General features: G+C 70.6%; 110 protein-coding genes (2 of these 110 running past the window's edge). 73 read left to right on the top strand and 37 right to left on the bottom strand.

The features are described 5' to 3' along the window. The 4 genes from ACYVC6_RS20355 to ACYVC6_RS20340 all read left to right on the top strand — a co-directional run. Positions 1-461 carry the 3' portion of a homocysteine S-methyltransferase family protein gene (locus ACYVC6_RS20355; protein WP_460716304.1) on the top strand. 448 nt of this gene lie to the left of the window's left edge, so the window shows 461 of its 909 coding nt (coding positions 449-909); its start codon lies off the left edge, out of view; its stop codon occupies positions 459-461. Positions 462-494: 33 nt separating this feature from the next. Next, complete coding sequence (locus ACYVC6_RS20350; protein ID WP_460716303.1) at positions 495-1,442, top strand: PAC2 family protein; 948 nt, start codon at positions 495-497, stop codon at positions 1,440-1,442. Next, positions 1,439-2,344 carry an acyl-CoA thioesterase gene (locus ACYVC6_RS20345; protein WP_460716302.1) on the top strand — a complete coding sequence of 302 codons (906 nt, stop codon included), beginning with the start codon at positions 1,439-1,441 and terminating at the stop codon, positions 2,342-2,344. Before ACYVC6_RS20350 ends, ACYVC6_RS20345 begins: the two co-directional genes overlap by 4 nt. A 173-nt stretch (positions 2,345-2,517) precedes the next feature. Continuing rightward, positions 2,518-3,990, top strand: a complete 1,473-nt coding sequence (locus ACYVC6_RS20340) for a M23 family metallopeptidase (RefSeq protein ID WP_460716301.1) — start codon at positions 2,518-2,520, stop codon at positions 3,988-3,990. A 3-nt stretch (positions 3,991-3,993) separates the two neighbouring features. Here the strand turns inward: ACYVC6_RS20340 and ACYVC6_RS20335 are convergent, their stop codons facing one another. Beyond that, positions 3,994-4,839 carry a MaoC/PaaZ C-terminal domain-containing protein gene (locus tag ACYVC6_RS20335; protein WP_460716300.1) on the bottom strand — a complete coding sequence of 282 codons (846 nt, stop codon included), beginning with the start codon at positions 4,837-4,839 and terminating at the stop codon, positions 3,994-3,996. 2 nt (positions 4,840-4,841) lie between these two features. Continuing rightward, a complete protein-coding gene (locus tag ACYVC6_RS20330) occupies positions 4,842-6,200 on the bottom strand; it encodes a 3-oxoacyl-ACP reductase (RefSeq protein WP_460716299.1) in 1,359 nt (452 codons plus the stop codon). A 98-nt stretch (positions 6,201-6,298) separates the two neighbouring features. Here ACYVC6_RS20330 and ACYVC6_RS20325 point away from each other — a divergent pair, with 98 nt between their 5' ends. Further along, complete coding sequence (locus ACYVC6_RS20325) at positions 6,299-7,597, top strand: acetyl-CoA C-acetyltransferase (RefSeq protein ID WP_460716298.1); 1,299 nt, start codon at positions 6,299-6,301, stop codon at positions 7,595-7,597. 33 nt (positions 7,598-7,630) lie between these two features. Here the strand turns inward: ACYVC6_RS20325 and ACYVC6_RS20320 are convergent, their stop codons facing one another. Continuing rightward, positions 7,631-8,311, bottom strand: coding sequence for a TetR/AcrR family transcriptional regulator (locus tag ACYVC6_RS20320; protein ID WP_460716297.1), 681 nt, complete (start codon positions 8,309-8,311; stop codon positions 7,631-7,633). A gap of 51 nt (positions 8,312-8,362) precedes the next feature. After that, on the bottom strand, positions 8,363-9,889 hold the full coding sequence (locus ACYVC6_RS20315; protein ID WP_460716296.1) for an ATP-dependent DNA ligase: 1,527 nt from the start codon (positions 9,887-9,889) through the stop codon (positions 8,363-8,365). A 29-nt stretch (positions 9,890-9,918) separates the two neighbouring features. Between ACYVC6_RS20315 and ACYVC6_RS20310 the strand changes: the two genes are divergently transcribed. From ACYVC6_RS20310 to ACYVC6_RS20245, 14 genes are read left to right on the top strand one after another with little or no spacing between them, the layout of a single operon-like run. Further along, positions 9,919-10,779: an EamA family transporter gene (locus tag ACYVC6_RS20310; RefSeq protein ID WP_460716295.1), complete on the top strand. Its 861-nt coding sequence runs from the start codon at positions 9,919-9,921 to the stop codon at positions 10,777-10,779. Positions 10,780-10,794: 15 nt separating this feature from the next. After that, positions 10,795-11,646, top strand: coding sequence for an alpha/beta fold hydrolase (locus ACYVC6_RS20305; RefSeq protein ID WP_460716294.1), 852 nt, complete (start codon positions 10,795-10,797; stop codon positions 11,644-11,646). Between the two features lie 32 nt (positions 11,647-11,678). Then, the gene (locus ACYVC6_RS20300; RefSeq protein ID WP_460716293.1) at positions 11,679-12,260 is read left to right on the top strand and encodes a TetR/AcrR family transcriptional regulator; all 582 of its coding nucleotides are present in this window, start codon (positions 11,679-11,681) and stop codon (positions 12,258-12,260) included. Continuing rightward, positions 12,257-13,480, top strand: a complete 1,224-nt coding sequence (locus ACYVC6_RS20295) for a cytochrome P450 (RefSeq protein ID WP_460716292.1) — start codon at positions 12,257-12,259, stop codon at positions 13,478-13,480. The genes ACYVC6_RS20300 and ACYVC6_RS20295 overlap by 4 nt, the downstream gene beginning before the upstream one ends. Then, positions 13,477-14,256 carry an SDR family oxidoreductase gene (locus ACYVC6_RS20290; RefSeq protein WP_460716290.1) on the top strand — a complete coding sequence of 260 codons (780 nt, stop codon included), beginning with the start codon at positions 13,477-13,479 and terminating at the stop codon, positions 14,254-14,256. Before ACYVC6_RS20295 ends, ACYVC6_RS20290 begins: the two co-directional genes overlap by 4 nt. Before the next feature lie 2 nt (positions 14,257-14,258). Next, on the top strand, positions 14,259-15,638 hold the full coding sequence (locus ACYVC6_RS20285) for a cytochrome P450 (RefSeq protein ID WP_460716289.1): 1,380 nt from the start codon (positions 14,259-14,261) through the stop codon (positions 15,636-15,638). Beyond that, positions 15,638-15,850, top strand: coding sequence for a ferredoxin (locus tag ACYVC6_RS20280; protein WP_460716288.1), 213 nt, complete (start codon positions 15,638-15,640; stop codon positions 15,848-15,850). Before ACYVC6_RS20285 ends, ACYVC6_RS20280 begins: the two co-directional genes overlap by 1 nt. Then, complete coding sequence (locus ACYVC6_RS20275; RefSeq protein ID WP_460716287.1) at positions 15,847-16,464, top strand: hypothetical protein; 618 nt, start codon at positions 15,847-15,849, stop codon at positions 16,462-16,464. The genes ACYVC6_RS20280 and ACYVC6_RS20275 overlap by 4 nt, the downstream gene beginning before the upstream one ends. Then, positions 16,461-17,912 carry an aldehyde dehydrogenase gene (locus ACYVC6_RS20270; RefSeq protein ID WP_460716285.1) on the top strand — a complete coding sequence of 484 codons (1,452 nt, stop codon included), beginning with the start codon at positions 16,461-16,463 and terminating at the stop codon, positions 17,910-17,912. Before ACYVC6_RS20275 ends, ACYVC6_RS20270 begins: the two co-directional genes overlap by 4 nt. Further along, positions 17,909-18,661, top strand: coding sequence for an SDR family oxidoreductase (locus ACYVC6_RS20265; RefSeq protein WP_460716284.1), 753 nt, complete (start codon positions 17,909-17,911; stop codon positions 18,659-18,661). Before ACYVC6_RS20270 ends, ACYVC6_RS20265 begins: the two co-directional genes overlap by 4 nt. Continuing rightward, complete coding sequence (locus tag ACYVC6_RS20260; protein ID WP_460716283.1) at positions 18,658-19,509, top strand: NAD(P)-dependent oxidoreductase; 852 nt, start codon at positions 18,658-18,660, stop codon at positions 19,507-19,509. Before ACYVC6_RS20265 ends, ACYVC6_RS20260 begins: the two co-directional genes overlap by 4 nt. Next, entirely contained in the window at positions 19,506-19,898 is a 393-nt protein-coding gene (locus ACYVC6_RS20255; protein ID WP_460716282.1) for a carboxymuconolactone decarboxylase family protein, read from the top strand. Before ACYVC6_RS20260 ends, ACYVC6_RS20255 begins: the two co-directional genes overlap by 4 nt. After that, positions 19,811-21,241, top strand: a complete 1,431-nt coding sequence (locus ACYVC6_RS20250; protein WP_460716281.1) for an alpha/beta hydrolase domain-containing protein — start codon at positions 19,811-19,813, stop codon at positions 21,239-21,241. The genes ACYVC6_RS20255 and ACYVC6_RS20250 overlap by 88 nt, the downstream gene beginning before the upstream one ends. 21 nt (positions 21,242-21,262) lie before the next feature. Beyond that, positions 21,263-22,405, top strand: a complete 1,143-nt coding sequence (locus tag ACYVC6_RS20245; protein ID WP_460716280.1) for a potassium channel family protein — start codon at positions 21,263-21,265, stop codon at positions 22,403-22,405. A gap of 178 nt (positions 22,406-22,583) precedes the next feature. On the opposite strand, the gene ACYVC6_RS20240 is transcribed toward ACYVC6_RS20245, so the two are convergent. Both ACYVC6_RS20240 and ACYVC6_RS20235 read right to left on the bottom strand, forming a co-directional pair. Further along, positions 22,584-23,135 (bottom strand): maltokinase N-terminal cap-like domain-containing protein, encoded by a 552-nt coding sequence (locus tag ACYVC6_RS20240; RefSeq protein ID WP_460716279.1) that lies wholly within the window; start codon positions 23,133-23,135, stop codon positions 22,584-22,586. A 9-nt stretch (positions 23,136-23,144) separates the two neighbouring features. Next, positions 23,145-23,918, bottom strand: a complete 774-nt coding sequence (locus ACYVC6_RS20235; RefSeq protein WP_460716278.1) for an enoyl-CoA hydratase/isomerase family protein — start codon at positions 23,916-23,918, stop codon at positions 23,145-23,147. Positions 23,919-23,950: 32 nt separating this feature from the next. Here ACYVC6_RS20235 and ACYVC6_RS20230 point away from each other — a divergent pair, with 32 nt between their 5' ends. Further along, positions 23,951-24,865, top strand: a complete 915-nt coding sequence (locus ACYVC6_RS20230) for a DNA-3-methyladenine glycosylase family protein (protein ID WP_460716525.1) — start codon at positions 23,951-23,953, stop codon at positions 24,863-24,865. Between the two features lie 5 nt (positions 24,866-24,870). On the opposite strand, the gene ACYVC6_RS20225 is transcribed toward ACYVC6_RS20230, so the two are convergent. Beyond that, positions 24,871-26,124, bottom strand: coding sequence for a phospholipase D-like domain-containing protein (locus tag ACYVC6_RS20225; protein WP_460716277.1), 1,254 nt, complete (start codon positions 26,122-26,124; stop codon positions 24,871-24,873). A 50-nt stretch (positions 26,125-26,174) separates the two neighbouring features. Here ACYVC6_RS20225 and uvrB point away from each other — a divergent pair, with 50 nt between their 5' ends. Together uvrB and ACYVC6_RS20215 are read left to right on the top strand one after the other, a co-directional pair. After that, the gene (uvrB, locus tag ACYVC6_RS20220; protein WP_460716276.1) at positions 26,175-28,301 is read left to right on the top strand and encodes an excinuclease ABC subunit UvrB; all 2,127 of its coding nucleotides are present in this window, start codon (positions 26,175-26,177) and stop codon (positions 28,299-28,301) included. Positions 28,302-28,419: 118 nt separating this feature from the next. Further along, on the top strand, positions 28,420-29,691 hold the full coding sequence (locus tag ACYVC6_RS20215; protein ID WP_460716275.1) for an MFS transporter: 1,272 nt from the start codon (positions 28,420-28,422) through the stop codon (positions 29,689-29,691). Positions 29,692-29,697: 6 nt separating this feature from the next. Here ACYVC6_RS20215 and ACYVC6_RS20210 read toward each other — a convergent pair whose 3' ends face one another. Further along, a complete protein-coding gene (locus ACYVC6_RS20210) occupies positions 29,698-32,112 on the bottom strand; it encodes a hybrid sensor histidine kinase/response regulator (protein WP_460716274.1) in 2,415 nt (804 codons plus the stop codon). 130 nt (positions 32,113-32,242) lie between these two features. Here ACYVC6_RS20210 and ACYVC6_RS20205 point away from each other — a divergent pair, with 130 nt between their 5' ends. After that, positions 32,243-32,899, top strand: a complete 657-nt coding sequence (locus ACYVC6_RS20205; protein WP_460716273.1) for a DUF305 domain-containing protein — start codon at positions 32,243-32,245, stop codon at positions 32,897-32,899. 4 nt (positions 32,900-32,903) lie between these two features. Here the strand turns inward: ACYVC6_RS20205 and ACYVC6_RS20200 are convergent, their stop codons facing one another. Further along, complete coding sequence (locus tag ACYVC6_RS20200; protein ID WP_460716272.1) at positions 32,904-33,575, bottom strand: ion channel; 672 nt, start codon at positions 33,573-33,575, stop codon at positions 32,904-32,906. Beyond that, the gene (locus ACYVC6_RS20195) at positions 33,572-34,129 is read right to left on the bottom strand and encodes a DUF1707 SHOCT-like domain-containing protein (protein WP_460716271.1); all 558 of its coding nucleotides are present in this window, start codon (positions 34,127-34,129) and stop codon (positions 33,572-33,574) included. Before ACYVC6_RS20195 ends, ACYVC6_RS20200 begins: the two co-directional genes overlap by 4 nt. Before the next feature lie 150 nt (positions 34,130-34,279). Here ACYVC6_RS20195 and ACYVC6_RS20190 point away from each other — a divergent pair, with 150 nt between their 5' ends. The 15 genes from ACYVC6_RS20190 to ACYVC6_RS20120 all read left to right on the top strand — a co-directional run bounded on the left by ACYVC6_RS20190 (position 34,280) and on the right by ACYVC6_RS20120 (position 48,033). Then, positions 34,280-35,053, top strand: coding sequence for an MlaE family ABC transporter permease (locus ACYVC6_RS20190; RefSeq protein ID WP_460716270.1), 774 nt, complete (start codon positions 34,280-34,282; stop codon positions 35,051-35,053). Then, complete coding sequence (locus ACYVC6_RS20185; RefSeq protein WP_460716269.1) at positions 35,053-35,916, top strand: MlaE family ABC transporter permease; 864 nt, start codon at positions 35,053-35,055, stop codon at positions 35,914-35,916. Before ACYVC6_RS20190 ends, ACYVC6_RS20185 begins: the two co-directional genes overlap by 1 nt. A gap of 14 nt (positions 35,917-35,930) precedes the next feature. Beyond that, a complete protein-coding gene (locus ACYVC6_RS20180; RefSeq protein WP_460716268.1) occupies positions 35,931-37,241 on the top strand; it encodes an MCE family protein in 1,311 nt (436 codons plus the stop codon). Continuing rightward, the gene (locus ACYVC6_RS20175) at positions 37,238-38,398 is read left to right on the top strand and encodes an MCE family protein (RefSeq protein WP_460716267.1); all 1,161 of its coding nucleotides are present in this window, start codon (positions 37,238-37,240) and stop codon (positions 38,396-38,398) included. Before ACYVC6_RS20180 ends, ACYVC6_RS20175 begins: the two co-directional genes overlap by 4 nt. Beyond that, the gene (locus ACYVC6_RS20170; protein ID WP_460716266.1) at positions 38,395-39,381 is read left to right on the top strand and encodes an MCE family protein; all 987 of its coding nucleotides are present in this window, start codon (positions 38,395-38,397) and stop codon (positions 39,379-39,381) included. The genes ACYVC6_RS20175 and ACYVC6_RS20170 overlap by 4 nt, the downstream gene beginning before the upstream one ends. After that, positions 39,378-40,607, top strand: a complete 1,230-nt coding sequence (locus ACYVC6_RS20165) for an MCE family protein (protein WP_460716265.1) — start codon at positions 39,378-39,380, stop codon at positions 40,605-40,607. The genes ACYVC6_RS20170 and ACYVC6_RS20165 overlap by 4 nt, the downstream gene beginning before the upstream one ends. Beyond that, positions 40,604-41,977 carry an MCE family protein gene (locus ACYVC6_RS20160; protein WP_460716264.1) on the top strand — a complete coding sequence of 458 codons (1,374 nt, stop codon included), beginning with the start codon at positions 40,604-40,606 and terminating at the stop codon, positions 41,975-41,977. The genes ACYVC6_RS20165 and ACYVC6_RS20160 overlap by 4 nt, the downstream gene beginning before the upstream one ends. After that, the gene (locus ACYVC6_RS20155) at positions 41,974-43,233 is read left to right on the top strand and encodes an MlaD family protein (RefSeq protein ID WP_460716263.1); all 1,260 of its coding nucleotides are present in this window, start codon (positions 41,974-41,976) and stop codon (positions 43,231-43,233) included. The genes ACYVC6_RS20160 and ACYVC6_RS20155 overlap by 4 nt, the downstream gene beginning before the upstream one ends. A gap of 18 nt (positions 43,234-43,251) precedes the next feature. Then, positions 43,252-43,749 (top strand): hypothetical protein, encoded by a 498-nt coding sequence (locus ACYVC6_RS20150; protein ID WP_460716262.1) that lies wholly within the window; start codon positions 43,252-43,254, stop codon positions 43,747-43,749. 311 nt (positions 43,750-44,060) lie between these two features. Then, complete coding sequence (locus ACYVC6_RS20145; protein WP_460716261.1) at positions 44,061-44,531, top strand: hypothetical protein; 471 nt, start codon at positions 44,061-44,063, stop codon at positions 44,529-44,531. A gap of 36 nt (positions 44,532-44,567) precedes the next feature. Beyond that, positions 44,568-45,554, top strand: a complete 987-nt coding sequence (locus tag ACYVC6_RS20140) for an NAD(P)/FAD-dependent oxidoreductase (RefSeq protein WP_460716260.1) — start codon at positions 44,568-44,570, stop codon at positions 45,552-45,554. A 20-nt stretch (positions 45,555-45,574) separates the two neighbouring features. Continuing rightward, positions 45,575-45,769 (top strand): ferredoxin, encoded by a 195-nt coding sequence (locus tag ACYVC6_RS20135; protein WP_460716259.1) that lies wholly within the window; start codon positions 45,575-45,577, stop codon positions 45,767-45,769. A gap of 90 nt (positions 45,770-45,859) precedes the next feature. After that, entirely contained in the window at positions 45,860-46,765 is a 906-nt protein-coding gene (locus ACYVC6_RS20130) for a 3-oxoacyl-ACP reductase (protein ID WP_460716258.1), read from the top strand. Continuing rightward, a complete protein-coding gene (locus ACYVC6_RS20125) occupies positions 46,765-47,520 on the top strand; it encodes a glucose 1-dehydrogenase (protein ID WP_460716257.1) in 756 nt (251 codons plus the stop codon). Before ACYVC6_RS20130 ends, ACYVC6_RS20125 begins: the two co-directional genes overlap by 1 nt. A gap of 12 nt (positions 47,521-47,532) precedes the next feature. Then, complete coding sequence (locus ACYVC6_RS20120; protein WP_460716255.1) at positions 47,533-48,033, top strand: pyridoxamine 5'-phosphate oxidase family protein; 501 nt, start codon at positions 47,533-47,535, stop codon at positions 48,031-48,033. A gap of 206 nt (positions 48,034-48,239) precedes the next feature. Here the strand turns inward: ACYVC6_RS20120 and ACYVC6_RS20115 are convergent, their stop codons facing one another. Next, a complete protein-coding gene (locus ACYVC6_RS20115) occupies positions 48,240-48,848 on the bottom strand; it encodes a TetR family transcriptional regulator (protein ID WP_460716254.1) in 609 nt (202 codons plus the stop codon). Positions 48,849-48,992: 144 nt separating this feature from the next. On the opposite strand from ACYVC6_RS20115, the gene ACYVC6_RS20110 reads away from it, so the two are divergent. The 3 genes from ACYVC6_RS20110 to ACYVC6_RS20100 are packed head-to-tail and all read left to right on the top strand — an operon-like array spanning position 48,993 to position 52,129. Next, entirely contained in the window at positions 48,993-50,246 is a 1,254-nt protein-coding gene (locus tag ACYVC6_RS20110; RefSeq protein ID WP_460716253.1) for a glycosyltransferase family 4 protein, read from the top strand. Beyond that, complete coding sequence (locus tag ACYVC6_RS20105; protein WP_460716252.1) at positions 50,247-51,011, top strand: class I SAM-dependent methyltransferase; 765 nt, start codon at positions 50,247-50,249, stop codon at positions 51,009-51,011. Next, the gene (locus ACYVC6_RS20100) at positions 51,008-52,129 is read left to right on the top strand and encodes a prenyltransferase/squalene oxidase repeat-containing protein (protein WP_460716251.1); all 1,122 of its coding nucleotides are present in this window, start codon (positions 51,008-51,010) and stop codon (positions 52,127-52,129) included. Before ACYVC6_RS20105 ends, ACYVC6_RS20100 begins: the two co-directional genes overlap by 4 nt. Here ACYVC6_RS20100 and ACYVC6_RS20095 read toward each other — a convergent pair. Continuing rightward, entirely contained in the window at positions 52,088-52,753 is a 666-nt protein-coding gene (locus ACYVC6_RS20095) for a class I SAM-dependent methyltransferase (protein ID WP_460716250.1), read from the bottom strand. The two genes, ACYVC6_RS20100 and ACYVC6_RS20095, sit on opposite strands and share 42 nt — an antisense overlap. 100 nt (positions 52,754-52,853) lie before the next feature. Then, complete coding sequence (locus ACYVC6_RS20090; RefSeq protein ID WP_460716249.1) at positions 52,854-53,210, bottom strand: hypothetical protein; 357 nt, start codon at positions 53,208-53,210, stop codon at positions 52,854-52,856. A gap of 232 nt (positions 53,211-53,442) precedes the next feature. Here ACYVC6_RS20090 and ACYVC6_RS20085 point away from each other — a divergent pair, with 232 nt between their 5' ends. Beyond that, positions 53,443-54,051 carry an RNA polymerase sigma factor gene (locus tag ACYVC6_RS20085; protein ID WP_460716248.1) on the top strand — a complete coding sequence of 203 codons (609 nt, stop codon included), beginning with the start codon at positions 53,443-53,445 and terminating at the stop codon, positions 54,049-54,051. Next, positions 54,035-54,511, top strand: a complete 477-nt coding sequence (locus tag ACYVC6_RS20080; RefSeq protein WP_460716247.1) for a hypothetical protein — start codon at positions 54,035-54,037, stop codon at positions 54,509-54,511. The genes ACYVC6_RS20085 and ACYVC6_RS20080 overlap by 17 nt, the downstream gene beginning before the upstream one ends. On the opposite strand, the gene ACYVC6_RS20075 is transcribed toward ACYVC6_RS20080, so the two are convergent. After that, on the bottom strand, positions 54,499-55,887 hold the full coding sequence (locus ACYVC6_RS20075) for a S8 family peptidase (RefSeq protein ID WP_460716246.1): 1,389 nt from the start codon (positions 55,885-55,887) through the stop codon (positions 54,499-54,501). The two genes, ACYVC6_RS20080 and ACYVC6_RS20075, sit on opposite strands and share 13 nt — an antisense overlap. A 79-nt stretch (positions 55,888-55,966) precedes the next feature. Here ACYVC6_RS20075 and ACYVC6_RS20070 point away from each other — a divergent pair, with 79 nt between their 5' ends. Continuing rightward, the gene (locus ACYVC6_RS20070; RefSeq protein WP_460716245.1) at positions 55,967-58,552 is read left to right on the top strand and encodes a CHAT domain-containing protein; all 2,586 of its coding nucleotides are present in this window, start codon (positions 55,967-55,969) and stop codon (positions 58,550-58,552) included. Between the two features lie 74 nt (positions 58,553-58,626). After that, positions 58,627-60,723 (top strand): acyl-CoA dehydrogenase family protein, encoded by a 2,097-nt coding sequence (locus ACYVC6_RS20065; RefSeq protein ID WP_460716244.1) that lies wholly within the window; start codon positions 58,627-58,629, stop codon positions 60,721-60,723. Between the two features lie 205 nt (positions 60,724-60,928). Here ACYVC6_RS20065 and ACYVC6_RS20060 read toward each other — a convergent pair whose 3' ends face one another. After that, on the bottom strand, positions 60,929-62,170 hold the full coding sequence (locus ACYVC6_RS20060; protein ID WP_460716243.1) for an alpha/beta hydrolase fold domain-containing protein: 1,242 nt from the start codon (positions 62,168-62,170) through the stop codon (positions 60,929-60,931). A gap of 138 nt (positions 62,171-62,308) precedes the next feature. Between ACYVC6_RS20060 and ACYVC6_RS20055 the strand changes: the two genes are divergently transcribed. Further along, positions 62,309-63,757, top strand: a complete 1,449-nt coding sequence (locus ACYVC6_RS20055; protein ID WP_460716242.1) for a WS/DGAT/MGAT family O-acyltransferase — start codon at positions 62,309-62,311, stop codon at positions 63,755-63,757. Here ACYVC6_RS20055 and ACYVC6_RS20050 read toward each other — a convergent pair whose 3' ends face one another. Beyond that, entirely contained in the window at positions 63,758-64,663 is a 906-nt protein-coding gene (locus ACYVC6_RS20050; RefSeq protein WP_460716241.1) for an alpha/beta fold hydrolase, read from the bottom strand. Positions 64,664-64,745: 82 nt separating this feature from the next. Between ACYVC6_RS20050 and ACYVC6_RS20045 the strand changes: the two genes are divergently transcribed. From ACYVC6_RS20045 to ACYVC6_RS20020, 6 genes are read left to right on the top strand one after another with little or no spacing between them, the layout of a single operon-like run. Continuing rightward, the gene (locus ACYVC6_RS20045; RefSeq protein ID WP_460716240.1) at positions 64,746-66,974 is read left to right on the top strand and encodes an acyl-CoA dehydrogenase; all 2,229 of its coding nucleotides are present in this window, start codon (positions 64,746-64,748) and stop codon (positions 66,972-66,974) included. Beyond that, on the top strand, positions 66,971-67,489 hold the full coding sequence (locus tag ACYVC6_RS20040; protein ID WP_460716239.1) for a hotdog family protein: 519 nt from the start codon (positions 66,971-66,973) through the stop codon (positions 67,487-67,489). Before ACYVC6_RS20045 ends, ACYVC6_RS20040 begins: the two co-directional genes overlap by 4 nt. Further along, a complete protein-coding gene (locus tag ACYVC6_RS20035; protein WP_460716238.1) occupies positions 67,486-67,890 on the top strand; it encodes a Zn-ribbon domain-containing OB-fold protein in 405 nt (134 codons plus the stop codon). The genes ACYVC6_RS20040 and ACYVC6_RS20035 overlap by 4 nt, the downstream gene beginning before the upstream one ends. Next, the gene (locus ACYVC6_RS20030; RefSeq protein WP_460716237.1) at positions 67,887-68,276 is read left to right on the top strand and encodes a MaoC family dehydratase; all 390 of its coding nucleotides are present in this window, start codon (positions 67,887-67,889) and stop codon (positions 68,274-68,276) included. The genes ACYVC6_RS20035 and ACYVC6_RS20030 overlap by 4 nt, the downstream gene beginning before the upstream one ends. Then, positions 68,273-69,445, top strand: coding sequence for a lipid-transfer protein (locus tag ACYVC6_RS20025; protein WP_460716236.1), 1,173 nt, complete (start codon positions 68,273-68,275; stop codon positions 69,443-69,445). Before ACYVC6_RS20030 ends, ACYVC6_RS20025 begins: the two co-directional genes overlap by 4 nt. Positions 69,446-69,477: 32 nt before the next feature. Then, complete coding sequence (locus tag ACYVC6_RS20020; RefSeq protein ID WP_460716235.1) at positions 69,478-69,963, top strand: DUF6924 domain-containing protein; 486 nt, start codon at positions 69,478-69,480, stop codon at positions 69,961-69,963. Positions 69,964-70,222: 259 nt separating this feature from the next. Here ACYVC6_RS20020 and ACYVC6_RS20015 read toward each other — a convergent pair whose 3' ends face one another. Together ACYVC6_RS20015 and ACYVC6_RS20010 are read right to left on the bottom strand one after the other, a co-directional pair. Further along, positions 70,223-70,816, bottom strand: coding sequence for a GNAT family N-acetyltransferase (locus tag ACYVC6_RS20015; protein ID WP_460716234.1), 594 nt, complete (start codon positions 70,814-70,816; stop codon positions 70,223-70,225). Between the two features lie 10 nt (positions 70,817-70,826). After that, a complete protein-coding gene (locus tag ACYVC6_RS20010) occupies positions 70,827-71,558 on the bottom strand; it encodes a dienelactone hydrolase family protein (RefSeq protein ID WP_460716233.1) in 732 nt (243 codons plus the stop codon). 338 nt (positions 71,559-71,896) lie between these two features. On the opposite strand from ACYVC6_RS20010, the gene ACYVC6_RS20005 reads away from it, so the two are divergent. Both ACYVC6_RS20005 and ACYVC6_RS20000 read left to right on the top strand, forming a co-directional pair. Then, the gene (locus ACYVC6_RS20005) at positions 71,897-72,802 is read left to right on the top strand and encodes a glycosyltransferase family 2 protein (RefSeq protein WP_460716232.1); all 906 of its coding nucleotides are present in this window, start codon (positions 71,897-71,899) and stop codon (positions 72,800-72,802) included. Positions 72,803-72,973: 171 nt separating this feature from the next. Continuing rightward, entirely contained in the window at positions 72,974-74,116 is a 1,143-nt protein-coding gene (locus tag ACYVC6_RS20000; RefSeq protein ID WP_460716231.1) for a glycosyltransferase, read from the top strand. Here ACYVC6_RS20000 and ACYVC6_RS19995 read toward each other — a convergent pair. Together ACYVC6_RS19995 and kstD are read right to left on the bottom strand one after the other, a co-directional pair. Continuing rightward, positions 74,113-75,003: a MaoC/PaaZ C-terminal domain-containing protein gene (locus ACYVC6_RS19995; protein WP_460716230.1), complete on the bottom strand. Its 891-nt coding sequence runs from the start codon at positions 75,001-75,003 to the stop codon at positions 74,113-74,115. The two genes, ACYVC6_RS20000 and ACYVC6_RS19995, sit on opposite strands and share 4 nt — an antisense overlap. Continuing rightward, positions 75,003-76,754 (bottom strand): 3-oxosteroid 1-dehydrogenase, encoded by a 1,752-nt coding sequence (gene kstD, locus ACYVC6_RS19990; RefSeq protein ID WP_460716229.1) that lies wholly within the window; start codon positions 76,752-76,754, stop codon positions 75,003-75,005. Before kstD ends, ACYVC6_RS19995 begins: the two co-directional genes overlap by 1 nt. 34 nt (positions 76,755-76,788) lie before the next feature. On the opposite strand from kstD, the gene ACYVC6_RS19985 reads away from it, so the two are divergent. Genes ACYVC6_RS19985 through merB form a run of 4 tightly spaced genes read left to right on the top strand, consistent with a single transcriptional unit; the run spans position 76,789 to position 80,271 of the window. Beyond that, complete coding sequence (locus ACYVC6_RS19985; RefSeq protein WP_460716227.1) at positions 76,789-77,595, top strand: 2-keto-4-pentenoate hydratase; 807 nt, start codon at positions 76,789-76,791, stop codon at positions 77,593-77,595. Between the two features lie 3 nt (positions 77,596-77,598). Then, a complete protein-coding gene (locus ACYVC6_RS19980) occupies positions 77,599-78,495 on the top strand; it encodes an acetaldehyde dehydrogenase (acetylating) (protein ID WP_460716226.1) in 897 nt (298 codons plus the stop codon). After that, complete coding sequence (dmpG, locus tag ACYVC6_RS19975) at positions 78,492-79,592, top strand: 4-hydroxy-2-oxovalerate aldolase (protein ID WP_460716225.1); 1,101 nt, start codon at positions 78,492-78,494, stop codon at positions 79,590-79,592. Before ACYVC6_RS19980 ends, dmpG begins: the two co-directional genes overlap by 4 nt. Before the next feature lie 10 nt (positions 79,593-79,602). Further along, on the top strand, positions 79,603-80,271 hold the full coding sequence (merB, locus tag ACYVC6_RS19970; protein WP_460716224.1) for an organomercurial lyase: 669 nt from the start codon (positions 79,603-79,605) through the stop codon (positions 80,269-80,271). Between the two features lie 31 nt (positions 80,272-80,302). On the opposite strand, the gene ACYVC6_RS19965 is transcribed toward merB, so the two are convergent. Continuing rightward, positions 80,303-80,722, bottom strand: coding sequence for a GNAT family N-acetyltransferase (locus tag ACYVC6_RS19965; protein WP_460716223.1), 420 nt, complete (start codon positions 80,720-80,722; stop codon positions 80,303-80,305). 60 nt (positions 80,723-80,782) lie between these two features. Beyond that, positions 80,783-82,384 carry a hypothetical protein gene (locus ACYVC6_RS19960; RefSeq protein ID WP_460716222.1) on the bottom strand — a complete coding sequence of 534 codons (1,602 nt, stop codon included), beginning with the start codon at positions 82,382-82,384 and terminating at the stop codon, positions 80,783-80,785. 115 nt (positions 82,385-82,499) lie between these two features. Between ACYVC6_RS19960 and ACYVC6_RS19955 the strand changes: the two genes are divergently transcribed. Then, the gene (locus ACYVC6_RS19955) at positions 82,500-83,384 is read left to right on the top strand and encodes a LysR family transcriptional regulator (protein ID WP_460716221.1); all 885 of its coding nucleotides are present in this window, start codon (positions 82,500-82,502) and stop codon (positions 83,382-83,384) included. A gap of 34 nt (positions 83,385-83,418) precedes the next feature. On the opposite strand, the gene ACYVC6_RS19950 is transcribed toward ACYVC6_RS19955, so the two are convergent. Genes ACYVC6_RS19950 through ACYVC6_RS19940 form a run of 3 tightly spaced genes read right to left on the bottom strand, consistent with a single transcriptional unit; the run spans position 83,419 to position 85,462 of the window. Beyond that, entirely contained in the window at positions 83,419-84,207 is a 789-nt protein-coding gene (locus tag ACYVC6_RS19950; RefSeq protein WP_460716220.1) for an SDR family NAD(P)-dependent oxidoreductase, read from the bottom strand. Further along, complete coding sequence (locus ACYVC6_RS19945; protein ID WP_460716219.1) at positions 84,204-84,695, bottom strand: nuclear transport factor 2 family protein; 492 nt, start codon at positions 84,693-84,695, stop codon at positions 84,204-84,206. The genes ACYVC6_RS19950 and ACYVC6_RS19945 overlap by 4 nt, the downstream gene beginning before the upstream one ends. Then, the gene (locus ACYVC6_RS19940) at positions 84,692-85,462 is read right to left on the bottom strand and encodes an SDR family NAD(P)-dependent oxidoreductase (RefSeq protein WP_460716218.1); all 771 of its coding nucleotides are present in this window, start codon (positions 85,460-85,462) and stop codon (positions 84,692-84,694) included. Before ACYVC6_RS19940 ends, ACYVC6_RS19945 begins: the two co-directional genes overlap by 4 nt. A 102-nt stretch (positions 85,463-85,564) precedes the next feature. On the opposite strand from ACYVC6_RS19940, the gene hsaA reads away from it, so the two are divergent. Genes hsaA through ACYVC6_RS19915 form a run of 5 tightly spaced genes read left to right on the top strand, consistent with a single transcriptional unit; the run spans position 85,565 to position 89,887 of the window. Further along, complete coding sequence (gene hsaA / locus ACYVC6_RS19935) at positions 85,565-86,731, top strand: 3-hydroxy-9,10-secoandrosta-1,3,5(10)-triene-9,17-dione monooxygenase oxygenase subunit (RefSeq protein WP_460716217.1); 1,167 nt, start codon at positions 85,565-85,567, stop codon at positions 86,729-86,731. Between the two features lie 4 nt (positions 86,732-86,735). Further along, complete coding sequence (gene hsaD / locus ACYVC6_RS19930) at positions 86,736-87,683, top strand: 4,5:9,10-diseco-3-hydroxy-5,9,17-trioxoandrosta-1(10),2-diene-4-oate hydrolase (RefSeq protein WP_460716216.1); 948 nt, start codon at positions 86,736-86,738, stop codon at positions 87,681-87,683. A gap of 21 nt (positions 87,684-87,704) precedes the next feature. Beyond that, positions 87,705-88,604, top strand: a complete 900-nt coding sequence (hsaC, locus tag ACYVC6_RS19925; protein WP_460716215.1) for an iron-dependent extradiol dioxygenase HsaC — start codon at positions 87,705-87,707, stop codon at positions 88,602-88,604. Positions 88,605-88,621: 17 nt separating this feature from the next. Continuing rightward, complete coding sequence (locus tag ACYVC6_RS19920) at positions 88,622-89,260, top strand: flavin reductase family protein (protein WP_460716214.1); 639 nt, start codon at positions 88,622-88,624, stop codon at positions 89,258-89,260. 9 nt (positions 89,261-89,269) lie between these two features. Further along, complete coding sequence (locus tag ACYVC6_RS19915) at positions 89,270-89,887, top strand: GrpB family protein (RefSeq protein ID WP_460716212.1); 618 nt, start codon at positions 89,270-89,272, stop codon at positions 89,885-89,887. Positions 89,888-89,896: 9 nt separating this feature from the next. Here ACYVC6_RS19915 and ACYVC6_RS19910 read toward each other — a convergent pair whose 3' ends face one another. The 5 genes from ACYVC6_RS19910 to ACYVC6_RS19890 are packed head-to-tail and all read right to left on the bottom strand — an operon-like array spanning position 89,897 to position 95,556. Next, positions 89,897-91,045: an NAD(P)/FAD-dependent oxidoreductase gene (locus ACYVC6_RS19910; RefSeq protein WP_460716210.1), complete on the bottom strand. Its 1,149-nt coding sequence runs from the start codon at positions 91,043-91,045 to the stop codon at positions 89,897-89,899. A gap of 18 nt (positions 91,046-91,063) precedes the next feature. Continuing rightward, positions 91,064-92,047: an acyl-CoA dehydrogenase family protein gene (locus tag ACYVC6_RS19905; RefSeq protein ID WP_460716209.1), complete on the bottom strand. Its 984-nt coding sequence runs from the start codon at positions 92,045-92,047 to the stop codon at positions 91,064-91,066. Continuing rightward, positions 92,047-92,919 (bottom strand): acyl-CoA dehydrogenase family protein, encoded by an 873-nt coding sequence (locus ACYVC6_RS19900; protein WP_460716208.1) that lies wholly within the window; start codon positions 92,917-92,919, stop codon positions 92,047-92,049. Before ACYVC6_RS19900 ends, ACYVC6_RS19905 begins: the two co-directional genes overlap by 1 nt. Then, positions 92,916-94,094: an acyl-CoA dehydrogenase family protein gene (locus ACYVC6_RS19895; RefSeq protein WP_460716206.1), complete on the bottom strand. Its 1,179-nt coding sequence runs from the start codon at positions 94,092-94,094 to the stop codon at positions 92,916-92,918. Before ACYVC6_RS19895 ends, ACYVC6_RS19900 begins: the two co-directional genes overlap by 4 nt. Beyond that, the gene (locus tag ACYVC6_RS19890; RefSeq protein ID WP_460716205.1) at positions 94,084-95,556 is read right to left on the bottom strand and encodes a FadD3 family acyl-CoA ligase; all 1,473 of its coding nucleotides are present in this window, start codon (positions 95,554-95,556) and stop codon (positions 94,084-94,086) included. Before ACYVC6_RS19890 ends, ACYVC6_RS19895 begins: the two co-directional genes overlap by 11 nt. A gap of 21 nt (positions 95,557-95,577) precedes the next feature. On the opposite strand from ACYVC6_RS19890, the gene ACYVC6_RS19885 reads away from it, so the two are divergent. The 4 genes from ACYVC6_RS19885 to ACYVC6_RS19870 are packed head-to-tail and all read left to right on the top strand — an operon-like array spanning position 95,578 to position 99,332. Next, entirely contained in the window at positions 95,578-96,777 is a 1,200-nt protein-coding gene (locus ACYVC6_RS19885) for an acyl-CoA dehydrogenase family protein (protein ID WP_460716204.1), read from the top strand. Further along, complete coding sequence (locus ACYVC6_RS19880) at positions 96,774-97,577, top strand: SDR family oxidoreductase (protein WP_460716203.1); 804 nt, start codon at positions 96,774-96,776, stop codon at positions 97,575-97,577. Before ACYVC6_RS19885 ends, ACYVC6_RS19880 begins: the two co-directional genes overlap by 4 nt. Positions 97,578-97,579: 2 nt before the next feature. Continuing rightward, positions 97,580-98,179, top strand: a complete 600-nt coding sequence (locus ACYVC6_RS19875) for a TetR/AcrR family transcriptional regulator (protein WP_460716202.1) — start codon at positions 97,580-97,582, stop codon at positions 98,177-98,179. Further along, complete coding sequence (locus ACYVC6_RS19870) at positions 98,172-99,332, top strand: acetyl-CoA C-acetyltransferase (RefSeq protein WP_460716201.1); 1,161 nt, start codon at positions 98,172-98,174, stop codon at positions 99,330-99,332. The genes ACYVC6_RS19875 and ACYVC6_RS19870 overlap by 8 nt, the downstream gene beginning before the upstream one ends. Positions 99,333-99,406: 74 nt before the next feature. Here ACYVC6_RS19870 and ACYVC6_RS19865 read toward each other — a convergent pair whose 3' ends face one another. Further along, positions 99,407-100,138 (bottom strand): hypothetical protein, encoded by a 732-nt coding sequence (locus ACYVC6_RS19865; RefSeq protein WP_460716200.1) that lies wholly within the window; start codon positions 100,136-100,138, stop codon positions 99,407-99,409. Positions 100,139-100,428: 290 nt separating this feature from the next. Here ACYVC6_RS19865 and ACYVC6_RS19860 point away from each other — a divergent pair, with 290 nt between their 5' ends. Then, positions 100,429-102,741 carry a M4 family metallopeptidase gene (locus ACYVC6_RS19860; RefSeq protein WP_460716199.1) on the top strand — a complete coding sequence of 771 codons (2,313 nt, stop codon included), beginning with the start codon at positions 100,429-100,431 and terminating at the stop codon, positions 102,739-102,741. 96 nt (positions 102,742-102,837) lie between these two features. Beyond that, positions 102,838-103,833 (top strand): GNAT family N-acetyltransferase, encoded by a 996-nt coding sequence (locus tag ACYVC6_RS19855; RefSeq protein WP_460716198.1) that lies wholly within the window; start codon positions 102,838-102,840, stop codon positions 103,831-103,833. 4 nt (positions 103,834-103,837) lie between these two features. On the opposite strand, the gene ACYVC6_RS19850 is transcribed toward ACYVC6_RS19855, so the two are convergent. After that, a complete protein-coding gene (locus tag ACYVC6_RS19850) occupies positions 103,838-104,815 on the bottom strand; it encodes a helix-turn-helix transcriptional regulator (protein WP_460716197.1) in 978 nt (325 codons plus the stop codon). An 80-nt stretch (positions 104,816-104,895) separates the two neighbouring features. On the opposite strand from ACYVC6_RS19850, the gene ACYVC6_RS19845 reads away from it, so the two are divergent. Further along, positions 104,896-105,999 (top strand): epoxide hydrolase family protein, encoded by a 1,104-nt coding sequence (locus tag ACYVC6_RS19845; RefSeq protein WP_460716196.1) that lies wholly within the window; start codon positions 104,896-104,898, stop codon positions 105,997-105,999. A gap of 90 nt (positions 106,000-106,089) precedes the next feature. Here the strand turns inward: ACYVC6_RS19845 and ACYVC6_RS19840 are convergent, their stop codons facing one another. The 5 genes from ACYVC6_RS19840 to ACYVC6_RS19820 all read right to left on the bottom strand — a co-directional run bounded on the left by ACYVC6_RS19840 (position 106,090) and on the right by ACYVC6_RS19820 (position 110,458). Next, positions 106,090-106,833 (bottom strand): hypothetical protein, encoded by a 744-nt coding sequence (locus tag ACYVC6_RS19840; RefSeq protein WP_460716195.1) that lies wholly within the window; start codon positions 106,831-106,833, stop codon positions 106,090-106,092. Positions 106,834-106,957: 124 nt separating this feature from the next. After that, the gene (locus tag ACYVC6_RS19835; protein ID WP_460716194.1) at positions 106,958-108,040 is read right to left on the bottom strand and encodes an NAD(P)H-dependent flavin oxidoreductase; all 1,083 of its coding nucleotides are present in this window, start codon (positions 108,038-108,040) and stop codon (positions 106,958-106,960) included. Beyond that, positions 108,037-108,804, bottom strand: coding sequence for a CoA-transferase subunit beta (locus ACYVC6_RS19830; protein ID WP_460716193.1), 768 nt, complete (start codon positions 108,802-108,804; stop codon positions 108,037-108,039). Before ACYVC6_RS19830 ends, ACYVC6_RS19835 begins: the two co-directional genes overlap by 4 nt. Beyond that, complete coding sequence (locus ACYVC6_RS19825) at positions 108,801-109,685, bottom strand: CoA transferase subunit A (RefSeq protein WP_460716192.1); 885 nt, start codon at positions 109,683-109,685, stop codon at positions 108,801-108,803. Before ACYVC6_RS19825 ends, ACYVC6_RS19830 begins: the two co-directional genes overlap by 4 nt. After that, entirely contained in the window at positions 109,682-110,458 is a 777-nt protein-coding gene (locus tag ACYVC6_RS19820; protein ID WP_460716191.1) for an enoyl-CoA hydratase family protein, read from the bottom strand. The genes ACYVC6_RS19825 and ACYVC6_RS19820 overlap by 4 nt, the downstream gene beginning before the upstream one ends. Before the next feature lie 49 nt (positions 110,459-110,507). Between ACYVC6_RS19820 and ACYVC6_RS19815 the strand changes: the two genes are divergently transcribed. Then, on the top strand, positions 110,508-111,257 hold the full coding sequence (locus ACYVC6_RS19815) for an SDR family oxidoreductase (RefSeq protein ID WP_460716190.1): 750 nt from the start codon (positions 110,508-110,510) through the stop codon (positions 111,255-111,257). 9 nt (positions 111,258-111,266) lie between these two features. Next, positions 111,267-111,936, top strand: partial view of an SDR family oxidoreductase gene (locus ACYVC6_RS19810; RefSeq protein ID WP_460716189.1) — the 5' portion only. It continues 212 nt past the right edge of the window; the window shows 670 of its 882 coding nt (coding positions 1-670); it begins with the start codon at positions 111,267-111,269; the stop codon falls past the right edge of the window.

Here is a 111,936-nt window from a genome sequence, read left to right as displayed (position 1 = left end):
AGGCCGGAGGTGCTGACGTGGCGACTGCGATGACCATGACCTCCGTCGCCGAGGCGTTGGGCGTCGCGACCGCGGCCCGCGCGGTCGGGCTGCCTGCCGTGATCATGTTCACCGTCGAGACCGACGGGCGGCTGCCCGACGGCACACCGCTCGACGTGGCCGTGTCCACCGTCGACGAAGCCGGGGCGCCCGACTGGTTCGGGGTCAACTGTGCGCATCCCGAGCACGTCGAGCCCGGGCTCACCGACGGCCCGTGGCGTGAGCGACTGGTCGTCGTCCGGCCCAACGCCTCCCGGCTCTCGCACGCCGAGCTCGACGAGGCCGAGGAGCTCGACGAGGGCGACCCCGTCGAGCTGCGCGGTGACGTCGAGTCGCTGCGCGACCGGCTGCCGTCCCTGCGGATCCTCGGCGGCTGCTGCGGGACCGACGTGAGACACGTCGCCTCGCTCTGGGGCGTCTGAGCGGGTTCTGAGACCGGCCCCTATCGTGGGCGGGTGTCCAAACCACGCCTCGTGCACATCGTCGACGACGTGCCCGAGCTGGGCGACGCCTGGGGGTCCGGCGAGCTGACCATGGTGCTGGTGCTCGACGGGTTCCTCGACGCCGGCAACGCAGCGGCGCACGCGGCCACCCACCTGGTCGAGCAGAGCGGTGACGGGCCCGTCGTGGCGACGTTCGACGTCGACCAGCTCCACGACTACCGGGCCCGCCGCCCGGCGATGTCCTTCGTCCAGGACCACTACGAGGGCTACGACGCCCCGCGGCTGCTGGTACGCCTGCTGCGCGACAGCGGCGGGACGCCGTTCCTCCTGCTCCACGGACCTGAGCCCGACAACCGCTGGGAGGCGTTCGCCCGTGCGGTGCGCGAGGTGGTCGAGCGACTGCGCGTGACCCGGGTGGTCTCCATGGGCTCGGTGCCGATGGCGGTGCCGCACACGAGGCCGATCGCGATCACCCCCCACGCCAACCGCAAGGAGCTGGTGCCGGGCTTGAGCCCGTGGCGCGGCGAGCTGCGCATCCCGAGCAGTGCCCAGTCGCTGCTCGAGATCAGGCTGGGGGAGTGGGGCCACGCCATGATGGGCTTCGTCGCACACATCCCGCACTACCTGGCCCAGCTCGACTACCCACAGGCCTCGGCGGTGCTGCTCGAGCGCGTCGAGCTGGCCGGCCGGCTCACCATCGACCTCACCGACCTGCGCGCGCTGGCCGAGGAGCGGGAGGAGGAGATCGCCCGCTACCTGTCCGCCAACGAGGAGGTGGGCGAGGTCGTCGAGGCGCTCGAGCGGCAGTACGACGCCTTCGAGCAGGCCGAGGAGGCCGGGTCCAACCTCCTGGCCGACGACCAGCCGCTCCCGACCGGGGAGGAGATCGGCCGCCAGTTCGAGCAGTTCCTGGCCGGGCTCGACGGCACCGAGGGTGATCCTGGAAGGCCTGACCTGTGAGCTCCGTGCCTGACGTCGCCGAGGCGGACCCCTACGTCCGCGACCTGGTCGCGCTGCTCGACCTCGAGGACCTGGACGTCGACCTCTACCGGGGCAGCCAGCCGGACTCGCCGCGACCGCGCGTCTACGGCGGTCAGGTGGCGGCGCAGGCGCTGGTGGCGGCGGTCCGGAGCGTGGACCCGGAGTTCCAGGTCCACTCGTTCCACTCCTACTTCCTCCTGCCGGGCGACTACTCCGTGCCGATCCTCTACGAGGTCGAGCGGATCCGGGACGGTCGTTCGTTCCTCACGCGGCGGGTGATGGCGCGCCAGCACGGCCGGCCGATCTACTACCAGACGGTCAACTTCCAGCGCGTCGAGGACGGCTACGACCACCAGGACGCGATGCCGGAGGTCGGCGGCACCGACGAGGGCTTCGACCTGGTGGACCTGATGCGCGACCGCGGCAACGACGAGGCGGACGCGCTCGGCAAGGAGTGGGGTGCGATCCAGGTCCGGTTCCTGGGCAACTCCCGGCACGGGCTGCCGCCCGACCCGCAGCACCCCGCCCAGGCCCGGATGTGGATCCGGATCAAGCCCGGTCTCTCCGACGACCCGGTGGAGCACCTCGCGGCGTTCACCTACGCCAGCGACATCAGCCTGCTGGGCGCCTCACTCGCCGCGCACGACGCCAACCCGGCCGCCACCCAGATGGCGTCGCTGGACCACACGATCTGGTTCCACCAGCCGTTCCGTGCCGACGAGTGGTGGCTCTACGACCAGTGGTCGCCGCGCGCGTTCGGTGGTCGCGGGCTCTCGCTGGGCCGGGTCTTCACCGAGGACGGGGTGCTCGTCTCCACGGTGGCGCAGGAGGGTCTGATCCGCCGGCGGCGGGACCGCAGCACCGGCCCCGGCCTCAGCTGACCCGTCTAGACAGAGCCGCGCGGATCCGTGGAAATCCACAGGGGATACACGCGATGTCAACATGACACGCGTCTCCTTTCGGGGGATTTCTCACCATTCCCCGGACGTGAGGGGGCTGGTGAGGCTTCACTTGAGGTCCCCCCGACCCCACCCAGGCCCCAGGGAGACCATCGATGCCCCGCCGCCCGCTGCCGCCCGCGATCGTCGCCTCGACGGTCGCGCTGGTCGTCGCAGCCGGACCGCTGGCCGCCTCGGCGTACGGCGACGACAACGGCGGCAACAACGGTGGCGGCAACGGCAACGGCAGCTTCACCTGGGGGACCGGCCTGCCGCCCAAGTCACCCACCCAGAACGACCCCAAGGACCCCAAGGACCCCAAGGGCCCCAAGGGCCAGAACGACCCCAAGGGCCCGCAGCAGGGTCCCGGCGACGAGCTGGACGGTTCCTACGACGGCGAGGTCATCACCACCGACCTCGACACCTCCAAGAAGCCGACCGCCCAGCCGGTGACGGCCTACGAGATGCCGTTCCCCTGCGGCGAGGCGTGGACCGGCACCACCCGCTCCAGCCACAGCCCCAGCACGCGCGCCGTCGACTTCAACCGCGCCGACGACTTCGGTGACCCGGTCGTCGCATCCGCGGCGGGGGTGGTCACCACTGCGGTGACCGGCAGGAAGCGGCCGTCGTACGGCCAGTTCGTCGTCATCGACCACGGCAACGACGAGAACACCCTCTACGCGCACCTGGACTCGGTGACCGTGACCGTGGGGCAGGCCGTCTCGGCCGGCACGCAGGTCGGCACCCTCGGCAACACCGGCAACTCCTACGGCGCGCACCTGCACTACGAGCAGCGCAAGGGCAGCTCGGTCGTCGACTCGTGGTTCCACGGCGCCCGCTACGTCTACGGCACCGCGCAGGCCTCGGAGAACTGCGGCGACATCTCGATCCCGGACGTCCCGCTGGCCGGCAACGTGGTCGGCAACAAGCGCGCCGACCTGGTCGTCTTCCGCCGCACCAACACGCCGGCGTTCTACGTCCGTCGCGAACCCAAGGCGGAGAAGGTCATCCCGATGGGGACGTCGTCGGACCAGCCGGTGCTCGGTGACTGGGACGGCAACGGCAAGGCCAACCCGGGAATCCGCAACCCCGACTCGAAGACGTTCAAGCTCAAGGCGGGGCGCAACGTCACCGAGATCAAGTTCGGCGGCCGTGCGGACCTGGCCATCGTGGGTGACTGGGACGGCGACGGGATCTGGGACGTCGGCACCCGGCGGGCCACCTCGAACCTGTTCCGCCTGCGGGCCGCCGACGGGACCGTGACCAAGGTCCGGCTCGGCGACAGCGACGACCTGCCGGTGACCGGTGACTGGGACGGTGACGGGGACACCGACCTCGGCGTCTACGACTCCGCCACCGCCACCTTCACCCTGCGCCAGGTCGACGACACCGGCATGGAGTGGCTCTCCCAGATCGGACTCGGCGAGCCCGGCGACGTGCCCGTGTGCGGCGACTGGGACGCGAACGGGACCACCGACCTGGGCATCTGGGACCCTGACACCGGGTCCTTCGCCATGCGGAAGGCCACGACGCCGACCAAGAAGGGCAAGGCCAAGGTCGTCCGAGTGCGGTTCGGCAACGGCCGGTAGCGGCTACCTGTTGGTGGTCCGCCCCACCAGGTGCGGGGAACCGTCCTTCGGGCTGGTCAGGTTGAACGCGAAACCGTCGGCCAGCGTTGTCGACCCGAACTGGACCGTGCCCGGCAGCAGCACCGGTCGCTTGAACGCGACCTCGACCGTGGCCGCGTCGGGGATGCGGTTCTCCAGCGCGGCGACGCAGCGGGCCATCGTCCACATCCCGTGCGCGATCTGGCGCGGGAAGCCCAGGGCCTTCGCGGTGATCGCGTAGAGGTGGATCGGGTTGCGGTCGCCCGAGACCGCGGCGTACGTGCGGCCGAGATTGGCCGGCAGCTTCCACACGATGCCGTGCGGCTCGGCGTCCGGGAAGACCGTGCCGGACGGTGCGGCGTCGTCGCCCTTGCCCCGCCGGAGGTAGGACGACGTCTCCTCCCAGACCGTCTCGTCACCGGCGGTCACGACGGTGACGAAGTCGTAGACCGTCCCCTTGGGGTGCGGGCGGGCCGGGCCGACGCTCGCGGCCACGTCGACGGTCTCGCCGATCCCCACCGGGCGGTGCTGGGTGATCGAGTTCTCGAGGTGCACGGTGCCGATGGCCGGCGCCGGGAAGCCGGGGTCGGTCATGATCCCCATCTGCAGCTCGAAGGCGAGCAGGTGCGGGTAGGGCAGCGGGACGGTGTCCTTGGCCGGGAACCCGCAGACCGCGGCGTAGCGGTCGACGTGCTCGCGCTCGGCCGTCACTCCTGCGCGGCTGCGCTCGAGTCCCGTGAGGTCGCCCTTGGTCTTGCGGATCCCGGGCAGCTGGTTGACGCCGGGGACCGACGGCAGTGCGGCCTTGAGTAGTAGTGGCAGCTCCGGCACGGCTACGCCCCCAGCATCATCTGGCCGCAGACGCGGACCACGTTGCCGTTGACGGCCGACGACGCCGGGTTGGCGTACCAGGCGATCGTCTCGGCGACGTCGACCGGCAGCCCGCCCTGGGCCATCGCGTTGAGGCGCTGGCCGACCTCGCGGGTGGCGAACGGCACCGCGTCGGTCATCTGGGTGATGATGAAGCCGGGCGCGACCGCGTTGATCGTGATGCCGTCGGGCAGGTCGTCGGCGAGGGAGTCGACCAGGCCGATCACGCCGGCCTTGGAGGCGGCGTAGTTGGTCTGACCGACGTTGCCGGCGATGCCCGCGATCGAGGCCACCCCGATCACCGAGCCGTGCTCGTGGATGACCTTCTGGTCGAGCAGCTCACGGGTGATCCTCTCGGGGGCGGTGAGGTTGACCGCGATGACCGAGTCCCAGCGGTCCTCGGCCATGTTGGCGAGCTTCTTGTCGCGGGTGATGCCGGCGTTGTGCACGACCACGTCGACCCCGCCGTGCTTCTCCTGGAGGTGGTGGGCGATCCGCTGCGGCGCGTCCTTGGCGGTGATGTCGAGGGCGATCCAGTCGCCGTCGAGCTCCTTCATCAGCGCCTGCAGGTCACTGGCGAGCTGCGGGACGTCGACACCCACCACGGTGGCGCCGTCGCGGTGCAGCACCCGGGCGATCTGCTCACCGATGCCGCGGCTCGCGCCGGTGACCAGCGCGACCTTGCCGGCCAGGGGCGCCTGCCAGTCGTCGACCGGGCCGGCGTCCTTGCCGCCGTGGGCACCGATCCGGATCACCTGGCCCGAGACGTAGGCCGACTTGGGGGAGAGGAGGAAGCCGAGCGTGCTCGTGACCGCGCCCTCGGCGCCCTCGGCGACGTAGACGAGCTGCGAGGTGCCACCGCGGCCGATCTCCTTGCCCAGGCTGCGGGTGAAGCCCTCGAGCGCGCGCTGCGCGACCCGGGCCTCACCCTCGAGCAGCTCGGGCGGGGTGCCGATGACGACCGCGCGCGGGCAGGTCGCGAGGCTGCGCATCAGTGGGGTGAAGAAGTCGCGCAGGCCGCTGAGCTCGGCCGAGGTCGTGATGCCGGTGGCGTCGAAGACCAGGCCCTTGAACCTCGCACTCTCGGTCGCGGTGGCGTTGACGTGGTCGGTGCTCTCGATGCCCAGCACCTCGAGGATTCCGGGGAGCGACTCGGCCAGGCGACCCCGGCCGCCGACCACGACCTTGCCGTCGACGAGCGGTGCACCGGGTGTGTATCGCTCCAGCTTCGTCGGCTGGGGGAGGCCCAGGTTGGAGGCGAGGAACCTCCCGACCGCAGAGGAGGTGAAGGCCTGGTAGAAGTCGCTGGGCTTGTCACTCATGGCCCTATTGCAACTGGTTGTGTAACTCCGAGTCCACTTTTCGTGACGTCGCCCTCATCACCTTTGTGTCATCAGGGTTACCGGTCAGTATTGCTCGCATGTCCCTTTCCTCCGGCAAGACCCGACGCGTGGCCGTCCTCGGCGGCAACCGCATCCCGTTCGCCCGCTCCAACTCGGTCTACGCGACCGCGTCCAACCAGGACATGCTCACCGCCGCCATCGACGGCGCCGTCACTCGCTTCGGCCTCGAGGGCGAGCGGCTCGGCGAGGTCGTCGCCGGAGCGGTGCTCAAGCACTCGCGCGACTTCAACCTCGCCCGCGAGTCGGTCCTGGGCTCCAAGCTCTCGCCCGAGACACCCGCGACCGACATCCAGCAGGCGTGCGGCACCGGCCTCCAGGCGGCGATCCAGGTCGCCAACAAGATCGCCCTCGGCCAGATCGAGGTCGGCCTCGCCGGCGGCACGGACACCACCTCCGACGCGCCGGTCGCCATCTCCGAGAAGCTCCGCAAGAAGCTGCTCAAGGTCAACTCCGCCCGCGACACGGCCGGGCGGCTCAAGGCGCTGGCCGCCATCCGGCCCGGCGACATCGGCCTGGCCATCCCCCAGAACGGCGAGCCGCGCACCGGCCTGTCGATGGGCGACCACGCGGCGCTGACGGCGCTGGAGTGGCAGGTCGGCCGCGAGGAGCAGGACGAGCTCGCCGCGCTGTCCCACCAGCACCTCGCCGCGGCGTACGACGCCGGCTTCAACGACGACCTGATCACGCCGTTCCGCGGTGTCGACCGCGACAACAACCTGCGCCCGGACTCCTCGGTCGAGAAGCTCGCCAAGCTCAAGCCGGTCTTCGGCAAGGGCGAGGCGGCCACGATGACCGCCGGCAACTCCACGCCGCTGACCGACGGTGCCTCGGTGGTGCTGCTCGCCTCGGAGGAGTGGGCCGCTGCTCACGATCTTCCGGCGCTGGCCTACCTGACCGCGTACGAGACGGCGGCCGTCGACTACGTGCACGGCGGCGAGGGCCTGCTGATGGCCCCGGCGTACGCCATGGCGAGGATGCTGGAGCGCGAGGGCCTGTCGCTGCAGGACTTCGACTACTACGAGATCCACGAGGCGTTCGCTTCACAGGTGCTGGCCACCCTCAAGGCCTGGGACGACCCGGTGTTCTGCAAGGAGCGCCTCGGCCTCGACGCCCCGCTCGGCGCCATCGACCGGTCGAAGCTCAACGTCAACGGATCGTCACTGGCTGCCGGCCACCCGTTCGCCGCCACCGGCGGCCGGATCGTCCCGGTCCTGGCCAAGCTGCTGGCGAGCTCCGAGGGCGGCACGGGTCGTGGCCTCATCTCGATCTGCGCCGCCGGCGGCCAGGGCGTGACCGCCATCCTCGAGCGGGCCTGAGCGCGCTCCCGCGGCGGGAGGGGAATCCGCCGCCTACCGCGTGACGAGCGCCAACGCCGAGTCGACCAGGTAGGCGCGGACCTGCTCGGGAGAGACCTCGCCGACCGTCGGGATGCCGGGCGATGACTCGGTGACCAGGATGCCCACCCGGGCCAGCTGGAGGGCGCCGAGGCCGCTGGCGTAGAGGGTGTTGGCGAGGAGCGTGGGGTTCTCGACCCGGAAGGCGCCGGCGTCCACGCCGGCCTGCAGCGCGGCTTGGAGGACAGCGAGGCAGCCGGAGATGCCGCGGCCGAGACGGAAGAGGGCCGTCTCGGAGATCTCCTCGAGCAGTTCGTCCCCGCGACGGCGCATCAGGGCCTGTGCGCAGTCGATGAACGCGGGGTGCGCCACGCCATAGTCGACGAACGCGCCGACCAGGCGCTCGAGCCGGGCGGTGGGGTCCGGGTCGCCCTCGTCGGCGGTGACCATCGCGGCGCGCAACTCGTCGAGGTAGTCCGCCAGCACGAGGGCGAACAGCTCCTCCTTGCCGGAGAAGTGCCGGTAGACGATCGCCCGGTTGATCCCGACGGCGTCAGCGATCTGGTCGATCTGCGCCTCCCGGACGCCGTTGGCGTCGAAGAGCGACCGCGTCGCGGCGATGATCTCCTTCTCGCGCTCGCGGCGCCGGGCCGCGGCGGCCGTGCGGCGCCGTTCCTCGGGAGCGCGGATGGTCACCTGACCAGGGTAAACGCTGTGCAACTCCGAGTTATACAAGTGTGACGGGTGTCAAGGAGCGGCGATCGCCCGCACCGTCTCGATCGTGTCCGCCTCGGCGGCGTTCTTGTCGTCTCGGTAGCGGACGACCCGGGCGAACCGCAGCGCCAGGCCGCCGGGGTAGCGGGTGGAGCGCTGGAGGCCGTCGAAGGCGATCTCGACGACCTGCTCGGGGCGCACCGGCACGACGTACGTCGAGCCGTCGGCCGGGCCGATCGCCAGCTCGGTGAAGCGCTCGGTCTGCCAGGCCAGCATCTCGTCGGTCATGCCCTTGAACGTCTTGCCGAGCATGACGAACCCGGTCTCGGAGGAGTCGTCTCGGGCACCGAGGTGGATGTTGGACAACCAGCCCCTGCGGCGGCCCGAGCCCCACTCGACAGCGAGCACCACGAGGTCGAGGGTGTGCACCGGCTTGACCTTGACCCATGATGAGCCGCGCCGCCCGGCGTCGTAGGTGGCGCCGAGGTCCTTGACCACGACACCCTCGTGGCCGCGCGCGAGGACGTCGGCCACGAAGCTCTCGGCGGCGGCCGCGTCGTCGGTCACCAGCCGCGCGATCCGGTGCTCCTCGGGCACGAGGGCGTCGAGGGCCGCCAGCCGCTCGTGACCGGGGGAGTCGACGTAGTCGGCGCCCTCGAGGTGAAGCAGATCGAAGAAGTAGGGCGTCAGGTGGACGCCGCCGGGCAGCGATGCCATCGCGGTGCGCGATGCGGTCTCCTGGAACGGCCGGGGGCGGCCGGCGTCGTCGAGGGCGAGCACCTCGCCGTCGAGGACGAACCGCTCGGCGGGCAGGGACAGCGCCACCGCGACGACCTCCGGGAGCCGGTCGGTGATCACGTCCAAGGACCGCGTGGCCACGATGACCTCCGAGCCCCGCCGGTGCACCTGGATGCGGATCCCGTCGAGCTTGGTGTCGACCGCGACCGCACCTCCGCCGGCCTTGGCCATCGCGGCCTCGACCGACGTGGCGCTGGAGGCGAGCATCGGCAGCACGGGCCGGCCGACCTCGAGCACGTACGCCGCCAGGGCCTCCTCGCCGCCGTTCAGCGCGGCGGAGGCGACGGCGACCGTCGAGCCGGCCATCATCGCGGCCCGGCGTACGGCAGCCAGTGGTACGTCGCCCGCGGCGGCCAGCCCCTCCTGGACCAGGGCGTCGGAGGCGCCCTGCAGCACGGCGCCGCTGACCGCCTGCCGCAGCCACTGCTGCTCGTCGGCGGTCGCCCGGCCGAACAGCTCGGCCAGCGCCGCGGCGCGCGCCGCCTGCGAGCCTGGGCCGGCCAGCCCGGCGATGTGCTCGAACGCGTCGTGGACCTCACTGACGGTCAGGGTGGCCGACGACGCAGCGGCGGGCAGCGAGCCGACCGAGCGCCACCCCACACCCGTGCGGCGCTGGCGCAGGACGCCGGCCAGGTAGGACGTGACGGTCTCGACCTCGGCGCCCGCCCGTGCCAGGGTCTCCGCGAGCGCGGCCACCTTGGCCTTGCGCGAGCGTGTCGCGGCCACCGCCTGCGAGGTGGCCACCACGTCGGCGAGCAACATAGGGGCCAGTCAACCCGACAGGACCGACAGTGCATCTCGACCCCGGACCGCTCGTCGTCCTGCTCGTGCTCGCGGCCGCGGTCCTGCACGCGGGGTGGAACGCGATCGCGCACGCGGCCGAGGACCGGCTGGTCGGGTTCGCGCTGATCTGCACGTCGACGCTGGTCCTCGGCGCCGCCCTCATCGTCGTGGGCGAACCTGTGGGCTGGCACTACTTCTGGTTCGCGGCGCTCTCCGCGGCGCTGCACACGGCCTACGTCCTGCTCCTGATGGCGAGCTACCAGGTCGCCGACCTCAGCCGGGCCTACCCGCTGTCCCGCGGCACCGGGGTCGCCCTGGTCGCAGTCGCCTCGGTGGTGCTGCCCCGTTCACCTCTGGGCCCCGGCGTGGTCGTCGGCACGGCGCTGGTGGTCGCCGGCCTGCTCGGCGTCACGTTCGTGGGGCCCGCCCTGACGAGTGTCGACCGGCGGGGCATCGCCACCGCGCTCGCCACCGGCGTGGCGATCGCCGGCTACACGGTGGTCGACGGACTGGCAGTGTCCGGCGGCGCGCCGGTCGTGTCGTACGCCGGCTGGCTGATCGTCCTGCACTCCTGGGTCGTGCCGGTCTACGCCGTCGCCAAGCGCGGCCGCGGCGTCTGGGCGATCGCCAGGAGGCAGGCCGCGTGGGGCCTGACCGGGGGAGCGGTCTCGCTGGCGGCGTACGGGCTGGTGCTGCTCGCCCAGACCAGTGGCGCCCTCGCCGCGGTCGCCGCCCTGCGCGAGCTCAGCATCGCGATCGGCGTGCTGCTCGGCGCGACCGTGCTGCACGAGGCGCTGGCGCGCCGACGGGTGCTGCCGGCGCTGGTCCTCACCGCCGGTGCGGTCGTCCTCGCGCTCGGCATCGCCTGATGCCACAGTTGCGGCGTGCGCAGCCGCTCCCTGGACGTCGGTCACCGGGTCATGCTCCGCGAGTGGGGCGAGGGGAGGGGCCTGGTCTTCGCCGTGCATGCGCTCGGGCCCGTCTCCAGCGGTGCGCTGTTCGGCTGCGCCGTGGGTCCGCTGGTCGAGGCGGGGTGGCGGATCGCTGCTCCTGACCTTCCCGGCTTCGGTGAGAGCCCGGCCGTGGCGCCCGAGGACTACGACCTCACGCGGCTCGCCGACCTGATGTGGCAGGTCGTCGACGAGGCGGGCCCGGCCCCGGTGGCGCTCGTCGGCCACAGTGTCGGCGGCGCGGTGGCGCTCCGGATGCACGGCCTGCGGCCCGACGACGTGTCGGCGCTCGTGCTGATCGACAGCGGCCACCTCGACTACGGGGAGGTCCATGCCGACCGGCTCGAGCGGACTCTCGAGGACTGGCTGGCCGAGGCTCCTGAGGCCCTGTCGGTCGCCGACCGCGGTGCGCTGGCCAAGGTCCTCGAGATCGCCGACTCGGACCCGCTGATGGACGACCTGATGGTGGCCATGGTCGAGGACGGCGACCGCCTGGTGAGCCGGACCGACCCGATGGCGGGAGCCGCGGCCCGCTTCGCGCTCGTGCAGAGTCGTTGCAGCGACGACTGGCCCAGCGTGGCCGCGTCGGGGACGCCGACGCTCCTCCTGCTCGCGACCGAGCCGGGGGAGACGCGCCGCCAGAACGAGGCATGGGGCGCCCGTTTCGCCGCCGCGGTACCCCAGGCCGACGTACGGCTCGTCGAGGGTGCGACGCACAGCCTGGTCACCGACCTGCGCGCCGAGCTGGGCCGGATCCTGGCCGGCTGGCTGCCAGGCGACTCTTGACCTGACGTCGGACTCTCGGTCAAACTGGACACGTGTCCAGTCAAGTGTCCACCCTGCCGCGGCAGGAGCTGAACGCCCGGCAGGCCGAGACCGTGGAGAAGCTGCTGACCGCCGCCGCCGACGAGCTGCGCACCGTGGGGCCGGAGTCGGTCACGGTGCGCACGGTCGCCGGACGCGCGGGTGTCTCACCGGCCACGGCCTACACCTACTTCGCCTCGCGCAACCACCTGTTCGCCGAGCTGTTCTGGCGCAAGGTGCTGCTCGAGCACCCGGTCGAGATCGTCGGCACCACGCCGCTGGAGCGGGTGCAGTCGGTGACCCGCCAGCTCTCCGCCGTCCTCGCCGAGTCCCCGCACCTCGCGGCGGCGGCCAACCACGCGCTGCTCGGCACCGACCCGGACGTCGAGCGGATCCGCACGGTGATCGGTCTCGACATGTTCGCCAGGTTCCGCGCCGCGCTGGGCGACTCCAGCGGGCACGAGGACCTGGTCGACGCCCTGGTCATGGTTCAGATCGGCACCCTCCTCCAGACCGGCATGGGGCTGATCTCCTACGACGACCTCGCGGCCCGCTTCGACGCGCTGGTCGCGACGGTGATGAAGGGCCACGGATGACGACGACCCTGGGCACCCACGAACGGGTCGTGCTCGACCCCTACGACTACACGTTCCAGGAGGATCCCTACCCGACGTACGCCTGGCTGCGCGAGCACGAGCCGCTGCACCACAACCCGGAGCTCGACCTCTGGGCGCTCACCCGGCACGCCGACATCGCGACGGCGGTCAAGAGCGACGCGACCTACTCCAACTCGTGGGGCGTGGCCATCGAGAGGTCGGCCTGGGGTCCCGACGCCCACAAGGTGATGTCGATCCTCGGCATGGACCCGCCCCGGCAGAACCGGCTCCGCGCCCTGGTGTCGCGCGGCTTCACCCCCCGCCGGGTCCACGACCTGCTGCCGCGGATCCAGGAGCTCACCGACCGCTACCTCGCCGAGTGCCTCGAGATGGGCAGCTTCGACTGGATCACCGACTTCGCCGGCAAGCTCCCCATGGACGTGATCTCGGAGATGATGGGCGTCCCCGAGGAGGACCGCGCGGAGGTGCGCCGCCAGGCCGACATCGTGGTCCACCGGGAGGACGGGGTCTACGATGTGCCACCGGCCGGCGCCGAGGCGTCCCTGTGGCTGGTCGGCTACTACCAGGACATGGTCGACCAGCGGCGCCGGCAGCCGACCGACGACCTGACCAGCGCGCTGATCCAAGCCGAGGTGGACGGCGAGCGGCTCAGCGACGAGGACGTCATCGCGTTCCTGTTCCTGATGGTCGTGGCCGGCAACGAGACCACCACCAAGCTCCTCGGCCACGCGCTGTTCCACCTCACCCGCCATCCCGAGCAGCTGGCAACCGTGTTCGACGGTCCGGACCCGGAGCTGGTCGCGCCGTGGATCGAGGAGACGCTGCGCTTCGACACCTCCAGCCAGCTGCTGGCCCGCTACCTGCTGCGCGACGTCGAGCTCCACGGCGTCGTCGCCCCGCAGGGCTCCAAGCTGCTGCTGTGCCTGGGCTCGGCCAACCGCGACGAGCGGGTCTTCAGCCGGCCGGACGACTACGACATCGCCAGGGACCAGGACGAGCTCGGCCAGATCCTGTCCTTCGGTGGCGGCCGGCACTTCTGCCTCGGCGCCAACCTGGCCCGGCTCGAGGCCCGCGTGGCCCTGACCGCATTGGTCGAGCGGGTCCGCGGCGTCGAGGTCGACCACGCGGCGTGCGTCCGCGTCCACTCGGTCAACGTCCGCGGCTTCGCGTCGGTCCCGACCCGGGTCGAGCTGCGATGAGCCAGAAGTACTTCCAGCCCGAACGCCGCCCCGCTGTCGTCACCGGGGCCTCGTCCGGCATCGGCGCCGCGACCGCGCTGAGCCTGGCGGCGGCCGGCTTCCCGGTCGCCCTGGGGGCACGGCGCACCGACAGGCTCGAGGACGTCGCCGGCCGGATCCGCGCAGACGGCGGCGAGGCGGTCGCCCACCCGCTCGACCTCACCGACGCCGACTCGGTCGAGGCGTTCGCCAAGGCGGTCAACGCCGAGCTCGGCGACATCGAGGTCGTCGTGAGCAACGCCGGGGTCGTCGCTCCCGGCACGATCGTCGAGGTCGGCTCCGAGCGGTTCACCGACGAGCTCGACCTGACCGTGGTGGGGGCACACCGGCTGGTGAGGGCGTTCGTCCCGGCGATGATCGAACGCCGCCGCGGCGACGTCGTCTTCGTCTCCTCCGACACCGCGGTCCGGCCCCGGCCCTTCATGGCGGCGTACTCGACGGGCAAGTGGGGCCTCGAGGGTCTGGCCCAGTCGCTCCAGCTGGAGCTCGAGGGCACCGGCGTCCGCGCCAGCATCGTCCGCCCGGGGCCGACGTGGAGCGAGATGGGCTCGGACTGGGACGCCGACGAGGCCGGCTTCGTGCTCACCCAGTGGGTGCGGTTCGGGATGGCCCGGCACCCCCACTTCATGAAGCCCGCCGCGGTCGCCGACGCCATCACCACGGTCGTCAGCGCGCCGCGAGGCGTCCACCTGAGCCTCGTCGAGGTCAACCCCGAAGCACCGCTGGAGGATCGATGAGCGTGAACGGTGACGGTGGTTTCGAGGCTCGCTTCGCTCGCACCTCAACCACCGTGCGCGAGATCCCGGAAGTCTCGTACGCCGTCCCCGACGACGGGCACGGGCACCTCGCCGAGATGAGGGTCGACCCGATCGGCTTGTTCCACCGGGTCCGCGAGGAGTGCGGTGACATCGGCCGGTTCCGGCTGGCCGACCGCGACGTCGTCCTGGTCAGCGGCGCGGAGGCCAACGAGCAGTTCTTCCGGGCGCCCGACTCGACGCTCGACCAGGCGGCGGCCTACCCGTTCATGACCCCGATCTTCGGCAAGGGCGTCGTCTTCGACGCCTCGCCCGAGGAGCGTCAGCAGATGCTGAAGAACCAGGCGCTGCGCGGCGACATGATGCGGGGCCACGCCCAGACGATCGAGGCCGAGATCCGCCGGATGGTCGACCAGTGGGGCGACGAGGGGGAGATCGACCTCCTGGACTGGTTCGCCGAGCTGACGATCTACACCACGAGCAGCTGCCTGATCGGCAAGCCGTTCCGCGAGGAGCTCGACGCGTCCTTCGCCCTGCACTACCACGAGCTCGAGCGGGGCACCGACGCCATCGCCTACGTCGACCCCTACGCCGACATCGAGTCGTTCCACCGGCGCGACGCGGCCCGGGAGCGGCTGGTCGAGCTCGTCCAGGCCATCATCGACAAGCGCAAGGAGCGCGGCACGGTCGCCCGGGACGACCGCGACCTGCTCGACGTCCTCATCTCCATCGACATGAGCGCGGACTACATCACCGGGATCTTCATCTCGATGATGTTCGCCGGCCACCACACCTCCTCAGGAACCGCCGCCTGGGCACTGATCGAGCTGATGCGCCACCCCGAGGTCATGAAGGACGTCGTCGCCGAGCTCGACGACCTCTACGCCGATGGGTCAGAGATATCCTTCCAGGCGCTCAGGTCCATTCCGCGGCTGGAGTCGGCCCTGAAGGAGACCCTGCGGCTGCACCCGCCGCTGATCATCCTGCTGCGGGTGGTGCAGGAGGAGATCGAGCTCGCCGGTCACCGGATCCCCCCGGGCACGATGGTCGCCGCCAGCCCGCGGGTCTCCAACCGGATCGCCGCGGACTTCCCGCAGCCGGACCTGTTCGACCCGGGCCGCTACGTCGACCCGCGCCAGGAGGACCTCCAGAACCGCTGGACCTGGATCCCGTTCGGTGCCGGCAAGCACCGCTGCGTGGGCAACGCCTTCGCGATGATGCAGCTCAAGGCGATCTTCTCGGTCATCCTGCGCGACTACGAGTTCGAGATGGCTCAGCCGTCGCAGGACTACCGCGACGACACCTCCAAGATGGTCATCCAGCTCGCGCAGCCGTGCCGGGTCCGCTACCGCAGGCGCCGCTGATGCGCGTGGTCGCGGACCTCGACCTCTGCCAGGGCCACCAGATGTGCCAGGGCGAGGCCCCCGACGTCTTCGGCTTCGACGACGTCGCCGACCGGGTGACCCTGCTCCAGGAACACCCCGACGAGTCGCTGCGGCCCCAGGTCGAGGCCGCTGTCCGCTACTGCCCCGCCATGGCCCTGTCGATCGACGAAGCAACCGAGGAGAGTGCATGAGTCTCACCAGGGACGAGATCGAGGAGTTCTGGGCCACCTGGCTCGAGGTCAACCGGCGGGCCGAGAAGTCGGGCGACTGGCGGGTGATGGCGGAGTGGTACGCCGAGGACGCGACGTACGGCTGGATGTACAGCGTCGACGAGCACTTCATGGCCGTGGGTCGTGACCAGATCCGCGACTACGCCATCGGCATCGAGATGGACGGTCTCGACGGCTGGCACTACGACTACCAGGCGACCGTCATCGACGAGAAGAACGCCATGATCGTGGGCTTCTGGAAGCAGCGGTCCGGGATCATCGACGACACCACCGGCACGGAGTTCGAGATCCTCGGGATCGGCGGCTCGTGGTTCGGCGTCGAGCGCCAGACCTCCGGCGCGGACGAGGGTCAGCTCAAGTTCGCGTGGCAGCGCGACTGGTTCGACATGCCGTCGACCGCGCACACGTTCGTGAAGATCATCGAGGCGGGCAAGGCCCCCGACACGCTGCTCAAGCGGATGTCGGTCACCGGGCTCGACGTCCCCGGGCACTACCGGCACGCCGACCTCCCCTCGCCGGTCTGGCCGCCACCGGTCGAGGCGGGCGACTACGTCACCCAGGAGAAGCCGTCGTGACCGCCGCGCCCCTGCTCCTGATCGACGGCAAGCTCACACCGGCCGGGAACGGCGCGACCTACCCCATCCTGAATCCGGCCACCGGCGCCGAGATCGGCCAAGCGCCTGACGCCACCGTCGAGGACGTCGACGCGGCGATCGCCGCCGCCCGTCGCGCCTTCGACGAGACCGTCTGGTCCACCGACGTCGGGCTCCGGGTGCGCTGCCTGCGCCAGCTGCACGCCGCACTGGTGGCCAACGCCGACGCGATCAAGGCGCTGACCACGGCCGAGGTCGGGATGCCGGCCTTCATGATCACCGCGGCCGGCTTCGACTCGCCCGTCGAGGGACTGGCCTGGGTCGCCGACCTGGCGGAGTCCTACGAGTGGGAGACCGACCTGGGGGTCGCCGCTCCGATGGGCATCCCCAGCCGGCGCACTCTCCTACGTGAGCCGGTCGGCGTGGTCGCCGCGATCACGCCGTGGAACGTGCCGACCCAGATCAACCTCGCGAAGGTCGGACCCGCGCTGGCCGCAGGGTGCACGGTCGTCCTCAAGCCGGCGCCCGACACCCCGTGGCTGGCGTGCGAGCTCGGCCGGCTGGTGGCCGAGGAGACCGACATCCCGCCCGGCGTCCTCAACGTCGTCACGCCTCGGTCCAACGAGGTCGCCTCGGTCCTGGCCACCGACCCGCGGATCGACATGGTGTCGTTCACCGGCTCCACCGCGACCGGCCGGGCGATCATGGCCGCGGCCGCGCCGACGCTGAAGAAGGTGTTCCTCGAGCTCGGCGGCAAGTCCGCGGCGATCGCCCTCGACGACGCCGACGTCGCCTCGGTCGCCGGCGCCACGGCGTTCGCGGCCTGTATCCACGCCGGCCAGGGGTGCGCGATCACGACGCGGCTCGTCGTGCCCCGGGACAGGTACGACGAGGCGGTCCAGGTCGCCGCGGCGACGATGGAGTCGATCGGCGCGAAGGACCCGGCCGACCCGGGCGCGATCTGCGGCCCGGTGATCTCGCAGGCCCAGCGCGACCGCGTCGAGTCCTATCTCCGGCTCGCCGAGGAGGAGGGCGGCACGTTCGCGACCGGCGGCAAGGTCATCGACCAGGACGGCTACTGGGTCGAGCCCACGGTGGTGGCGGGGCTCGACAACTCCTCGCGCCTGGCCCAGGAGGAGATCTTCGGGCCGGTGCTGGTCGTCATCCCGCACGACGGCGACGACGACGCCGTGCGGATCGCCAACGAGTCCGACTACGGGCTGTCCGGGTCGGTCGACTCGGGCGACCTGGAGCGGGCCAAGGCCGTGGCGCGGCGGATCCGCACCGGCACCCTCGCCGTCAACGGCGGCGTCTGGTTCAGCCCGGACGCGCCGTTCGGCGGCTACAAGCAGTCGGGGATCGGTCGCGAGATGGGCGTGGCCGGCTTCGAGGAGTACCTGGAGACGAAGACGGTGGCTGAGCCCGCATGAGCAGTCGATTCGAGAACAAGGTCGCGGTCGTCACCGGTGCCGCGCAGGGCATCGGCGAAGCCTACGCGCGGGCGCTGGCCGCCGAAGGCGCGTCGGTCGTGGTGGCCGACCTCAACGAGGAAGCCGGACGTCAAGTCGTGAAGCAAGTTGAGGCGGACGGCGGCCAGGGGATCTTTGTACGCACCGACGTCTCCTCGGCGGCGTCGGCCGCCGCGATGGTCGAGGCCACCGTGGCGGCGTACGGCGGGATCGACCTGCTGGTCAACAACGCCGCGATCTACGGCGACATGCAGTTCGACCTGCTGATCAGCGTCGACTGGGACTACTACCGCAAGTTCATGTCGGTCAACATGGACGGCGCGCTGGTGATGACCCGGGCCTGCTACCCCGAGATGCGCAAGCGCGGCGGCGGGGCGATCGTCAACCAGAGCTCGACGGCGGCCTACCTCTACTCCGGCTTCTACGGCCTGGCCAAGGTGGGCGTCAACGGCCTCACCCACCAGCTGGCCCACGAGCTCGGCGGGATGAACATCCGGGTCAACGCGATCGCTCCGGGGCCGACCGACACCCAGGCGACCCGCACCCAGGCCGGCGACGCTGCCCAGGACCTGGTGAAGGGCCTGGCGCTGAAGCGGATGGGCCAGCCCGAGGACATGGTCGGTGCCTGCCTGTTCCTGCTGTCCGACGAGGCGGCGTGGGTGACCGGGCAGATCCTCGCGGTCGACGGCGGACAGACGTTCCGCGCATGACTGCTGCCACACAAGTCGGGTTCGTCGGGCTGGGCAACATCGGCAAGCCGATGGCCCAGCGACTGGCGCCCAGGGGCGACCTGGTCGTCTACGACGTGGCGTCGGAGCCGGTCGCCGCGCTGGTGGCCGCCGGGGCTCGCGCGGCCGACAGTGTCGCCGAGCTGGCCGGCCAGGTCGACGTCCTCTGCGTGATGGTGCGCGACGACGACCAGGTGCGTGAGGTGCTCGGCGAGGCCCTCGGCGCGGCGAGCCCGGGGTTGGTCGTGGTCGTCCACTCCACCGTCGCACCGCAGACACCGAGGCAGCTCGAGGTCACCGCGTCCCGCCACGACGTGCTCGTGGTCGACGCCCCGGTCAGCGGCGGCGCGATGGGCGCGGCGGACGGGACGCTGGCGATCATGGTGGGCGGCTCCGAGGCGGCGTACGCCGCGGCGCGGCCGGTCCTGGAGCGGATGGGCTCCCGGGTCGTGCACGCCGGGCCCATCGGTGCGGGGACCCAGATGAAGCTGGCCCGCAACATGATGCACTTCGTCGCCTTCACCGCGGCCACCGAGGCGCAGCGCCTCGCCGAGGCCGCCGGGCTCGACCTCGTCGAGCTCGGCCACGTCGTCCGGCACACCGACGCCATCACCGGCGGGCCGGGCGCGATCATGCACCGGGACACGACCGCGCCGCTGGCCGAGGACGACTTCTGGTTCGGGGTGTTCGACCACGTGCGGGCGCTGGGGGAGAAGGACCTCTCCTTCGCGATCGAGCTGGCCGACACACTGGGCGTCGACGTACCGCTCGCGCGCGAGGCGCGGGCCCGGCTGGCGAAGGGACTGGGACTACCCGTGGACGAGGCATGAGCAAGTTCGACGACCTGCCCGACAGGCGCCGCAGCGGCCTGGAGCGGATGGAGCAGGTCTACGGCTTCGACATGAGCGGCGCCGTGAACGGGGGGAGTGGCGACTTCTTCGGCTACACCGCCGACCACCTCTTCGCCGACATCTGGAACCGGCCAGGGCTGACCGACCGGGACCGCCGGCTGCTGCTCATCGGGCTGCTGTCGGGCACCGGGGGAGCTGACGTGCTCGGCATCCAGGTGCCCGCCGCCCACGCCAACGGCGAGCTGTCGGACGAGGAGCTGCGGGAGATCGTGATCTTCCTGTGCCACTATGCCGGCTGGCCCAACGGCGCCCGGCTCAACTCGATCGTCGAGGACACCATCGCCAAGGCCGGGAAGTCGCAGCCCTGACGACTTTCGAGCCGCTGGCCGGACCGTCCAGCCTGGTCGCCGCCCGCCCCGGCCCCGACCTCGCCGCGCACGGCTGGACCGAGACCGAGTACGTCGTCCGCGGCCGGGCCGTCTCCTACCGAGGCGACCTCCCGAGCGACGGGCGCTGGCTGCTGGAGGTCGACGGGGAGACGTCGTTCGCCACTCGGTGCGTGGTCCGCCGCCCGGCGTCAGCGGACTCGTTCAGCGGAACGTTGGTCGTGGAGTGGCTCAACGTCAGCAGCGGAACCGATGCCGCCCCCGACTGGACCTACCTGTCTGACGAGATCGTGCGGCGCGGCCACGTGTGGGCGGGGGTCTCGGCGCAGTACGTCGGCGTCGAGGGCGGCTCCGCGGCGGTGGGCGACCTCGGGCTGGAACCGCTCAAGACGGACCCGCGCTATGCCGGGCTCGTCCATCCGGGCGACGCCTTCTGCTACGGCATCTTCACAACGGTGGCCGGCGCGCTCAAGGGCTCGGGACCACTGGGGGACCTGGATGTGGAGACGGTCCTGGCGGTGGGGGAGTCGCAGTCGGCGTACGCCCTGACGACCTACGCCAACGGCGTGCAGCCGCTCACCGGGCTCTTCGACGGGTTCCTCATCCACTCGCGCGGGGGCGCGACCATGCCACTGGGCGAGCCCGGGTGTGCCGTCGACATCGCGCAGTTCCGCACCGACCCGCCGATGACGATCCGCGACGACCTGGACGTTCCCGTGATCATGGTGCAGACCGAGACCGACCTGACCGGCCGGCTGCAGTACCTGCCGGCCCGCCAGCCCGACTCGGAGCGGGTCCGGCTGTGGGAGGTCGCCGGGACGGCCCATGCTGACAAGTTCCAGATCGGCGACTTCGAGGACTTCCTCGGCTGCCCCCGCCCGGTCAACACCGGACAGCAGGCCTACGTCGTCCGCGCGGCGCTTCGGCACCTCGACAGGTGGGCACGGGGCGGCCTCCCCGCACCGAGAGCGGCCCGGCTGACGGTCCAGGACGGCGCCTTCGCCGTGGACGACGTCGGCAACGCGCGGGGCGGCGTACGCACGCCGGCGGTGGATGCCCCGACGGGGGTCCTGCGCGGCGACACCGAGCCGGACGCGCCCGTGATCTGCCAGCTCTTCGGCAGCACCGTGCCGCTCGGCGGCGACGTACTCCGCTGGCTCTACGCGAGCGCCGAGGACTACCTCGGAGCCTACGAGCAGGCCGTCGACGAGGCGATCGCGGCAGGCTTCGTGCTGTCCGAGGACCGGGACGCCGTCCTGGCCGAGGCCCGCCCCGACCTGGTCGACACGGCACATGGTCCTTCCGGGTCATACGCAAACAGCTGACTCGATGGGATGATCCCCCGCGTGACCCTGGTCCCCAAGCGCTTCCGGGTGTTCTTCGCGCTACCGGTCCTGCGTCGCGCGGCGTTCCACCTCCGGCGGATGACGTCGGGCATGGACAGCGCGTTCTTCGGCCGGGTCGGCATCGCGCTGTTCGGGTTCCTGCTGCTGACCTCGCTGATCGTCACCTTCAGCGAGCGCGGCCAGACGGCCGACAACGAGGCGGCGGACAAGGCGTGGGAGACGCCCGGCGAGTTCTTCGCCGAGCTGGCGGGATGGTTCTACTGGTCGGTCACGACCTCGATGAGCGCCGGCGACTCGTCGCAGGTCAGCTCCCCGGCCGGCTACATCGTCAGCTGGCTGCTGGTCCTGTTCGGCGTCGCGATCGTCGCGGCCCTCACCGGTGCGCTGGTGGGGTTCCTGATCGAATACCTGCTCAAGGAGGGCATGGGCATGGGTGCAGCGGGATTCCGCGACCACATCGTCGTCTGCGGGTGGAACTCCACCGCACGGGAGCTCGTCACCGAGCTCGAGGGGGACGAGTTCACCACCAAGGTGGTGGTCATCCACGACTCGGACAAGAACCCGGCCGGCGACGGTGTCTACTTCGTCAGCGGCGACATCACCCGGGCCGACGACCTCCGGCGGGCCGGCATCGAGGAGGCGATGGCGGCCGTGGTCTGCCCGGCCGACGGCTCCAACGAGGCCGACATGCGCTCCATCCTGTGCGTGATGGCCATCGAGTCGATCGCCCCCGACGTGCGCACCGTCGTCGAGGCCAACAACCCCGCCCACCTCGAGCACTTCCAGCGCGCCGAGGCCGACGAGATCGTGGTCAGCTCGCAGCTGGTCTCCCGGCTGATGGCCCGCTCTTCGCTCTACCCCGGGCTGGCCGAGCTGGTGACAGACATCGTCTCCGGCGGCGAGGGCTCGGAGCTCTACCGAGTCTCGCTGCCCGACAACTACGTCGGGCTGAGCGTGGACGAGCTCTCCGCGAAGCTCCGCGCCGAGCACCGGGCCACCCTGCTGTCGATCAGCCGGGGCGGCCACGCCAACCTCAACCCGCCCCAGGACTTCCGGCTGCAGGTCGGCGACGACCTGGTCGTGGTCGCGGAGTCGCTGGGCGAGCTGGCGCCGCTCGAGATGGACCACTCGGACACGGATTGATACCCCGCGAGCTTCGGCCCCGGACCGCGACGGACGCTCGCTCCGCTCGCCGGCTTCGCCGTCGGTCGCAGTCGCGGGGCCGATCGCGGGCGCGCTCGCTGCGCTCGCCATCGCTCGCCTCGGTCGCTTCGCTCCCTGGCTCGCAGCGGCGGACGTGCTTGCTGCGCTGCGGGGTTTGTCAGAGAAGTCCCGCGACGACCGCCGTCCCGCCCGCCCAGGTGGCGGTCAGCGTCAGTGGCGCGTCGAGCGGCTCGCCCAGCACGCGCGTGAACACCAGCTCGTCGGCCAGAACGCCGTCCGCGGCCGGGCCACTGCCCCGGACCGTTGCCGACGGCTCCCGCAGCACGATGCGGCCGTCCTCCTGCTCGTTCTCCTCGACCGCCTGGGTCCCGCCCGAGCGGATCGTCTCCGCCACAGCCGCACGCCACACCGGGTCACCCCACGCGTCGTAGACCCAGCGCGTGCCGAGCGCGGAGTGCTCGGTCGTGCCCACCAGGTGCTCCTCGGCGCCTTCGAGCGGGGCGCCGCGGTAGGTCACCGGCACGAACAGGCCGCCATCCGCACGGCCGAGGAGGAAGCCCTCCATCCCGACCTCACCGTCCGGGTCGTCGAGCCGGAAGCTGCCGACCGGGTCCCACTCGACCGAGGTGAACCAGGGCTGGTCGGGGAGCCACGCCGTGAGCAGCTGCTTCTTGGTCGGGACCAGGGTCGCGTTGTGCAGGAAGGCCATGCTTCAACCCTAGAGACCGGAGAAGTCCGGCTCGCGCCCCTCGGCGAACGCGGCCAGCGCCTCGAGGTTGGCCGGACCGCCCATCAGCTCGGCGAACGCCGCGTTCTCGCGCTCGCGGGCCGCCTCGATCTCGGCGCGCAGCGGCGCGGTCATGGTCCGCTTCACCGCGACCAGGCTGGAGATCGGCTTGGCGGCCAGAACTTCGGCGTGCCGCCGTGCCTCCTGCAGCAGGTCGTCGGGCTCGCAGACGCGCCAGACCAGGCCCATCTCGAGTGCTTCGGAGGCGGAGACCCACTCCGAGGACTGCAGCAGCCACGCGGCGTTCTGCCGGCCGACGAGGAGGGGCATGAGATAGGACGACGCCGCCTCGGGTGCGACGCCGAGCGAGGTGAACGGGCACTTGAGCCGAGCCGTGGTCGACATGAAGGCCAGGTCGGCGAAGCCGAGGATCGTGCAGCCGATGCCGAGGCCCACACCGTTGACGGCCACGACCAGCGGCTTGGGGAACGCGACGAGGGCGTCGAGGAGACCGGGGAAGCCGTGCCGGCCCCGCTCGAACGCCGGGTCGGTGGCGATCCGGTGCATCTCCAGCAGATCGGTCCCGGCGCTGAACCCGCGGCCGCTGCCGGTGATGAGCACCACGGCGACGTCCGGGTCGTCGGCCGCCGCCAGCAGGGCGTCGGCAGTGGCGTCGTACAGCGCCTCGTTGAACGCATTGAGCGCGTCGGGCCGGTCGAGGGTCAGCGTGCGGACGCGGTTCTCGTCGTGCACCAGAAGTGTCATGGGGCGAGGCTATTGTCCCCGGCGTGGAGGCGATGCAGGAGCGGGTGTGGCGGCCGCACTGGCCGTGCTCGGTCCTGGGCGCGCTCCGCCAGCACCGCCGCGGGGGCGGTGACCCGACGTTCCGGGTCGACGACGACGGGACCGTGTGGCGCGGCGTCCGGACGCCGGAGGGCCCGACGACGCTCGCCGTCCGGGCGCGGCCGCGCGAGGGGGACGTGCTCGCCCAGGCCTGGGGTCCGGGCGCGACCTGGGTGCTCGACTCGGTGCCGGCGCTGCTCGGTGCGGACGACGACTGGACCGGGTTCGAGCCGCGCCACCCGGTCCTCGAGGAGGTGTGGCGCCGGCACCCGCACGCTCGGCTCGGCCGCACCGGCCTGGTCATGGAGGCGCTGGTGCCGGCCATCATCGAGCAGAAGGTCACCGGCAAGGAGGCCTTCGGCGGGTTCCGGGCGCTGGTGCACCGGTTCGGTGAGCGGGCTCCCGGACCGGGCCGGGAGCGGAAGGTGTGGCTCCAACCGGCCCCGGAGCGACTGCGGACGATCCCGTCGTGGGAGTGGCTGCGGCTGCACATCGACCCGGCACGCTCCCGGACGGTGGTCACCGTCGCCAAGGTCGCCGACTCCCTGGAGCGGACCGCGACCCTGTCCCACGACGAGGCCGATCGGCGGCTCCGGTCGTTGCCCGGCGTGGGGGTGTGGACGAGCGCCGAGGTCCGGCAGCGGGCCTTCGGCGATCCCGATGCCGTCTCGTTCGGCGACTATCACGTGGCCAAGGACGTCGGCTGGGCCTTGACCGGCACCCCGTTCGACGACGCCGAGCTCGAGGCCTACCTGGAGCCATGGAGGCCCCAGCGCGGCCGGGTCCCCGCGCTGGTCGCGATGAGCGGGCTGCGCCGTCCGCGGCGCGGTCCGCGGATGTCCCTGCCGACCCACCTACCCTCGGGCTAGCGGGGTCAGAGCAGCGGCCGCAGCGGCCGCAGGACGAGCTCGGTGAAGCGCCGGTGCAGGTCCCGGGCCTCCCACTCGCCGTGAGTGAGCTCGATGCAGTTCGACTCGTCAACGGCCCAGATCTCCTCGAGCACCTGGGCGAGGTCCCGGTCGATGACCTCGACGTTGATCTCGTAGTTGCCCTGGAGGCTGAGCCGGTCGACGTTGGCGGTGCCGACCGTCGACCACAGTCCGTCGACGGTGGCGGTCTTGGCGTGCACCATCGCGTCCTTGTAGCGGAAGATGCGCACCCCCGCGTCGAGCATCTGGCTGTAGTAGCCCCTCGAGATCCAGTCGGCGACCACGTGGTTGGACTTCAGCGGGACCAGGAGGCGGACGTCGACACCACGCCGGGCGGCGTTCTGGAGCGCCTCGGCGACGTCCCAGTCGGGGAGGAAGTAGGCCTGGGTGATCCAGACGTTCTTGCTGGCCCGGTTGACCGCCTCGAGGTACATCCCGCGGATGGGGAACATCCACAGCCGCGGGATGTTGCGCTGGAACCTGATCTTCGGCTCCCAGGTCTGCGGCGCCTCGAGCAGCAGCGGCCGCTCGCTCGGCATCAGCTTCCGGCGCCGGTGCAGGTTCCACATGTCGGCGAAGGCCCGGACCAGGTCGAGGACGGCGGGACCGGTGACCCGCACGTGGGTGTCGCGCCACTCCGTCTCGTACGCCGAACCGACGTTGTAGCCGCCGACGAACCCGACCTCGTCGTCGACCACCAGGATCTTGCGGTGGTCGCGGCCGTAGCGGCGCAGGTCGAAGAAGCGCCAGCCGGCGCCGTAGATCGGGTAGCGCAGCACCTTCATCGACGGCGGGAACCGCTTGAACGCCGGGCTCACCACCAGGTTGGCGAAGCCGTCGTAGATGCAGTAGACCTCCACGCCGCGGTCCGCCGCTGCCGCGAGGGCGGTCTTGAACCGCTCACCGACCGCGTCGCCCTTCCAGATGTAGGTCTCGAACAGGATCCGCTTCCGGGCGCCGTCGATCGCGCTGAGCATGTCGGTGAACAGGTCGGACCCGAAGGTGTAGGTCGTGATCTCGCCGTCACCGACCTGGACCGTCACCGGCGCGCTGACCGGGAACGGCTTCGGCTTCTTGCCGCGGCGGCGGTAGGAGTCGACCAGGCTCATCGCGATCCCGATCGCCATCGGGACGCCGAACACCACTAGCAGAGCGCGACGCAGCCACCGGAGCACCTGCTCGACGGTGTGGGCGCTCACGCGGTCAATCTAGACGGGGGCTGTCGGCGGTGCCTCGTACGCTGGCTGTCATGCGTCCCGTCACCGATCTCAAGCGGCGCGTGGCCCCGTTCCACGTCCAGGCCGAGTACGAGCCGTCGGGCGACCAGCCGGCGGCGATCAAGGAGATCACCAGGCGCATCCAGGCGGGCGAGCAGGACGTCGTGCTGCTCGGCGCGACCGGCACCGGCAAGACCGCGACGGTGGCCTGGGTGGCCGAGCAGATCCAGCGCCCGATGCTGGTCATGCAGCCCAACAAGACCCTGGCTGCCCAGTTCGCCAACGAGCTGCGCCAGCTCTTCCCGGACAACGCGGTCGAATACTTCGTCTCCTACTACGACTACTACCAGCCCGAGGCCTACATCCCGCAGACCGACACCTACATCGAGAAGGACTCCTCGGTCAACGACGAGGTCGAGCGGCTGCGGCACTCGGCGACCAACTCGCTGCTGACCCGGCGCGACACCATCGTGGTGGCCTCGGTGTCGTGCATCTACGGCCTCGGCACCCCGCAGGAATACGTCGACCGCATGCTCCGGCTCAAGGTCGGCCAGGAGCACGACCGCGACGGCATCCTCCGTCAGCTCGTGCAGATGCAATACACGCGCAACGACATGAGCTTCACCCGCGGCACCTTCCGGGTTCGCGGCGACACCCTCGAGGTGTTCCCGGTCTACGAGGAGCACCAGGTCCGCATCGAGTTCTTCGGTGACGAGATCGAGCGGCTGATGTCTCTGCACGCGGTGACCGGCGAGATCATCACCGAGGACGACGAGCTCTACATCTTCCCGGCCACCCACTACGTGGCCGGGCCGGAGCGGATGGAGCGGGCGATCCGGGGCATCGAGCTCGAGCTCGAGGACCAGCTCGCCACCTTCGAGCGCCAGGGCAAGATGCTCGAGGCCCAGCGGCTGCGGATGCGCACGACCTACGACATCGAGATGATGCGCCAGGTCGGCTCGTGCGCCGGGATCGAGAACTACTCGATGCACATCGACGGCCGGACCCGCGGCTCGGCGCCCAACTGCCTTCTCGACTACTTCCCCGAGGACTTCGTGCTCGTCATCGACGAGTCCCACGTGACGGTGCCCCAGATCGGCGGGATGTACGAAGGCGACATGTCCCGCAAGCGCAACCTGGTCGAGCACGGCTTCCGGCTGCCGAGCGCGATGGACAACCGGCCGTTGCGCTGGGAGGAGTTCGTCGACCGGATCGGGCAGACCATCTACCTGTCCGCGACCCCCGGCCCCTACGAGCTCGACCGGGTCCAGGGCGACACCGTCGAGCAGATCATCCGGCCCACCGGGCTCATCGACCCCGAGGTCGTGGTCAAGCCCACCAAGGGCCAGATCGACGACCTGATCCACGAGATCCGCACGCGAGCGGAGAAGAGCGAGCGGGTCCTGGTCACCACGCTCACCAAGAAGATGTCCGAGGACCTCACCGACTACCTCCTCGACGCTGGTATCCGCACCCGCTACCTGCACTCCGAGGTCGACACCCTCAAGCGGATCGAGCTGCTCCGCGACCTGCGGCTGGGGGAGTACGACGTCCTGGTGGGCATCAACCTGCTCCGCGAGGGTCTCGACCTGCCCGAGGTGTCGCTGGTGTCGATCCTGGACGCCGACAAGGAGGGCTTCCTGCGCTCGGACAAGTCGCTGATCCAGACGATCGGCCGCGCGGCCCGCAACGTCTCGGGCCAGGTGCACATGTATGCCGACAAGATCACGCCGTCGATGGCCTCGGCCATCGACGAGACCAACCGGCGCCGCGCCAAGCAGGTCGCCTACAACACCGAGCGCGGCATCGACCCGACCCCGCTGCGCAAGAAGATCGCCGACATCACCGAGATGCTGGCCCGCGAGGACGAGACGACCCAGGAGCTGCTCCAGACCTGGGCGGGCACCGCGGCCAAGGGCCGCGCGGGCGGGGTCAAGGCCCGCCAGCCCACTCCGGCGCTGCGCAGGGCCGACATCGGCGGTCATGCCGCCGAGCTCGCCGGGATGCCGAGCTCCGACCTGGCCAACCTCATCCAGGACCTCACCGAGCAGATGAAGGGCGCGGCCGCCGAGCTGCAGTTCGAGCTCGCCGCCCGGCTGCGCGACGAGATCTCCGAGCTCAAGAAGGAGCTCCGCCAGATGATCGAAGCGACGAAGTGAGGAGCAACGCCGAGCGAGGAACGAGTTCGAGCGATTGCGACGAGCGAGGAGTTCCCCGAGCGGAGCGAGGGGTGGCGACGAAGTGAGGAGCGCGGTCCGCCGCGCCTAGCCTGTCCCGGTGAGGCGGGCATGGCTGGTCTGGGGTGTCGCCCTCGCGGCCTACCTGCTCGCCATCTTCCATCGGTCCTCCCTCGCCGTGGCCGGCCTGGCCGCGACGGAGCGGTTCGACATCTCCGCTGCCCAGCTGGCCACGTTCACGATGCTCCAGCTCCTGGTCTATGCCGGGATGCAGATCCCGGTGGGGCTCCTGGTCGATCGATTCGGGCCGCGCAGCGTGATGCTGACCGGCGCAGTCCTGCTCACCCTGGCCCAGGCCGGCTTCGCCGTGGCGGACTCCTACGGCGCGGCGTTGACGGCCCGGCTCTTCGTCGGGATGGGCGACGCGATGACCTGGATCTGCCTGCTCCGGCTGGTCGCCAGCTGGTTCCCCGGCCGCCGGGTCCCGCTGCTCACAGCGCTGTCGGGGACCCTGGGGCAGCTGGGCGCGATCGGTGCGGCGGCGCCGATGACCTGGGCGCTGGGTCACCTCGGCTGGACCCGCGCCTACTTGGTGGCCGCTGGGGTCAGCGTGGTCGTGGCCGCCGCGGTCGCCGTAGTCGTCCACGACTCCCCGGACAGCCGGACCCGACGCGGCCCCCGGCTCACTTTCGCCGCAGTGCGCGCCAGCCTGGCGGCGTCGTGGTCCCAGCCCGGCACCCGGCTGGGCTTCTGGATGCACTTCGTCACCCAGTTCAGCGCCACCGCCATGACGCTGCTGTGGGGCTTCCCCTTCCTGGTCCGCGGTGAGGGGCTGTCCGAGACGCAGGCGGCGCTGCTGCTCAGCCTGGTGGTGGTCGCCATCGTCTACAGCGGCCCCACGATCGGCTGGATCATCGGCCGGCACCCGTGGCACCGGTCGACCACGGTGCTGCTCATCGTGTGGGCCATCGTCGCGGTGTGGACCGCGGTGCTCGTGTGGCCGGGTCCGGCGCCGTTGTGGCTGCTGGTCCTGCTGACCCAGGTCATCGGCATCGGCGGGCCGGCCTCGATGGTCGGCTTCGACCTGGCCCGCACGTCCAACCCGGCCGAGAGACTCGCCAGCGCCAACGGCATCATCAACCAGGCGGGCTTCTCGGCCAGCTTGGTCGTCGTCGTCGCGATCGGGCTGGTCCTCGACTGGCAGACCCCGGGCGCCGGCACCGCCTACTCGCCGAGTGCCTTCACCTGGGCGATGGCCACGCAGTATCCCCTCTGGGCCTTGGGCCTGCTACAGGTCTGGCGCTACCGGCGCCGCACCAGGGCCGTGGTCGACCGGGCTGCCCTCACGGCCAGCGCCCGGGCCGAGGGGTGAGCGGGGTCAGGACGACGTCCCGACCAGCCGGTCCCGGAGGATCGCCAGCGCGCGGAGGTCCTCGGCGAGCGCCTCGCGGACCTGGGCCAGCAGGGTCGGCAGATCCGCGCTCGGGTCACCGTTGCGCACGACCTCCTCCAGGTGCCGGGCCGCCTCGCCGCCCAGGCTCGCCCCGAGGTTGAGTGCCGCCCCGGCAAGCCGGTGGGCCAGTGCACCAAGGCGATCGGAGTCGCCTGCCCCAGCGGCCTCGTCCATGGCGTCCAGGTCGCGCGGAGCGCTCCCTAGGAGGTTGCCGATCGCGCGCGCGACGTACGACGTCTCGCCGGTCCCGCCGTCGAGCTCGCGCAGCTCGTCGAGACGCTTGAGGTCGAGGCGCTCAAGCGAGGGAGTGGCGTCGTTCGCTCGCACGACCCAACGATCCAGGGTGTCGGCCAGCCTGTCGACATCCACCGGTTTGGTGAGGAAGTCGTCCATACCGGCCTCGAGACAGCGCTCCTGCACGCCCTCCACGGCGGCGGCCGTCATCGCGATGATCGGGACCCGCGAGCCGGACTCAGCCGCCCGGATGGCCCGGCTGGCGGCGTAGCCGTCGAGGACGGGCATCTGCACGTCCATCAGGATCGCGGCGAACTCGGTCCGGGCGGCGGCCTCGATGCCGGACTGACCGTCGTCTGCGGTGACGACGCCATAGCCCAGCGCGGCCAGCAGCCCTGCCGCGACCAGCTGGTTGACCGGGTTGTCCTCGACAACGAGCACGAGGCCTCGGTTCGGCGGCTTGGCCCGGTCGGGAAGGTGCTCGTGCGCGCTCACGACGGCGACGACGTCCTCTCGCGAGGCGGCGCCGAGGACGGCGGTGAAGGTGAAGATGCTCCCACCCTCGGGGTTGGGCTCATAGATGATGTCGCCGTCCATCGCCGAGGCCAGCTCGCGCGAGATCGCCAGGCCCAGCCCGGTGCCGCCGTAGAGCCGGGTGGTCGAAGAGTCCGCCTGTGTGAACGGCTCGAAGAGCCGCGACACGCTGGCCGGGCTCACACCCACCCCCGTGTCCCGGACGGCGACCCGGAGGAGGAACGCGCCGTCGGGTGCGGGCTCACCCCCGACGTCCACCGAGATGGAGCCCTTCGAGGTGAACTTCACCGCGTTGGAGACGAGGTTGGTCACGACCTGCGCGACCTTGGTGGGGTCGCCGGTGAGCGCCTCGGGCAGGGCGTCGTCGCAGGCGGCGGTGATGGTGATGCCCTTCTCCCTGGCCGCCTCGGCCTGCACGGCCAGGACCTCGTCGATCAGCGGCGCCACCTCGAAGGCGATCGCCTCGAGCTCGAGACGACCGGCCTCGATCTTGGAGAAGTCGAGGATGTCGTTGATGAGGCCGAGCAAGGCCCGTCCGGAGACCTGGAGCCCGGTCACCAGCCGGGTCTGCTCCGCGTCGAGGGGGGTGCGGAGCAGCAGGTTGTTGAGCCCGACGAGGCCGTTGAGCGGCGTCCGGATCTCGTGGCTCATCGTCGCCAGGAACTCCGACTTGAGCCGCGAGGTCTCCATCGCCTCGTCGCGCGCCTGGGCCAGCTGCGTCTGCGTCCGTTCGCGCTCGGCGACCTGGGCAAGCTGCTGGGCGACCTGGGCGGCCATCGACTCGATCAGCTCGAACCGGAAGAGGGGCGGGGCCGAAGTGATCACGATGACCGCCTGGACCTCGGTGTCGAGGAGGACGGGGATCGCCAGAGTGAGCCGACGGTCGTCCCAGACGAGGTGCCGCTCGTCGGCACAGCGCTGGGCCAGGGCGAGCTCGATCGCCGCGAACGGGTCGGCCTCGTCGGTCTCGCGATCTGACTCGACGGTGTAGAACGGCACCATGGTCGTGCTGCCCGGCGACTCGGGGACGAACCCTCGGGCCCGCTCCCAGTCGTCGTGCAACAGGATGAGGCTGCGCGCGTGACGTAACACGTCGGCCATGGACGTCGCCCCGTTGGCCGTACTGGCCACCGCCTGCAGGAGCTGCTTCTGGCTGATCTCGTCAGCGAGCGCGACCTCGTGCGCGCGCAACGACTCGATCAGCGAGCGGCGCTCCTCATAGCTCGAGTGCCGGTGCAGAAGCGCTTGGATCCGGCCGTCAGCGCCCCGCAGGGCCGCCTCCCGACACAACGTCCACGTGATCGTGCCGTCCGAACGCACCCACTGGACCTCGACGTCGTGCTGGTTGAGCCGGCCGGTGTCGCGGACCTCTGCGAGATGCGCGGCGAGCTGGGCACCCCCCTGCTCGTCGAGCGTGTCGAACACCGTGAGAGACGCCATCTCCTCCTGAGACACACGGTGGGTCCGGGCGATCTCCGCGTTGGCGAAAATGGTGCGACCGTCCAGGTCGATGACCCAGATGCCGTCCGGCGAGGTCTCGACGATGCTGCGGCACAGTTGCGTCAGATCCATGTCCATGCTCCTTCTGACGCTATCCCGGTCGCGCGCCTTCTGCGGAGCATTGACGCAACACCGCCCGCAGGGGTGGGCGTCCTCCTGGGGTGGGTCCGGTCTCCCTGATCCCCGCCCGTACGCTGGCTCCGTGCGCTGGTCGATCGGAGCCCGGTCCGTTCACCGCTTGCCCCGGGCGATAGCGGCCATCGCCCTCGCCGGTCTGCTGTTGACAGGCTGCGGGGACGACCAGGACGGCGCCGGTGCGCAGAACGGCGACAGCCGGGCGGACCACAACGACGCGGACGTCGCCTTCGCCAGCGACATGATCCAGCACCACGCGCAGGCGCTCGCCATGGTCGACCTGACCGTCGAACGCGACCTCGACCCTGAGGTGCAAGCACTCGCCGAGGCCATCCGCGCGGCGCAGGGTCCGGAGATCGAGACGATGACCGACTGGCTGACGCAGTGGGGCGAGCCCGTCCCCGCGACGGTGCGCGACCACGTCAACGCCGAGGGCGACGAGCACGGTGGGGATGGCGAGCACGGCGACGTCGACATGGACGACACGGGCGCGGACATGCCGGGGATGATGAGCGAGGAGCAGATGGACCAGCTCGAGGGCGCGGGTGACCCTGAGTTCCGGGATCTGTTCCTCGAGATGATGATCGAGCACCACGAGGGCGCCATCGAGATGGCTCGCACCGAGCAGGCGGACGGGAAGTACGCGCCGGCCGTCGAGCTCGCCGAGCAGATCGAGGCCGCCCAGGCGGCCGAGATCGCGACGATGCAGGCGCTGCTGTCCTAGGAGCCTAGGGGTCGCCGACCCGTCGGCCGCGAGCGGTCAGGCCGACCAGGCGGGCGATCACCAGGCCCACGTAGAGGACGCCCGCGAGCTGCTCGACCATCACCAGCGACCGGGCGTGGTTCGCGACCGGAAGGACGTCCGAGAGGCCGACACTGGTGAGGGTGGTGAACGACAGGTAGAGCAGCTCGAACCAGGGCAGCTCGCCGGCGCCCTCGTAGTTGACGAACGAACCGGGATCGAGGACCTGGACCGCGGCATAGATGTAGGCGAACGCCCACGCGACCACGGTGAAGGCCGCCCCGGTGGCGAACAGCTCGTCGCGGGTGACCCGGTCGTCGTGGAACAAGTAGCGGATCATCGCGTAGGAGACGAAGAAGTAGAACGGCACGTGGAAGAGCGCGGAGACCAGCACGATCCAGTCGCTGGTCGGCTCCACTGCCTCCAGGATCGCGAAGACCATCGCCGGGCCGCCGAGCGTGGCCCCGACCCAGCTCAGTGCCGGGGTGCGCCGCACCGCCACCACCGCGGTGAAGACCAGCGCCATCTGGACGACGCCGAGGACCGCGCGCCCGGCGGTAGTGCCGTCCAGGAAGGGGAAGGCGAGCACCACGAGCAGCTGCCCGACAAGGAGGATCCCCGACGGGTGGTTCCAGACCGCGACCAGGGCCTTCCTCATTGCTCGCGATGCCTGTTCTCGGGGTCCTCGGCCCTGGCCAGCTCCTTGGCCTGCTTGCGCTCCAGCCGGCGCACCTCGTCCCGCACGATCTCGCGCTTGCTCGCCACGACCCGCACGAGGTTCATGAGCGCGACGGCGTTGATGATGGCGGGCCAGGGAAAGCTCCCGTCCACGACGAACCAGATGGTCCAGAAGAGGATGGCGGAGCCGAGCAGGCCGACGAAGGCCCCGCGCAGGTCGTCGCGGTACTTGTCCTCGGCGCGAATCCGGATGTCGGACGGCGTGGCCGCCGTGATCGGCACCCGCCCGTCAGTGCGCCGCGCCGGCAGGACTGGCACCAGGTCGGCGACGACCGGCGGCAGCTCACCCAGGGTGCGGGCAGCGAGGACGGAGCTGCTGCGCTCGTCGTACTCGGCCCGGTCCAGGCGGCCGTCGGCGAAGGCCTCGGCCAGCACGCCGTGGATCACCTCGCGGTCGGCGTCCGAGGCGCGCAGCGAGGCGACTGCTGGATCACGTGGGTCGTGGGCGAACGAGCTCCAGACGTCCCCTTCCACAAAGGGGATCCTAGGGACACACTCAGGCGTACCTTGGAATACTGCCGATCCCGGGTCTCGGACGGGGGCCAACCAGGTTCCACCAGTTGGGACAAAATAAGAACCTGTTCTAGTGTGTGAAAGCCGTCGCTTGCACGGGGGAGGTGACAGATGGCGATTACTGCTGCATCGGTCATCCGGGGACCGGGCGAGATGGCGGCCATGGTCGTGCAGGTCACCAAGGTGATCTTCACCCGCCCCTTCCAGTTCCGGGAGTTCGTCGAGCAGGCCTGGTTCATCACCAGCGTCACGCTGATGCCGACGATCCTGGTCTCGATCCCCTTCGGCGCGGTCATCTCGCTGCAGGTCGGCAACCTGACCGGCCAGCTCGGTGCCCAGTCCTTCGCCGGCGCCACCGCGGTGCTGGCGGTGGTCCGGGAGGCCGCCCCCATCGCGGCGGCGCTGATCATCGCCGGCGCGGCCGGCTCGGCGATCTGCTCCGACATGGGCGCCCGGAAGATCCGTGAGGAGATCGACGCCATGGAGGTCCTCGGCGTCGACCCGCTGGAGCGCCTGGTGGCCCCACGGGTGGTGGCGACGACGTTCGTCGCCCTGATGATCAACGGCATCGTCATCTCGGCCGGCATTGGTGGCGGCTACTTCTTCACCGTCATCGTCCAAGGCGGGTCCGCGGGCGCGTTCCTCTCGTCCTTCACTGCCCTCGCGACACTGCCGGACCTCTACATCGCCATGGTCAAGGCGGCCGTCTTCGGCTGGCTGGCCGCGATCGTCGGGGCCTACAAGGGTCTCAACGCCGGTGGCGGGCCCAGTGGCGTCGGGCGGGCCGTCAACGAGGCGGTGATCGTCGCGTTCATGCTGCTGTTCTTCCTCAACGCGATCATCACCGCCATCTACTTCCAGGTCATCCCACCTCCGGGGCTCTGATGGCCAACTCCAGCTCTGCCGCCCGCTCGGTCGCCCGGTCACTGACCCAGTCGGCCGTCGCCGTGCCGCGCCGTTCCCTGGAGACCTATGGCGACCAGCTGCTCTTCTACGTCAAGGCCCTCCTCTGGGTTCCACGGGCGATCAGGCGCTACCCGCGCGAGATCACCAACACCCTCGCCGAGGTCACCTTCGGGGCCGGCGGGCTGACCCTGATCGCCGGGACCGTCGGTGTCATCGCCTTCCTGGCGTTCTTCGCCGGCACCGAGGTCGGCATCCAGGGCTACGCGTCCCTGAGCCAGCTCGGCGTCGCCAAGTTCAGCGCGTTCATCTCCGCCTACTTCAACACCCGCGAGGTCGCGCCTCTCGTCTCGGCGATCGCCCTCGCGGCCACGGTCGGCTGCGGCTACACCGCGCGCCTGGGCGCGATGCGCATCTCGGAGGAGATCGACGCCCTCGAGGTGATGGGCATCCCGTCCCTGCCGTTCCTGGTGACCACCCGGATGATCGCGGCGTTCGTGGCGGTCATCCCGCTCTACGTCGTGGCGCTGTGTGCGTCCTACCTCTCACCGCGGCTGATCGTGACGCTGATCTACGGCCAGTCGCCGGGCACCTACGACCACTACTTCATCCAGTTCCTGCCGCCGATCGACATGCTCTGGTCGTTCGGCAAGCTGCTGTTCCTCGCCGCCGCGGTGATCCTCATCCACTGCTACTACGGCTACACCGCCTCGGGCGGCCCGGCCGGCGTGGGTCAGGCCGTGGGGCGGGCGATCCGCACCAGCATCGTGACGATCGTGGTCGCTGACTTCTTCCTCAGCTTCGCCATCTGGGGCTCCACCACCACCGTGCGGATCACGGGATAGGCCTGGGTGAGCTGATGCTGGTCAACATCCACCACGACAGCAGGCGGGAGCACAACCGCCTCCTCGTAGCGGGCGTCGCGTTCCTGACCGTGATCGCCCTGCTGGTCGCGTTCTCCATCGCGATCTACCTGAAGACCTTCGAGCGCAACACGATGATCACGATCCAGGCCGACCGCGCCGGGCTCCAGCTCGCCAAGTTCGGCGACGTCCGGGTCAACGGCGCTCTTGTCGGCCAGGTGCGCGAGATCGCACAGAACGGCAAGAACGCCGAGATCACCGTCGCACTGCGGCCGGAGGCCGCCGACGACATCCCCGCGAACGTCACGATCGAGATCCTCCCGACCACGCTGTTCGGGCAGAAGTACATCTCGTTCGTGATGCCAGACGACCCCGCGTCCGCCTCCCTCGAGGACGGCGACGTGATCCCCAAGGACCGGGTCGACACCAACGTCGAGCTCAGCCAGATCCTGGCCGACCTGTTCCCGCTGCTGCGCGCGGTCCGTCCGGCCGACCTCAACATGACCCTCAACGCGCTGGCAACGGCGCTCGAGGGACGCGGCGAGCAGCTGGGCTCGACGCTCGACGACCTTCAGGTCTACCTCGCCCGGATCGAGCCGAGCCTGCCCACACTCCGCGAGGACCTGGTCCGGCTCGCGGACGTTGCCGACATCTACGACCTGGCCGCGCCCGACCTGCTCGCTGTGCTGCGCAACCTCACGGTGACCTCGCGCACCGTCGTCGAGCGCCGAGCGGACCTCGACGTGTTCTTCTCCGACCTGGGCGGCCTGGCCAACACCTCGACGCGAGTCCTGGGGGACAACGAGGACAACCTCATCCGGATCGGCGAGGTCAGCGAGCCGCTGCTCAAGCTGCTGGCCGTCTACTCACCCGAGTTCCCGTGCCTGATCAAGGGTGCGGCCCGCTACGCCCCGATCCTGTCCCGGACCTTCGAGGGCAACGAGATCAAGCAGTTCATCGAGTTCGGCACCAACCAGTATCGCGCCTACACCGCCGACGACCTGCCCCGATACGGCGAGGTCGGCCACGGACCATGGTGCGCGGGGCTGCCCGACCCGCCGATCCCGGCCGGGCCGATCGACCTGGACGAGGGGGTCGAGTCCTATCCCGTGAGCCCCATCCCGGGAGGCGGTCGCTCGGGCACCGGGACGCAGAGCAGCGTGTCCAGCGGATTCGCCGGCTCAGCCGCCGACCAGGCGGTCATCAACGCCCTGCTGGCGGGGGAGTCCGGCCGCGCTGCCGAGACCTACGGCGCCCTCGGCTCGCTCATCTACGGCCCCGTGGTGCGAGGAGGTGACCCCTCGTGACCCAGCCCGACACCCAGCCCGACACCCAGCCCCAGTTCGTCAGCGCGGCCACACTGCGCCGGCGTCGCCAGGCGGTGACCGTGTCGGCGGGCATCAAGCTCGGCATCTTCAGCGTCGTCTCGGTCCTGGTCACCGGCCTCCTCGCCGCGATCATGGGCAACATCGGCTTCGGAGCCGGCGCCGAGTACAAGGCCATCTTCACGACCGCCTCGATGCTCGAGAAGGGCGACGACGTGCGGGTCGCCGGCGTCAGCGTCGGCGAGGTCAAGGGGGTCGACCACCACGACCGCAACCACGCCATCGTCACCTTCCGGGTCAAGTCCGACGTGCCGCTGACCACCGCCTCGCGCGCGGAGGTCCGGTTCCTCAACCTCGTGGGTGACCGCTACCTCGCGCTCGAGGCAGGCGCAGATGCCGGCGCCGAGCGGCTTGGGGCCGGGGACACGCTGCCTATCGAGCAGACCAGCCCGGCGCTCGACCTGACCACGCTGTTCAACGGCTTCAAGCCGCTCTTCCAGGCGTTGCGGCCCGAGCAGGTCAACGAGCTGAGCATGAACCTGGTCCAGGTGCTGCAGGGCGAAGGAGGCACCATCCAGGGGCTGCTGGAGAAGACCGCGTCGCTGACCACGACGCTGGCGGACCGCGACGAGCTGATCGGCCAGGTGATCGACAACCTCAGCACCACCCTGGCCACCGTCAGCTCGCGTTCCGAGCAGGTCACCCAGCTCGTCGTGGAGCTCGAGGGCTGGATGACCGACCTCGCCGCGGACCGCGCGGTCATCGGCTCGTCGCTGGCCAACATCTCCGACCTCACCGTCGAGGTCGCGGGCCTGCTCAAGGGAGCACGACCGGTGCTGAAGTCGGACGTCGCCCAGCTCCGCAAGCTGGCCAAGCTGCTCAACAAGAAGCAGAACCGCGACGTCATCGTCGAGCTGCTCGACCGGTTGCCGGAGTCGATGACCGACCAGACCCGGACCGGCACCTACGGCTCCTGGTACAGCTACTACGTCTGCGGCTTCTCCGGTGAGATCACCCTGCCCGCCGGCCTCGGTGACCTTCCGGTCATCCAGCAGCTCCAGCAGCAGCTCAACGACCTGAACTTCCGCTCCACCGCACCCCGCTGCGCGGACACGGGAAGCGCAGGTGGCGCAGGATGAAGCGCTACACGGACGCCCAGATCATGCGGCTCGGCGTGATCACCATCGCGTTGATGCTGCTGGTCATGGCCGCCGCCTTCAACCTCTCCAAGTTCCCCGGCTTCGGCGGCACCTCCTACACGGCGGTCTTCGCCGACGCGAGCGGCATCCACCGGGGCAACATGGTCCAGGTCGGTGGCATCCGGGTCGGCAGGGTGCAGGACGTCACGCTCGACGACTCCACCGTGGTCGTGAAGTTCGAGGTCGACCACGGTGTCGAGTTCGGCAAGGAGAGCGAGGCCTCGATCGAGGTGCTCAACCTGCTCGGTGAGAAGTACCTCGAGCTCACGCCGGCGGGCGAGGGGCGGCTGGCCGAGGACACCCCGATCCCGCTCGAGCGCACCGAGTCGGCCTACGACATCGTCGGGGTGTTCGGTGACCTCACCACGACCACCGAGGAGATCGACCGCGGTCAGCTCGTCGACGCACTCGACGTGGTGTCGACGACCATGACCCAGGCGGCGCCCGAGATCGAGGCGAGCTTCGACGGCATCGCCCGGCTCTCCGAGACCGTCGCCTCCAGGGACGCGCAGATCCGCGCGCTGTTCGCCAACTCCAAGGAGGTCACCAAGCTGCTCAGCGACCGCAGCGAGGACCTCGTGTCGCTGATGGAGAACGGCGACCTGGTCTTCCAGGAGGTCACCAAGCGCAAGGAGGCCGTGCACCGGTTGCTGGTCAACGCGCGCATCCTCGCCAAGCAGCTGCGCGGCGTGGCCGAGGACAACCAGAAGCAGATCGGACCGGCTCTGGCCGAGGTGGACCAGCTCCTCGATCTACTGATCAGCAAGGAGGAGGAGCTCAAGGCGACCCTCGCCGCACTCGGGCCCTACGTGTCCATCCTCGGCAACATCATCGGCACCGGGCCGTGGTTCGACGCCTACGCGGCCAACCTGGCGGCCATCCCCACCGGCGAGTTCGTCCCGACCAGGGTGGCGACGCCATGACCCGCCTCGCCGAGCTCCTCAATGTGCGCACCATGGTGCTGGTCGTCGTGGCCGTGCTCCTCGCGGGGACGTTCGTCCTCGTCGGCAAGGACGAGCCGAGCAAGACCGTCACGGCGCACTTCCCGCGAGCGGTGAGCGTCTACGTCGGCACCGACGTGCGGATCCTCGGCGTCAACGTCGGCAAGGTCACTGCCGTCATCCCCGAGGGCAACTCGGTGCGCGTCGAGATGGAGTACGAAGCCAAGTACGACGTGCCCGCCGACGCGAAGGCGGCGATCGTCACCCCGACCCTGGTCGCGGACCGCTTCGTCCAGCTCACCCCGGCGTTCGAGAAGGGCGACCAGGTCATGGCCAGCGGCGCCGACATCCCGCTGCCGGACACGGGCGTCCCGGTCGAGCTGGACCGGATCTACGCCAGCCTCGAGGACCTGACCATCGCCCTCGGGCCCAACGGGGTCAACAAGGACGGCACCCTCGACCACACGCTGGCCGCCGCCCGCGAGGCCTTCGAGGGCAACGGTGCGCTGGGCAACCAGATGATCCGCAACCTGTCCGAGGCGGCGGTCACGTTCGGCGAGGGCAGCGGCGACCTGTTCGAGACGGTCACCTCGCTGGCCAGGTTCACGGAGGTGCTGGCCAAGAACGACGCGGTCGTCCGTGCGTTCATGAAGGACCTGGCCGAGGTGTCGGCGGCGCTCGCCGACGAGCGCGAGGAGCTGACCGCGGCGCTGGCGGCCGTGGCCGACGCGGTCGGCACCGTCGAGGTGTTCGTCCGCGACAACCGCAAGGCGCTGGTCGACGACCTCGAGGGGCTGACCCGGACGCTGAAGACGATGAACTCCGAGAAGGAGAGCATCGACACCGCCCTGACTGTCGCCCCCGTGGCGATGGGCAACCTGATCCTGGCGTTCGACGCCCAGTCGTCCTCGGTGGGTTCGCGGATCGGCGTCCAGCAGAACATCGCCGACCTCGACGGGTTCCTCTGCGCCATCGTCCAGCAGTCCGGCATGCCGCAGGTGAGCAAGGACCTCGCGTGCACGCTGTTCGAGCAGATCGTGGAGTCCGGCCCCCCGAGCAAGGCCGCGGTGCGCAAGGCGGTGCGCCAGGCCAAGGCCGCGGCGGGCACCCCGGCGGCCGAGCGCGACTTCCGGGCCGACGAGGTTCAGGACGCCTACGCCACCGACAGTGACGCCACCCTCTCCGACCTGTTCGGGGGTGCCTCATGACCACGACCTCGCGGCTCCGACGCCGGTTCCGCACCACCGCCGCAGCGGTCGCGGCCGGCGCGCTGCTGCTCTCCGGCTGCGAGTTCGACGGGGCCTACGACCTGCCCCTGCCGGGCTCACCGGTCGACGAAGACAACAGCTTCGAGGTGACCGCGGAGTTCGCCGACATCCTCAACGTCGTCCCGCGCTCGCCGGTGATGGTCGACGACGTGGTCGTCGGCGAGGTGACCGACGTCGAGCGGGTGGGCTGGCACGCCCGGGTCACTCTGCGGGTCCGCGACGACGTGGAGCTCCCGGACAACGCGATCGCCGACATCCGTCAGGTCAGCCTGCTGGGCGAGAAGTACGTCGCCCTCGAGGCCCCCGAGAGCGGCCCCGCCGACAGCCGGCTCGGCGATGGTGACGAGATCCCCCTCTCGGCGACCGGCCGCAACCCCGAGGTCGAGGAGGTGCTCGGTGCCCTCTCGTTCCTGTTGAGCGGAGGCGGAGTGGCCCAGCTCGGCACGATCGTCGAGGAGCTCAACCACGTGATGAGCGGACGCGAGGACCGCTTGCGGGTGCTGCTCGGCTCGCTGGAGAACGTCGTCGGCACCCTCGACGCCCAGAAGGCCGACATCATCCGGGCGCTCGAGGCGATGAAGAACCTCACCGCCACCCTCAACGCCGAGCGCCAGACGGTGACCGATGCCCTGGACGCCACCGGCCCGGCCATCGAGGTGCTGGCCGACCAGGAGGCCGAGCTGGTCGAGATGCTGACCTCGCTGGACCGGCTGGGCGTCGTCGGCACCCGGGTGATCCGGGCCAGCAAGCGCAACCTGATCAAGAGCCTCGAGCACCTCAAGCCGGTGCTGACCAAGCTCAACGCGGTCGGCGACGAGCTGGCTCCTGGCCTCAACCTCCTGGTGAGCTTCCCATTCCCGAAGGAGGCCTCGGAGGTCGTCAAGGGCGACTACGCCAACACCTCGATCCGCGCCGAGATCAGCCTCGACAACTTCCTCACCGGCGGAGGCGGCGAGCAGCCGCCGATCGAGCTCCCGCCGATCGAGCTCCCCGACCCGGGCGAGGTGCTCACCGACGTCCAGAAGTGCCTGCAGAGCGGCGACATCACGAGCAACGCGTGCAAGAAGGTTCTCGCCGACCTGGACTCGCTGGCCAAGCTCAAGGAGAAGTGCAAGAAGCCCAAGCACAAGGACAACCCGGTCTGCGTGGTGCTCAACCAGGTGCCCGACCTCCCGCTCGACGAGCTCCCCGGCGCGCTGGACGACATCCTGGACGAGGTGCTCGGCCGCTCGCTCACCTCGTGGCTGGCCGACGGCAGCGCCGCACCCTCGGCCGACACCCAGGCGCTGTTCGGAGGTGGGGTGCTGTGACCCGCGGCATCAAGATCAGGCTGATCGCGTTCGCGGTCCTCTCCGCGGTCGGCATCGTCTACATCACCGCGTCCTACCTGGGCTTCATCGACCGCGTCCTGGGTCGTGGGTTGACCGTCTACGCCACCCTGCCGGCGTCCGGCGGCCTGTTCGAGGGCAGCGAGGTCTCCTACCGCGGCGTCAAGATCGGCAAGGTCAAGGAGATGAACACCAGCCGGGACGGCGTCGAGCTGGTGCTGTCGCTGGAGGAGGGCACCAAGCTCCCCGCGGACGCGCCGATGTATGTCCACAACCTCTCGGCCGTGGGCGAGCAGTACCTCGACTTCGAGCCGGCCGACGACGAGGGGCCCTACGTCGAGGACGGCGACCGGCTCGAGGGCGACGCCGACTCCCTGCCGACCGACGAGGCCGACCTGCTCATCGAGCTCAACGACTTCGTCCAGTCCGTCGACGAGCGCAACCTGCAGGTCACCGTGGCCGAGCTCGGCGCGATGTTCGCCGACACCGGCGAGCCGCTCCAGCAGCTCCTGGACAACGGCGGCCGCTTCGTCGACGAGGCCTCGGCCCACACCGACGAGACGATCGCCCTGCTCGACAACGGGATGACCGTGCTCGGCACGCAGCGGGACAACTCCGACAACATCGCGTCCTTCTCGCGGGACCTCAAGCTGCTCACCGAGGCCCTGGCCGGCAGTGACCAGGACCTCCGCCAGGTCCTGCAGGGAACCCCCGGCACCGCGCGCGAGCTCAACGCCCTGCTGACCGACCTGGAGCCGACCCTTCCGGTGCTGCTCGGCAACGCCGTGAGCCTCCAGCAGGTCGCCGTCGCCCACCTCGCCGGGCTCGAGCAGCTGCTGGTCTCCTACCCGCGGGTGATCGGCGCCGGGCCCAGCGGCAGCACCGCAGACGGCTACGGTCACGTCAACCTGCAGTACGACTCGGCGCCGACGTGCACCGAGGGCTACCTGCCGCCCAGCGAGTGGCGGCAGTTCACCGACCTCAGTGACGGGCCGATCTATCCGGCTCGGTGCCTCAGCGGTCCGCCCTACAACATGCGCGGGTCGAAGTACTCACCCGGCACCCCGCTCAACTCCAACCCGGCCCGCGCGGCCGTCGGCTCCTACGACCCGCTCACCGGCGTGCTCTCCGGCGTCGTGGACGAGAACGGCAACCCGGTGCGCTTCGTCGACCCGGGCAACCTGTCGGTGCTGGGCGGCGACTCGTGGAAGTGGCTGTTGGTGGGTCCGGTTTCCTAGATGTCTATCTTGGGGCAGATGTCCTCTCGCAACCGGCTCCTGTACGCCGTCGCCATGCTGCTGGCGTGCGTCTGCGTCCTGCTCGGCGTGCTCAGCTTCCAGGCGCGCGCCGACCGGGCCGACGCGCGGGCCGAGCAGGAGCGTTACGGCGACGTGCTCGCCTCGGCGCGCGCCGAGACCGAGGCCTTCATCAACATCGACTACCGCGAGCCCCAGGCGAGCATCGACAAGGTGGCGGCCGGCGCGACCGGCGAGTTCAAGAAGCAGTACACGGAGTCGGCCGACAGCGTGATCGAGGTGCTCGAGCAGGAGGAGTCGGTCATGGACGGCGCCGTGACGTGGGCGGGCGTCGTCAGCGTGGACGCCGACAGTGCGTCGGTCATCGCGGCCACGACCGGCACCGTCGCCAACAAGGCCTCCCAGGGTGAGCCGGTCCCGCGGCGCTTCCGGATCCTGCTCTCCCTCGAGCTGGTCGACGGCGAGTGGCTCACGAGCAACCTGGAGTTCGTCGGATGACGTCGTCGCGCAACCCGACGCCGCGGCCGAGGAGAGTCGCGGGGCGAGCGCAGCGAGCCAGCGACGCTCCGGCGGTGGTCGAGGAGGTTGCGCAGCAACCGTCTCGAGACCAGGTGACAGAGGCACCCGCTGAACCACCGGTGGTCGAGCCTGTCGAGACCCCCGCAGCGGAGGCCCCCGCTGAAGCGGAGCTGGTCGAACCGGAGTCGGGTCCCGGCCTCGACTCACCAGGTCTCGAGACAGGCGCTAGCGCGCCTTCCTCGACCACCGAGGGGCCAAACCGAGCGACCCTCGCGCTGGTCCTCGCCATCGTGATCCTGACTGCCGTTGCACTGCTGCAGGTCGCCTACCTCTGGGGTCCGCTGAAGGACGACCCCAAGGTGTCGAGCGAGCGCCCGGTGCTGCTGAGCCGGGCCGCGGAGCGCAGCGCGACCGACACCGCGGCCAAGGCGGCGGTGGCGTTCACCCAGCGCTCCTACGAGACCTACGACGAGCAGGTGGACGCGGCGGCGGCGATGATGACCGCGGACTTCGAGAAGCAGTTCCGCCAGACCACGGACGATGCCAGAGAGCCCTTCATCGAGGCGGAGACCCAGGTGACCGCCGAGGTGGCGGCGCAGGGCGTGATGACCGCGTCGGAGCAGCAGGTCGAGGCGCTGATCTTCCTCAACCAGTTCACCATCCGGAAGGGCGAGGAGTCGGGGTTCACGCCGTTCCGGCTCAAGGTCACACTGATCGACACAGAGCAGGGTTGGCTCGTCTCCGATGTCGACGCCTCCTAGAGCAAACTAGAACGTGTTTCAGTTAGGATGGCCGGTGTGAGCAGGGTCGAGTGCGACATCCTGATCGTGGGAGCCGGGCCGACCGGTCTCTTCGCGGCGTACTACGCGGGCTTCCGCGGCCACCGGGTCGCCGTGGTCGACTCGCTGCCGGAGCTCGGCGGTCAGATCACCGCGATGTACCCCGAGAAGCAGATCCTCGACGTGGCCGGCTTCCCGTCGGTCAAGGGCCGCACCCTGGTCGAGGGCCTGGTCGAGCAGGCCGCGACCGCCAAGCCCGACTACCTCCTGGACCGCACCGCGCTCACCCTCGCCCACGACGACGAGGGCGTGACCGTCGGCCTCGACGACGGCACCGAGGTCCGGGCCGGCGCGGTGCTCATCACTGCGGGGATCGGCAAGTTCAGCCCGCGTCCCCTCCCCGCCGGCGAGGGCTGGGTCGGGCGCGGCATGGAGTTCTTCGTGCCCAGCTTCGAGCCCTACGCCGGCAAGGACGTCGTGATCGTCGGTGGCGGCGACAGCGCGTTCGACTGGGCGTTGCACCTGCAGGGCATCGCGCGCAGCATCGCGCTGGTCCACCGTCGCGACGCCTTCCGCGCCCACGAGCGGACCGTCCAGCAGGTCCAGGAGTCCGACGTCGAGATCATCACCAAGGCCCAGGTGACCAGGCTGATGGGCAGGGACGGCTCCTCGGAGGGCACGCTGGAGGCGGTGGAGATCGACGTGGACGGGGAGACCGTCGTCCGCCCGGCGCAGGCGCTGGTCGCCGCGCTCGGTTTCGTCGCCGACCTCGGCCCGATGCAGCAGTGGGGCCTCGAGGTCGAGAAGCGGCACATCGTCGTCGACTCCTCCATGCGCACCAACTACGCACGGGTCTTCGCCGCCGGCGACATCACCGAATACCCCGGCAAGGTCCGGCTGATCGCCGTGGGCTTCGGCGAGGCCGCCACCGCCGTCAACAACGCCACCGTCGCGATCGACCCGACCGCGAAGGTGTTCCCCGGTCACTCCAGTGAAGGCTCCTGAGGAAAGGTCTGAGGTAGGACATGAAGATCAAGGTCGACTACGACCTCTGCGAGTCCAACGCGCTGTGCGAGGCGATGGCGCCGGAGGTGTTCTGGCTCGACGACGACGACTTCCTGCAGCTGCATACCGACCAGACCACCGACGAGAGCATCGACAACGTCAAGCGCGCCGTGGCTGCCTGCCCGCGTGCCGCCATCTCCCTGATCGAGGACTGACGGTGGTTGAGGTGCGAGGTTTCGACACGAGCGCTTCGCGCTCTGCTCAACCCACTGCTTCGCGAGCCTCGAAACCACGAAAGGAATAGCGTGACCCAACACAGCCTGTCCCTGGATGGCCGTGTCGCGATCGTCACCGGGGCCGGGGCGGGACTCGGCCGCGCCGAGGCCCTCGCCCTGGCCGGCGCGGGGGCCCGCATCGTCCTCAACGACCTCCCCGGGGCGGCCGACGACGCCGCGGACGAGCTCCGTGCCAAGGGTGCCGACGTCGCGATCGTCGAGGGCGACGTGGGGGAGCGGTCGACCGCCGACGCCATGCTGGCCGCCGCCGTCGACGGGTTCGGCTCCCTCGACATCGTGGTCAACAACGCCGGGATGACCCGTGACCGGATGCTCTTCAACCTCTCCGACGAGGAGTGGGACGACGTCATCCGGGTCCACCTGCGCGGGCACTTCCTGCTGTCGCGCAACGCCGCGTCCTACTGGCGCACGAAGTCCAAGGAGGCTGACGCGCCCGTCTACGCCCGCGTGGTCAACACCGCCTCCGAAGCGTTCCTGGGCGGCTCGCCCGGCCAGGCCAACTACGCCGCGGCCAAGGCCGGCATCGCCGCGCTCACCCTGTCGACGGCCCGCGGCCTCGCCAAGGTCGGCGTACGAGCCAACGCGATCTGCCCTCGGGCTCGCACCGCGATGACCGCGCAGGTCTTCGGAGAGGACACCTCCGGGCAGGCTGTCGACCCCTACTCGGCCGACCACGTCGCCCCGCTGGTCGCCTATCTCGCCTCGCCGGCCGCCGACAACATCACCGGTCAGGTCTTCGTCGTCTACGGCGGCATGGTCGCACTGGTGGCGGCACCGGTCGTCGAGCAGCGCTTCGACGCCTCCGGCGCCGTCTGGGACCTCGAGGACCTGGACAAGCAGCTGGGTGGCTTCTTCGAGGGGCGCGACCCGTCGGTCGGCTTCGCCGCCGACTCGATCATGAGATTGGAAGTCTGATGGGTCGTCTGGACGGGAAGGTCGCCATCGTCACCGGTGGCGCGATGGGTCAGGGCGCCGCCATCTGCCGCGCCTACGTCGCCGAGGGCGCCAAGGTCGTGATCGCCGACGTCGCCAAGGACGTGGGTCTGATCCTCGCCGAGGAGCTGGGCTCCGCCTCCCACTTCGCCCACCTAGACGTCAGCGACCAGGGGGCCTGGACCACCCTGGTCGCGGAGACCAACGAGCGGTTCGGCCCGGTCAACGTGCTGGCCAACAACGCGGGCATCCTGCGGTTCGGCAGTGTCGAGTCGATGCCCCTGGACGAGGTCGAGCTGCTGTTCCGGGTCAACCAGCTCGGCTGCTGGCTGGGCATGCAGTCGGTCGTCCCCACCATGAAGGCCAACGGCGGCGGCTCGATCATCAACGCGTCCTCGACCGAGGGGCTCGGCGGGATGGCCAACACGGTGGCCTATGGCGCCACCAAGTTCGCCATCCGCGGCATGACCAAGGGCGCCTCCCACGAGCTCGGGAAGTACGGCATCCGCGTCAACTCCGTGCACCCCGGGATGATCGATACCCCCATGACCCGCGTGCACGGCGGCGACCTGGCCATGGAGTACGGCGCGTCGAAGGTCCCGTTGCGCCGGGTCGGCCACCCCGAGGACGTCGCACCCCTCTACGTCTTCCTCGGCAGCGACGAGTCGTCCTACATCAACGGTGCCGAGATCGCGATCGACGGCGGCGTCACCGCGACGCACGCCTTCGGCGGCTGAGCGGAGAGCACGATGGCCAACCAGCGAGCCCAGATCGTGATGTCGCACGACGAGCAGGTCGAGTTCCTGCACCAGTCGCGGTCCTCGACGGTGGCCTCGGTCGGTGCGAACGGCCAGATCCACCTCGTGGCCATGTGGTACGCCGTGCTCGACGAGCACGTCTGGATCGAGACCAAGGCCAAGTCGCAGAAGGTCGTCAACCTGCGTCGTGACCCGCGCATGTCGTTCCTGGTCGAGCAGGGCAACACCTACGACCAGCTGCGCGGCCTGGCCATGGAGGGCACCGGGGTCGTCGTCGAGGACAAGGACGTCGTCTGGGACGTCTGCGTCAACATCTTCGAGCGCTACAACGCGCCGTACACCGAGGAGCTCAAGCCGTTCGTGGAGCTCATGGCCCACAACCGGGTCGCCGTGCGCCTCGACGTCGACCGGGTCCGCTCCTGGGACCACCGCAAGCTCGGCCTCGACCCGATCGAGCTCGGCGGCACGACCGCAGAGTTCCTCGGGAGCTAGGCGAGCGCAGCGAGCCAGCGACCGGCGGTGGTCGAGGAAGGCGCGCAGCGCCTGTCTCGAGACCTCGCAACACGTCGCTGGTAGCTGACCCGGGTCCGGGGAGTCCCAGCGGCGGCTTGCGGGGTCTCGAGACGGGCCTGGCGGCCCTCCTCGACCAGCGCCGCCCGCGTGCGTCTCGCTCGCTCCGCTCGCTCGCCGCGCGCGGGCTAGTCGCGCAGGACCATGCGGACCGCGCGCTCCATGTGTTCGGCGGTCTCGTTGGCGGTGGCGCGGCCGGTCACCCAGGCGACCAACGACGACAGCCAGACGTCGCCGATGACCCGAGCGATGGCGACGTCGTCCTCGGTGGGCTCGGTGCGCTCGGGGTCCATGGCCCTGGTGAGCATCGTTGAGAGCTGCATCCCGACGGCGTGGATCTCGGTGGCCACGGAGGCGTCGGCGAACATGAAGGCCCTGGTCAGCGCCTCGGTCAGATGAGGGTCGCCCTGGAGTCCGCGGGTGGTCTTGCGCAGGACGTAGATCACCCGGTCGGAGGCGGTGTCGCCAGGGATCGGCTTGTCCTTGAGGCTGGCCTCCGCACGCTCGAACTCGCGGCCGAGGGCGGAGACGAGCAGATGGATCTTGGAGGGGAAGTAGCGGTAGAGAGTGCCGAGAGCGACGTCGGCCTGCTCGGCCACACCACGCATCTGGACCGCGTCGAAGCCACCCTGGGTGGCCAGCATGATGGTCGCGTCCAGGATCCGCTTGCGCCGGTCGCGCTGGGCGGCTGACCCGAGGTCCTCGACCGCAAGCGAGTTCGTGGTGATCGTGCTCACCCTGCCTCCCCGGGAACGTGTGCGACGTAGTGTGCGTTGGGTCGTTGTTCAGGCTACCAACGCGTGAGCCATAATAGGAACACGTTCCAGTTTGTCCGGCACGGCGCGTCACGAGCCCCCGGCGACCACCCGGAGGACTCCAACATGCGGATCGCGATGTTGTCGTACCGCTCGAAACCGCACTGTGGCGGGCAGGGGATCTACCTGCGCCACCTCAGCCGGGAACTGGTGGCGCTCGGCCACACGGTCGAGGTCTTCAGTGGCCAGCCCTACCCCGAGCTCGATCCCGGGGTGACGCTCACCAAGGTGCCGAGCCTGGACCTCTACCGGGAGCCGGACCCGTTCCGCGTGCCTAGGCTGCGGGAGTTCCGCGACCGCATCGACGTCGAGGAGTTCGCCACCATGTGCGTGGCCGGGTTCCCCGAGCCCAAGACCTTCAGCTCGCGGGTCGCGCGCCTGCTGCGGGACCGGGTCGACGACTTCGACGTCGCCCACGACAACCAGGTGCTCGGCTACGGGATGCTCGAGATCGAGAAGATGGGCCTGCCGCTCCTGACCACGATCCACCACCCGATCACCTTCGACCGCCGCATCGACATCGCGGCGACCCGCAACCCGTGGCGCAAGTTCACGCTGAGCCGCTGGTACGGCTTCGTGAGGATGCAGAAGCGGGTCGCCCAGCAGGCGCGGTTCATCCTCACGCCGTCCGAGGCCTCCAAGCGCGACATCGCCAGGGACTTCGGCGTCGACCCGGCCCGTATGCAGGCCCTCCTGCTCGGCGTGGACGACGGCTTCCAGCCCCCGACACGGCCACGCGTCCCCGGCCGCATCCTGGCGATGGCCAGCGCCGATGCGCCGATGAAGGGCATCGCCACGCTGCTCGAGGCCTTCGCCAAGCTGCGCACCGAGCGCGACCTCGAGCTGTTGCTCGTCACCGCCCCGAAGCCCGGCGGCAAGACCGAGAGGCTCATCGACAAGCTCTCGATCAAGGACTCGGTCCGGTTCGTCCACGGCGTCAGCGACGCGGAGCTGGTGGAGCTCATGGGCTCCGCCGAGATCGCCTGCGTGCCGTCGCTCTACGAGGGCTTCTCTCTGCCGACCGCCGAGCTGATGGCCTGCGCCACTCCGCTGATCGTCAGCCGGGCCGGGGCCATCCCCGAGGTCGTCGGTCCGGACGGACACGCCGCCGAGCTGGTCACCCCGGGAGACGTCGGCGAGCTCGCCGAGGCGCTGGCCGGCCTGCTCGACGACCCCGAGCGGCGGGCGCTCCTGGGCGCCAACGGCCGCCGGCGCGTGGACGAGCTGTTCAGCTGGCGGGCGGTGGCGGCAACCGTCGCGTCGGCGTACGAGAAGGTGATCGCCGACTTCCAGGCAGATCAGGACACGAAGGACCGGTAGATGCTGACTGTTGACTTCGCACGTCTCGGGCTGCAGCCCGGTGACCGGGTGCTGGACATGGGCTGCGGTGGCGGACGCCACGCGTTCGAGATGTACCGCCGCGGCGCCGACGTCGTGGCCTTCGACATGGACGCCGACGAGCTGGCCGGCGTGAGCGACCTGTTCCACGCGATGAAGCAGGCCGGTGAGGTCCCCGAGGGAGCCGAGGCAGACGTCAAGCAGGGTGACGCGCTGCAGCTGCCGTTCGCCGACGGGGAGTTCGACCGGATCGTCGCCGCCGAGGTGCTCGAGCACATCCACGCCGACGTGGAGGCCATCAAGGAGCTGGTCCGCGTCCTACGCCCCGGCGGCACGCTGGCGATCTCGGTGCCGCGCTGGCTGCCCGAGGTCATCAACTGGAAGCTCTCCGACGACTACCACAACGCCGAGGGCGGCCACATCCGCATCTACACCGACCACGAGCTGATCGACAAGGTCACCAAGGCCGGCCGGTTCAACGACGGCACGCCGGGTGACGCGATGGTCTACGAGGGCAAGAGCTATGCCCACGGGCTGCACGCGCCCTACTGGTGGATCAAGTGCGCGGTCGGCGTCAACAACGACGACCACCCGCTTGCGAAGGCCTACCACAAGCTCCTGGTCTGGGAGATCATGAAGCAGCCCAGGACGCTGCAGCTCGCGGGCAAGGTCCTCGACCCGGTCATCGGCAAGAGCCTGGTGCTCTACTTCCGCAAGCCCCACGAGACGGCAGAGCCGGCCGAGTGAGTCTCAACCAGCTGCCCTACGTCGATGGGATCCTCACCGCGTCGCAGGTCGCCGAGACGGCGGCGTCGATCGCGCGGATGCAGGAGCCGACCGGCGCGATCCCGTGGACCGTCGGGGAGCACGCCGACATCTGGAACCACGTCGAGAGCGCGATGGCGCTGCTGGTCGGCGGTGAGGTGGAGGCTGCCGAGAAGGCGCTGCTGTGGGTGCCGTCGATGCAGCGCGCCGACGGCTCGTTCCCGATGAAGATCGTCGCGGGGGAGCCGGAGGACGAGCGCGGCGACGTGAACATGACCGCCTACGTCGCGGTCGGTCTGTGGCACCACTGGCTGGTGCGGCGCGACATCACCTTCGTGCACCGCTACTGGCCGACCGTGCGCGCGGCGCTGGACTGGGTCGTGGCCCAGCAGGTCGTCTGGGGCGGGATCAACTACACGCCGAGCGAGGACTTCTGCCTGCTCACCGGCTGCTCCAGCATCTACCAGTCGCTGCGCGCCGGAGTCGCGCTGGCCGACCTGGTCGACGACCCCCAGCCCGAGTGGGAGCTCACCGGCGGTCGGCTCGGCCACGCCCTGCGGGAGCACCGCGACCTCTTCGCGGACAAGTCGACGTACTCGATGGACTGGTACTACCCGGTCCTCGGCGGTGCCGTCCGCGGCGAGGCCGGCCTGGCCCTGCTCGAGTCCCGCTGGGACGATTTCGTGGTGCCGGGTCTGGGCATCCACTGCGTCGACACCAACCCGTGGGTGACCGGCGCCGAGACCTGTGAGCTGGCGATGGCCCTCGACGCGCTCGGTGACCACCGCCGCGCTCTCACGCTCCTCGCCGACATGCAGCACCTGCGCGAGTCGGACGGCAGCTACTGGACCGGCTGGGTCTACGAGGACGGCAAGGGCGACGGCGAGCCCCGGGACGTCTACTGGCCGGTCGAGCACACCACCTACACCGCGGCGGCGGTGATCCTCGCGGTAGATGCCCTGGGCGAGGTGGCCGGCCACAGCACCGCGGGCTCCGGCATCATGCGTGGCACGTCGCTGGCGCCGCACTTCACCGAGCTGGCGCTGGAGTGCGGCTGCCTATCCGACGGGATCCCCGGCCTCGCCGGCCGTTCGCGCTAGGACCCGCATCGACCCGAGCGCCTCCACCTCGGTGAAGGCGCCACCAGCCAGCGCGCGGAGGTAGATGTCGTACGGCGGCCGGCCGCCGTCCGCCGGGTCGGGGAAGACGTCGTGGATGACGAGCAGCCCGCCATTCATCACCCAGGGCGCCCAGCCGCTGTAGTCGTTCTGGGCGTGCACCTCGGCGTGGCCGCCGTCGATGAAGAGCAGCGACAGCGGAGTGCGCCAGTGCGCGCTGACCGTGGTGCTGCGACCGACGACCGCGACGACCTGGTCCTCGAGCCCGGCCAGAGCGATGGTCCTGCGGAACGTCGGCAGGGTGTCCATCAGACCGAGCTCGTCGTCCACCAGCGTGGGGTCGTGGTGCTCCCAGCCGGCCTGGTTCTCCTCCGAGCCACGGTGGTGGTCGACGGTGAACACGGTCCCCCCGGTCTCGCGGGCCGCCGCACCCAGGTAGATCGCGGACTTGCCGCAGTAGGTGCCGACCTCGAGCACCGGGCCGTGGGGCAGTCGCTCGTACGCCCGGCGGTGCAGCAGCAACCCCTCGTCCTCGGGCATGAAGCCCTTCGCGGACCGGGCGTGCTCCAGCAGCTCGGCATCTGGGTCGGACGTGGTCGCTGACACGCACCGCACCTTACGAGTCCCACGTACCGCAGCGAGAAGCGACCGAGACGGGCCTCCGCGGTGGAGACCCGTCTCGGTCCGTTGGTGGGGCGGCGGTCGGTCAGAACCCGGGGCCGGGGCGGCCCATGTGGCGAGAGCTCCGCTCCTTGCGCAGCTTCGCCCCGTTGCGCTCCGCGGAGTCCGCGGACTGCGCGCCGGAGTCCGAGTAGTCCCCGGACTGCATGTAGTGCCGCTTCAGCGCCTCGTAGTACTGCTTCGCGGCGAGGCGCTCTGCGGCGTCCGCGGACTGCGGCTGGTGGGCCGGGACCTGGACCTTGACCTGGGCCGGGGCGGCCGGCTCCACGTCGCCGACGGTCTCGGTGCCGCAGGCGACGCCGGCGACGGCCACAGCCGCCGTGGCGACGACCGAGGCGGTGTACCGGCGGATCTTGCTGGACGTGCGGGTGGTGCTGTTCATGGTGGTTCCTCTCCTTTTCCACTGGCGGGTTGTCAGCGGGCTGCACAACAGAGACCGGGCCCCGGCGGCAGATACAACGAAGATCGGAAGTCGCTATCGCGGTTGCCGGGAGCCGCGGCCGGTGCCACGGTGGGAGAGAGCGGCAGGAGGAGGGCGAGGTATCCAGCGTTGGGGGTCGTGCCTCCGTGGGGGCATGAAGGTCGCCGGAGCAAGCGCGGAAGAGGGGGCGGTGATGCACCAACCCACCGATGTCGAGGAGCTGGTGGCTGGGGCGCGGGCGGGAGATGCCGCGGCCTGGGACGGCCTGGTCGACCGCTACCTCCCCTTGGTGACCGCCGTAATCGGCCGGTTCCGGCTGTCCGCGTCCGATGCCGACGACGTCAACCAGACGGTGTGGCTGCGGCTGGTCGAGCACCTCGACGGCCTGAGGGAGCCCCGTGCCCTGCCCGGCTGGTTGGCCACCACCACTCGCAACGAGGCCTTGCAGCTGATCCGGCGCCGGGCCCGTGACCTGCCCGTCGACCCGGGGACCACGGCGTTCGACGGCGATGGGGACCCGCCCGACTTCAACGAGGCACTGGTGAGCGACCTGCGTGCCCAGGCCCTCCGCGACGCGCTCGACGAGCTGCCGGAGAAGCGCCGTGCGCTGCTGCTCCTGCTGCTGGTCGACCCCCCTCTGCCCTACGAGGAGATCAGTGCCCGCCTGGGCATCCCCAAGGGCAGCATCGGTCCGACCCGGGCGCGTGCCCTGGAGCAGCTGCGCAGCTCTCGGGCGCTGCGCGGCTGGGAATCAGAGTCGCCCGCGAGGCAAGGAGGTGGTCGGCATGTCGTACTCGACTGACGACGAGGGGCTCATGGTCGAGTTGGCAAAGGCCCTTGAACAGGTCTCGGCGGTTCCGCCGCACCGGCGACTGGCGGCGCGAGGCAGCTTCGCCTGGCGCACCGTGGACGAGGAGCTGCTGGCGCTGACCCACGACTCGCTCGAGCTCGCCGACGCGGCGGTGCGCGGGGACGTCGCCGTGCGCACGCTCGGGTTCGAGAACGACGACGGGTTGTCGTTGCAGCTCGAGTTCGAAGGTGACCAGGTCTTCGGACAGGTCCTGCATACCGACGCCGGGGGCGCCGTCGACACCGTCGTCGTCGAGTCGGTGAATGACGGCACCGCCACCAGCCCGGTGGACGCCTCGGGGGTCTTCGCGGTGGTCGTCCCGGTCGGCCCGGTCCGGTTCGGAGTGAGGGTCGACGGCACGCTGCGACGCACGCCGTGGGTGGTGCTGCGGCCGGGGCGTCAGGAAGGCTGACGCGGGACGAGCAGGTCCTCCGAGACGCTGGGCACCAGCCGCGCGGTCAGGGTCTTGACGCGGGGATCGACCCCGAGGACCTGATCGCGCGCCATCAGCGCGCTCCGGGTCGTCGCCTGCTGCCGACTCATCGCGGCGGCGATCATCCCCGTGACCAGTGGTGCTGCGAACGAGGTTCCGCTCCACCGCGCGAGCAGGTTGTCGAAGATCCTCTCGTCTCCGCGGTCGGGACTCTCCTGACAGATGTAGCGGCCTCGCGGGAAGGCGTTGACGAGGTTGCGACCCAGGGCCAGGACGTCGACCGAGTCGCCCCAGTTGGAGAAGTCCGACACCTGGCCGTCGCGGTCGAGGGACCCGACGCCCACGGCCCAGGGGAACGAGGCCGGCCAGAACTCCCAGGGGCTCGCGTTGTTGCCGGCCGCGGCGACCAGCACCAGGTCGAGCTCGGGGGACACGTCGGCCCACCAGTCCTCCAGGGCCCGGGCCGGCAGGTTCAGCCGGGTGGGGCAACCGGCGGAGAGGTTGATGAGGTCGGGGCGGGGCTCGTGGTCGAGCGCGGCGTCTAGCTGCTGCACCAGCTCCGACTCGAGCACACCGCCGCCGGGGACGGCGGGATCCACATGGAGGCTCAGCACGTGCACGTCGCAGCCGGGGGCCATCGCCCGGACCACGCCCGCGACGAACGTGCCATGGCCGGCGTACTCCCTGAGGTCCCCCGGCGGATCGGGGATGGGCTGCGGCTCGGGCTGTCCGGTGACTCCCGCCAGCCACGACAGGGCCGTCGCGGGTGGGTACCACCCGGTGTCCACGACCACCACGCTCACACCGCTGCCCGGCCCCCCGGGGTCCGTGTTGACCGGTGGCCAGGGACCCATCGCTGCGGTCTCAGCCGGCTCGGCGGCCGGGCACACGGTCGGCTTCCCCTTCACGGCCACGTGGACGAGGTGGTCTGGCGTGGCGAACCCGACGCCCAGGTCGCGGTCGATCTCGTCGAGCGTCACGAGGAGGTCCCGACCACCGGGGACGGGGACCCGGCGGGTGGGGAGCAGGTAGCGCCGCGACAGTCCTGTGCGTGGCTGCAGGTCTGGCAGCTCGCCGATGCCCATGAGGTCGGTGTCCTGGGGCTCGGTCTCCGACTGCCCGGCGACGCGGTCGGAGAGGTAGTTCACGAGCACGTCCACCGCGTCGAGGGCCGGGTCGAGGTCCGGGTCCTGAGGGGGCAGCAGGACGTGGTCGCGATCGCAGATGAAGCTGAAGTCTGCGAGGTCGTCGGAGTCGACGAGCAACCGAGGGTGGGAGGCGGTGATCCCCTGGACCTGGTCTCGGGTGCGCTGCCGACCGGTCTCGTCCGGGCCGTCGCCCGGAGTGACTGTCATGAGTACGGCCGGGATGGCGAGAATGGCACGTGCATCCTCCACCGTAGGGACCTAGGGGCGGTCGAGGAAAGGGGCGCGGGTGTCGAAGGGAACTGTCGCCGTGGACCCGGCCGAGCTGTTGCGGCTGGCCGTGGCCGAGCCTGGCATCGCCCGAGCCCGTGCCGACGCACTGCTGGCGACGTACACCGACCCGTGGACCCTGTCGGTCGCGCGGCACGTCCGAGGGCTGGTGCTGCGGGAGCAGGGGCGGCTGGCCGAGGCCGTCAGCGAGCTGCGTTCGGCACTCAGGCTGGCGCAGCGCAGCGAGGACGTGAACCGCCTCGCCGACGTCCGAGCCACGCTGGGCGCCGCCCTGATCATGGACGGGCGCTCGCGCGCGGGGCTGGCCCAGCTGGACCGCGCGGTCGAGGGCGCCGACGACCCGAGGGTGCGTGCGACCGCCCTGATGCGGCGCGGCGTCATGCTCTCGTGGTTCCTGGCGCGGCACGAGGAGGCGCTGCCCGACCTGCGCGGTGCCCTGAGAGGTGCCAGGAGCCTGGGTGACCGGCTCTGGGAGGCGCGCACCCTGAGCAACCTGTCCTTGCTCTACCTCGACGTCGGCAAGGTCGGGCAGGCCATGACGGCACTGGAGGACGCGCGCCGCTACTTCGAGGCCGAGGGACAGGAGGTCGAGGCCGTGCGGGCGCTGCACAACCAGGGATCGCTGGCCTTCGACAGCGGTGACCTGCCCGGGGCCCTCCGGCTGTACGACGAGGCCGGACTCGCGTACGCGCGCTGGGGCGATCCCCCGGTCGAGCTCGGCCGCGACCGGTGCCAGGCGCTGATGGCTGCGGGGCTGCCCGACGAGGCGTGCGCCGTGGCCGCCGGCCTGCTGACCCGGGAGTGGGTGGAGCCGGTGCTTCGGGCCGACGTGGAGCTCTTCCTGGCGCTGGCCCAGCTCGCCCGCGGCGACGCTCGGGCAGCCCTGCCCGCGGCCAGGTCCGCGCGCACCAGCTTTCGGCGCCAGGGCCGGGAGGTGGCGGCAGCCCGAGCGCAGCTGGTCGTGCTCGCGGCCCGGCGTCTGACCGGTGCCCGCGGACCGAGGCTGGCCGTCGAGGCGGAACGGCTGGCCTCGACGCTGGAGGCGGCGCGCTCGGAGGACGCTCCGGTGGCATGGCTGCTCGCGGCCCGCGCCGCGGCCGACGTCGGCCGGGACGACACAGCGGAACTCCTCGCCGCCGCAGCCCGCTATCGTCGCCACCCCTCGGGTTTGGTGCGAGCCACGGCCTGGTTGGCCGAGGCCCTCGATCGAGACCGGCGCGGCGAGGTGCGCGCATTGCTGCATGCCTGCCGGCGCGGGTTGGACGCCCTGGACGACCATCGGGCGACGCTGGGAAGCACCGAGCTGCGCGCCCTGGCCTCGACGCGCGGGGACGAGCTGGCCAGGCTCGCGCTGGCGCGCGCGGCGCGCACGGGTTCGCGTGGCCTGCTGTGGTGGAGCGAGCGGTGGCGGGCCACGGCGCTGACCCAGCCAGCACTGCGGCCTCCGGACGACGACGAGCTCGCTGGGTTGTTGGCCGCGCTGCGCGCCAACGACCGGCGCCTGGCCGACGCCCGCGACGGCGACGCGCCGACCACGCTGCTCGAGCGCGAACGGGCCCGGCTCGAGAAAACGATCCAGCACCGGCGCCGGCTGGTCGGCGCCTCGGCCGAGGCAGCTGCCGCCCGGGCCGGCCTCGATGTCGGCCGTCTGGTCGACGCGGTCGGCGAGGGGTCGTTCGTGGAGCTGGTGGAGATCGGTGGTCAGCTGCACTCCGTCGTGGTGACCGGTGGCCGGGTGCAGGCGTACGCCGTGGGCAACGCCGCCGACGCCGGTGCGGCGGTCGATGCGGCCCGGTTCGTGCTGCGGCAGGCGGCCCGCGGTCGCCCGGTCTCCCTCGCCGACATCGGGCTGCGGCTCCAGCAGGTGCTCCTCGGCCCCTCGGTCGCCGCGCTCCGGCCGGGACCGGTGGTGGTGTCGCCCACGGCGGCTCTGCACGCGACGCCTTGGGGGTTGCTGCCCGCGCTCGCCGGCGTGCCGGTGAGCGTCGTGCCGACGGCTTCGACCTGGCTGCGTGCCCGGGCACAGCGAGGCGCCCCCGGACGGGTCCTGCTCACAGGCCCGGGGTTGGCCACCGGCGGTGCCGAGGTGCCCCGGGTGGCGGCCGAGCACCCCGACGCCGTGGTCCTCGCCGACACGTCGGCGACCGTCGAGCGGTGCCTGCGGGCCATGGACGGCGCGGGGCTGGTGCACGTGGCCGCGCACGGGAGGTTCCGGGCCGACAACCCGATGTTCTCCGCGCTGGAGATGGCCGACGGACCCCTGACGGTGCACGACCTCGAGCAGCTCGGCCGGGCGCCGCACCGGATGGTGCTGTCGGCGTGCGACTCGGGGGTCATGGTGCCCGTCGGTGCCGGCGAGCTGCTCGGCCTGGCCTCGGCCCTCATGTCGATGGGGACCGCGGGCATCCTGGCCAGTGTCGCGCCGGTCAACGACGAGGCCACGGTCGAGCTGATGGTGCAGGTGCACCGCGGTCTGGACGAGCTCGACGACCTCGGCACCGTCATGCAGCGGGTGCGGGCGCGGGCCCGCGGCGACGTGGTCGCCGAGGCGACCGCGGCGGCCTTCGTGGCGCTGGGCGTCTGACTCGGATCGCGTCCGCTAGAATTGGAACACGTTCTAGTTTCGAGAACTCCTCACCACCAGCACAAGGGGAAACCATGTCGATCGGGATCTCCGACGAGCATGTCGAGCTGGCCAAGAGCCTGCGCCAGTGGGCGGCCGGCAGCGGCGGCATCGAGGCGGTGCGGACCGCGGAGGGCGAGGCGGACGCCACCTTCGCCGACGTCTGGAAGCAGGCCGTCGAGATGGGTGTCCCGACCATCGGGCTGCCCGAGGCCGTCGGCGGCGGGGGCGGCTCGGTCCTGGACCAGGCGGTCGCCCTCGAGGCGTGCGCCCACGAGCTGGTACCGGGCCCGCTGCTCGGGGTCGCGGTCGCCTGCGCGCTGCTCGGCGAGAGCGAGGAGCTCGCCGCCCTCCTCGGCGAGGGCGCCGTGGTCGGGCTCGCCCTCGACCCCGCCTTGCGGACCGTGTGGGACCTCCCCAGCGCCACCCACTACCTGCTCCCGGACGCCGACGACGCCTGGTTCGTGGTGCCGGCGCACCAGGTCACCGCCTCCTCCGCGGCGATCGGCCTGGACCTGAGCCGACGGTTCGGTGCCGTCGAGGTCGACCTGTCCGACCCGGGGGCGGTGCCGGTCGAGCGGCTGAATGCGCAATTCGTTCACCGCGCGGTTGTCACCTTCGCCGCCGCCGAGGCCGCCGGGGTCGCCCGCTGGTGCCTGCAGACCGCGGTCGACTACGCCAAGGTGCGCGAGCAGTTCGGGCAGAAGATCGGCGCCTTCCAGGCCATCAAGCACCTGTGCGCGGAGATGCTCGAGACCGCGGAGGCGGTCACGGCAGCCGCTTGGGACGTGGCCGAGATCGCTTTCGCCGACGACGGCGAGGACCAGTGGGCGTTCGCGGCCGACGTCGCCGCAGTGACCTGCTTCGACGGCGCGGTGGCCAACGCCAAGGCCTGCATCCAGGTGCTCGGCGGGATCGGGTTCACCCACGAGCACGACGCCCACCTCTACCTGCGCCGGGCGCTGAGCCTGCGGTCCCTCGTGACCGGGTCCGACGCCGCGGCCGAGCAGCTCGCCGGCCGGGCCGTCGCGGGCGTACGCCGCCACGTCCACGTCGACCTCGAGGGCCGCGACGCCGCGATCCGCGACGAGGTGCGTGCCGAGGCCCAGCGGCTGGCGGCCCTGCCCGCCGACGAGCTGCGGCCGGCGCTGGTCGACAACGGCTACCTCACGCCGCACTGGCCGGCGCCGTACGGTCTGGGCGCCGACGCCGTCACCCAGATCGTGATCGACGACGAGCTCACCCGCGCGGGTGTGACCCGGCCGGACATCGTCATCGCCGGCTGGGCTGTCCCGACGATCCTGGAGCACGGCACCGACGAGCAGCGCGAGCGGTTCGTCAGACCATCCCTGCTGGGCGACCTGGTCTGGTGCCAGCTCTTCTCCGAACCCGGGGCCGGGTCCGACCTCGCGTCGCTGCGCACCCGGGCCGAGCGCGTCGACGGCGGTTGGAAGCTGTCGGGCCAGAAGGTCTGGAACTCGGTCGCCGAGCGCGCCGACTGGGGCATCTGCCTGGCGCGCACCGACCCCGCGGCACCGAAGCACAGGGGCATCAGCTACTTCCTGGTCGACATGAGGTCACCGGGGATCGACGTCCGGCCGCTGCGCGAGATCACCGGCGAGGCGCTGTTCAACGAGGTCTTCCTCGACGACGTGTTCGTCCCCGACGACTGCCTGGTCGGCGACCTCGACGACGGCTGGAGGCTGGCCCGCACGACGCTGGCCAACGAGCGGGTCGCGATGGCCAACACCCGCCTGTCCAAGAGCGCCGAGCGGGCGGTGGCGCTGGCTGCCGCCGGGCTGACGCCGGTGCAGAACATGCGGGTGGGCCGCGCCGTCGCGCTCTCCACGGTCTGCACGCTGCTCGCGGTGCGCTCGACGCTGCGCTCGCTCGCGGGTCAGGGTCCGGGGCCCGAGTCGAGCGTCGCCAAGCTGCTCGGCGTCCGCAACCGCCAGGACGGCGCCGAGCTCGTGGTCGAGCTCCAGGGCGACCGGCTGGTGGCGCCGGACGACCAGCTCAAGGCTGACGTCTGGGAGCTGCTCAACACCCGCTGCCTGTCCATCGCCGGCGGCACCACGCAGGTGCTCCGCAACGTCGCCGGCGAGCGGATCCTGGGGCTGCCGCGAGGCTAGGGCGGGCGTGAGTTCCTGCGGCTCAGGCCGGTCAGCGACGGTTCCGGCGGGCATGGCGACGGACCCGCGCATGCCGCATCGCACGGCGCATGTCGTTGTCGACGACCGGTCGGAGGATCCGGACCGTGGTGCGGGGAGAGCCGGAGAACGGTGTCATGCCTCGAGCGTGCTGCTAAGGAACCCCCACCCGCATCGGGCAGATGTCCTAGATCGTCCCTGCCTCGCGGCGGTACTGGTTCCAGTGCCAGTGTAGGTAGCGGTCGATCGCGTGCACGATGTGCGCCGACCGGATCGACGGGAAGACGTCGAAGGCGTGCTGGGCGCCGGGCAGCTCGGCGTAGACGACTGTCCGCTTGGAGACCTCACGCAGCTTCGCCACGAAGAGTCGCGCCTGCTGGACGCCGACGAGGGTGTCGTGGGTGCCGTGCAGCACGAAGAAGTCCGGCGCCTCGGGCGTGACCCGCAGGATCGGGCTGGCCGCCTCGAACGCCTCGGGCTCGGTGGCATAGCGCTTCTTGAACACCGCGGGCCCCATGAACCTGTCCCGGGTCAGGGCGACGCTCCTCAGTCCCGTGGCGCCCGCCACGTCGTAGACGCCGTAGTGCGGCACCGCGACCTGGACCGAGGTGTCCACGTCCTCGAAGCCGGGCTGCCAGGCCGGGTCGTTGGCGGTGAGCGCGGCCAGCGCGGTGAGGTGGCCACCGGCCGATCCACCGGTGATGGCGATGTAGTCGGGGTCCCCGCCGTAGGTCGCGATGTTCTCGCGGATCCAGGCGATCCCCTGCTTGACGTCGATGATCTGGGCGGGGAACGGGTCGCGGGGGGCCAGGCGGTAGTTGATCGCCACGCAGATCCACCCCTTCGCGGCCAGGTGGCGCATCAGCGGGATGCCCTGCTGGTCCTTCTTGCCGATCGTCCAGGCGCCGCCGTGGACCTGGAGGAGCACCGGTGCGCCCTCCAGCTGCCGACCGGCGGGGGCGTAGATGTCGAGGTGGTGGCGGCTGCCGGCCTCGCCGAAGGCGATGTCGCGCTCGACGTGCACGGCAGGGTCGGGCACCCGGAGCGTCCGGAAGGGGTTGACCAACTTGCGCCAGGGAGTGGCCAGCTCCGCCGGAGTGGGAGCGGAGTCGAGCTGCTCGACGTAGTCGAGGCCGAGACCCTCGGTGAGCGCGTCCTCGACGGAGTGGCGCACCGCTCGGCTCTGCCAGACGAGGTAGCCGAGGCCCGCAGCACTCGCCCCCGCCAGGGCCAGGCCCACCGGGTCCCGGCGCCGGCCGATGCTGTGTGCGGCCGCGTCCGCGGCGGTCAGGGCGAGGACGTGGGGAGCGAGCTCGCCGGTCAGCCAACCCGCGAAGAACGCCGGCACCCCGATCCCGAATCCGGGTACCGGACGGATCGCGTTGGCGGTCAGCGCCGCGGTGATGGCCTGTCGACGGCGGAACGACATGGACCAAGATTAGTTGCGGACGGCAACGACTAGTGCTGTCGTGACCTGAGACGGTCGTCACCCTGACCTGCCGGGCCGGCGGTCGTTGTAGGTGCGGAGCACGGTCCGGACGTCGCCAAACGTGGGGGAGCAACCAGCATGGAACGCCTGTCAGGTCTCGACGCCAGCTTTCTCTACCTCGAGACCCCCGCGCAGCTCATGCACGTGTGCGGCGTCATCCTGCTCGACCCCTCGACCATGCCGGACGGCTACTCGTTCGAGGCGCTGCAGGCGGGGATCGACAAGAACGTCCGCGACGTGCCCGAGTTCACCCGCAAGCTCCGCCGTGTCCCCCTCGACCTGGACCACCCGGTCTGGGTGAAGGACAAGCACTTCGACATCGAGCGTCACGTCCACCGCCTCGCACTCCCCAAGCCGGGCGGCTACAAGGAGCTCACACAGCTCGCGGGCCGGCTCGCCGGGCTGCCCCTCGACCGGTCCCGACCGCTGTGGGAGATGTGGGTCATCGAGGAGTACGTCGACCGGGAGGGGCGCGACCTGGTCGCGATCTTCTCCAAGATGCACCACGCCACGGTCGACGGCGTCTCGGGCGCCAACCTCGTCTCCCACCTGTGCTCGATCGAGCCGGACGCGCCGCCGCTGGCGCTCACGGAGATCACGCCGTTCGGCCACGAGCCGACCCGCCCGGAGCTCCTGGGTCGTGGTCTCGTGACCTCGTTCACGCGGCCGTTGACCATCCCGAAGGCGCTGATCCCGTCGGTCAAGGGCATCGCGCAGACGGTCGGCAGGGCTCGGGCCGGGACCGCGATGGCGGCACCTCTCACCGCCCCGCGCACCTCGTTCAACGGCACCATCACCGGCCACCGCAGCATCGGCCTCGTGGACATGAGCCTCGACGACATCAAGGAGGTCAAGGCGGCCACCGGGGCCACGGTCAACGACGTCGTCCTGGCCGTCGCCGGCGGCGCCCTGCGCTCCTACCTGGACGAGCGAGGCGAGCTGCCGGACAGCTCACTGCTCGCGACCGTCCCGATGTCGGTCCGCGAGTCGTCCAAGCGCGAGACCGGCGCCAACAAGGTCTCGGCGCTATTCACCCGGCTCGGCACCGACATCGAGGACCCGCTCGAGCGGCTGGACGAGCTCGCCCACAGCAACCGCAACGCCAAGGACCACGCGCACGCCATCCCGGCCGACTCGCTCCAGGACTGGGCCGAGTTCGCCGCGCCCCGCACCTTCGGCCTCGCCGTCCGCGCCTACGCCGGACTGCGGCTGGCCGAGAAGCACCCGGTCGTGCACAACCTGGTGATCTCCAACGTGCCGGGTCCGCCGATCCCGCTCTACTTCATGGGCGCCGAGATCCTCGCGCTGGCGCCGCTCGGCCCGGTCTTCCACGGCGCGGGCCTCAACGTCACCGTCATGTCCAACAACGGCAAGATGCACGTCGGGATCATCGCCTGCCGCGAGTCGATGCCCGACGTCGACGACCTCGCGCAGCGGTTCCCCGCCGAGCTCGCGCGGCTGAAGGCGGCCGTGGAGTCGGCAGAGAAGCCGACGCCCATCCGCAAGAGGGCCGTCAGCAAGTCCTGATCAGGCGGTCCGGTCCCGGCCGTCGAGCCGCCGCGCGTTGACGGTGGCGACGGCCTCCACGAAGGCGGGGACGAACACCTCGGTCTCCAGGACGCACGCGGCGTGGCCGGCGTCGATGTCGTGCATGGTCGCGCCCGGGATGGCCCGGGCCAGCGAGCGCTGACGGCGGGGCGGGATGACATGGTCGTTGTTGAGGATCACGACGGCCGTGGGCACGTCGATGCCGCCGAGCCACGGCCGCGAATGGTGCCGGCCGAGCGCAGAGAGGGCCTGACCGACGGCCCACGGGCTGGTGCTCCTGAACTCGCGCAGCGCCCATTCCTGGATGTCGGTGGGCTCGAAGTCGACCGCCTCGGCCGCCGCCCGGGCGGCGCGCACGGCGGTGCGCGACCGCGAGATGCCGCGGGTGGCCAGCATCGTGGTGCCCATCCCGGCGAAGAAGAACTGCTCGGGGACGTTCATCCGGAACCGGTCGGTCGTGGCCGCGAGCACCAGGCCCTCGAGCCGCGCTGGGTGCTGACGCCAGACACGCTGCGCCACGATCGACCCCATCGAGTAGCCGCCGACCATCGCCCGGTCGATCTCGAGCACGTCGAGGAGCGTCACCACGTCGTCGGCGCAGTCGACCAGCGAGAAGTGCTCGCTGTGGATGCCTTGGCCGTGCCAGCGCAGGTCCAACGTCACCACCCGGTAGCGCCGCGACAGCGGCTCGATGCAGGGATACCAGGTCAGCAGCCCCGTGCAGCCCAGAGCGTGGAGCAGCACGATCGTCGGCGAGTCATCGTCCGGGCCGGCCGTGTCGGTGACGTAGGTGCGGCCTCGGCCGGGCAGCTCCACGAGCTCGCCGGGAGGGATCCGGGCCCACGGCATGTAGACCTGGTTGCGCAGCAGTGAGAGCGGGTTCACGCGCGGCCCCTCCTTCCTCGAGCGTGGTAGAACACGTTACAGTTTCGCAGCGGAGGGTACGCACGAGGGTCAGGAGAAGAACGTGTCTGTGGCCAGCGACACCGACGGGTTCACCGCGCCCGACGCCGAGGTCACAGAGGCGCTCGAGGCGGTCCGCTCGGTCCTCGCCGAGACGCTCCACCGGGCCGCCAAGAACCTCGCCGAGGGCGAGCAGATCCCCTGGTCGGCCCTCGCCGACGCCGGTCTGCTGGGGCTCGTGGTGCCACAGGTGCACGGCGGTGAGGGGCTCGGCCTGGACGCCGTGGCGGTCCTGCTCGGTGGGACCGGTGCCCGCGCCGTCCAGCTGCCCGTCCTGGAGACGCTGTGCTGCGGCGTGCTCACCCTGGCCGCGCACGGCTCACCCGAGCAGCAGGCGCTGCTGCCAGGCGTGGTGACCGGCGAGGTCGTGCTGACGCCGGCGATCCGCGAGGTGGGCCGTTCCCTGCGCGCCGCCCCCGAGACGACGTACGCCGACGGCGCCGTCACCGGACGCAAGATCGGTGTCACCTACGCCGAGGGGGCGAGCCGTCTGCTCGTGACCGCGGTACAGGGCGACCAGCCGGTCGTCGTGTTGGTCGACGTCGACGGCCCCGGCGTCACCCTGCTGAAGTCGGGCTCGTCGTCCGGTCTGACGACCCACACCATCGTCCTCGACGGCGCCGCCGCGGAGCTGCTGTCCGACGGCGCGGCCCGGACCCTGGTCGAGCACTACGTGGTGGGGCTCTGCCTCGCCGCGGCCGGTGTCGTCGCGGGAGCGCGGGACCTCACCGCCGACTACATCAAGGGCCGGACCCAGTTCGGCCGCAGCCTGGCGGAGTTCCAGGCAGTGGCGATGCAGATCGCCGACGTCTACATCGCCTCGCGCACCCTCGACCTGGCCGCCCACAACGCCGCCTGGCGGATCCAGCACGGGCTCGACGTGTCGGACGACCTGGCGGTCGCGGCCCACTGGGTGTGCGCCGAGGCCCCGCCCGCCCTGCGCACCTGCCACCACCTCCACGGCGGCATGGGGGTGGACGTCACCTACCCGCTGTCGCGCTACTTCTCGTGGGTCACCGACATCGTGCACGCCCTCGATGTCGCCCCCGAAGCGGTCCCGATCGAGGACCCGACCACCAAGAACCTCGAGCTGACCGCCGCACAGCGGGCGCTCAAGGCCGAGCTCCGCACCTACTTCGGTGGGCTCGCCGACCACAACGAGCACCGCGAGATGGGCCTGGACCGGCACGGCGAGGTCTACCAGCGGGTCGTGCGACAGATGGGCGAGGACGGCTGGATGGGCGTCGGCTGGCCGAAGGAGTACGGCGGCCACGGCCTGGGCGAGATCGAGCAGACGATCTTCGCCAACGAGGCGCAGTACTCCGATGTACATCTCCCGGCGGTGACCCTGCAGACCGTCGGACCCACCCTCATCCGCTACGGCACGGAGAAGCAGAAGGACATGTTCCTGTCGCGGATCCTGGCCGGCGACGTGCACTTCGCGATCGGCTACTCCGAGCCGGACGCCGGCACCGACCTCGCGTCGCTGCGTACCAGCGCCAAGCGCGACGGCGACCACTACGTCGTCAACGGCCAGAAGATGTGGACCACAGGCGGCCACCAGGCCGACTACGTGTGGCTCGCGGTGCGCACGGACCCGGACGCCCCCAAGCACAAGGGCATCTCGATCCTGATCGTCGACACCAGCGACCCGGGCTACTCCTTCACGCCGATCATCACCGCCGATGGGGCCCACCACGTCAACGCGACCTACTACAACGACGTCCGGGTGCCGGTCGACATGCTCGTGGGCGAGGAGAACCAGGGCTGGAAGCTGATCACCACCCAGCTCAACCACGAACGCGTGATGCTCGGGCCGGCAGGGCGGATCGAGGGACTGCGCGACCGGGTCGTCGACTGGGCCACCAAGGCCGGCGTGGTCGACCAGCCCGACGTACGCCGGGTGCTGGGCGAGACGACGGCGGTGTTCCGGGTCAACGAGCTGCTCAACTGGGAGGTCGCGCGGGCCGCTGCCGAGGGCGAGATCTCGGTGGGCGACGCGTCGTCGTCCAAGGTGTTCGCCGCCGACCAGGTCCAGCACCTGCTGGCCGACCTGACCGCGATCGTGCACCGCTACGGCGACCCCTCCGACGAAGAGACCGGACAGCTCATGCACTACTTCGACGCCCAGAAGAAGCGCAACCTGGTGCTCACCTTCGGTGGTGGCGTCCAGGAGGTGCAGCGCGAGCTGATCGCGATGTTCGGCCTCGGCCTGCCGCGGGTGCCCCGATGACGGACGACCGCACGGAACGGATCCGCGCGGAGGCCGACCGGATCATCGCTCTGGGCGAGTGCTCGGAGATGCTGGCGCCCTACGAGGTGCACGCCTCGACGATCGGCACCTGGCTCGACGCGATGGGCTACGACAACCCCAGGTTCCGCGAGGGTGACGAGGCGCCGCCGTCGATGGCACAGGTCTGGACGATGCCCGGGCTGGGCCGCAAGCGGGCGCCGGAGGACCCGCTGAGCCAGATGACCGACTTCCTCACCGAGGCCGGCTACACGGCGGTGCTCGGCACCAACTGCGAGCAGACCTACGAGCGCTACCTGCGGGTCGGGGAGCGCCCCCGGGTCACCAACGCCCTCGAGTCGGTGGCAGGGCCCAAGCAGACCGCGATGGGCGAGGGCTACTTCGTCACGTCCAAGAACGTCTGGTACGTCGACCACGAGGACGGCACGAGTGAGAAGGTCGCCGAGATGCTGTTCCGGCTCCTGAAGTTCATCCCCAAGGGGGAGGCACCCGAGTGAGTGTCGTCCGACCGATGGTCAACCGGGACTCGCAGTTCTTCTGGGACGGCACCGCCGCCGGCGAGCTGCGGATCCAGGTCTGCAACGCCTGCGGAGCGAACCGCTTCCCGCCCGGTCCGGCCTGTCCCGACTGCGGCGCGCTCGACCGGGGTTTCGAGGCCACCTCCGGCCGCGGCACGGTCTTCTCCTACGTCGTGCACCGGCATCCGCCCGTCCCCGGCAAGGAGCTGCCGATCGTGATCGCGTTGATCGACCTCGACGAGGGCGTCCGGATGGTCGGCGAGGTCGTCGACGTGGCCGACAGCGAGGAAGGCCCGGAGATCGAGATCGGGATGCCGCTGCGCGTCGACTTCAACCGGGTCGACGACGACCTGACCCTGCCCGTCTGGAGGCGAGCGTGAGGACCTTGACGGTGGGGGACCGGATCCCCGAGTGGAGCCTGCCGCTCACTCCGACGACGATCGTCAGTACGGCGATCGCGACCCGGGACTGGCAGGACGTCCACCACGACCGCGACGTCGCCCAGGCCGCGGGGTCCAAGGACATCTTCATGAACATCCTGACCAGCAACGGGCTGGTCGAGAGGTTCGTCGTCGACTGGGCAGGCCACGACGCCGAGCTCAAGGGCATCGCGATCCGGCTGGGCGCCCCCGCCCACCCCTACGACACGCTGACCTTCAGCGGCACCGTCGATGCGGTCGGGGACGGCGTCGCCACCATCTCCGTGGTCGGACGCGTGTCGCTCGGCGACCACGTGACCGGCACCGTGAAGCTGGCCGTCCCGTGAGCCGATCTCTGTCGGGCGCCGCCGCGATCGCCGGCATCGGCGCCACGGAGTTCTCCAAGGAGTCCGGCCGCTCCGAGCTGCAGCTCTCCGTCGAGGCCGTCCAGCACGCCCTCGCGGACTGCGGCCTCACTCCCGCCGACGTCGACGGCCTGACGACGTTCACCATGGACACCTCCTCGGAGATCGCGGTCGCTCGCGAGCTCGGCATCCCGGAGCTGCGGTTCTTCAGCCGGATCAACTACGGCGGGGGAGCGGCCTGCGCGACCGTCCAGCAGGCCGCGATGGCGGTGGCCACCGGGGTCGCGGACGTCGTCGTCGCGTACCGCGGCTTCAACGAGCGCTCGGAGTCGCGCTTCGGGCAGTTCTCGCTCGCCGCCGCGACCCAGGTCAACACCAACGGGCTCGACAACGCCTGGTCCTACCCGATGGGCCTCGGGACGCCCGCGGCCACCGTGGCGATGCAGGCCCGGCGCTACATGCACGACTACGGCGCGACGTCGGAGGACTTCGGCGTGGTCGCCGTTGCCGACCGCCGGCACGCCGCCACCAACCCCAACGCGTTCTTCTACGGCAAGCCGATCACCATCGAGGACCACCAGGCCTCGCGGATGATCGTCGACCCGCTGCACCTGCTCGACTGCTGCCAGGAGTCCGACGGCGCGGTGGCGCTCGTCATCACCTCTGCGGAGCGGGCCCGCGACCTCGCGCAGCCGGCGGCGGTGGTGACGGCGGGCGCCCAGGGCAGCGGCGCCGACCAGTACGTCATGACGTCCTACTACCGCGACGACATCGGCATCCCCGAGATGGGCGTCGTCGGCCGCGAGCTGTGGCGGCAATCCGGTCTCCGGCCCGACGACATGCCGATGGCGATCCTCTACGACCACTTCACGCCGTACGTCCTCATGCAGCTCGAGGAGCTCGGCTTCTGCGGCCGCGGCGAGGCCAAGGACTTCATCGCCGGCGGTGCCATCGAGGTCGGCGGCCGGCTTCCGCTCAACACCCACGGCGGTCAGCTGGGCGAGGCCTACATCCACGGGATGAACGGCATCGCCGAGGCCGTCCGCCAGCTGCGCGGCACCTCGGTCAACCCGGTCCCCGACGTCGACCACGTGCTGGTCACCGCCGGCACGGGCGTGCCGACCAGCGGCGTGATCCTGTCCCAGGCCTGAGGCAGAGGCTCGGGTCAGGCGATACTTCGCCCATGGACCTGGGTCGGATCGTCCAAGCCTTCGAGCAGGGCGGCACACCCTTGGTGCGCACCGACTTCTCCGACGACGACGCCTGGGAGCTCGTGGTCTACGAGCTCACGAAGCAGGACGACGAAGGCACGGAGCCCCATGTGACCGTCGTCGACGACCGAGCGCTCGCCGGAGTCACGGGAGACGCGCTGGGGAGTGCGTTCCACGGACAAGGACTGTCCTACGGCTACGTCGCTCTCGCGGACGCCCGCTCGATGGCCGAGGCGGTGGCCGGCGGTGAGCTCACCGTCGACTACGTCGACTTGTCCGTCGCGGACGAGGAGGACTCCGAGCTGTTCGAGTCCTTCCCCGGACGGACGTTCCGCTGTGCGGCGCGCCGGTTCGCGTCCATCGAGGTCAACCTGTCCCTCGGCAACATGGACTTCCACGAGTTCGCGGACAGCGTCGAGTCGGACGGTGTGTTCCGCGGCTTCCCGTCGGATGGCTGAGCCGGTGGCACAGCAGGCGACATCACGAACCGCTGGCTATGTCATCGGCGTAGCGCTGCTGGCTCCCCTGGTCCTGCTCGGACTGTTCTTCGGGGCATACGTAGGAAGTCTCCCGCTGCTGGTGGCCTCGGCAATCACCGCAGCCTGTGCCCTCTTCGTCGGGGTCGCTCGACTACGTGCCGACCGCCGAGGCCTGGACTGACTCGCCCGCATCTTCGAGCTTGGGCGGGCTGCGAGGCACATCGCGTGCGACTGTCGCTCAGGCCTGCGCGGGTGGGACCTCGAGGCCCATGACGCAGTTGAACTCACCCTTGGGCCTGTCGTAGGTGAACCCGACGCGCTCATACATCCGGCGGGTGCCGTAGTAGATGAACGACGACGAGACCTTCTTGCCTTCCTTGAGGGCCATGTCGTGCGGATATCCCTCGACGATGCCGCCGCCGGCGGCGGCGATCAGGTCGACCGCACCGCGCAGCGCCATCTCGGCCAGTCCCTGTCGGCGGTGGGTCTTGGCCACCTGGATGCACGTGACCCGCCAGTCGGGATCGGCTGCCTTCGTCTCGTCGTACTCCTTACGGTGATGGATGTCCGGCAGCTCCGTCGGAGTGCCGTACTGCGCCCACGCCAGCGCCCGGGTGCCGTCGGTGACGAGCGCGGCGTGCGCGACGCCATCGGAGACGAGTCGCTCCTTGAACGCCCGATTGCCCACGGCGCTGCGCTCGACCTCGGCGCAGGCTTCCGGGTGGAACTTCGTGCACCAGCATCCGCCGAACAGTCCGCCCTGTTGGTCGACGAACTGGGCGAACATGGGCCACGTGCCCGGGTTCAGCGCCTCGATCGCGTAGCCGGTCATCACGAGACCTCTATGCCCGGAGCTTGTCGGCGAAGAACTTCAGCACCGCGTCGACCGCGACCTGGGACCGCTGCTCGGTCACGGTCGAGTGACCCTTGCCGGGGAGCTCGATCCGGATGAACGCGTCGCCGATCTCCTCGGTGAGGCGCTCGAACCGCTTCCCGACGGCGGGGTCCTTCAGGTAGCGCAGCCCGAGCACCTCGCAGCCGGCCGCGGCCCGCGACCTGACCTTGGCGAGGTCGGCGTCGGAGAGGTTGAGGTCGCGGGACCGCGAGGGTGAGACCGCGAACGGCGTGGACGGCTGGGCCAGCACGGGCGCCGCCACGGCATCGTCGACCATCATGGCCAGGGCGAACCCGCCGGTGAAGCACATGCCCAAGGCTCCGACGCCCGGTCCGCCGAGCTCGGCGTGCAGCTCGCCGGCGAGGCTTCTCAGCCAGCCGGCCACCGGGGAGGTCTGCCGGGTGGCGAGCTTGGTGAACTCCCTGGAGATGCAGACCTGGCGCAGGCTGGAGGCAACGGCCAGCGTGGACATCGGCCGTTCGGGTTCACCGAACAGGTGTGGCATCACCACCGTGTAGCCGGCCTCGACAAGCTCCTCGCCGAAGCCGATGACCGACGGCGTGAGGCCGGGGATCTCGTGCACGACGATCACCCCCGGCCCGGTGCCCTTGCGATAGGTCGGATGGCGTACGCCGCTGGCCCGGTGGTCACCGAGGGTCCAGCTGTCGAGAAGGCCCATGCCGCGCAGTATTGCCGCTGGGCGACGCGCTTGGGGAGGCTGCTGAGGCCAGACAGGTCTGGACCGGTCCGCGCCGTGAGTGGCCGCGATCACCGGTTTCGTGAACGGCGCGGGTACCGGTGAGTTACAAGGCCGTGAGTACGGTCCACGAATGGCCAACAGTTTTGGGCCACGATGCCCCTAGGGGTACTCCAATCCGTGCTCTGACCTGCGGAAACAGTCGGTAGTTACCCGGTTGAGGCACGGTTTCAGCGGGTCGCGGCCCGCTCGACGAAGGCATACGATAGTGACGTCGAAAGCCGGGGGGGTCCGGCTTGCTAGTTGGGGGTCACACGGGTATGAGCGCTGTTCGCAGCACTGGGCACCACGCCAGCGCCCAGGCGATCCGTCGTACGGAGTCCGCCTCGCCGCGGGTCAGCATCGTCGTGCCCGCCATGAACGAGGCACTGAACCTGTCGGTCATCCTCCCGCAGCTGCCGGAGGTCCACGAGGTCATCCTCGTCGACGGTGGCTCGGTCGACGGCTCCATCGCCACCGCGCGCCGCACGCTGCCGGGAATCATCCCGGTCCAGCAGACTCGCAAGGGCAAGGGCAACGCCATGGCGGCCGGCTTCGCCCGGGCCACCGGCGACATCATCGTCATGTTCGACGCCGACGGGTCCGCCGACCCCTTGGAGATCGAGCGGTTCGTCAAGGCCCTCACCGACGGGGCCGACTTCGCCAAGGGCTCCCGCTTCACCCCGGGTGGTGGCTCGTCGGACATCACGGCGGTCCGCAGGATCGGCAACCTCTTCCTCAACACGCTGTTCAACCTGGGCTTCCGGACGCGCTACTCCGACCTCTGCTACGGCTACAACGCCTTCTGGGCCGACATGGTGCCGTTGCTGGACCTGCCCGACCACACGGCTCCTCGCGCGGCCAACGGCAAGATGCTGTGGGGCGACGGTTTCGAGATCGAGACCGTCATCAACTGCCGTTTCGCCGCCGCCGGCGTCAAGATCGTCGAGGTCCCGTCGGTCGAGAAGCTGCGGCTGTTCGGGGAGTCCAACCTGCACGCGATCTCCGACGGCCTGCGCGTGCTCAAGACCCTGTGGACCGAGCACCGTCGCGCAGCCGCGATCCGGCGCATGGAACGCAAGCTGCGCCTCGAGAAGGTCGCGCAGCACAAGCCGGGGGCCGCGTCGGCCACGGTGTCCTCCGGCCAGCGGGACGCCGCTGTGGAGGACGCCACGCTGGTTGCCTGACCGACAGGTGCGGACACCAGCAGCACAGACGCGACCACCCTCACGCGACGCCGGCCGAGACCTACGCCTTCCGCCCGCCACCGTTATTGACCCCTACGGAGCGGGATCGACACGGAACAACCCGGGACTCGGCCGGCGTTGGCGTCTCTGCAGATCTCTCAGCGACAGGTCATGCTGTCCCATATGCGGGTGCTGTTCTCCTCGACGACCGGCGTCGGACACGTCCTCCCGATGATCCCGCTCGCCCGCGCCTTCGCGGCCGCCGGTCATGACGTCCTTTGGGCCACTGGCACCGACGCCGTCCCGCTGGTCGAGGACGCCGGCCTGACGTCGGTGCCCTGCGGACCGGCAGGTGCGGACCTGGCCCGGCTTCGGGGGAGCGTCCTCGGACCTGCCTCCGGGCTGCCGGGCGCTGAGCGTGCGGCATATGTCTTCCCTCGCATGTTCGGCGAGGCGCTGGCGCCGGCGATGGCCGGCGACCTGCTGCTGCTCGCCCGAGAGTGGCACCCGGGCCTGCTGGTCCACGAGCACGCCGAGCTCGCCTCCCCGCTCGTCGGCGCCGTGCTCGGCGTCCCGAGCCTCACCCACGCGTTCGGCGGTGCGGTCCCGGCGCCGCTGCTGGTCGACGCAGCCCGACGCGTGGCCCCCATGTGGGCCGAGCAGGGACTTCCGGTGCCGCCCTACGCCGGCTGCTTCGAGCACGCCTACCTGGACATCTGTCCCGCGTCGGTGCAGGCCGTGCCGACCGGACACGTCGACTGCCCGGTGCGGCCGGTCCGGCCGGCGCTGGCGCTCGAGCCCGACCCGCGCGACCCGCCACTCGTCTACGTGACCATGGGGACCGTCCAGAACCGCGCCCTGGATCTGGGCCCCCTCGTGCGCGCGGTGGCCGCACTGCCGGTCGAGGTCCTCGTCGCCGTCGGCCACGACGGTGACACCGACCTCGGCGAGCAGCCACCCCACGTCCGCACCGAGCGCTGGGTCGACCAGACCCAGGTCCTGGCCACCGCGTCCGCCGTGGTGTCGCACGGCGGCTCGGGGACGTTCCTGGGCGCGCTGGCCCAGGGCGTGCCTCAGCTTTGCCTGCCGCAGGCCGCCGACCAGTTCCGCAACGCCGAGGGGGGCGCCGCGACCGGCGCGGCGCTCGCACTGATGCCGCCGCAGGTCACCCCGGAGGCTGTCGCCGACGCCGTCGCGATGATGCTCGAGGATCCGACGACCCGCCGCAGTGCCGAGCGGGTCGCGGCCGAGGTGGCCGCGATGCCATCGCCGGACGCAGTCGTCCGCGAGCTGGTGTCGCTCTTCGGTGCCTAGGCGAGCGTCAGCACCACGTCGCCGAGCACCGCCGCGTCGGCTCGCTCCCCGCCGGCAACACTCGCCGAGCCCAGGATCCGCCCGTCCTCGTGCCACCCCCGCACGCGCAGGGTCTCGCCCGGGAACACCACCCCGGAGAACTTCGCGGCGAAGCCGCCGACCTGCTTGGCGTCGCCGCCGAGCAGGGCGTCGGTGAGCTCGCGCAGGACGATGCCGTAGGAACACAGCCCGTGCAGGATCGGCGCCGGGAAGCCGGCGGCCTTGGCGAAGTCCGGGTCGGAGTGCAGGGGGTTGCGGTCACCGCACAGGCGGTAGAGCAACGCCTGCTGAGGCGTGATCGCGTACGTCGTCTCGGCGTCCGGCGCCCGGTCCGGGAGCGCGACCGGCTCGGACGTGCCGCGATCGCCACCCCAGCCGCCCTCGCCGCGCACGAAGATCGAGGACCGGACGGTCCAGAGCGCCTCGCCGGCCTCGGAGGTCGCGACGCCCTCCTGCCAGATGACGGCGGCCTTGCCCTTGTCCCAGACGTCCGTGAGCGTCGTGGTCAGGGTGGCCGTGCCGGAGGCCGGCAGGGGAGCGTGCACCGAGATCGCCTGTGAGCCGTGCACGACCTGGGCGAGGTTGATGTCGCAGCCCGGCAGGTCCAGCGGCGGCGGATCGGTCTGGTGGAAGGTCGGCGCGACCACGCCGAACGACGGCAGCACCTGCTGCTCCCCCAGGCTGCCCGTGTGCTCGGTCGTGTAGCGCAGGACGTCGGGGTCGAGGTTGTCGCCGGGACGCGACCCGGCGCCGATGGCCAGGTGGTAGAGCAGGACGTCGCTGGACGACCAGCTGAAGGTCGTGGTGGCAACGTGCGCGCCGATGGCCTCGTCCGGGTTGATCGGCATCAGGCGGTCTCCTCGCTGAGGTGGTTTCGAGGGGCTCCTTCGTCGCCCACCTCGACCAACGGAGCGGCGGTGATGTCCTCGACGGCCAGGTAGCCGAACGCCAGGGCCGGGCCGATAGTGGCGCCGGGTCCGGCATAGGTGTGGCCCATCACCGCCGACGACACGTTGCCGGCGGCGTAGAGGCCGGGGATGACCGAGCCGTCCGGCCGTAGCACCCGAGCGCGTTCGTCGGTGACGAGGCCGCCCTTGGTGCCGAGGTCGCCGGGCACGATCTTGACGGCGTAGAACGGCGCCTGGTCGATCACGTGCAGCGACGGGTTCGGCTTCACGGTCGGGTCGGAGTAGTACTTGTCGTATGCCGACTCGCCGCGGTGGAAGTCCTCGTCGACGCCGGCGGACGCGAACCCGTTGAACCGCTCGATGGTCGCCCCGAGCGCCTCGGCCGGCACCTCGATCTCGGCGGCCAGCGCCTCGATGGTCGACGCCTTCTTGACCGTGCCGTGCTTGTACCAGCGGCCGGGGAACGGCTGCCGCGGGGAGAGCCCGGCGAACAGGTAGCGGTTGCGGTAGCGCTGGTCGATGACCATCCACGACGGCACGTGGCCCACGCCGGTGGCCTCGCCGTCGTACATCGCATGGACGGCCTCGACGTAGGGCAGCGCCTCGTTCATGTAGCGCTCGCCGGCCTGGTTGACGATGATCGACCCCGGCAAGTTGCGCTCGGCGAGGCAGAACCACGGTCCGTTGGGGAGTGGGATCGTCGGCCCCCACCAGGCGTCGTCCATGAGATCGGTCTGCGCGCCCGCCGCGATCCCGGCCAGGATGCCGCCGCCCGCGTTGAACTCCGAGCCGGTGGTCCACTCGACCGAGGTGGGGTGCGGCTGGTACTTCTCGCGCATCTCGAGGTTCTTTTCGAACCCCCCGCTCCCGAGAACGACGCCGCGGCGAGCCCGGATGGCGTGGGTCGTGCCGGCGTGGGACACCTCGACGCCGACGACACGACCGTCCTCGAGGGTCAGTCCCGTCAGCTCGGTCTCGTAGGCGACGGGGACACCGGCGTCGATCAGCCCCTGGCGCAGGCCGATCGCGATGGCGTTGCCCATCGCGAACATCCGGCGGCGCAGCAGCAGGCTGATCACCCTCTTGACGAGCACCTTGACCATGGTCGCCGGGCCGCGCCAGGTGCGCAGGCCCAGGCTGATCTTCCGGAAGTCGGCCTGCGTGACGATCATGTTGGCCGGCGCCTTGGTGTATTGCGGGTGCAGCCGGTCGAGCTCGTCCCCGAGTGACCGCGCGTCCAGGGGGACCGGCTCGCAGGACCGGCCGGCCGGGCGCCCGCCGGGTGCCTCGGGGTGGTAGTCGGCGTAGTCGGGCACCCACTCGAAGCGGAGGGGGGTGTGGGCGCGCACGAACTCGAGGACCTCGGGCCCGCGCTCGAGGTAGGTGTCGCGGCGGACCTTCGGGACGTCGTCGCCGACGATCGAGTCGAGGTAGAGCTTGGCCTGGGCGAGGTCGTCGTGGGAGACCTGGCCGGCCGCCTTCAGCGCGTAGTTGCCGGGCATCCAGACGCCGCCCCCGGAGCGGGCCGTCGAGCCGCCGAAGTAGGCGCTCCGCTCGACCAGCAGCGTCTCGTGGCCCCGCTTCGCCGCGGCCAGAGCCGCGCACATCCCGGCGCCTCCCGCGCCCACGACGACCACGTCTACCTCACCCGGAAGTTGACCCGGCATCTGCCCGGGCAGGGGGGCGCTCATGGCGCAAAACTGTAACAGGTTCTAGAATCGGCCCGTGACCTCCGAGGACCAGATCTCGGCCGCTGTGGAGCGGCTGGCCCTCGCTCTGGAGACCCGTGTTCCCTGCGCCGCCGTGCGCGACCTGATCGGCACCGACGACCTGCCGGCGGCGTACGCCGTGCAGCAGGGGCTGGTCCAGAAGCGGCTGGCCCTCGGGGCGACCGTGGTCGGCCGCAAGATCGGGGCGACGTCCGAGGCGGTGCAGACCCAGCTCGGCGTCGACCAGCCGGACTTCGGCTACCTGCTCGACGAGATGGACGTCTCCGACGAGGCTGCATCCCCCTCTGGGATCTCCATGCGCCGGCTCGTCCAGCCGCGGGTCGAGGCCGAGGTGGCGTTCGTGATGGCCGCCGACGTCGACCTCCCTGAGGACCAGATCACCGTCGAGGCCGTACGTGAGCGCGTCGAGGTGGCGCTCCCGGCGCTGGAGATCGTCGACTCGCGGATCGAGCGCTGGGACATCGGGTTCACCGACACGGTCGCCGACAACGCCTCCAGCGGGCTCTACGTCGTCGGCCGCGACGGCCGCAAGCTGGACGACCTCGAGCCGCGCGACGTCGAGATGTCGCTGAGCATCAACGGCGAGGTGCGCTCGAGCGGCAACGGTGCCGCGTGCCTCGGCGACCCGCTGGAGGCGCTGCGCTGGCTGGCCGTCCAGTGCTACCGCTTCGGCGACCCTCTCAGGAAGGGCCACCTGGTCCTGTCCGGTGCGCTGGGACCCTTCGTCCCGTTCGCGCCCGGTGACAAGGTGGAGGCGTCGATCAGCGGGTTCGAGACTCTGACTGCCGAGTTCGAGGAGTAAGACGTGTCCAAGAAGACCGCCGCGATCGTCGGCCCCGGCAACATCGGGACCGACCTCATGTTCAAGCTGCTCCGCTCGGAGGTGGTGGAGCCGCGCTGGATGATCGGCGTCGACCCGTCGTCGGAGGGCCTCAAGCTCGCCGCCGACAAGGGCCTCGAGGCGAGCCACGAGGGTGTCGACTGGCTGCTCAAGCAGGACGAACTCCCCGACCTGATCTTCGAGGCCACCTCGGCCTACGTGCACCGCGAGTACGCGCCGCGCTACGAGGAGGCCGGGATCCGGGCGATCGACCTGACGCCCGCCTCGGTCGGTCCGGCGGTCATCCCTCCGGTCAACGGCACCGAGCACCTCGGCGCGATGAACGTCAACATGATCACCTGCGGCGGCCAGGCCACGATCCCGATGGTCGCCGCCGTCTCGCGGGCGGCTGGTCCTCAGGGGGTGTCGTACGCCGAGATCGTCGCCTCGGTCTCCTCGGTCTCCGCCGGCCCGGGCACCCGCGCCAACATCGACGAGTTCACGCGCACCACCGCGGCCGGCGTCGAGACGATCGGCGGCGCCGCCCGCGGCAAGGCGATCATCATCCTCAACCCGGCGGAGCCGCCGATGATCATGCGCGACACGATCTTCTGCGCGGTCCCGCCGGACGCCGACACCGACGCCATCATCCAGTCGATCGTGGCGATGGAGAAGGCGGTCCAGGAGTACGTGCCCGGCTACCGGTTGCTCCAGGAACCGCAGATCGACGAGCCGTCGGCGGCCACCCAGGGTCAGACCAAGGTCTCGATCTTCGTCGAGGTGGAGGGCGCGGGCGACTACCTGCCGCCCTACTCCGGCAACCTCGACATCATGACCGCCGCGGCCGCGCAGGTCGGCGAGAACATCGCGAGGGCAATGTGACTGACATCAACGCGCTCGAGCGCACCTGGTCCGGAACCCACGGCAACGAGCCGTGGGGCGAGCTCGACCTCCGGCTCACCGACACCTGCTTGCGGGACGGGTCCCACCACAAGCGCCACCAGTTCACCGCCCAGGAGGTGCACGACATCGTCGAGGCTCTCGACACCTCCGGGATCCCGGTGATCGAGGTGACCCACGGCGACGGCCTGGGCGGCTCGTCGTTCAACTACGGGTTCTCCAGGACGCCCGAGCAGGAGCTCATCAAGATCGCGGCCGAGACCGCCAAGCGCGCCAAGATCGCCTTCCTCATGCTGCCGGGCGTCGGCACCAAGGACGACATCCGGGCCGCGCAGGACAACGGTGGCCAGATCTGCCGGATCGCCACCCACTGCACCGAGGCCGACGTCTCGATCCAGCACTTCGGCCTGGCCCGCGAGCTCGGCCTGGAGACCGTGGGCTTCCTGATGATGAGCCACACCCAGCCACCCGAGGTGCTGGCCAAGCAGGCCCGGATCATGGTCGACGCCGGCTGCCAGTGCGTCTACGTCGTCGACTCCGCCGGCGCGCTGATCATGGAGCAGACCGCCGACCGGGTCGCCGCGGTCGTCGCCGAGATCGGCGACGTGGCAGACGTCGGCTTCCACGGCCACGAGAACCTCGGCCTGGGTGTCGCCAACACCGTCATCGCCGCCCGCGCGGGGGCGACCCAGATCGACGGCTCGGTCCGCCGCTTCGGTGCCGGCGCCGGCAACACGCCGCTCGAGGCGTTCATCGGTGTCTGCGACAAGCTCGGCTGGACCACCGGCGTCGACTTCCTCCAGATCGTCGACGCCTCCGAGGACGTCATCAAGCCGGCGATGCCCGAGGAGTGCCAGCTCGACCGGATGACGCTGATGATGGGCTACGCCGGCGTCTACTCCTCGTTCCTCAAGCACGCCGGCAACGCCGCCGACCGCTACGGCGTCTCCGGCGCCAAGATCCTGCTCGAGGCCGGCCGCCGCAAGCTGATCGGCGGCCAGGAGGACCAGCTCATCGACATCGCGCTGATGCTGAAGGCGGAGGCAGAGAAGGAAGCTGCCAACCAACCGGCCCCCTAGGCTCCTGCCCATGGCGGAGCGCCTCGACACCGAGGACCTGCGGCTGGCGGTCTACGCCGCGTTCGCGGACGGGCGCGTGCCGATGGTCGCCGATCTGGCCGAGTCTCTCGACGTAGCGACCAGTGTGGCCCGTGACGGGTTGGAGGCACTCGCCGCCCAGCGCCATCTCGCGTTGGGCGGCGACGGCGAGATCACCATGGCCCACCCGTTCACCGCGGTGCCGCTGGGGTTCTCGGTCATGGGCACCGACCGGCTCTGGTGGGGCGGCTGCGCGTGGGACTCGTTCGCCGTGCCGCACCTGCTCCCGGACCAGGCGCCCGTGCTGGTCGCCACCACCTGCCCGGCCTGCGGCCGGGCGCACGCCTGGCCGGTGGGCACGTCGGCGCCTCCCGAGGGGGAGCAGGTCGCGCACTTCCTGGTACCCGCGGCGCGGATGTGGGACGACGTCGTCCGCACGTGCTCCCACCAGCGGATCTTCTGCCACGACGGGTGCGTCGAGAGTTGGCTCGCGGGGGAGAGGCTCGAGCGGGGCTACGTCATGGACCTCGCCACCCTGTGGCGCCTCGCGGCCGGGTGGTACGCCGGCCGCCTCGAGCGTGGCTACGTCCGCCGCGAGCCGAGCGCGGCCCAGGACTACCTGCGCGGGGCCGGCCTGTCGGGCGCGTTCTGGGGGTTGTGAGCCTGGTGGTTGTGAGCAGCGAGCGGTGAGGTCAGCGGAGCAGCAGCGTCATGCCGATCGAGGCCTCGCGGTCCTCGGTGAAGCCGTGCCGCGCGTAGAGGCGTCGCCCGGGTGGGTCGGCCATCAGGGTCACGTAGGCACCGGCCGGTGCGGCTGACCGGATCCGGTCGAGCAGGGTGGAGAGGACCAGGTCGCCGAGGCCGCGCCGCTGGTGGCCCGGGAGCGTGGCCATGTCTGCGATGAGGAAGTACCAGCCCCCGTCGCCGACGATCCTCCCCATCGACGCGGCGTCGCCCGTCGCGTCGTGGACGACGTGGCAGCCCCACCACGTGCCCGCCAGCGCCGGCCCGGCCTGCGCAGCGGTCTTGGGGGAGAGGCCGGAGTCGGCGCGCAGCCTGAGGTAGTCCGCGACGGACGGCGTCGTGTCGACCAGGGTGTAGCCATCGGGCATGGGCCGACGCTAACGGGGCTGGGTCGCACCACGGCGGGCGACCCAGCCGCGCGTCGGGTCTCAACGTCGACTGCCGAAGCAGCCTTCGGCGCCGTCCCGCTCGAAGACCCGCATCGAGCAGTAGGCCATCTTGGGGATGTACCGGTCGAGCCGCCGTGACGCCTCGCCGGTGTCGATCGCCGCCGCCAGTCTCTTCAGCATCGGCTGCCCGCGCAGGAAGAACCGGTAGGTGATCTGGCCGTCGAGATAGGGGCCGAGCGGGATCCAGTTCGCCCGCCCGCGCCGGTCGGCGTTGTCCGGCTTCTCCGCCGAGACCACGATCGTGTAGTAGCCCTTCTTGTCCAGGTTGAGCTGGTGGTCGGTGAGGCACTGGTTGGCGTAGCCGGCGTAGAAGTTGTAGCCGCACACGGTGAAGCCTCGAGCCTGCTTGTGCTTGGCGAAGACCGGCTCGCTCCCGTCCGTGTCGGGCGTCGCGAGCGCCTTGGCGCGCACCACGAAGACCTTGCCCCGTCGCTCGCTGTAGAACGTGTTCGCGTAGAGGACATCGGGGTTGGCCAGCAGGTCGACCGGGACGTGGTAGTTGCTCGACAGCGACAGCTTGGGGTGCTTGGCGGCCAGGGGACCGGGAATCGGCAGGCTCGGGAAGCGCTGCACCTTGTCGGGGGCCTTCGGCGTCCCGTTGGGGTACGGCGTGCACTGGTCGAAGTGCTTGGTCACGTTCCCCTGGGCGTCGTAGTAGGTGATGGCCGGGAGCGGCTCACCACCGCTGTTCGGGCCGCGGCCGAGGACACTGCCGTAGATGCGGTAGACGAACAGCACGTAGTTGTTGGGGGTCACGCCGTCCTTCAGAGCCCCGACGTAGGACGTGTTGGGCTCCGGGTTGGCCGGGGGGGCGGTGAACCGGAACCGCACCGTGTAGTCGCGTCCAGCGCCGGCGGGCATCTTCCCGCGGAACGGGTTTGCGCTACCGGGGTCCGGATCGATGTAGACGTCCGTCTGCGGGTGCAGGTTGTTGGTCTGCTGGTCGTTGGGGAGGATCGAGAAGTAGCGCGCATGGGGGTACTGCCCGTGCAGCTCGATGTACCCGCCGGGCGTGACCGGGCTGTTGAACCCCCAGTAGTTCGCGCCGGACGTGTCGATCGTGTAGGGGAACCGGTTGCCGGTGAAGATGTTGGCCTGCTGTGTCCAGCCAGGGCAGATCGATGGAGAGAGGTCACCCGTCGAGCTCGACGTGGTGCTGGGCGCCAGACCGGTGCCACAGGCGGCGGTCAGGCCGTCCGCGATGCGCTGCTCGACCTCGATCAGCTGAGGAGACGTCAGGGCCTGGAAGGCAGGTACGACCGACTGGCCGTTGGCCTGAGCCTGCCCGATGGCCGCGAAGGTGCTGCGCATCGACTCGAGGTCGGTCCGCAGGCTCGAGTCCGCCAATGGGATGAGTCGCCCGAGCAGCGCGTCGACCTGGTCGAACTCGCCGACCTTGTGCGAGACGATCTTGCCGGTCTGCATGTCCGAGAGGGTCTGGCACAGAGGGGTGAGCGACCGGACGGCGGCGGAGGGTGGTGCCGCCGCGGATGGCGGCGACCCTGCGGTGAGCAGCGTGGCCAGCATCGCCCCTGTGACCGTCGCAGCAGTGGTGGTCGCGAGACGTCGGTGGATCTGCATGTGGTCCTCCCTCGGGCGCCGGGGCCGGCGCGCCTCCCGCGAGACTAAGAACACGTTCCACTCCCGTCGAGTATCGTTTCAGGGTGCATCCGATACCTCACAGGCATCACGCCTGATGGAGCTGCGCAGCCTCCGGTACTTCCTCGCCGTGATCGACGAAGGCGGCTTCCGCGGCGCGGCGCGCACCCTGTTGGTGACGCAGCCGCCGCTGAGCCGGGAGATCCAGCGGCTCGAGCGCGAGCTCGGGGCGAGCCTGTTCGACCGCACGTCGCGTCCCGTCGCCCTCACGCCCTTCGGTCGTGCCTACGCGAGCGAGGTCCGTGAGGTGCTGGCGCACCTGGACCGCTCGCCCGAGATCGCCCGCCGGGCCGCCGACCCGCAGACTCGACTCCGGGTCGGGTTCATCAGCGCGGTGGCCAACGACCTGCTCCCGCGCGCGGTGCGTGCCTTCAGGACGGCTCATCCTCACGTCGCCCTGGTGCTGGAGGAGCAACCCAGTGGCGCAGTCCAGCTCGCCCGGCTGCGCGAGGAGCAGCTCGACGTGGCGCTCGTGCGCGAGTCCGTGCACGAGGCCGGGCTCAGTACGACCAGGATCATGGACGAGCCCATCCTGGCCGTCCTGCCGGTGGACCACCCGCTGGCCACCTCGACGGACCCGATCCCGCTCGCCGACCTCGACGGTCAGCCGTTCGTGTTCTGGAACAGGGCCTCGTCACCGGCCGCCTACGACAACGGCCTTCGGACGCTTCGCCGGATGGGCGTCCACCTGCCGATCGCGCAGGAGGTGATCGGCGTCCAGGCCGTCCTGGGGCTGGTTGCGGCAGGTGTGGGCATCTCCCTGCTCCCGGCGTCGGTTGCGGCGCTGCGTCTCGACGGCGTTGTCTGCCGACCCTTGGGCCCGCCGAGCCCGACCATGCCGCTGTGCGCGGTCCACCACGCCGACGACGAATCGGACTCGCTGGCCGGCTTTCTCGACGCGCTGCGGGCCGCGACCGGCTGACCCGCCTGTGCGCGGCCGGAATCAGCCGTCCTGCTCAGCCGTCCTGCTCAGCGTCCAGGTCGGGCGCCCACGCGGCTCCGTTGATGTGCGAGCCGCCGTCGACGAAGAGAGTGTTGCCGGTGAGGTAGCTGCTGCCCTCGGACGCCAGGAACACCGCCACGGGCGCGATGTCGGCGTACGGATCGCCCATCCGGCCCATCGGGTTGGCGGCGTCCGCGAGGGCCTCGAGCTCGGGATACTCGCCGATGGCCCGGAAGAAGGCCTGGCTCTTGGCCGCCGGGCAGATCGCGTTGACTGTCACGCCGGTCGGCGCCCACTCGCGGGCGGCGGTGCGGGTGAGCGCCCGCAGCGCCTCCTTGGCCGCGTTGTACTCCAGCGAGCCCATGTGGGCGTTGACGCCGTTGAGGCTGCACATGTTGATGACCCGGCCCCAACCGCGCTCCTTCATGTGGGGGAGCGCGGCGGTCATCGCCCAGAAGGGCCCGAGGTAGCCGACCCGCATCCCGCGCAGCAGCGCCTCGTCGGTCTTGCGCTCGACCCGGCCGATCGAGCCGCCGCCCCACGCGTTGTTGACGACCACGTCGATCGAGCCGTACGCCGCCACCGCGGTGGCGACCGCGGCCTCGACCTGCTCGCGCACCGAGACGTCGCAGGCGGCGAAGGTCCCGCCGACCGCCTCGGCCACCGCCCGGCCGGACGCCTCGTCGACCTCGGCCACCACGACCCGGGCGCCCTCGTCGGCGAACCGGCGGGCGATGCCCTCGCCGATGCCGGCCCCCGCGCCCGTCACCAGGGCGACCCGGCCGTCCAGCTGGCCGCTCACAGGTCACTCCCCAGGGCACCCCTGCCGAGCAGGTCACGCGCCTCCGCGGACCCGTCCAGGGCCCGGGTGGTCCGGTGCTTGATCCGCCATCCGTCCGGCTCCCGGTGCAGGACGAAGTGGTTGGCCCCGGCCCGGCGCACGCTGTAGCTGCCTTCGCGGTGCCGGACCAGGATCGACTCGCAGACGGCGATCGCCTCGTCGCCCCGGACCCGCACGTGGGCCGGACCGAGGAAGTGCGAGCAGCCCGCGCCGATGAGTCCCTGGTGCCCGTCCGACTCGACCATCGCCCGGATGTCCTCACGGTTCGTCATCTGCCAGCCCTCCACGTCGTAGGCCCCGTCGGGAGCCCACAGTCCCGCCACCGCCTCCGCCTCGCCGGCGTCGACCAGCGGGCCGTACGACGCCACCAGCCGGGTGATCGCCAGCTCGTCCTCCAGCAGTCCGACCCGCTCCTCCAGCCGCGCCAGTCGTTCCTCGTCCACCGTCATGCGCTTCCTCCGAACAGCTGTTGCATCGCCCGGTGGGTGCCCAGGACGACATCGGCACGGGACTTCTGGTCGGCGTCGCCGACCCGGTGCAGCGGCCCGTGGGCGAGCCGGGCCAGGCCCTCACGGGCGACGTCGTCCGGGTCGGCCGCCTCGAACCCCGTGACCTCGAGGTCGAGGCCCACGCGCTCCATCGCCGGTGTCCGGGTGACGCCCAGCACGAGCTCGAGCACGTCGACGCCGTGATCACGCAGCTCGAGCCACAGTCCCTCGGCGAAGATCCGCCGGAACGCCTTCACCCCGCCGTAGACGGTGTGCCGGACCGACCCGACGTAGCTCGCCTTCGAGCCGACCAGCAGGATCCCGCCGCGGCCGCGGTCGCGCATCGACCGGCCGAAGTGTTGGACGAGCGCGAGGGGAGTGGTGACGTTGAGGTCGATCACCCGCTGGAACTCGGCGAGGTCCCCGTCGAGGAACTCCTCGCTGTGGGAGTTGGCGCCGGCGTTGTAGACCAGCAGCCCGACCTCGACGTCCTCGACCTCGTCGATGACCCGCTCGACCGCGTCAGGCGCGGTCAGGTCCAGCGCGAGCGGGCGCACCCGCACCCCGTACGCCCGGCACAGCTCCGCCGTCTCCTCCAGTGCCACCGGCTTGCGTGCGATGAGCACCAGGTCGAGCCCGGCCTCGGCGAGCTGGGTCGCGAACGACCGGCCGACTCCCTCCGAGCCGCCAGCGATCACCGCCCAGGGTCCGTACTTCGTCACGTCCACAGGGCGCACCCTCCCACGTAACCCGCCTGCAACTCTCCTGCATCGACAATGAACTAGAACGTGTTCTAGTATTGAGGCTAAAGTCTCATGGAGGAGAGTGCGATGTCGCAAGCGGTGCTCGACGGGGTCCGGGACCTGCTGCCCACGTTTCGGGAGCGGGCGGAGGAGGCCGAGCGGCTGAGGGTCGTCCCCGAGGCCAACATCAAGGAGCTCGAGGACACCGGCTTCTTCCGGCTGCTGCAGCCCAAGCGCTTCGACGGGCTGGAGGCCAGCCCCGTCGACTTCTACACCGCGGTGCGCGACATCTCCAGTGCCTGCGGCTCGACCGGCTGGGTCGCCAGCGTGGTCGGCGTGCACCCCTGGCAGGTCGCGCTGTTCGCCGACGAGGCGCAGCAGGCCGTGTGGGGCGAGGACACCAGCACCCGCCTGAGCTCGTCGTACGCGCCGACCGGCAAGGCCACCGTCACCGACGGGGGCTACATCCTCTCCGGCAAGTGGAGCTTCTCCTCGGGCTGCGACCACTGCTCATGGGTGCTGCTCGGCGCCCTGGTGTTCAACGCCGAGGGCAACGTCGTCGACTTCAAGACCTTCATGGTCCCCCGCAAGGACTACACGATCATCGACGTCTGGAACACCGTCGGCCTGCGCGGCACCGGCTCCAACGACATCCTGGTCGAGGACGTGTTCATCCCCGAGGCGTTCACGCTGTCGATGGGCGAGACCGGTGCCTGCCGCGGCCCCGGGCAGGAGCACAACACCGCAGACCTCTACAAGCTGCCGTTCCACTCGGTGTTCACGACCACGATCTGCACGCCGATCATCGGCATGGCCATGGGGGCCTACACCGAGCACGTCGAGATGCAGCAGAACCGCACCCGCGCGGCCTATCTCGGTGAGAAGGCGTCGCTGGACCCCTTCGCGGCGGTGCGGATCGCCAAGGCGAGCTCGGAGATCGACGCCGCCTGGGCGCTGACCATGCAGAACATCCGCGAGGAGGAGGCGCTGGTCGCCAAGGGCGAGCCGATCCCGCTGGGCCTGCGTCTGAAGGTGCGGCGCGACCAGGTCCTCGGGAGCCAGCGCGCCATCGACGCGATCGATGCGCTGTTCGAGGCGTCGGGCGGCCGCGCCCTGGCCGAGGGCACCTACCTGCAGCGCACCTGGCGTGACGCGCACGCCGGCCGGGTGCACGCCGCCAACGACCCCGAGCGTGCCCTGCAGATGTTCGGCGCCCACGAGTTCGGCCACAAGATCGACCCTGGGATGTACTGACCACATGTCATCCCACGCATCCGGCCTCGACTCCAGCTTCGACAAGGAGTCGGTCCGGCGCAGCGCCAAGGCATCCACCGAGCACGGCAGCCTGACGCTCAACTACTACGAGGCCGGGCCGGCGGCGTCGGATTCAGGGGAGCCCACCGGCATCGGCGGCGGCCTGCCGCTGGTGATGCTGCACGGCGGCGGACCGGGTGCCTCGTCGTGGTCCAACTTCGGCCCCGCGCTGCCGCGTTTCGCGGCGTCGTTCCGCACGCTTCTCGTGGACCAGCCGGGCTTCGGCGGCTCCGACAAGCCGCCAGTGGTGGGCAACTACTTCCGGTTCTCCGCGGGCTACGTCGTCGCGCTGCTCGACGAGCTCGGCATCGAGCGGGTCCACCTGCTCGGCAACAGCCTCGGTGGCGGCACAGCGAGCCGGATCGCGATCGAGCACCCCGACCGGGTCGGCCGGCTGATCCTGATGGGGCCCGGCGGGCTCTCGCTCAACCTGTTCCACGCCGACCCCACCGAGGGCGTCAAGCGGCTCATGGAGTTCAACCTCGACCCCACCCGCGAGTCCCTGCGCGCGTTCATCTCCACGATGGTCGTCAACCAGGACCTGGTGACCGACGAGCTGGTCGAGGAGCGCTTCGCCGACGCGACCGCTCCCGGCGCTCGCGAGGCGATGATCTCGATGGGCATGTCCTTCTACGACCCGGCCAGCGCCGAGGACGGCATGCTCTGGCGCGAGGCGCACAAGATCCGCACGCCCACGCTGCTGACCTGGGGCCGGGAGGACCGGGTCAACCCGCTGGACGGCGCGATGGTCGCGCTCAAGGCGATCCCGAAGGCCTCGCTGCACGTGTTCCCCAACTGCGGCCACTGGGCGCAGATCGAGGCGGCCGACGAGTTCGCCGAGGTCGCGACCAGCTTCCTGGCCCGCCACGTCGAACGGACGCCCCCCAAGTGACGAGCCCCAAGTGAGGACCGCATGACGATCGACATCAAGTCCATGGGCTACGTCCGCGTGGCCGCGACCGACCTCGACCAGTGGCGGCTCTTCGCGGGCAAGGTCCTCGGCCTGGCCGAGGGCCGCGGCCCCAACCCCGCTCACCAATACTGGCGGATCGACCAGGTCTCCGCCCGGCTCGTCGTGTTCCCCTCCGATGTCGACCAGCTGGACGCGGTCGGCTGGGAGGTCGCCGACCACCGGGCGCTGCAGGAGGCGCGCGAGCACCTGCAGAAGGCCGGCGTCCCCTTCGAGGAGGGCACCCAGGACGAGCTCGACGAGCGCCGGGTGCAGGAGCTGGTCCGGTTCCGCGACCCGTGGGACAACGTCTTCGAGCTGTTCCACGGCATCACCTACGAGTCCCGCCCGGTGGTCACGCCCTACGCCGCGACCTTCGTCACCGGCGACCAGGGCATGGGCCACATCGTGCTGCCGGTGCTCGACGACGTGGAGGCGCTGGCGTTCTACACCGAGGTCCTCGGCTTCCGGCTCCGCGACTCGATGAGCATGCCCGGGGAGTTCGTCGGCAAGGAGCCCGGCTCGAAGGTCTGGCTGCGGTTCCTCGGGGTCAACCCGCGGCACCACTCCCTGGCGTTCCTGCCGATGCCCAACCCGGCCAAGTGCGTCCACATCATGCTCGAGGTCGACGAGCTCGACCACGTGGGTCGGGCGCTGGAGCGGGTGCGCAAGCACAAGGCGCCGCTGTCGGCGACGCTGGGCCGGCACATGAACGACGAGATGGTCTCGTTCTACGTCAGGTCGCCCGGCGGCTTCGACGTCGAGTTCGGCACCGATGGGCTCACCGTCGACGACGACCGCTGGGTCGCCCGTGAGTCCACTGCCGTCTCGTACTGGGGTCACGACTTCGGCGGCGGTCAGTAGGACATAGCGTGACCCGCATGAGCGAGGCCGAGATCCCGGAGGGCATGAGCCCCGATGCCCGGGAGACCTGGCCCAGCCACGACCTCATCGAGTCCTGGCTGGGCGACTCGATGTACGACTTCCAGCTCCGTCCCGGCGAGGACGTGGTCGTCGACGCCGACGACCCGGAGGCGGTCGCCGCGGCCCGACGGTTCCGCGACGTGCTCGGCCGGTTCGCCTCGGGCGTGACGGTGGTGACCGCGATGAGCGGCGGCGCGCCTGTGGGCCTGACCTGCCAGTCTTTCTCCAGCGTCTCGCTCAACCCGCCGCTGGTGGTGTTCATCCCGGCGAAGACCTCGCGCGCCTGGCCGATGATCCAGCGGTCGGGCCGATTCTGCGTCAACTTCCTCGCCGACGGCCAGGCCGAGCTCTCCAACCAGATGGCCAGCCGCGGTGTCGACAAGTTCGCCGGGGTGTCGTGGACGCCCAGCGAGCAGACCGGCTCACCGATCCTCGCGGGCACCCTCGGCTACGTCGACTGCCGGATCCACTCCGTCCACGAGGCCGGCGACCACTACGTCGTGATCGGCCGGGTCCTCGACCTGGACGTCCCGGAGGCGGGGACGGACAAGCCGCTGCTGTTCTTCCAGGGCAAGTACTCCACCACCGACTCGTAGTCTTCTGCGGTGCCCACGCATCCGCTCCGGCGTCCCTTCGAGCTGACCGATCTCGACCAGTCCGACGCAGCCGTCATCGGCACGGCCCCGCCGGGCACGGTGCGGGTCGTGCCCTATGACGAATCCTGGCCCGCCATGGCTGACGCGCTGATCGCGGCGATCCGAGAGGTGCTCGGTGATCGCGTCGTCGAGCTGGACCATGTCGGGTCCACGTCGGTCCCCGGCCTGGCGGCCAAGCCGGTCATCGACCTGGACCTCGTCGTCCCCGACCCCGCTGACGAGGCGGCGTACGTCCCCGCACTCGAGTCCCTGGGCCTACTGCTCCACATCCGCGAACCCGACTGGGAGGAGCACCGGCTGCTCACCCGAGTCGACCGCTCGGTCAACCTGCACGTCTTCGGGCCGGCCGCGGCCGAGCCGAGGCGCTGCCTGCTCTTCCGCGACTGGCTGCGCAGCCATCCGCAGGACCGCGACGCCTACGGCGGGCTCAAGGCCTCGCTGGCCGCACAAGGCTTCGAGCGCGTCATGGATTACAACAACCACAAGGCCGCGATGGTCTACGACATCTACGAGAAGGCCTTCGCGGCCGACCCTGAGCACGACCACGACCCACAGCCGCGCGAGTGACCCGCGGGATCAGTCCCCGACGGGCGTCCACTCGCGGCCGAACCAGCGCCGGGCCCGGTCGGCGCCGAAGGCCCGCTTGTCGGCGGCCAGGTCCAGGGTCGGACCCTCGAGCGTGCCCCTGGGGTCCTCGCCGCTGAGGAACGTCACGTCCAGCTTGCCGACCTCACCCTGGCCGAACTCCACGTAGCAGATCCCGCGCCCGTCGTACGTCGTCGGGTCGACGAGCCCGCGCGCCCGGGCGACCAGCTGGGCGGCGACCACGGAGGCCTGACCCTCCGCGAACACGCCCGCCTTCGGAGTGCCGACGCTGGTCACGTCGCCGACGGCGTAGACGTCGTCGAACCTGGTGCGCAGCGTGAGCGGGTCGACCGGGATCCAGCCGTCCTCGGTCAGCCCCGACTCGACGACGACCGCGGGCGCGCGGTGCACGGGGACGCCGAGGAAGAGGTCGAACGGCAGCTCGGTGCCGTCGGCCAGCCTGGCCACCTTGGCCTCCGGGTCCAGTCGCCGGACCAGGGCGTCGGGATGCCACGAGATCCCACGCTCGGCGAACACCGCCAGCAGCGCCTCCGAGGCCTCCGGCGAGGGCGGGACCGGGGCTCCCAGTGGCATCACCAGGGACACGGTCGAACGGTCCAGCAGCCCGCGTGCCGCCAGGTGGTCGTGCACGAGGAGCGCGGTCTCGCTGGGGGCGGGTGGGCACTTGAACGGGGTGGAGGTCACCGCCACGATCACGTCACCGCCCTCGAAGCGGTCCAGGACGTCGCGGGCCGCGAAGGCGCCCGCCTCGGTGTAGAACTCGTGGCCCGCCTCGAGCAGGCCCGGCGTCTCCTCCGGGCGCAGGTCGGCGCCCAGCGCGACCACCAGGATGTCTCCATCGAGCGGGCCGGCGTCGGTCTCCACACGCCGGGCGACCGGGTCGATGGAAGCGACGGTGGCCCGCACGAACCGGACCCCGGGTGGAGCCAGGTCGGCATACCGGTGCGCGACGTGCTCGGCGGTGGTGCGGCCGAACATCACGTCGAGCTTGGAGAACCCGAGCACGAACTCGTCGGCCTGGTCGACCAGAGTGACCTCGACGTCGTCGCCGAGGGCGGCGTCCAGGGAGCTGGCCAGCTCGAGGCCGCCGAACCCGGCGCCGAGGATGAGAACACGCATGCCCCGACGGTAACCGCGTCAGAGCTCGATGCGCGCCCGGTGGTGGTGAGCCTGGCCGAACAGCTGAGACAAGGTGTGCGCCCGCTTGAACACCAGCTGGGCGTCGTGCTCCCAGGTGATCGCGATCCCGCCGTGCAGCTGCACGGTCTCGGCGGCGATCCGGTTGAGCGCCTCGGAGCAGTAGGACTTGGCGACGTGCGCGAGCTGCTCGGCGTTGTCCGCGTGGCTCGACAGGGCGTAGGACGCCGCCCAGGACGCCGAGCGGCACATCTCCACCAGGACCAGCAGGTCGGCCATCCGGTGCTTGAGTGCCTGGAAGGAGCCGATCTGTCGGCCGAACTGCACCCTCGTCCTGCTGTAGTCGACGGTCATCTCCAGAGCCCGTCCCGCCAGGCCGGCCTGGAGCGCGGCCACGCCGACGGCGCCGACCAGCTCGGCCCGGGCGCGCGCCGCGACGCCGTCGCCGATCCGGGTGCCCCCGGACGCGTCGAGACTCGCAAAGCGGTTGGTCTGGTCCATCGAGGGCAGCCATTCGGTGTGGCTCGACGCCGGGTCGAGCTCCAGCAGGTCGTCGCCCCGCACTGCGAGCAGCACGCTGGCCTGGTCGGCGAACAGTGCCGGCCCGCCGTCGAGCGCGATCGCGGCGACCTCGCCGGCCGCGATGCGGGGGAGCAGCCGCTGCTTGGCGTCGTCGTCGCCACCGGCGAGCAGCGCCTCCGCGGTGACCAGCGAGGCGAGCAGGGGGGAGGGGGCGAGCGAGCGGCCGAGCTCCTCGAGCGCGACCATCGACTCGAAGAGCGTGAAGCCCGCGCCCTCGTAGTCCTCCGGGATGGCCAGCGCGGCGACGCCGATCTGCTCGCACAGCATCGACCACAGCGACGCGTCGTAACCGGTCTCGGACTCGGCAGCGGCGCGGACCGCGGCGCTGTCGGCGCGCTTGACCAGCAGCGAGCGCACCGTCGAGGCGAGCTCCTGCTGCTCCTCGGACAACCCGAACTCCATCAGCTGACGCCCAGGTCCTGGCGAAGACGGGCGCGGTGCCACGACGGCGTGCCCCACGCGCCCACGAGCGCACGCACCTTGGTGATCCAGATGCTCAGGTCGAACTCGGCGGTGTAGCCGATCGCGCCGTGCACCTGGAGGCCCGTCCGGGAAGCCAAGTAGGCGGCGTCGGAGCACGCGACCTTGGCGGCGGAGACCGAGATCTCCCCGAGCGCGGCGCCGTAGACGAGCGGGCGGGCGAAGTCGAGGGCGATCCGGACGTCGGCCAGCGCGTGCTTGACGGCCTGATAGCTGCCGATCTCGCGGCCGAACTGCCGGCGCTGCTTCACGTAGGCCACCGAGTCTTCAAGCAGCCGTTCGCCCGCACCCAGGAGCTGGGCCGAGGTGGCCAGGACCGCCAGGTCGAAGGCCTCGCGGTTCGGCTCGCCCTCACCGGTCACCTCGAAGAGCCGGCGGGTCCGGTCGACCGACACGTGCATGGCGCCGACAGCACTGGCGCGGGCGTCGCCGACGTAGACCTCGTCAGCGACGTCGGCGTCCAGCGCGTAGGGGACGTGCGGCCGGACCGCGACGGTGGCCAGCCCCTCGATCTCTCGTCCCAGCGCGACCGGGAGGTAGGCGGCGGACTCGACCCAGGGTCCGGGCACGGCGTGCTTCCCGAGCGCCTCGAAGGCGACGCAGACCTCGACCGGCGAGGCCTCCGTCGCCAGCATCGTCAGGCCTTGCTCGGCCAGCCGCTGCCAGAGCTTGAGCCCCTGCTCGTGGTCGCCGTCGGCCCAGGCCCGGGCCACCGCCGGTGTGTCCGCCGTGGCCAGCAGCCGGTCGAGGGAGGCGGCGAAGTCGCGCTGGTCCTCGGTGAGCTCGAACCTCATCGCGCCCCCTCGGTCGGGCGGAGCTCCCTCGGGAGACCGAGGATCCGCTCGGCGACGATGTTGCGCTGGATCTCGTTGGTGCCGGCGTAGATCGGTCCGGAGAGCGAGAACGTGTAGCCGTCGAGCCACCGAGACTGGAGCTCGGCCTCGGCTCCGAGGAGGTCGAGGGCAGTCTCGTGCAGGGCGATGTCCAGCTCGGACCAGAACACCTTGTTGACCGAGCCGGCGGCCCCCATGTCGCCGCCGTTCGCCAACCGGGTGACCGTGCCCCACGTGTAGAGCCGGTAGGCCTGGGCCTTGATCCAGGCGTCGACGACGTCGTCGCCTTGGGGCCCGACGTCCAGCTTCGTGGAGTCTCTGTAGAGGTCGACCAGCCGGTCCGCGGCCGCGCAGAAGCGGCCGGGGGAGCGCAACGAGAGCCCTCGCTCGTTGCCGGCGGTGCTCATCGCGACCGACCAGCCCTTACCCACGCCACCGAGCACGTCGGCGTCCGGCACGAACACGTCCTCGAAGAACACCTCGGCGAAGCCGGCCTCGCCGTCGAGCTGGGCGATCGGCCGCACCGTCACACCCTCGGCGTCCAGCGGGAACAGGAAGTAGGTCAACCCGCGGTGCCGCTGGGCGCTCGGTTCGACGCCTGGGAGGCCCGAGCGGAAGAGCCCGAAGCCCCAGTGCGCGTACGTCGCCCGCGACGACCAGGTCTTCTGGCCGTTGAGCACCCAGCCCCCGCGCTCGTCGTCCCTGGTAGCGGTGGACTTGAGGGAGGCGAGGTCGGAGCCCGCCTCGGGCTCGGACCAGCACTGCGCCCAGACCTTCTCGCCGGTGGCCATCGAGGGCAGGAACCGGTCCTGCTGCTCCTTCGTGCCGTGGTCGAAGATGATCGGGGCGAGCAGGAAGATCCCGTTCTGGGAGACCCGCCCGGGCGCGCCGGCGCGGTAGTACTCCTCCTCGAAGATCACCCATTCCACCAGCGAGGCCTCGCGGCCGTGGTACTCCCGAGGCCACGAGACGACCGACCAGCGCGCCTCGGCCAGCTCGGCCTCCCACTCCTGGTGGAGGGCCCAGCCTTCGGCAGTGTCCATCGACGGCAGGGGCTCGTCGGGCACGTGGGCCGCCAGCCACTCCCGGGCCTCGGCCTGGAAGGCCAGCTCGGACTCGGACAGGTCAAGATCCATCGCGCAGCTCCGTCTTCAGCACCTTGCCGGCCAGGTTGCGGGGGAGGCCGTCGACGACCTCGACCTGGCGGGGCACCTTGAAGTTCGCGAGCTTCTCCTTGGCGAAGGCCACGACCTCGTCGGGTGTCACCGTGCCGACGACGTAGGCCCTGCCGACCTCGCCCATGCGCTCGTCCGGCACCCCGACCACCGCGACGTCGGACACACCCTCCAGGCGCATCAGGACCTGCTCCACCTCGGCCGGGTAGACGTTGAACCCACCGGAGATGTACATGTCCTTGAGCCGGTCGGTGATCGTGAGGTTGCCGTGCTCGTCCAGAGTCCCGATGTCGCCGGTGTGCAGCCAGCCGTCCGCGTCGATCGCCTCCGCGGTGGCGGCCGGGTCGTCGAGGTAGCCGAGCATCACGTAGTCGCCCCTGACGAGGAGCTCACCATTGTCAGCGATCCGGGTCTCCATGCCGGGGACCGCGCGACCGCAGGTGGTCGCGACCGTCTCGGCGGAGTCGCCCTCCCGGCACATCGTGACGACAACGGCCTCCGTCATGCCGAAGGCGGTGACCACCTGGTCGATGCGCAGCTCGTCCCGCATCCGCTCGATCAGCACCACCGGGACGACGGCGGCCCCGGTGACCGCGAGCCGGAGCGAGGACAGGTCGCGCTCCGCGCGGCCGGGGGCGGCCAGGATCGACTGGTAGAGGGTCGGCGCGCCGGGGAAGACGGTGATCCGCTCGGACTCGATCAGCCGCATCGTCTCGTCGACGTCGAAGGTCGCGACCGGATAGAGCGTGCAGCCGGTGAGCAGCCCCACCACGATGCCGATCTTGTAGCCGAAGGAGTGGAAGAACGGGTTGACCACCAGGTAGCGGTCGTCCTGCCGGACCCCGCCGAGCTCGGCCCAGGCCCGGGCCACGCCGACCGTCTGCCGGTGGGCGCTCATCGCACCCTTGGAACGCCCGGTTGTGCCGGAGGTGAACAGGATGTCGGCGACGTCGTCGGGGGAGACCTCCGGCATCGCCGAGAACGCCGATGCCTCGCGGCTCACCAGCGACTGGAGCCTCACCACCCGGTCGGTGACTCCGGCCTCGGAGAGCTCCTGCACCTGGTCACGCCCCAGGAACCCGTCGTGCACGATGACGGCCTTGGCGTCGGTGCGCTCCACGACGTCGGCCACCTCGGGTCCGACGTAGCGCGAGTTGACGGGCACCAGTACGCCGCCTGCGCACGAGACGGCAAGCGCGGCGACGGCCCAGTCCACGCTGTTGGGTCCCCACAGGACGACCCGGTCCCCGGGCTCGACGCCGAGCTCGGTGTAGACCGCGGCGGTGTCGAGCACATGCGTCTCGAGGTCGACGTAGGAGACCGTCAGGTCACCCTCGACGTAGGCCGGGTGCGTGCCGAACCGCTCCGCCGCAGCACGGAGCAGAGCGGGCAGGGTGTTGTGGTCGTGCGCCAAACCAAGCATTTGCTTGGTAGGGTAGCAAACGTGGACCTGACCTACTCCGCCGAGGACGAGGCGTTCCGCGCCGAGATCCGCGGCTGGCTGGCCGAGCACCTGAGCGGAGACTTCGCGGCGCTCAAGGGACTCGGGGGTCCCGGCAAGGACCACGAGGCGATCGACGAGCGGCTGGAGTGGAACCGGCATCTCGCCGCGCACGGCTGGACCGGCGTCGGCTGGCCGGCGGAGCACGGTGGGCGCGGGCTGACCCTGTGGCAGCAGGTGATCTTCCACGAGGAGTACGCCCGCGCCGCGGCCCCGGCACGCGTCAACCACGTCGGCGAGGAGCTCCTCGGGCCAACGCTGATGGCCTTCGGGACCGACGAGCAGAAGCGGCGCTTCCTGCCCAAGATCCTGGCCGTCGAGGAGCTCTGGGCACAGGGCTACTCCGAGCCCGATGCCGGGTCCGACCTGGCCAACGTCAAGACCAAGGCGGTGTTCGACGGCAACGAGTGGGTCGTCGACGGGCAGAAGATCTGGACCTCCAACGCGCACTTCAGCCAGTGGATCTTCGTCATCGCCCGCACCGAGCCCGGCTCGCAGCGCCACCACGGGCTCTCGTTCCTGCTCATGCCCATCGACCAGGACGGCATCGACGTGCGGCCGATCGAGCAGCTGACCGGCGGCTCGGAGTTCAATGAGGTCTTCTTCACCGGCGCCCGCACCGGGGCCGACCTCGTCGTCGGCGAGCCGGGGAAGGGCTGGGGCGTCGCGATGGGGCTGCTCGGCTTCGAGCGAGGGGTCTCGATCCTTGCCCAGCTCGTCGACTTCACCCGCGAGCTCGGCGGGGTGGTCGCCCTCGCCAAGGGCAACGGCACCATCGACGACCCGATCCTGCGCGACCGGCTGGCCTCGCTCAAGGCCGAGCTGGAGGTGATGCGGTTCACCGCGCTGCGCAGCCTCTCCCACGTCACCGGCGGCGAGGACTCCTCGGCCGGCGGGGGAGCGGCCTCGATCTTCAAGCTGGCCTGGGCGTCGTGGCACAAGCGCCTCGGCGAGGTGGCCATGGACGTGCTCGGCCCGGCCGGGTTGCTCGCCGAGAGCGCGCCGTACGACCTGAGCGAGTGGCAGCGGCTCTTCCTCTTCTCCCGCGCCGACAGCATCTACGGCGGCACGGACGAGGTGCAGCGCAACATCCTGGCCGAGCGGGTGCTCGGCCTGCCCCGCGAACCGAAGGGAACGACGTGACGACGACTCGCGAGGAGCAGTCCGCGCCCGACTACGTGCCCGGGCACGACCTGCTGGCCGGCAAGGTCGTCGTGGTCACCGCTGCGGCCGGCGCCGGCATCGGCGCCTCGGTCGTCCGCCGGGCGCTCGAGGAGGGCGCCAAGGCGGTCGTCTTCAGCGACACCCACGAGCGCCGGCTCGCCGAGTACGAGGAGGCGCTCGCGTCCGAGTTCGGCGCCGACCGGGTGCGGCAGCTGGTCTGCGACGTGACCGACGAGGCCCAGGTCGGGGCGCTGCTGGACGCGGCCGACGACTTCGGCGGCGTCGACATCATGGTCAACAACGCCGGGCTCGGCGGCACCGCGAGCGTCCTGGAGATGACCGACGAGCAGTGGCTCAAAGTCCTCGACATCACCCTCACCGGCACGTTCCGGTGCGTGCGCGCCGCCGGTCAGCGGTTCGTGGCGGCCGGCAAGAAGGGCGTGATCGTCAACAACGCGTCGGTGATCGGTTGGCGGGCCCAGGAGGGCCAGGCCCACTACGCCGCCGCCAAGGCCGGTGTGATGGCGCTGACCCGCTGCGCCGCGATCGACCTCGCGCCGCACGGCATCCGGGTCAACGCGGTCAGCCCGAGCCTGGCCATGCACCCGTTCCTCGCCAAGGTCACCTCCGACGAAGTGCTCGCCGAGCTCAAGCAGCGCGAGGCGTTCGGCCGGGCCGCGGAGCCGTGGGAGGTCGCCAACGTGATGGTGTTCCTGGCCAGTGACTACGCGTCGTACATGACCGGCGAGGTCGTCGCCGTCTCGAGCCAGCAGGCCTAGACATGACCGCCCAGCCCACCGAGTCACGCAGAGACGAGCTCCTCGCCATCGCGGCGCGGCTGTTCGCCGAGAAGGGCTTCCGCAACACCACGGTCCGCGACATCGCCGATGCGGCCGGGATCCTGTCGGGCAGCCTCTACCACCACTTCGACTCCAAGGAGTCGATGGTCGACGAGATCCTCTCGACGTTCCAGCAGGAACTCTTCGGGCAGTACGACGCCATCCTGGCGGCGCCGTCGTCCGAGATGGACCCGCTCGCCAAGCTGGAGCAGGCCGTCCTGGTGTCGTTCGAGGCGATCGACAAGCACCACGACGAGGTCGCGATCTTCCAGAACGACGCGGCCTACCTGCTGACTTTTGACCGGTTCGCCTACCTGGGCGAGCGCAACCAGCAGTCCCGCGAGGTCTGGCTGACGCTGCTGCGGGGCGGCATCGACGCCGGCGTGCTGCGCGACGACCTCGACCTCGAGCTCACCTACCGCTTCATCCGCGACACCGTCTGGGTCGCCGTCTCCTGGTACCGCCCCGGCGGCCGGCGCACCCACGCCGAGATCGCGAAGCAGTACCTCTCCATCCTTCTCGAAGGGATCCGCCATGCCTGAAGCATTCATCGTCGACGCCGTCCGCACCCCGGTCGGCAAGCGGGGCGGGTCGCTCGCCGGCGTCCACTCCGCCGACCTGGCCGCACACTCGATCAGCGCCCTGATGACCCGGACCGGCGTGGACCCCGGCGCGGTCGACGACGTGATCCTCGGCTGCTGCGACACCATCGGCTCCCAGGCGGGCGACGTCGCGCGCACGGCCTGGCTGGTGGCCGGGCTGCCCGACCACGTGCCGGGCGTGACCATCGACCGGCAGTGCGGCTCCTCGCAGCAGGCGGTCCACTTCGCCGCGCAGGGCGTGATGTCCGGGACCCAGGACCTCGTCGTCGCGGGCGGCGTGCAGAACATGAGCGCCATCCCGATCTCGGCGGCCATGATCGTCGGCCAGCAGTACGGCTTCTCGACGCCGTTCGCCGAGTCGCCCGGGTGGCTGGCGCGCTATGGCGACCAGGAGGTCAGCCAGTTCCGCTCGGCCGAGATGATCGCCGAGAAGTGGGACATCTCCCGCGAGGACATGGAGGCCTTCGCCCTCGCCTCCCACGAGCGCGCGCGGACGGCGATCGCCGAGGGCCGGTTCAAGAACGAGATCGAGCCAGTCACCCTCGCCGAGGAGAACCTCGACACCGACCAGTGCCCGCGTGAGACGTCGCTGGAGAAGATGGCTGGTCTCGAGCCACTGGCCCCCGGCGGCCGGATCACCGCGGCCGTCGCCTCACAGATCTGCGACGCGTCCTCGGCGATGTTGATCGCCTCCGAGCAGGCGGTGGCCGACCACGGCCTCACCCCGCGGGCCCGGATCCACCACCTCTCGATCACCGGCGACGACCCCGTGTGGATGCTCACCGGCCCGATCCGGGCGACCCGGCGCGCGCTCGAGAGGTCGGGACTGTCGATCGACGACATCGACCTGTTCGAGTGCAACGAGGCGTTCGCCTCGGTGGTGCTGGCCTGGATGAAGGAGTGCGGCGTCCCGCACGACAAGGTCAACGTCAACGGCGGCGGCATCGCCCTAGGCCACCCCATCGGCGCCACCGGCACCCGGATCATGGCCACCCTGCTCAACGAGCTCGAGCGCACCGGCGGCCGCTACGGGCTGCAGACCATGTGCGAGGGCGGCGGCCAGGCCAACGTGACGATCATCGAGCGGCTCTAGCTCAAGGATCCGGCGACGACGCACGAGCCGGCCCCATGCTGTGGACCGGCCCGTGCGTCGAGACGAACCGCCTCCTAGTCGAGCCCGAGGATGTCGACCAGCTGCTTCTCCTGACCCGTTGCGGTCATCTTGGGGAGTGCGACGGCGGCACCGGCCGGGTCGAAGGACACGTTGTCAAGGGCCAACTCGTTGCCTGCGAGGACCATGACCGCTCCGGGCGGCGCCGTCACGCCAGGTGCGGTGATTCCCTGTGGTCCCGCGATCACGGCGACGGCCGAGCTGATGCCCGCCAGCGTCGTCTTGGCCGGGATGTAGCCGGCCGGGAGGATGAACGCGATGGCGTCGTTGATCTGCCCGGGCCCGCTGCCGTCGCACGCTCCGTCCCCGCCTGGCGCGTTGCTGCGGACGACGTACCCGGTCATATGCACCCGGCCGAACCTGTCTTTGCGATAGGTCGGCATCGAGAAGCCGTAACCCACCCCAGGTCCCTGGCTCCAGACGCAGTCGCCCTCGCCGCCGTCGCTGAGCGTGGGCTGGATCTGCTTCTCCTCCGCCACCATGTCCGCGGCGGACAGGGTCCCGTTCTTGACCTTCTTGCTGTTGATCGCGTTGTTCTTGACCTTCTTGGTGGTGACCGCGTTGTTCTTGATCTTGGGCGCGGTCACGGCGTTGTTCTTCAGCTGGGCGGTGCCGATGAGACCGGCGGCGTAGCCGGCCCCCGCAGCCGCGGCGACCAGCGCCAACAGCGAGATGCAGAGAGCGACCATCGTGATCGCCGGGTGTAGCCGTCGAAGTGCGGCATTCATGCAGAGAGGCCTCCTGGGTCGACAAAGGAACTGCCAATGTGGCAACCCGAGATCCCTGGTAGCAACGGCGTATTCGGGTCTTGTACGGACCGCCCGCGAGGTGCTAAGGGGGCACGGAGACCCGCTTGCTGCACAACCTCGCAGTGCACCTTTTCGCAAATCGCAGCTGTTGACGGCGATCCTCCGGCCGGACGAGAGTCACCGCGGATCTTCTCGGGACTCTTCGATCCGCTGGTTTGACCTGTCCTGGGCGGAGCCATCCCTTCAACCGTCCAACGGAGAGGCTGACTGTGAAACGACTCGTCATCGGGGGCGCAACCACCGCCCTCGTCACGGCACTGGCCGTGCTGGCACCCACCGGTGCCACCACGGCCGCGCCGGATTCCCGCCCCGGCACATCCCCTGGGGCTCGAACCGCCGATCGACCCACGGCAGATGCCCGAGCGGACGCGGCCCGCGCCGCCGCCGGGCTCGTGGCCAGCAAGCCGGAGACCTTCAAGGCCAGCCGACACGACCGGTTCATCGCCGGTCCTGTCCTGTCCTCGAGCGGCCTGATGTATGTGCCTTACGAGCGCACCCACAAGGGCCTGCCCGTGGTCGGCGGCGACTTCGTCGTCAGCACCGACTCCCAGGGCCGCGTGCTCGGCACGTCGGTCGCGCAGACCCGGGTGACCAAGGTGAAGAACCTCCGCGCGACGGTGGCCAGGGCCAAGGCCAGGGCGATCGGCGCCCGCGGGATCAAGGACGCCAAGGTGGGCAAGACCCGGCTCGTCATCCTCCAGCGCCAGCGCTCCGCGCTCGCCTGGGAGACCTGGGCCAGCGGCCGGGCTCATGGGCACGCGACCCGGATGGCGACGTACGTCGGGGCTCGCAACGGCAAGGTCCTCGACCGGATCGAGCACGTCCTGGAGGGGAGCGGCAGCTCCGGCTTCCACGGCACGGTCACGATCCCGACGACGCAGTCGGGCTCGACCTACACGATGCGCAACCCCAGTGCCACGACGCTGGTCTGCCAGGACAGCGCCAACAACACGACGTTCTCCGGCCCGGACGACCTGTGGGGCAACGGCAACCTGACCAACAAGGAGACCGGCTGCGTCGACGCGTTCTACGCCGCGGAGAAGCAACGGCTCATGCTCTCCCAGTGGCTGGGCCGTAGCGGCATGAACGGCTCGGGCGGGTGGGTCCCGATCCGGGTCGGCCTCAACGACACCAACGCCTACTACGACGGCACCCAGATCCAGATCGGGAAGAACGCGGCTGGCGGCTGGATCAGCTCGCTCGACGTCGTGGCCCACGAGTTCGGGCACGGCATCGACGACAAGACGCCGGGCGGCATCTCCCGCGGCAACACCCAGGAGTTCGTCGCCGACGTCTTCGGGGCGCTGACCGAGTTCTACGCCAATGAGCCGGCGGCCTATGACCCGCCCGACTACCTCGTCGGCGAGGAGGTGAACCTGGTCGGCCAGGGCCCGATCCGCAACATGTACAACCCGTCCGCGATCGGTCACCCCAACTGCTACTCGAGCTCCATCCCGAGCGGGCAGGTGCACGCGTCGGCCGGCCCGGGGAACCACTGGTTCTACCTGCTGGCCGAGGGCAGCAACCCGACCAACGGGCAGCCTGCCAGCTCGACCTGCAACGGCTCCACGATGACGGGGATCGGCATCCAGAAGGCCGGGCTCATCTTCTACAACGCGATGCTGATGAAGACGAGCACGTCGTCGTACCTCAAGTACCGCACGTGGACGCTGACCGCGGCCAAGAACCTCTACCCGGGCAGCTGCGTGGAGTTCAACAAGGTCAAGGCCGCCTGGGACGCCGTCAGCGTGCCCGCGCAGGCCGCTGACCCGACCTGCTCGGCCACCGGCGCCGTGACCGTCACCAACCCGGGCAACAAGTCCGGCACGGTCGGCACCGCGATCAGCTCGTTCACGCTGTCCGCGAGCGGCGGCACTGCGCCGTACACGTGGTCGGCCACGGGCCTGCCCCCCGGGGTGACGATCGGCTCCTCCACCGGCACGGTCTCCGGGACCCCGACGACCGCGGGCACCTACAGCGTGACCGCGACCGCGACCGGGTCCGGCGGCTCGGGCTCCGGGTCGGCGACGTTCACCTTCACCGTGAGTGGAGGAGGCGGCGGCTGCACGGCTCCCGGACAGAAGCTCGGAAACCCCGGCTTCGAGACCGGGACCGCCGCACCGTGGTCGGCGTCGTCCGGTGTCATCGACGGCTCGGCCGGCCAGGCCCCGCACGGTGGCAGCTGGAAGGCGTGGCTCGACGGCTACGGCAGGACCCACACCGACACGCTCAGCCAGTCGGTGACCATCCCGGCCGGATGCTCCGCGACGCTCTCCTTCTGGCTGCATATCGACTCCGCCGAGACGACCACCTCGGTGCAGTACGACAAGCTGACCGTGAAGGCGGGCTCGACGACGCTGGCGACCTACTCCAACCTCAACAAGGCAGCCGGCTACACCCAGAGGTCGTTCAACCTTTCCTCGTTCGCGGGGCAGACGGTGACGATCAGCTTCACCGGCATCGAGGACAGCTCGCTGCAGACGTCGTTCGTCATCGACGACACGGCGTTGAACGTGAGCTGACCGTGAGCTGACCGTGAGCTGACCCGAGCAGGGACCAGGCGGCCGTCACCGGCAAACCGGTGGCGGCCGCTCGGTCACGTGCCCCACCCTGGCGGCATGGACATCAGGCAGTTCGGGCCCGACGACGCCGAGGACGTCGCGGCGTACGTCGAGCTCCGCAACGCGGTCCAGGCTGTCGACGCCCCCTGGGTCCACCCGATGACCGTCCGCCAGGCGGTGGGTGCCTTCCGCCACGGCTGGGACGGTGAGCCCGACATCCCCTTCCTCGGCGTCGAGGACGGGACGGCGGTCGCCTTCGGCTCGCTGGCCACCAGCGACTACGACAACCTCCACCTGGCGTGGGTCGGGAGCAAGGTCCACCCCGGCCACCGGCGGCGTGGTCTCGGCAGCCAGATGCTGGAGGCCGTCGTCGCCGAGGGCCGGTCGCGTGGGCGCACGTCCTTCGGCGTGGACGCCTGGGACTCGGAGCCGGCGAGCGCATTCGCGGCCCGGCACGGGTTCGAGCCCAAGAGCGCCGCCATCAACCGGCGCCAGATGCTGGCCGAGGTCGACATCGAGAAGCTCCGGGAGTGCTATAACGAGGCGCTGGCGATCGCCCGGGACTACGAGCTGGTCCGCCGGGCCGGCGCCACTCCCGACGACGAGCTCGCCGCGGTCGCCGAGATGACGGCCGCGATCAACGACGCACCGACCGACGACCTCGACATCGAGGACGAGGTCTTCCCGCCCGAGCGGATCCGTGCCTACGAGGACGCCATGGAGGCACGCGGTCACCGCCTCTACCGGGTGCTCGCCCGGCACCGGGCGACGGGTGTGCTCGCCGGCCACACCGTGGTCGCCGTCGACAGCGAGCGGCCCGAGCTCGCCGAGCAGCACGACACGTCGGTCGTCGGCAGCCACCGGGGCCATCGCCTCGGCCTGCTGCTCAAGGCGGAGATGAACCTGTGGCTCCATGAGGCCGAGCCGCAGATCGCATCGATCGACACCTGGAACGCCGAGTCCAACGCGCACATGATCGGCGTCAACGAGCTCCTCGGCTACCGGGTGATGGGCCGGGAGGTCGAGTACCAGCGGTCGCTCGCAGGACACTAGGCCTTCACGCCGGCGTCGCTCGGCGGTATCTCTCGCCGACCTGCCGCACCTGCTCGACCAGCTCGGGCGGGTCGGTCACGTGGAAGTCGAGGCCGAGCATGCCGATGTAGACCGCGATCATCTCGACGCTGTCGGCTCCGGTGACCAGGACGCAGTGGCCGTCGTCGATGGTCTCGACGACACCCACCGTGGGGTTGATCCTGGCCAGCACGGCCTCGGCCGGGGCGTCCACGGCGATGCGCGCATGCACCTGCCAACCGGAGAACGCGACCTCGCGGAGCACGAACGCCGTGTAGTCACCTCCTGGCAGCGGGCGGGCGGCGAACCGGCGCCCGCCGGGCGTGCGCAGCCGCATCCAGTCCAGGCGGTAGGGCGCCCACGTGTCGGTGCGTGGGTCCCGACAGACCACGAACCAGCGCCGTTGCCAGCTGACCAGCCGGTAGGGCTCCACCTGGAGACGAGTGGTGGAGTGGGGCGCGGCGTCGAAGTCTCCGTAGTCGAAGCGGATCTCCACCTTGTCGTGGACGGCTGCCGCCACCTCGGCGATCAGCTCCGGGTCGACCACCGGGTCCTCGACGTTGGAGCCGGTGTTCTCCGGCCCGGCTGTGACGGCCGAGCGCAGCGCGTTGACGCGACGACGGACCCGCGCCGGCAGGACGTGCTCGAGCTTGGCCAGGGCGCGGGCGCTCGTCTCCTCGATGCCCTGGACGGCCAGCCCGGCTCGTAGCCCCACCGCTACGGCGACGGCCTCGTCGTCCTCGAGCAGCAACGGTGGCAGCTTGGTGCCGGCGCCGAGCCGGTAGCGCCCGCCGCGACCCCGGACGGCGTCGACCGGGTAGCCCAGGCCGCGCAGCCGGTCGATGTCGTTGCGCACCGTCCGGTCCGTGACGCCGAGCTGCTGCGCGAGCTGCGCTCCTGACCAGTCGGCGCGGGCCTGCAGCAGGCCGAGCAGGGCCAGCATCCTGGCCGCGGTGTCCGCCATCGGAACCTCCTGGGTAGATTCCTCGAGACTGGTGGATATTTAGGAACGAAACGTTCCGCATAGATTTCTAGCGTAGCCCCATGACCACCACCCAGCAGTCCCAGTCCGAGATCCGCCCCTTCACCGTCACGATCCCCGAGGACGCCCTCGAGGACCTGCAGGCCCGTCTGGCCAACACCCGCCTCCCGCAGCCCGCCCCCGGCGACTCCTGGGACTACGGCACGCCGACGTCCTACCTCGCCGACATGGTCGAGCGCTGGAAGGCCTTCGACTGGCGGGCCGAGGAGGCCCGGATCAACGCGGTCCCCAACTTCACCACCGAGGTCGACGGCCAGACCATCCACTTCGTCCACGTCCGCTCGGCCCGCGAGGACGCGACCCCGCTCCTGCTCCTGCACACCTACCCCGGGTCGTTCGCCGAGTTCCTCGACGTCGTGCCGCTCCTCACCGACGACTTCCACCTCGTGATCCCGTCGATGCCCGGCTTCGCGTTCTCGACCCCGGTGGTCGACGGCGGCTGGACCATGGACCGGGTAGCACGCACGTACGACACGTTGATGCGCCGGCTCGGCTACGAGTCGTACGGCGCCCACGGCAGCGACGGCGGCGCGATGGTCGGCCGGGAGCTTGCGGTGCTGAACCCCGAAGGCTTCCTGGGCGCTCACGTCCTCCAGCTGTTCTCGTTCCCGTCGGGCGACCCCGCCGAGTTCGAGGCCTTCGGCCCGAAGGAGTACGCCGCTCTGGAGTTCATGGGCTGGTTCCAGTCCGTCGGCGGCTACAACCAGATGAACGGCACTCGGCCGCAGACGATCGCGGCGGCGCTTTCGGACTCGCCGGTCGGGCAGCTGGCCTACAACGAGCTGTTCGAGAACTTCGGCAACGGCACCAGCTTGGTCTCGCCCGAGCAGGTGCTTGCCCAGGTCTCCCTGTACTGGCTGACCAACACCTCCGCCGGTGCGGTCCGCTACCACTACGCCGAGCAGCACCCGGCTCGCGAGACCGTGGTCAGCCAGGGCCGGATCGGCGTCGCGGTCTTCAAGGACGACTTCCAGACCATCCGTCCGCTGGCCGAGCGCGACAACAAGAACATCGTGCACTGGACCGAGCACGACCGTGGGGGCCACTTCGCCGCCATGGAGAACCCCGACGCCGTCGCCAGCGACCTGCGAGAGTTCTTCGCGTAGGTGGTCAGGAGCACATAGGAGTCGCTGCGCACCAAGATCTCGTCGACCGCACCGGAGAGGTGCGGTCGACGAGCTCTCGGCTGCTTGTCCCTAGCTGCCCAGTCCGAGCAGGTCACCGACCGCCCGCCCGGACGCCTTCATCTTGGGGATGACGACGTTGGAGCCTGCTGGCTCGAAGCTGATGCCGTTGAGGACCAGGGTGTTGCCACCCGTGCTGGGGGAGTTGTCGGCGACCGCGCCCGGAGGCAGCACGCCGCCGGGAGTCACGAAGCCCTGGGCTCCGACGATGAGCAGCAGGTCGCCGCCGGCGCTGTTGGCGATGTGCGTCTTCGCCGGGATGTAGCCCGCAGGCAGGATGAACGCGATGGCATCCGAGATCTGTCCCGGGTCGGAGTAGTTGCAGACACCGTCACCACCAGGACCGTCCGTGCCGACCACCACGCCTGTCAGGTGAACCTCGCCGAACCGGTCCTTGCGGTAGGTCACGCCGTCGATGCCCGGGAGCAGGACGGTAGCGCTCTGGTAGACGCAGTCACCCTCGCCACCGTTGAGCAGGGTGGCGGCCTTCTGGGCCTCGTTGGCGACCATGTCGGCAGCCGTGATCGTGCCGTTCTTGATCTTCTTCGCCGTGACCGCGTTGTTCTTGATCTTCTTGGTCTTGACGGCGTTGTTCTTGATCTTCGGCGTGGTCACGGCGTTGTTCTTGATGTCGTTGGTGCCGATCTGACCGGCGGCGTAGCCGACGCCGGCAGCGGACGCGACCAGGGCGAGCAGGGCGATGACGAGTGCCACGCTTCCCGTGGCCGAGTGCAGCCTCTTGAGGGCTGAGGGCATGGTAGAAGCCTTTCTGTAGCGGGCGGGACCGTTCAGGTTGGCAGCGTGGGGACGTGTCCACAACCACCCGGTTGAGCTATTGCCACGCCGCCGGCTCCGGGGCCACGCGTCGGTCAGCGGACGGTCAGCGGACGTAGGACGACGCCCGGCGCAGCTCGTCGACGGCACCCACGACGATCCGGTCGATGAGCTCCTCGCACGTCGGCAGGTCGTCGATCACGCCGACTACCTGGCCCGAGGCGAGCACGCCGGCTCGGGTGTCCCCTTCGACGAGGCCGGACCTGAGCATGGTCGGGGTGTTGGCGGCGAGTGCCATCTGGCCGAGGGTGCGGCCCTGGGCCTTCTTCATCGCCCGGCCGTCCTTGAGCAGCTGCGCCCAGGACATCCCGGAGTCCTTCTTGAACTCCAGCGTGCGCCGCATCGTCGGTCCCAGTCGACGGACGGTGGAGGTCTCCTCCAGAGACTCGACGAGGTCGGTGCGCAGCATCCGGTGCGGCATGCCGTCGACCTTGGCGGTGACCACGGTGCCGTTGAGATCGGTGTCGAGGTAGAGGCGCTTGACCGCGTCGGGCACCGCGCTGTCCTGGGTCAGCAGGAAGCGGGTGCCCATGCCGACACCCGCGGCGCCGTACGACAGCGCTGCGGCGAGACCGCGGCCGTCGAAGAACCCGCCGGCGGCGACGACCGGGATGTCGCTGCCGACGTGCCGAAGGGCATCGAGCACCGTCGGCAGGAGCAGGGTGGTGGGCACAGAGCCGGTGTGACCGCCGCCCTCGCCGCCCTGGATCATCACCGCGTCGGCACCCCAGCCCGCAACCTTGACCGCGTGCTTGGCGGCACCGATCGACGGCATCACCACGATGCCGTGGTCCTTGAGCCTCTCGATGAGCTCCTGCTTGGGCGCGAGGGCGAACGACGCCACCTTGACGCCGTGCCTGATGAGCAGGTCGCAGCGGTCGGCGGCGTCGGCCGCGTCCGCGCGGAGGTTGACCCCGAACGGCTGGTCGGTGCGGCGCTTGACCTCGAGGATCGCCCGCTCGAGCTCCTCGAAGGTCATCGTGGCGCTGGCCAGGATGCCCAGCCCGCCCGCGTTGGCGGTGCCGCTCACCAGCCGAGGACCGGACACCCAGCCCATGCCGGTCTGCACGACCGGGTGGCGGACCCCGGTGAGGTCGGTCAGCGGGGTCCTGATCAGCTGGTCGATCACTCCGGAACCTCCTTGAAGCGCAGGCCCTTGGGGTCGAGCACCTCGCGGATCATGATCAGCTCCTCCATCGTCGGCTCCCGGGTGGCCGGAACCTCGGCGGGGATGTGGAGCTCGAAGCCGGTGTTGTCGCGGACCTCGTCGACAGTGACACCGGGGTGCACCGAGAGCAGCCGCACCGTGTCCTCGGGCCCGCGGACGTCGAAGACACCGAGGTTGGACACGATCCGGTGGATGTCGTTGTAGCGCGAGGCGCCGGGCCCGGCGGCCTTGGCGCGGGCGGGGCCGACCCCCGAGACGACGTCGACGGCCTCGACGAACACCCGGGGCGAGTGCTTGGGCACCCAGTAGGACGTCCGGTTGTTGACCGTGTTGCCCGGGGCTCCCCGGGAGCCGAGGAGCTGGCGCTTGGGGTGGGCGAAGTCGCCGATCGCCGAGATGTTCTGGTTGCCGTGCCGGTCGACCTGGGTCGCCCCCATCATCACGTGTCGCTTGCCGTAGGCGACGACGTCGAAGACCTTGCGGAACGGGATCCAGCCTTCGACGACATCGGCCTTGGCAAAGAGCGGCGGGACGCCGGCCAGGAACAGCGACTCGCCGTCGGAGATGACGAGGTCGGGGTTGCTGGTGAGCTTGGCCAGCCGCACTCCGAGCATCGGCAGCATGCCCATCGGGCTGGCGAAGATCTCGCCGTCGTCCTTGAACGCGTCGGCGATGGCGGCCGCGCACACATCGGCTCGGGTCGCCTGGTCGAGTGCGCTGCTCATCGGGCCGCCTCTTCTGTGAAGGCGGCGACGGCGGCCTGGTAGGCCGCCTCGTCGCCGGACAGGAAGCGCTGCTGGAAGGCGGCCCACTCCTCGTCGGTGCCGCCGGCCGCGGCGGCGTACGCCCGCTGGAACTTCTCGTCCCGCTCGTAGTCGGGCGTGCACGTGGTGAAGTGCGCGCCGTTCGGGGTCTCGACCACGCCGGTCACCATCATCCGGCTGAGCAGCAGCCGCTGGACCGGGGTGTCGACGGTCAGGCCGGCGGTGTCCACGACCTGCTCGACGGAGACGTAGGCCTTGTCGGCGGCCATGCAGAACAGGTCGTCGAAGTAGGGGTCCGGGCCGAGGTAGGTCGCGTTGCCGTGCATGTCGGCGCGGTTGAGATGCACGAGCGCCACGTCCAACTGGAGTGCGGGGACTGCGACGAGCTCCTCACCGTCGTCGTAGGGGCTCTCGACGGTCCTGATCCACGGGTTGTTGACCAGCACGTCGGAGCCGAGCCCCGCGCGCATCGGGAGGAACGGCAGCCGCTGCGCGGCGGCGCGCAGCCCGGTCTGGAACATGCCCTCGTCGAGCTCGACCACCTCGGGGATCGTGCCTTCCTGACGGGCCTTCTGGAAGTTCGGCTCCAGTGGGATCGAGTCGAGGGACACAAACGCGTAGACGAGCTTCTTGACCTTGCCGGCCCGGGTGAGGAGGCCGACGTCGGCGCCACCCCAGCTGACCAGGGTGAGGTCCTTCAGATCGGAGCGGAGGATCGCGCGGACCAGCGCCATCGGCTTGCGCCGGGGCCCCCAGCCGCCGATGCCGATCGTCATGCCGTCGCGGAGCTCGGCGACGACGTCCTCGATGGTCATCCGCTTGTCGCGGGGCTTCCTGCTCACTCGCTGCCCTTCTTGGCCCTGTCATTGGCCTTGTCGGTGCCCGCGAAACCATCGCGGAGCTCGTCGCTGACGCCCATCAGGTTGAGCTCGAAGGTGAACCCCTGCTCGAACCGGTAGCTCTTGTTGACGTCGATGGGGTCGATCCCGTTGAGCGCCTCCTTGGCGGCCCGGATCACCCGGGTGTCCTTGTCGGCGATGTCGGCGGCGAGCCGCAGTGCCGCCTCGTCCAGCTCGGCCCGCGGGACGACCTCGTAGACCGAGCCGTGCTGTACCAGGTCGGCCGCCTTGATGGTGCGGGCGGTGAAGTAGAGCGTGCGCATCAGGTGCTGCGGGACCAGCCGGGCCATGTGGGTGGCGGCGCCGAGCGCGCCCTGCTTGACCTCCGGGACGCCGAAGTAGGCGTCGTCGCTGGCCACCACGATGTCCGCGTTGCCGACGAGGCCGACCCCACCGCCCACGCAGAACCCGTTGACGGCCGCGATGACGGGAACCGAGCACTCGTAGACCGCCTTGAACGCGGCGAAGCAGCCCCTGTTGGCCCCGAGAAGGGCGTCGAAGCCCTCGGTGTGCTGCATCTCCTTGATGTCGACGCCGGCGTTGAAGCCCTTGCCCTCGGCGCGGAGCACAACGACCTTCGTGTCCAGGTCCGCGGACGCCTCGTCGAGCGCGGCCGCGAGGTCGAACCAGCCCTGGACGGTCAGGGCGTTGACCGGGGGAGCGGCCATGGTGACGACCCGGATGCCGTCGGGGCGCAACTCACTGGTGACCGTCACGCCGCACTCCTCACGTACAAACCAAGCATTTGCTTGGTAGGGTACCAGCATGGCACTCGCCCTGGACCTGTCCGGCCGTGTCGTGCTGGTCACCGGTGGCACCCGCGGCATCGGTCGCGGGATCACCGACGCCTTCCTGTCCGCCGGCGCGACGGTGGTGACCTGCTCGCGGTCCGACGTCGAGCCCGTCGCCGGAACGACGCACGTAGTCTGCGACGTCCGGGACCCGGAGGCGGTCGGCGTGATGGTCGAGGACATCGTCGAGGCGCACAGCAGGCTCGACGTACTGGTCAACAACGCCGGTGGTGCCCCGAGCGCCCCCGCCGCGACCGCGTCACCCCGGTTCCACGACCGGATCGTGGGGCTCAACCTGCTGAGCCCGCTGCTGGTCTCGCAGGCCGCCAACGCGGTGATGCAGCGAGAGCAGCGCGGCGGCGCGATCGTCAACATCTCCTCGATCTCGGCGCACCGCCCGGCGCCCACCATCGCGGCGTACGGCGCCGCGAAGGCCGGTCTCGACGCGCTGACCCGGTCGCTGGCCATGGAGTGGGGCCCGAAGGTGCGTGTCAACGCCATCGACGTCGGCCTGTGCCGCACCGAGCAGACCGACGACCACTACGGGGACGACGCCCGAGTCGCGGCGATCGAGCGGACCATCCCGGTGGGCCGAATGGCCCGTCCGGACGAGGTGGGCAACGTCGCGGTCTTCCTGGCCAGCGACCTCGCGTCGTACGTCTCCGGGGCCCGCGTCGCCTGCGACGGCGGCGGCGAGCCTCCTGTCTTCCTGCACATCACCTGAGGAGAAGCCTTGTCTGGACTGTTGGAGGGTCGCGTCGCGATCGTCACCGGAGCGGGGCGCGGCATCGGCCGCGCGCACGCCCTCGAGCTGGCCTCGCACGGCGCGGCCGTCGTTGTCAACGACTACGGCGTCTCCCTCGCCGGTGAGGGAACCGGTGAGTCGCCCGCCGACGAGGTCGTCGCCGCGATCGAGGCGGCGGGTGGCCGGGCCGTGGCGAACGGTGCCGATGTGGCGGACTTCGCGCAGGCCGAGGCGATGGTCCGGCAGGCGATCGACACCTTCGGAGGCCTGGACATCCTGGTCAACAACGCCGGTTTCGTGCGCGACCGGATGCTCGTCAACACCTCCGAGGAGGAGTGGGACGCAGTCATCCGTGTGCACCTCAAGGGCCACTTCGCCCCGCTGCGGCACGCCGGCGCCTATTGGCGGGCCGAGGCCAAGGAGGGGCGCCAGCGGGCGGCCCGGGTCATCAACACCTCGTCCGGCGCCGGGCTGCAGGGCTCGGTCGGGCAGGCGACCTACTCCGCGGCCAAGGCCGGCATCGCCGGGCTGACGCTCGTCGCCGCCCAGGAGATGGGTCGCTACGGCGTCACGGTCAACGCGATCGCACCGGTCGCCAAGACCAGGATGACCGAGGGCGCGTTCGACACCTCGGCGATGGCCCTCCCCGAGGACAACT

The sequence above is a fragment of the Nocardioides dilutus genome, from assembly GCF_054779555.1.
The sequence above is the reverse complement of the archived record's forward strand: the minus strand, read 5'-3'. Positions and strand labels throughout refer to the sequence as shown.

What these genes read in the sequence shown, in the direction of transcription:
- ACYVC6_RS19955 (WP_460716221.1), top strand. Translation starts at nt 82,500, where the DNA reads ATGGAGCTGCGCAGCCTCCGGTACTTCCTCGCCGTGATCGACGAAGGC.
- ACYVC6_RS20200 (WP_460716272.1), bottom strand. Translation starts at nt 33,575, where the DNA reads ATGAGGAAGGCCCTGGTCGCGGTCTGGAACCACCCGTCGGGGATCCTC.
- ACYVC6_RS19890 (WP_460716205.1), bottom strand. Translation starts at nt 95,556, where the DNA reads ATGCTTGGTTTGGCGCACGACCACAACACCCTGCCCGCTCTGCTCCGT.
- ACYVC6_RS20075 (WP_460716246.1), bottom strand. Translation starts at nt 55,887, where the DNA reads ATGACAGTCACTCCGGGCGACGGCCCGGACGAGACCGGTCGGCAGCGC.
- ACYVC6_RS20290 (WP_460716290.1), top strand. Translation starts at nt 13,477, where the DNA reads ATGAGCCAGAAGTACTTCCAGCCCGAACGCCGCCCCGCTGTCGTCACC.
- ACYVC6_RS20275 (WP_460716287.1), top strand. Translation starts at nt 15,847, where the DNA reads ATGAGTCTCACCAGGGACGAGATCGAGGAGTTCTGGGCCACCTGGCTC.
- ACYVC6_RS20105 (WP_460716252.1), top strand. Translation starts at nt 50,247, where the DNA reads ATGCTGACTGTTGACTTCGCACGTCTCGGGCTGCAGCCCGGTGACCGG.
- ACYVC6_RS20160 (WP_460716264.1), top strand. Translation starts at nt 40,604, where the DNA reads ATGACCACGACCTCGCGGCTCCGACGCCGGTTCCGCACCACCGCCGCA.
- hsaD (WP_460716216.1), top strand. Translation starts at nt 86,736, where the DNA reads ATGTCATCCCACGCATCCGGCCTCGACTCCAGCTTCGACAAGGAGTCG.
- ACYVC6_RS20120 (WP_460716255.1), top strand. Translation starts at nt 47,533, where the DNA reads ATGGCCAACCAGCGAGCCCAGATCGTGATGTCGCACGACGAGCAGGTC.
- ACYVC6_RS20010 (WP_460716233.1), bottom strand. Translation starts at nt 71,558, where the DNA reads ATGGGCCTTCTCGACAGCTGGACCCTCGGTGACCACCGGGCCAGCGGC.
- ACYVC6_RS19855 (WP_460716198.1), top strand. Translation starts at nt 102,838, where the DNA reads ATGGACATCAGGCAGTTCGGGCCCGACGACGCCGAGGACGTCGCGGCG.
- ACYVC6_RS20170 (WP_460716266.1), top strand. Translation starts at nt 38,395, where the DNA reads ATGAAGCGCTACACGGACGCCCAGATCATGCGGCTCGGCGTGATCACC.
- ACYVC6_RS20235 (WP_460716278.1), bottom strand. Translation starts at nt 23,918, where the DNA reads ATGACACTTCTGGTGCACGACGAGAACCGCGTCCGCACGCTGACCCTC.
- ACYVC6_RS19920 (WP_460716214.1), top strand. Translation starts at nt 88,622, where the DNA reads ATGAGCGAGGCCGAGATCCCGGAGGGCATGAGCCCCGATGCCCGGGAG.
- ACYVC6_RS19945 (WP_460716219.1), bottom strand. Translation starts at nt 84,695, where the DNA reads ATGACGGTGGACGAGGAACGACTGGCGCGGCTGGAGGAGCGGGTCGGA.
- ACYVC6_RS20080 (WP_460716247.1), top strand. Translation starts at nt 54,035, where the DNA reads ATGTCGTACTCGACTGACGACGAGGGGCTCATGGTCGAGTTGGCAAAG.
- ACYVC6_RS20085 (WP_460716248.1), top strand. Translation starts at nt 53,443, where the DNA reads ATGCACCAACCCACCGATGTCGAGGAGCTGGTGGCTGGGGCGCGGGCG.
- ACYVC6_RS19865 (WP_460716200.1), bottom strand. Translation starts at nt 100,138, where the DNA reads ATGAATGCCGCACTTCGACGGCTACACCCGGCGATCACGATGGTCGCT.
- ACYVC6_RS19850 (WP_460716197.1), bottom strand. Translation starts at nt 104,815, where the DNA reads ATGGCGGACACCGCGGCCAGGATGCTGGCCCTGCTCGGCCTGCTGCAG.
- ACYVC6_RS19900 (WP_460716208.1), bottom strand. Translation starts at nt 92,919, where the DNA reads ATGAGGTTCGAGCTCACCGAGGACCAGCGCGACTTCGCCGCCTCCCTC.
- ACYVC6_RS20000 (WP_460716231.1), top strand. Translation starts at nt 72,974, where the DNA reads ATGCTGTCCCATATGCGGGTGCTGTTCTCCTCGACGACCGGCGTCGGA.
- ACYVC6_RS20060 (WP_460716243.1), bottom strand. Translation starts at nt 62,170, where the DNA reads ATGTCGTTCCGCCGTCGACAGGCCATCACCGCGGCGCTGACCGCCAAC.
- ACYVC6_RS20165 (WP_460716265.1), top strand. Translation starts at nt 39,378, where the DNA reads ATGACCCGCCTCGCCGAGCTCCTCAATGTGCGCACCATGGTGCTGGTC.
- ACYVC6_RS19845 (WP_460716196.1), top strand. Translation starts at nt 104,896, where the DNA reads ATGACCACCACCCAGCAGTCCCAGTCCGAGATCCGCCCCTTCACCGTC.
- ACYVC6_RS20255 (WP_460716282.1), top strand. Translation starts at nt 19,506, where the DNA reads ATGAGCAAGTTCGACGACCTGCCCGACAGGCGCCGCAGCGGCCTGGAG.
- ACYVC6_RS20180 (WP_460716268.1), top strand. Translation starts at nt 35,931, where the DNA reads ATGCTGGTCAACATCCACCACGACAGCAGGCGGGAGCACAACCGCCTC.
- ACYVC6_RS19840 (WP_460716195.1), bottom strand. Translation starts at nt 106,833, where the DNA reads ATGCCCTCAGCCCTCAAGAGGCTGCACTCGGCCACGGGAAGCGTGGCA.
- ACYVC6_RS19910 (WP_460716210.1), bottom strand. Translation starts at nt 91,045, where the DNA reads ATGCGTGTTCTCATCCTCGGCGCCGGGTTCGGCGGCCTCGAGCTGGCC.
- ACYVC6_RS19830 (WP_460716193.1), bottom strand. Translation starts at nt 108,804, where the DNA reads ATGAGCAGCGCACTCGACCAGGCGACCCGAGCCGATGTGTGCGCGGCC.
- ACYVC6_RS20015 (WP_460716234.1), bottom strand. Translation starts at nt 70,816, where the DNA reads ATGACCGGCTACGCGATCGAGGCGCTGAACCCGGGCACGTGGCCCATG.
- ACYVC6_RS19870 (WP_460716201.1), top strand. Translation starts at nt 98,172, where the DNA reads ATGCCTGAAGCATTCATCGTCGACGCCGTCCGCACCCCGGTCGGCAAG.
- ACYVC6_RS20330 (WP_460716299.1), bottom strand. Translation starts at nt 6,200, where the DNA reads ATGAGTGACAAGCCCAGCGACTTCTACCAGGCCTTCACCTCCTCTGCG.
- ACYVC6_RS20315 (WP_460716296.1), bottom strand. Translation starts at nt 9,889, where the DNA reads ATGTTGCTCGCCGACGTGGTGGCCACCTCGCAGGCGGTGGCCGCGACA.
- ACYVC6_RS20020 (WP_460716235.1), top strand. Translation starts at nt 69,478, where the DNA reads ATGGACCTGGGTCGGATCGTCCAAGCCTTCGAGCAGGGCGGCACACCC.
- ACYVC6_RS19895 (WP_460716206.1), bottom strand. Translation starts at nt 94,094, where the DNA reads ATGGATCTTGACCTGTCCGAGTCCGAGCTGGCCTTCCAGGCCGAGGCC.
- ACYVC6_RS20185 (WP_460716269.1), top strand. Translation starts at nt 35,053, where the DNA reads ATGGCCAACTCCAGCTCTGCCGCCCGCTCGGTCGCCCGGTCACTGACC.
- ACYVC6_RS20340 (WP_460716301.1), top strand. Translation starts at nt 2,518, where the DNA reads ATGCCCCGCCGCCCGCTGCCGCCCGCGATCGTCGCCTCGACGGTCGCG.
- ACYVC6_RS20110 (WP_460716253.1), top strand. Translation starts at nt 48,993, where the DNA reads ATGCGGATCGCGATGTTGTCGTACCGCTCGAAACCGCACTGTGGCGGG.
- ACYVC6_RS19995 (WP_460716230.1), bottom strand. Translation starts at nt 75,003, where the DNA reads ATGCCGATCAACCCGGACGAGGCCATCGGCGCGCACGTTGCCACCACG.
- ACYVC6_RS20240 (WP_460716279.1), bottom strand. Translation starts at nt 23,135, where the DNA reads ATGGCCTTCCTGCACAACGCGACCCTGGTCCCGACCAAGAAGCAGCTG.
- ACYVC6_RS20055 (WP_460716242.1), top strand. Translation starts at nt 62,309, where the DNA reads ATGGAACGCCTGTCAGGTCTCGACGCCAGCTTTCTCTACCTCGAGACC.
- ACYVC6_RS20280 (WP_460716288.1), top strand. Translation starts at nt 15,638, where the DNA reads ATGCGCGTGGTCGCGGACCTCGACCTCTGCCAGGGCCACCAGATGTGC.
- ACYVC6_RS20150 (WP_460716262.1), top strand. Translation starts at nt 43,252, where the DNA reads ATGTCCTCTCGCAACCGGCTCCTGTACGCCGTCGCCATGCTGCTGGCG.
- merB (WP_460716224.1), top strand. Translation starts at nt 79,603, where the DNA reads ATGGCGGAGCGCCTCGACACCGAGGACCTGCGGCTGGCGGTCTACGCC.
- uvrB (WP_460716276.1), top strand. Translation starts at nt 26,175, where the DNA reads ATGCGTCCCGTCACCGATCTCAAGCGGCGCGTGGCCCCGTTCCACGTC.
- ACYVC6_RS20065 (WP_460716244.1), top strand. Translation starts at nt 58,627, where the DNA reads ATGTCGATCGGGATCTCCGACGAGCATGTCGAGCTGGCCAAGAGCCTG.
- ACYVC6_RS19905 (WP_460716209.1), bottom strand. Translation starts at nt 92,047, where the DNA reads ATGGAGTTCGGGTTGTCCGAGGAGCAGCAGGAGCTCGCCTCGACGGTG.
- ACYVC6_RS20230 (WP_460716525.1), top strand. Translation starts at nt 23,951, where the DNA reads ATGCAGGAGCGGGTGTGGCGGCCGCACTGGCCGTGCTCGGTCCTGGGC.
- ACYVC6_RS19965 (WP_460716223.1), bottom strand. Translation starts at nt 80,722, where the DNA reads ATGCCCGATGGCTACACCCTGGTCGACACGACGCCGTCCGTCGCGGAC.
- ACYVC6_RS20135 (WP_460716259.1), top strand. Translation starts at nt 45,575, where the DNA reads ATGAAGATCAAGGTCGACTACGACCTCTGCGAGTCCAACGCGCTGTGC.
- ACYVC6_RS20090 (WP_460716249.1), bottom strand. Translation starts at nt 53,210, where the DNA reads ATGAACAGCACCACCCGCACGTCCAGCAAGATCCGCCGGTACACCGCC.
- ACYVC6_RS20260 (WP_460716283.1), top strand. Translation starts at nt 18,658, where the DNA reads ATGACTGCTGCCACACAAGTCGGGTTCGTCGGGCTGGGCAACATCGGC.
- hsaC (WP_460716215.1), top strand. Translation starts at nt 87,705, where the DNA reads ATGACGATCGACATCAAGTCCATGGGCTACGTCCGCGTGGCCGCGACC.
- ACYVC6_RS20125 (WP_460716257.1), top strand. Translation starts at nt 46,765, where the DNA reads ATGGGTCGTCTGGACGGGAAGGTCGCCATCGTCACCGGTGGCGCGATG.
- ACYVC6_RS20210 (WP_460716274.1), bottom strand. Translation starts at nt 32,112, where the DNA reads ATGGATCTGACGCAACTGTGCCGCAGCATCGTCGAGACCTCGCCGGAC.
- ACYVC6_RS20005 (WP_460716232.1), top strand. Translation starts at nt 71,897, where the DNA reads ATGAGCGCTGTTCGCAGCACTGGGCACCACGCCAGCGCCCAGGCGATC.
- ACYVC6_RS20190 (WP_460716270.1), top strand. Translation starts at nt 34,280, where the DNA reads ATGGCGATTACTGCTGCATCGGTCATCCGGGGACCGGGCGAGATGGCG.
- ACYVC6_RS19960 (WP_460716222.1), bottom strand. Translation starts at nt 82,384, where the DNA reads ATGCAGATCCACCGACGTCTCGCGACCACCACTGCTGCGACGGTCACA.
- ACYVC6_RS20265 (WP_460716284.1), top strand. Translation starts at nt 17,909, where the DNA reads ATGAGCAGTCGATTCGAGAACAAGGTCGCGGTCGTCACCGGTGCCGCG.
- ACYVC6_RS20325 (WP_460716298.1), top strand. Translation starts at nt 6,299, where the DNA reads ATGTCCCTTTCCTCCGGCAAGACCCGACGCGTGGCCGTCCTCGGCGGC.
- ACYVC6_RS19875 (WP_460716202.1), top strand. Translation starts at nt 97,580, where the DNA reads ATGACCGCCCAGCCCACCGAGTCACGCAGAGACGAGCTCCTCGCCATC.
- ACYVC6_RS20295 (WP_460716292.1), top strand. Translation starts at nt 12,257, where the DNA reads ATGACGACGACCCTGGGCACCCACGAACGGGTCGTGCTCGACCCCTAC.
- hsaA (WP_460716217.1), top strand. Translation starts at nt 85,565, where the DNA reads ATGTCGCAAGCGGTGCTCGACGGGGTCCGGGACCTGCTGCCCACGTTT.
- ACYVC6_RS19815 (WP_460716190.1), top strand. Translation starts at nt 110,508, where the DNA reads ATGGCACTCGCCCTGGACCTGTCCGGCCGTGTCGTGCTGGTCACCGGT.
- kstD (WP_460716229.1), bottom strand. Translation starts at nt 76,754, where the DNA reads ATGAGCGCCCCCCTGCCCGGGCAGATGCCGGGTCAACTTCCGGGTGAG.
- ACYVC6_RS20040 (WP_460716239.1), top strand. Translation starts at nt 66,971, where the DNA reads ATGACGGACGACCGCACGGAACGGATCCGCGCGGAGGCCGACCGGATC.